The sequence below is a fragment of the Holzapfeliella saturejae genome, from assembly GCF_037546065.1.
Taxonomy (GTDB): Bacteria; Bacillota; Bacilli; order Lactobacillales; family Lactobacillaceae; genus Holzapfeliella; species Holzapfeliella saturejae.
The window spans coordinates 1-82,730 of record NZ_JAWMWG010000005.1 but is presented as its reverse complement, the minus strand read 5'-3'; the positions used below and the strand labels follow the sequence as shown (position 1 = coordinate 82,730).

The 82,730-nt window shown below is 33.2% G+C and carries 81 protein-coding genes; 40 read left to right on the top strand and 41 right to left on the bottom strand.

The window, feature by feature from the left end:
* Positions 1–25 precede the first annotated feature (25 nt).
* Positions 26–754: a polyphosphate polymerase domain-containing protein gene (locus tag R4Y45_RS07195; protein WP_339970535.1), complete on the bottom strand. Its 729-nt coding sequence runs from the start codon at positions 752–754 to the stop codon at positions 26–28.
* 137 nt (positions 755–891) lie between these two features.
* Here R4Y45_RS07195 and R4Y45_RS07190 point away from each other — a divergent pair, with 137 nt between their 5' ends.
* From R4Y45_RS07190 to R4Y45_RS07090, 21 genes are all read left to right on the top strand, one after another.
* On the top strand, positions 892–1,566 hold the full coding sequence (locus R4Y45_RS07190; protein WP_339970533.1) for a response regulator transcription factor: 675 nt from the start codon (positions 892–894) through the stop codon (positions 1,564–1,566).
* Positions 1,566–2,864, top strand: coding sequence for a sensor histidine kinase (locus R4Y45_RS07185; protein WP_339970531.1), 1,299 nt, complete (start codon positions 1,566–1,568; stop codon positions 2,862–2,864). Before R4Y45_RS07190 ends, R4Y45_RS07185 begins: the two co-directional genes overlap by 1 nt.
* A 132-nt stretch (positions 2,865–2,996) precedes the next feature.
* Positions 2,997–3,704, top strand: coding sequence for an acetolactate decarboxylase (budA, locus tag R4Y45_RS07180; protein ID WP_339970529.1), 708 nt, complete (start codon positions 2,997–2,999; stop codon positions 3,702–3,704).
* A gap of 140 nt (positions 3,705–3,844) precedes the next feature.
* A complete protein-coding gene (locus R4Y45_RS07175) occupies positions 3,845–4,876 on the top strand; it encodes a branched-chain amino acid aminotransferase (protein WP_339970527.1) in 1,032 nt (343 codons plus the stop codon).
* Positions 4,877–4,904: 28 nt separating this feature from the next.
* Positions 4,905–5,870: a S66 family peptidase gene (locus tag R4Y45_RS07170; RefSeq protein WP_339970525.1), complete on the top strand. Its 966-nt coding sequence runs from the start codon at positions 4,905–4,907 to the stop codon at positions 5,868–5,870.
* Between the two features lie 132 nt (positions 5,871–6,002).
* Positions 6,003–6,368, top strand: coding sequence for a GntR family transcriptional regulator (locus R4Y45_RS07165; RefSeq protein ID WP_339970523.1), 366 nt, complete (start codon positions 6,003–6,005; stop codon positions 6,366–6,368).
* Positions 6,369–6,371: 3 nt separating this feature from the next.
* Complete coding sequence (locus R4Y45_RS07160; protein WP_339970521.1) at positions 6,372–7,244, top strand: ABC transporter ATP-binding protein; 873 nt, start codon at positions 6,372–6,374, stop codon at positions 7,242–7,244.
* A gap of 22 nt (positions 7,245–7,266) precedes the next feature.
* Entirely contained in the window at positions 7,267–7,884 is a 618-nt protein-coding gene (locus tag R4Y45_RS07155) for a hypothetical protein (protein WP_339970519.1), read from the top strand.
* A gap of 20 nt (positions 7,885–7,904) precedes the next feature.
* On the top strand, positions 7,905–8,534 hold the full coding sequence (locus R4Y45_RS07150; RefSeq protein WP_339970517.1) for a hypothetical protein: 630 nt from the start codon (positions 7,905–7,907) through the stop codon (positions 8,532–8,534).
* Positions 8,531–9,139: a hypothetical protein gene (locus R4Y45_RS07145; RefSeq protein WP_339970515.1), complete on the top strand. Its 609-nt coding sequence runs from the start codon at positions 8,531–8,533 to the stop codon at positions 9,137–9,139. Before R4Y45_RS07150 ends, R4Y45_RS07145 begins: the two co-directional genes overlap by 4 nt.
* Complete coding sequence (locus R4Y45_RS07140) at positions 9,136–9,750, top strand: hypothetical protein (protein ID WP_339970513.1); 615 nt, start codon at positions 9,136–9,138, stop codon at positions 9,748–9,750. Before R4Y45_RS07145 ends, R4Y45_RS07140 begins: the two co-directional genes overlap by 4 nt.
* Before the next feature lie 121 nt (positions 9,751–9,871).
* Entirely contained in the window at positions 9,872–10,369 is a 498-nt protein-coding gene (locus R4Y45_RS07135) for a hypothetical protein (RefSeq protein WP_339970511.1), read from the top strand.
* Positions 10,356–11,003: a hypothetical protein gene (locus tag R4Y45_RS07130; RefSeq protein ID WP_339970509.1), complete on the top strand. Its 648-nt coding sequence runs from the start codon at positions 10,356–10,358 to the stop codon at positions 11,001–11,003. The genes R4Y45_RS07135 and R4Y45_RS07130 overlap by 14 nt, the downstream gene beginning before the upstream one ends.
* Before the next feature lie 26 nt (positions 11,004–11,029).
* A complete protein-coding gene (locus tag R4Y45_RS07125; protein ID WP_339970507.1) occupies positions 11,030–11,623 on the top strand; it encodes a hypothetical protein in 594 nt (197 codons plus the stop codon).
* A gap of 20 nt (positions 11,624–11,643) precedes the next feature.
* Positions 11,644–12,279: a hypothetical protein gene (locus R4Y45_RS07120; protein WP_339970505.1), complete on the top strand. Its 636-nt coding sequence runs from the start codon at positions 11,644–11,646 to the stop codon at positions 12,277–12,279.
* 5 nt (positions 12,280–12,284) lie between these two features.
* Complete coding sequence (locus tag R4Y45_RS07115; RefSeq protein WP_339970503.1) at positions 12,285–12,935, top strand: hypothetical protein; 651 nt, start codon at positions 12,285–12,287, stop codon at positions 12,933–12,935.
* Positions 12,936–12,968: 33 nt separating this feature from the next.
* Positions 12,969–13,577, top strand: a complete 609-nt coding sequence (locus tag R4Y45_RS07110) for a hypothetical protein (protein WP_339970501.1) — start codon at positions 12,969–12,971, stop codon at positions 13,575–13,577.
* Positions 13,577–14,245: a hypothetical protein gene (locus tag R4Y45_RS07105; RefSeq protein WP_339970499.1), complete on the top strand. Its 669-nt coding sequence runs from the start codon at positions 13,577–13,579 to the stop codon at positions 14,243–14,245. The genes R4Y45_RS07110 and R4Y45_RS07105 overlap by 1 nt, the downstream gene beginning before the upstream one ends.
* A gap of 15 nt (positions 14,246–14,260) precedes the next feature.
* The gene (locus R4Y45_RS07100) at positions 14,261–14,896 is read left to right on the top strand and encodes a hypothetical protein (RefSeq protein ID WP_339970497.1); all 636 of its coding nucleotides are present in this window, start codon (positions 14,261–14,263) and stop codon (positions 14,894–14,896) included.
* 21 nt (positions 14,897–14,917) lie between these two features.
* Positions 14,918–15,550 (top strand): hypothetical protein, encoded by a 633-nt coding sequence (locus R4Y45_RS07095; protein ID WP_339970495.1) that lies wholly within the window; start codon positions 14,918–14,920, stop codon positions 15,548–15,550.
* 291 nt (positions 15,551–15,841) lie between these two features.
* Complete coding sequence (locus tag R4Y45_RS07090; protein WP_339970493.1) at positions 15,842–16,942, top strand: SLC13 family permease; 1,101 nt, start codon at positions 15,842–15,844, stop codon at positions 16,940–16,942.
* Positions 16,943–17,005: 63 nt separating this feature from the next.
* Here the strand turns inward: R4Y45_RS07090 and pyrE are convergent, their stop codons facing one another.
* Both pyrE and pyrF read right to left on the bottom strand, forming a co-directional pair.
* Positions 17,006–17,635: an orotate phosphoribosyltransferase gene (gene pyrE, locus R4Y45_RS07085; protein ID WP_339970491.1), complete on the bottom strand. Its 630-nt coding sequence runs from the start codon at positions 17,633–17,635 to the stop codon at positions 17,006–17,008.
* Between the two features lie 2 nt (positions 17,636–17,637).
* The gene (gene pyrF / locus R4Y45_RS07080) at positions 17,638–18,330 is read right to left on the bottom strand and encodes an orotidine-5'-phosphate decarboxylase (protein WP_339970489.1); all 693 of its coding nucleotides are present in this window, start codon (positions 18,328–18,330) and stop codon (positions 17,638–17,640) included.
* Positions 18,331–18,638: 308 nt separating this feature from the next.
* Here pyrF and R4Y45_RS07075 point away from each other — a divergent pair, with 308 nt between their 5' ends.
* The gene (locus tag R4Y45_RS07075) at positions 18,639–19,877 is read left to right on the top strand and encodes an MFS transporter (protein ID WP_339970486.1); all 1,239 of its coding nucleotides are present in this window, start codon (positions 18,639–18,641) and stop codon (positions 19,875–19,877) included.
* Positions 19,878–19,950: 73 nt separating this feature from the next.
* Here R4Y45_RS07075 and aroD read toward each other — a convergent pair whose 3' ends face one another.
* The 3 genes from aroD to R4Y45_RS07060 form a co-directional block, all read right to left on the bottom strand.
* Positions 19,951–20,670 carry a type I 3-dehydroquinate dehydratase gene (gene aroD / locus R4Y45_RS07070; RefSeq protein WP_339970484.1) on the bottom strand — a complete coding sequence of 240 codons (720 nt, stop codon included), beginning with the start codon at positions 20,668–20,670 and terminating at the stop codon, positions 19,951–19,953.
* Between the two features lie 21 nt (positions 20,671–20,691).
* Positions 20,692–21,558 (bottom strand): shikimate dehydrogenase, encoded by an 867-nt coding sequence (aroE, locus tag R4Y45_RS07065; RefSeq protein ID WP_339970482.1) that lies wholly within the window; start codon positions 21,556–21,558, stop codon positions 20,692–20,694.
* 357 nt (positions 21,559–21,915) lie between these two features.
* On the bottom strand, positions 21,916–23,013 hold the full coding sequence (locus tag R4Y45_RS07060; RefSeq protein ID WP_339970480.1) for an NADH-dependent flavin oxidoreductase: 1,098 nt from the start codon (positions 23,011–23,013) through the stop codon (positions 21,916–21,918).
* Between the two features lie 249 nt (positions 23,014–23,262).
* On the opposite strand from R4Y45_RS07060, the gene R4Y45_RS07055 reads away from it, so the two are divergent.
* The 3 genes from R4Y45_RS07055 (at position 23,263) to R4Y45_RS07045 (ending at position 26,530) form a co-directional block, all read left to right on the top strand.
* A complete protein-coding gene (locus R4Y45_RS07055; RefSeq protein ID WP_339970479.1) occupies positions 23,263–24,900 on the top strand; it encodes an ABC transporter ATP-binding protein in 1,638 nt (545 codons plus the stop codon).
* A gap of 84 nt (positions 24,901–24,984) precedes the next feature.
* A complete protein-coding gene (locus R4Y45_RS07050) occupies positions 24,985–26,112 on the top strand; it encodes a nicotinamide-nucleotide adenylyltransferase (RefSeq protein ID WP_339970478.1) in 1,128 nt (375 codons plus the stop codon).
* A 100-nt stretch (positions 26,113–26,212) separates the two neighbouring features.
* Positions 26,213–26,530, top strand: coding sequence for a hypothetical protein (locus R4Y45_RS07045; protein WP_339970477.1), 318 nt, complete (start codon positions 26,213–26,215; stop codon positions 26,528–26,530).
* 49 nt (positions 26,531–26,579) lie between these two features.
* Here the strand turns inward: R4Y45_RS07045 and R4Y45_RS07040 are convergent, their stop codons facing one another.
* Positions 26,580–27,374, bottom strand: a complete 795-nt coding sequence (locus R4Y45_RS07040; RefSeq protein ID WP_339970476.1) for an alpha/beta fold hydrolase — start codon at positions 27,372–27,374, stop codon at positions 26,580–26,582.
* Between the two features lie 105 nt (positions 27,375–27,479).
* Here R4Y45_RS07040 and R4Y45_RS07035 point away from each other — a divergent pair, with 105 nt between their 5' ends.
* The gene (locus R4Y45_RS07035) at positions 27,480–27,935 is read left to right on the top strand and encodes an ASCH domain-containing protein (RefSeq protein ID WP_339970475.1); all 456 of its coding nucleotides are present in this window, start codon (positions 27,480–27,482) and stop codon (positions 27,933–27,935) included.
* A gap of 62 nt (positions 27,936–27,997) precedes the next feature.
* Here the strand turns inward: R4Y45_RS07035 and R4Y45_RS07030 are convergent, their stop codons facing one another.
* From R4Y45_RS07030 to R4Y45_RS07015, 4 genes are read right to left on the bottom strand one after another with little or no spacing between them, the layout of a single operon-like run.
* On the bottom strand, positions 27,998–28,651 hold the full coding sequence (locus tag R4Y45_RS07030) for an ATP-binding cassette domain-containing protein (RefSeq protein ID WP_339970474.1): 654 nt from the start codon (positions 28,649–28,651) through the stop codon (positions 27,998–28,000).
* On the bottom strand, positions 28,639–29,394 hold the full coding sequence (locus R4Y45_RS07025; RefSeq protein ID WP_339970473.1) for a hypothetical protein: 756 nt from the start codon (positions 29,392–29,394) through the stop codon (positions 28,639–28,641). Before R4Y45_RS07025 ends, R4Y45_RS07030 begins: the two co-directional genes overlap by 13 nt.
* 2 nt (positions 29,395–29,396) lie before the next feature.
* Positions 29,397–30,098: a hypothetical protein gene (locus R4Y45_RS07020; protein WP_339970472.1), complete on the bottom strand. Its 702-nt coding sequence runs from the start codon at positions 30,096–30,098 to the stop codon at positions 29,397–29,399.
* A complete protein-coding gene (locus R4Y45_RS07015; protein WP_339970471.1) occupies positions 30,085–30,858 on the bottom strand; it encodes a hypothetical protein in 774 nt (257 codons plus the stop codon). The genes R4Y45_RS07020 and R4Y45_RS07015 overlap by 14 nt, the downstream gene beginning before the upstream one ends.
* Before the next feature lie 248 nt (positions 30,859–31,106).
* Between R4Y45_RS07015 and R4Y45_RS07010 the strand changes: the two genes are divergently transcribed.
* The 5 genes from R4Y45_RS07010 (at position 31,107) to R4Y45_RS06990 (ending at position 34,288) form a co-directional block, all read left to right on the top strand.
* Positions 31,107–32,129 carry an FUSC family protein gene (locus R4Y45_RS07010; RefSeq protein ID WP_339970470.1) on the top strand — a complete coding sequence of 341 codons (1,023 nt, stop codon included), beginning with the start codon at positions 31,107–31,109 and terminating at the stop codon, positions 32,127–32,129.
* Between the two features lie 159 nt (positions 32,130–32,288).
* Positions 32,289–32,912 (top strand): recombinase family protein, encoded by a 624-nt coding sequence (locus tag R4Y45_RS07005; RefSeq protein ID WP_339970469.1) that lies wholly within the window; start codon positions 32,289–32,291, stop codon positions 32,910–32,912.
* A gap of 30 nt (positions 32,913–32,942) precedes the next feature.
* Positions 32,943–33,302: a hypothetical protein gene (locus R4Y45_RS07000; protein WP_339970468.1), complete on the top strand. Its 360-nt coding sequence runs from the start codon at positions 32,943–32,945 to the stop codon at positions 33,300–33,302.
* A 105-nt stretch (positions 33,303–33,407) separates the two neighbouring features.
* Entirely contained in the window at positions 33,408–33,845 is a 438-nt protein-coding gene (locus R4Y45_RS06995) for a LytTR family DNA-binding domain-containing protein (protein ID WP_339970467.1), read from the top strand.
* Positions 33,842–34,288 carry a DUF3021 domain-containing protein gene (locus R4Y45_RS06990; RefSeq protein ID WP_339970466.1) on the top strand — a complete coding sequence of 149 codons (447 nt, stop codon included), beginning with the start codon at positions 33,842–33,844 and terminating at the stop codon, positions 34,286–34,288. Before R4Y45_RS06995 ends, R4Y45_RS06990 begins: the two co-directional genes overlap by 4 nt.
* 281 nt (positions 34,289–34,569) lie before the next feature.
* On the opposite strand, the gene R4Y45_RS06985 is transcribed toward R4Y45_RS06990, so the two are convergent.
* Complete coding sequence (locus tag R4Y45_RS06985; RefSeq protein WP_339970465.1) at positions 34,570–35,418, bottom strand: DUF975 family protein; 849 nt, start codon at positions 35,416–35,418, stop codon at positions 34,570–34,572.
* Positions 35,419–35,579: 161 nt separating this feature from the next.
* On the opposite strand from R4Y45_RS06985, the gene R4Y45_RS06980 reads away from it, so the two are divergent.
* Both R4Y45_RS06980 and R4Y45_RS06975 read left to right on the top strand, forming a co-directional pair.
* The gene (locus tag R4Y45_RS06980; protein ID WP_339970464.1) at positions 35,580–36,314 is read left to right on the top strand and encodes a TIM44-like domain-containing protein; all 735 of its coding nucleotides are present in this window, start codon (positions 35,580–35,582) and stop codon (positions 36,312–36,314) included.
* Between the two features lie 73 nt (positions 36,315–36,387).
* On the top strand, positions 36,388–37,749 hold the full coding sequence (locus R4Y45_RS06975; protein ID WP_339970463.1) for an MFS transporter: 1,362 nt from the start codon (positions 36,388–36,390) through the stop codon (positions 37,747–37,749).
* A 33-nt stretch (positions 37,750–37,782) separates the two neighbouring features.
* On the opposite strand, the gene R4Y45_RS06970 is transcribed toward R4Y45_RS06975, so the two are convergent.
* The 5 genes from R4Y45_RS06970 to R4Y45_RS06950 form a co-directional block, all read right to left on the bottom strand.
* Positions 37,783–37,953: a hypothetical protein gene (locus tag R4Y45_RS06970; RefSeq protein WP_339970462.1), complete on the bottom strand. Its 171-nt coding sequence runs from the start codon at positions 37,951–37,953 to the stop codon at positions 37,783–37,785.
* 67 nt (positions 37,954–38,020) lie between these two features.
* Positions 38,021–38,197 (bottom strand): hypothetical protein, encoded by a 177-nt coding sequence (locus tag R4Y45_RS06965; RefSeq protein ID WP_339970461.1) that lies wholly within the window; start codon positions 38,195–38,197, stop codon positions 38,021–38,023.
* Between the two features lie 19 nt (positions 38,198–38,216).
* Positions 38,217–38,573 carry an ATP-binding cassette domain-containing protein gene (locus R4Y45_RS06960; RefSeq protein WP_339970460.1) on the bottom strand — a complete coding sequence of 119 codons (357 nt, stop codon included), beginning with the start codon at positions 38,571–38,573 and terminating at the stop codon, positions 38,217–38,219.
* Between the two features lie 43 nt (positions 38,574–38,616).
* Positions 38,617–39,723: an ATP-binding cassette domain-containing protein gene (locus R4Y45_RS06955; RefSeq protein WP_339970459.1), complete on the bottom strand. Its 1,107-nt coding sequence runs from the start codon at positions 39,721–39,723 to the stop codon at positions 38,617–38,619.
* 148 nt (positions 39,724–39,871) lie between these two features.
* Positions 39,872–40,189 (bottom strand): hypothetical protein, encoded by a 318-nt coding sequence (locus R4Y45_RS06950; RefSeq protein WP_339970458.1) that lies wholly within the window; start codon positions 40,187–40,189, stop codon positions 39,872–39,874.
* 169 nt (positions 40,190–40,358) lie between these two features.
* On the opposite strand from R4Y45_RS06950, the gene R4Y45_RS06945 reads away from it, so the two are divergent.
* Positions 40,359–40,658, top strand: a complete 300-nt coding sequence (locus tag R4Y45_RS06945; RefSeq protein ID WP_339970457.1) for a TM2 domain-containing protein — start codon at positions 40,359–40,361, stop codon at positions 40,656–40,658.
* A gap of 58 nt (positions 40,659–40,716) precedes the next feature.
* On the opposite strand, the gene R4Y45_RS06940 is transcribed toward R4Y45_RS06945, so the two are convergent.
* On the bottom strand, positions 40,717–41,256 hold the full coding sequence (locus tag R4Y45_RS06940) for a YfeC-like transcriptional regulator (RefSeq protein ID WP_339970456.1): 540 nt from the start codon (positions 41,254–41,256) through the stop codon (positions 40,717–40,719).
* Positions 41,257–41,435: 179 nt separating this feature from the next.
* Between R4Y45_RS06940 and R4Y45_RS06935 the strand changes: the two genes are divergently transcribed.
* Both R4Y45_RS06935 and R4Y45_RS06930 read left to right on the top strand, forming a co-directional pair.
* Positions 41,436–41,945 (top strand): hypothetical protein, encoded by a 510-nt coding sequence (locus R4Y45_RS06935; RefSeq protein ID WP_339970455.1) that lies wholly within the window; start codon positions 41,436–41,438, stop codon positions 41,943–41,945.
* Positions 41,946–41,964: 19 nt separating this feature from the next.
* Positions 41,965–42,522 (top strand): hypothetical protein, encoded by a 558-nt coding sequence (locus tag R4Y45_RS06930; RefSeq protein ID WP_339970454.1) that lies wholly within the window; start codon positions 41,965–41,967, stop codon positions 42,520–42,522.
* Positions 42,523–42,552: 30 nt separating this feature from the next.
* On the opposite strand, the gene R4Y45_RS06925 is transcribed toward R4Y45_RS06930, so the two are convergent.
* The 8 genes from R4Y45_RS06925 to R4Y45_RS06890 form a co-directional block, all read right to left on the bottom strand.
* A complete protein-coding gene (locus tag R4Y45_RS06925) occupies positions 42,553–42,858 on the bottom strand; it encodes a hypothetical protein (protein WP_339970453.1) in 306 nt (101 codons plus the stop codon).
* Positions 42,859–42,878: 20 nt separating this feature from the next.
* Entirely contained in the window at positions 42,879–43,025 is a 147-nt protein-coding gene (locus R4Y45_RS06920) for a hypothetical protein (protein WP_339970452.1), read from the bottom strand.
* A 26-nt stretch (positions 43,026–43,051) separates the two neighbouring features.
* Positions 43,052–43,180 (bottom strand): hypothetical protein, encoded by a 129-nt coding sequence (locus R4Y45_RS06915; RefSeq protein WP_339970451.1) that lies wholly within the window; start codon positions 43,178–43,180, stop codon positions 43,052–43,054.
* Between the two features lie 41 nt (positions 43,181–43,221).
* Entirely contained in the window at positions 43,222–44,640 is a 1,419-nt protein-coding gene (locus R4Y45_RS06910) for an ABC transporter ATP-binding protein (RefSeq protein ID WP_339970450.1), read from the bottom strand.
* Positions 44,641–44,786: 146 nt separating this feature from the next.
* Positions 44,787–45,413, bottom strand: a complete 627-nt coding sequence (locus R4Y45_RS06905; protein ID WP_339970449.1) for a DUF998 domain-containing protein — start codon at positions 45,411–45,413, stop codon at positions 44,787–44,789.
* 22 nt (positions 45,414–45,435) lie between these two features.
* The gene (locus R4Y45_RS06900) at positions 45,436–46,308 is read right to left on the bottom strand and encodes an SDR family NAD(P)-dependent oxidoreductase (RefSeq protein WP_339970448.1); all 873 of its coding nucleotides are present in this window, start codon (positions 46,306–46,308) and stop codon (positions 45,436–45,438) included.
* A gap of 56 nt (positions 46,309–46,364) precedes the next feature.
* Positions 46,365–46,928, bottom strand: a complete 564-nt coding sequence (locus tag R4Y45_RS06895) for a TetR/AcrR family transcriptional regulator (protein WP_339970447.1) — start codon at positions 46,926–46,928, stop codon at positions 46,365–46,367.
* A 21-nt stretch (positions 46,929–46,949) separates the two neighbouring features.
* The gene (locus R4Y45_RS06890) at positions 46,950–47,432 is read right to left on the bottom strand and encodes a GNAT family N-acetyltransferase (RefSeq protein ID WP_339970446.1); all 483 of its coding nucleotides are present in this window, start codon (positions 47,430–47,432) and stop codon (positions 46,950–46,952) included.
* A gap of 168 nt (positions 47,433–47,600) precedes the next feature.
* Here R4Y45_RS06890 and R4Y45_RS06885 point away from each other — a divergent pair, with 168 nt between their 5' ends.
* Both R4Y45_RS06885 and R4Y45_RS06880 read left to right on the top strand, forming a co-directional pair.
* Positions 47,601–48,356: a hypothetical protein gene (locus R4Y45_RS06885; RefSeq protein ID WP_339970445.1), complete on the top strand. Its 756-nt coding sequence runs from the start codon at positions 47,601–47,603 to the stop codon at positions 48,354–48,356.
* A gap of 30 nt (positions 48,357–48,386) precedes the next feature.
* Complete coding sequence (locus R4Y45_RS06880; protein WP_339970444.1) at positions 48,387–48,896, top strand: YbhB/YbcL family Raf kinase inhibitor-like protein; 510 nt, start codon at positions 48,387–48,389, stop codon at positions 48,894–48,896.
* A 103-nt stretch (positions 48,897–48,999) separates the two neighbouring features.
* Here the strand turns inward: R4Y45_RS06880 and R4Y45_RS06875 are convergent, their stop codons facing one another.
* Genes R4Y45_RS06875 through R4Y45_RS06865 form a run of 3 tightly spaced genes read right to left on the bottom strand, consistent with a single transcriptional unit; the run spans position 49,000 to position 50,146 of the window.
* Complete coding sequence (locus tag R4Y45_RS06875) at positions 49,000–49,344, bottom strand: PH domain-containing protein (RefSeq protein ID WP_339970443.1); 345 nt, start codon at positions 49,342–49,344, stop codon at positions 49,000–49,002.
* A gap of 3 nt (positions 49,345–49,347) precedes the next feature.
* Positions 49,348–49,713: a TetR/AcrR family transcriptional regulator gene (locus R4Y45_RS06870; protein ID WP_339970442.1), complete on the bottom strand. Its 366-nt coding sequence runs from the start codon at positions 49,711–49,713 to the stop codon at positions 49,348–49,350.
* Positions 49,714–49,762: 49 nt separating this feature from the next.
* Positions 49,763–50,146 carry a MerR family transcriptional regulator gene (locus R4Y45_RS06865; RefSeq protein ID WP_339970441.1) on the bottom strand — a complete coding sequence of 128 codons (384 nt, stop codon included), beginning with the start codon at positions 50,144–50,146 and terminating at the stop codon, positions 49,763–49,765.
* Between the two features lie 135 nt (positions 50,147–50,281).
* On the opposite strand from R4Y45_RS06865, the gene R4Y45_RS06860 reads away from it, so the two are divergent.
* A complete protein-coding gene (locus R4Y45_RS06860) occupies positions 50,282–50,767 on the top strand; it encodes a cupin domain-containing protein (protein WP_339970440.1) in 486 nt (161 codons plus the stop codon).
* 100 nt (positions 50,768–50,867) lie between these two features.
* Here R4Y45_RS06860 and R4Y45_RS06855 read toward each other — a convergent pair whose 3' ends face one another.
* From R4Y45_RS06855 to R4Y45_RS06830, 6 genes are all read right to left on the bottom strand, one after another.
* The gene (locus R4Y45_RS06855; protein ID WP_339970439.1) at positions 50,868–51,173 is read right to left on the bottom strand and encodes a hypothetical protein; all 306 of its coding nucleotides are present in this window, start codon (positions 51,171–51,173) and stop codon (positions 50,868–50,870) included.
* A complete protein-coding gene (locus R4Y45_RS06850) occupies positions 51,166–52,038 on the bottom strand; it encodes a ParA family protein (RefSeq protein ID WP_339970438.1) in 873 nt (290 codons plus the stop codon). The genes R4Y45_RS06855 and R4Y45_RS06850 overlap by 8 nt, the downstream gene beginning before the upstream one ends.
* A gap of 122 nt (positions 52,039–52,160) precedes the next feature.
* Positions 52,161–53,198 (bottom strand): zinc-binding dehydrogenase, encoded by a 1,038-nt coding sequence (locus tag R4Y45_RS06845; RefSeq protein ID WP_339970437.1) that lies wholly within the window; start codon positions 53,196–53,198, stop codon positions 52,161–52,163.
* A 122-nt stretch (positions 53,199–53,320) separates the two neighbouring features.
* On the bottom strand, positions 53,321–54,190 hold the full coding sequence (locus tag R4Y45_RS06840; protein WP_339970436.1) for a GRP family sugar transporter: 870 nt from the start codon (positions 54,188–54,190) through the stop codon (positions 53,321–53,323).
* Between the two features lie 152 nt (positions 54,191–54,342).
* A complete protein-coding gene (locus R4Y45_RS06835) occupies positions 54,343–55,338 on the bottom strand; it encodes a tyrosine-type recombinase/integrase (RefSeq protein WP_339970435.1) in 996 nt (331 codons plus the stop codon).
* 45 nt (positions 55,339–55,383) lie between these two features.
* On the bottom strand, positions 55,384–56,208 hold the full coding sequence (locus R4Y45_RS06830) for a replication initiation protein (RefSeq protein ID WP_339970434.1): 825 nt from the start codon (positions 56,206–56,208) through the stop codon (positions 55,384–55,386).
* Positions 56,209–56,562: 354 nt separating this feature from the next.
* Between R4Y45_RS06830 and R4Y45_RS06825 the strand changes: the two genes are divergently transcribed.
* Positions 56,563–76,404: a hypothetical protein gene (locus tag R4Y45_RS06825; protein ID WP_339970433.1), complete on the top strand. Its 19,842-nt coding sequence runs from the start codon at positions 56,563–56,565 to the stop codon at positions 76,402–76,404.
* Between the two features lie 80 nt (positions 76,405–76,484).
* Here R4Y45_RS06825 and R4Y45_RS06820 read toward each other — a convergent pair whose 3' ends face one another.
* From R4Y45_RS06820 to R4Y45_RS06795, 6 genes are all read right to left on the bottom strand, one after another.
* Positions 76,485–77,519: a DUF916 and DUF3324 domain-containing protein gene (locus R4Y45_RS06820; RefSeq protein ID WP_339970432.1), complete on the bottom strand. Its 1,035-nt coding sequence runs from the start codon at positions 77,517–77,519 to the stop codon at positions 76,485–76,487.
* A 107-nt stretch (positions 77,520–77,626) separates the two neighbouring features.
* Positions 77,627–78,193 (bottom strand): WxL domain-containing protein, encoded by a 567-nt coding sequence (locus tag R4Y45_RS06815; RefSeq protein ID WP_339970431.1) that lies wholly within the window; start codon positions 78,191–78,193, stop codon positions 77,627–77,629.
* Between the two features lie 49 nt (positions 78,194–78,242).
* The gene (locus tag R4Y45_RS06810; RefSeq protein ID WP_339970430.1) at positions 78,243–79,451 is read right to left on the bottom strand and encodes a hypothetical protein; all 1,209 of its coding nucleotides are present in this window, start codon (positions 79,449–79,451) and stop codon (positions 78,243–78,245) included.
* 156 nt (positions 79,452–79,607) lie between these two features.
* Positions 79,608–80,132 carry a hypothetical protein gene (locus R4Y45_RS06805; protein WP_339970429.1) on the bottom strand — a complete coding sequence of 175 codons (525 nt, stop codon included), beginning with the start codon at positions 80,130–80,132 and terminating at the stop codon, positions 79,608–79,610.
* Between the two features lie 123 nt (positions 80,133–80,255).
* Entirely contained in the window at positions 80,256–82,070 is a 1,815-nt protein-coding gene (locus R4Y45_RS06800; protein WP_339970428.1) for a carbohydrate-binding domain-containing protein, read from the bottom strand.
* Between the two features lie 15 nt (positions 82,071–82,085).
* Positions 82,086–82,730 (bottom strand): DUF4956 domain-containing protein (locus tag R4Y45_RS06795; protein WP_339970427.1); only part of this gene is annotated, 645 nt, incomplete at its 5' end.

Here is an 82,730-nt window from a genome sequence, read left to right as displayed (position 1 = left end):
TGCGGATGTTGAATTTTGTAATAAACTAGATAACACTTAAAAGCTCCTTTTGTGAATTGAGTAAGTGATGTTGATAAACATAAGCGTATTTTGAAAATTTACCTTTGGTAATGCCGTGTTTCGTCAATAATTGACTGAACCAAAGTGGATAAGCTCCCATAGCTTTTACTTCCATTAGCACGTCAAAGTGGTTAGTTACACGATTACCGTAAGTCCCATACTCGAGATCAAGGTTGGTATCTCGAAAACGGATGTTTTGATCGAAAGTGACCCGGAAATCAGGTTGTTCGTGACAGAAGTAAGAAAGACGGTCATACATAATGGCTACTCGAGGGTAAAGCCTTGAATTTGAATTGAATAACCAATTAATTTCACGTGCAATTTGTGGGTGGGTGACATAATTTAAGTCAAGCTTACGATTTAACTTGAATAATTGGTAATCATTATAGGAAAGTGTGAGCCGTCTTTTGTAGACAATGCCTCGAACTTTCTTTTTGATTTCCAAGAAAAATTGACCATTAGAATCAAACTGTCCGTATTGTCTGATTCTGAATTTTTCTTTGTAGTCAGGTTTTTGCATGGAATGATTAATAAACTTAAAGTCGTCGGTATCATAATAAATAGAAGAAATGGTGTGTTCTCCGAATTGATCAAGCGACATGTGGTGTTCTAAGTCTGCTTTAAAAGCTCTGAATTGTTTAGTTGAGAGTAAATATTTATTTTCTTTTCGTTCAAAGACGTGTTTTAATTTCATTAAGTAAACCTCCTGTTTTTTGCTGATGAGGTTATATTACGGGCTGAACCTTAAACGGACCTTAAACTCAAAAATTAAGTTTGATTTAGGGTAAAAAAGCTATTATTAACTCAAACAAAATAAAGGAGACGATTAAAATGATTAAACTGTTAATTGTTGAAGATGAAAAAAACTTAGCACAAAATATTGAAAGAATTGTAAGTGATATTGCCCAGACAACGGTAGTTTACGATGGGGCTGAGGGATTATTTGAAGCGGAGTCTGGTATTTATGATTTGATTATTTTGGATTTAATGCTACCTGAAATGAATGGTTATGAAGTTCTAGCTAAACTGCGTCAAACCAGACAAACACCTGTCTTAATTTTGACAGCAAAAGACGGTCTTGAAGATAAAGTTGAAGGTTTTCAAAAAGGAGCCGATGATTATTTAACTAAACCTTTTCATCGAGAAGAATTATTGATGCGGGTTAAAGCACTACTTAAGCGTTCATTAGGTGTTTTTGATGAGGAAACAATCAGTTATGGTGATTTACGCTGTTTACTCAACAACAAGCAAGTTTACTTTCAACAAGAAGAGCTACCCATTCAAGGTAAAGAGTTTGAATTACTGGTTTACCTCATCCAAAACCAGGATATTATTTTGACTAAGGAACAAATTTTTGATCGGATATGGGGCTTTGACTCAGAAACAACGCTAACAGTTGTCGAGGTTTATATGAGTAGATTACGTAAACACTTGGCACCCACGAATTTTCAGCAAAATATTCAGACATTGCGAAATGTTGGGTATATTATGAAAGGAAGTAATTAATGAACACTGATTTAACCAAAAGACAACGATTACGTTTTTTCTTGATTAATTGTAGTGCGTTTGCGATTATCTTTTTGTTATTGGGTGTGATCACCATCACTTTATTGAATCAGTCGGCATATAGTCAGACTGATGAATCGCTAGTCCGCATGAGTCGTGATACAAAAACCATTGATTTAGAAATTAAGCGTTATGAACAAAAAAATCCCTTCCTATTTCAAAGGAGTGGGGATAATCAACCGATGAACAATCGATTTAATACACAAATTATTTTGTGGTCTAAAGATGGTCAAATTTTAAATAAGGATTCATTGGGTGCTAAGTTCACCCCGATTAATGATTTGACTTTAAATACCGAACATATCGATAAAGTTCATGCTTTTTCATTGAAGAATCAAGATTCAGAAACGTTGAACTTTCATAGTTACTTGATTAAAGCAAGTAGTTTGGATAATCAAGTAGCCTATGTTCAATTTATTACGAATACTAACCCAATTCAGTCTTCTCTTGAAAATTTCAAAATGATATTGATTATTGGATTAATCGTGTTTTGGTTATTATCAATTGGATTAAGTTATTATTTATCTAAATACAATATGAAGCCGGTTTTAAAATCGTGGCGTAAGCAACAAGAGTTTGTTGAAAATGCTTCGCACGAATTACGAACCCCGTTGACTATCATTCAAAACAATCTAGAATATTTATTTACAAAGCCAAATGATAAAGTGATTGACCAAGCTGATTCAATTGCACAGTCACTTAATGAAGCTCGCAGGTTGAAATCATTAACTTCTGATTTATTAACGTTAGCTCGAAGTGACACAAATGAGTTAACTTTATTTAAAGAGCCAACGACAACTCATGAATTTATTACTAAATTGACTCAACCATTTATTGAGATGGCAGAATTAGGAGATAAATCCTTTTATGTTTTGAGTAATGAAGAGTTAATGGTTAATTTTGATGTAAAAAAAATACATCAAGTTATCGTTATTTTGTTAGATAATGCTTTGAAGTACACGAAAGCTGGCGACAGCATTACAGTTTCTTCTATAAAACAAGGCAATTTTTGGCAGCTGACTATTCAAAATACAGGCCCTTCAATTGATCCAGAGAATCTTCCTTATTTATTTGATCGTTTTTATCGTCAAGATGATGCACGTTCAAAAGAAACAGGTGGTTATGGGTTAGGATTAGCGATAGCACAGCAAATTGTAAAAGATCATGCTGGGAGCATTAAAGTCGAAAATATAAAACCACAAGGTGTTAAATTTAGCGTCAAAATACCCCTTGATTAGCATTTTTTAATCAGTAGACTTTCGTAATGCGTATTGTAGGGTATATAATAGCTAAGATACTTAGCCAAATTACAGAGTAATAGCTGCTAATATTTGACTATGTAATCTTACTAACTAATTAGGAGTGATAACATGTCAGAATTATTTCAACATGGAACTTTAGCACTTTTAGTTCCAGGTCTATTAGAGGGTACCATGTCTATTCAAGATGTTTTAAAACACGGGGACACCGGAATTGGAACAGGTCAAGGATTAGATGGCGAATTGATTGTCCTAGATGGTACAGCTTATCAAGTTAATGGTGAAGGAAAAGTAACAGTAGTGAATGATACTGATTTCAAATTACCATTTTGTGATGTTCATTTTGCTAATTTTAAGCTATTGAAAGCTGCCAAAAATTTAAAAATGACTGATGTTGAAAAAACAGTTTTTGAAGATGTCGATTACCGAAATGTTTTCTTTGGTGTTAAAATTACCGGTAATTTTTCAAAAGTTAAGGCGCGTTCAGTTAATAAACAAGATAAGCCTTATCCATCATTAACACAAACAGCAGACCAACAATCTGTGTTTAATCACGAAGATATTAACGGTACAATTATTGGTTATTATTCACCTCATATCTTTAATGGCCCAGCAGTCGGAGGATTCCACTTACACTTTATTTCAGAAGATAAAACAGTGGGAGGCCACCTACTAGACTTTGAACTAGCAGATGGTGAGATTTCACTTCAACCTTTCGAAACATTGAATCAACACTTTCCTGTAGACAATCAAGAATTCATGTCACATGATTTTGAGAAAGATGATATTGCTTCAGCTATTGATTACGCAGAAAAATAAAAAAAGAAAGTAACTTATCTTATTTGATAAGTTACTTTTTTATTTAATTTTTTTTTAATAAAAAACAACCTATATCATTGACATACTCCTCTTAAAATGATAAAAATATTAAAAAGAAAACAAAAGAGGGAGATATTAGTATGACAAGAGTAAACGCAAAGGATATTGATTTTAATAATTTAGGATTCGACTATATGGACTTACCTTATCGCTATATTGCCAGATATCGTAACGGCCAATGGGAAAAAGGGGAATTAAGTGACGACAGTGACTTACATGTAAGCGAAGGGTCAACTGCCTTACACTACGGTCAGTCAGCATTTGAAGGCTTAAAAGCTTACCGTACACCAGAAGGCAAAGTGCAGTTATTTCGACCAGATCAAAATGCTAAAAGACTCATCGCATCTTGTAACCGTTTATTGATGCCAGAATTTCCTGAGGAAGATTTTATTGAGGCAGCTAAAGAAGTTGTTAAAGCAAACTTAGACTTTGTACCACCACATGAATCAGGTGGAACACTTTATTTAAGACCAATTATGATGGGAGTCGGCGGACAGTTAGGGGTTCATCCAGCTAAAGAATACATTTTTACTATCTTTGCTTCTCCTGTAGGAGATTACTTCAAAGGCGGTATGACACCAACTAGTTTTGTGACCTCTGATTATGATCGTGCTGCACATCAAGGAACCGGTAAAAGCAAAGTTGGGGGTAACTACGCGGCCAGTTTACTACCAGGTGAACAAGCTAAAAAAGACGGCTATTCTGATGTTGTTTACCTTGACCCATTAACTCATCAAAATATTGAAGAAGTAGGGGCTGCTAATTTCTTTGGTATTACCAAAGATAATGAGTTCAAAACGCCATTATCTCCTTCTATTTTGCCAAGTATCACCAAGTATTCATTACTTTGGTTAGCAGAACATCGTTTAGGATTAAAAGTTTCAGAGTGCGATATTCCTGTTGATGACCTTGACCAATTTAAAGAAGCTGGAGCTTGTGGAACTGCTGCTGTTATTTCACCAATTGGTTCTTTAACTCACCATGATAAAAAGCATGTTTTTTACAGTGAAACAGAAGTAGGGCCTCTAACTACTCAATTATTTGATACTCTAAAAGGTATCCAATTTGGAACGGTTGAAGCTCCTGAAGGTTGGATTGTACCCGTTGACTAATCAATTACAATAGAAAGTAGCTGGACAAATGATTACACCTCAAAAATTATCGCCAGGAGATGAAATTCGGATTATTACACCTAGCAGTTCCTGGGCGAGAGTCGGCGGATTTGAAGCTAATTTAAAGTCTAAAGAAAAACTAGAATCATGGGGTTTGAAAGTCACTTTTGGTCGGCATATTGAAACTTCAGATATTCAAGATTCGCTTCCTATTCAAGATCGTGTTGATGATATTCATGAAGCATTTGCTGATCCCAATATTAAAGCAATTTTGTCATTAATCGGTGGATTTACTTCTAATGAATTACTGCCATATCTAGATTATGAACTAATTCGTAACAATCCTAAAATCATCTGTGGTTTTTCAGACTTTACCGCTTTAGCCAATGCAATTACAGCTAAAACGGGATTAGTCACTTATTATGGTCCTGCTTATGTCACATTAAAAATGTCAGATGAACAAGGACAATATCAAGATGATTGTTTCAAAAAGGTCTTGTTTGGTTCAGAAGCAACAAAATTAGTAGCTTCAAAAACATGGTCGAGTGATGCATGGTATGATCCTACAGCTTCTAGAAACTACCATGATAATCAATGGCAAGTTTATTCTGAAGGACACATTAAAGGTCAAACCGTGGGTGGTAATTTAGATACCTTTAATTTACTAGCTGGTACACCTTATCAGCCTGAGCTGGACGATAAGGTTTGGTTCTTTGAATTTTCCGAAGAAATGCATGGTATTGAATTATCAAGGTACCTAGCTCAGTTACTTCAAATTAGTCAAAAACCTAAAGCTTTGTTGCTGGGGCGTTTTCCAAAAGAAAATAAAATGACTAAAGAATTGTTACATTATATTTTAGATAAGTTCCCTATTTTTAAACAACTACCAGTTATTTACGATGTTAACTTTGGTCACGCCCAACCTATTTTAACCTTGCCCTTAGGCGGTTTAGTCGAGATTGAGACTAAAACAAAATCTATTACAACTTTATGATTTTATAAATTTATAACCACTATTCTTTTTGAATAGTGGTTTTTTATATTGTTTATTTAAGTTGACATTTTAGTCGTTAGGTTTTATGGTTAGTTACATGAGTAATTAACCAAAGAAGTAGAGGTGACCTTAATGGAGTTTAGTTTCACAGATTCACAACCTCTTTTTAAACAGGTCGCAGAACAGATTGAAACAGCTATTTTGAATGGTTCGTTTGCAGAAGGTGATCAAGTTCCTTCTACAACTGAAATTTCAAAACGCTACCAATTAAATCCAGCTACCGTCTTGAAAGGAGTCAATCTGCTCGTATCAAAACAATTGATTGAAAAGAAAAGGGGAATTGGTATGTTTGTTTCATCAGGAGCACGAGAGCGTCTCAGAGAAGAGTACAGTAAAGCTTTTTTGAATAATCATGTTAGCCAGTTAATTGAAGAAGCAAAGAATTTGGGAATTACATCAGATAAATTAATTGAAATGATTGAGAAAGGATACGAATAAGTTATGAGTTTAAAAATAAAACACTTGAGCAAGAGTTTTGGTACAACAGAATCATTAAAAAATGTGAGTTTAACATTTGAACCGCAGACTATTTACGGTCTATTAGGACGTAATGGAGCAGGTAAGAGTACGTTGATGAGTATTTTAAACAACCGTATTATTCCAAATGATAATTCAGAAACTAAAGTGACTTTAGATGATGAACCGCTGCTTGAAAATGATAAGCAATTGAGTCGATTATTCTTAATGAGTGAGGTTAACCTTTACCCTAACAATATGCGAGTTAAAACCATTTTTAAATGGACTGAGCGTTTCTTTGGCGACTTTGATTGGGATTTAGCTCAACGTATGACTGATCACTTTAACTTAAACACCAAAAAACGTTTGCAGAGCTTATCTACTGGTTATCGTACTATTGCTAAAATCATCATTGCATTATGTACACCTTCTGATTATGTCTTTTTAGATGAACCGGTTTTAGGAATGGATGCCGCAAATCGTAAATTATTCTACAGTTTCATCATTGAAGCTTATGAAAAAAGACCGCGAACATTTGTGATTTCAACGCATATCATTGACGAAATTGCTTCACTAATTGAAACAGCGATTGTCATTAATAATGGCGAGATTATTTCTCAAATTGATATAGACGAGTTGCAGATGAAAGGAAAAGTGGTCTCAGGACCACAAGAAGACGCTACAATTTACACGGCTAACTTGAATGTAATTGGTGCAGATTACTTGGGGGGATCTGCTGACATCTATACTATCGGTGATTTACCTAAGCCAGTACCTGCCAACTTAACTGTTAGTGGTATGACTCTGCAAAATTACTTCGTTCAATTAACAACAAGAGATACCGACAAGTTGAACTAAACAACAAGAGGAGGTCAGTTATATGAAAAATAAAGCTTATCAAAAATATTATCGCTCCTCGTTGTATTTTTTCCTTTATGGTGCCATTTTATTAGTCATCATATTATTAAACATGCCTTTTAAGGGGTTCATACTCAACAATCCAATTACTTATTGTTATTTTTTGTTTTTCTTTATGATGGAATTACCAGTAATGATGAATTTTGGCATTAGCAATCAAATGACAAGGCATCAAATAGCCAAAAATCAACTAAAGCAAGTCTCGATAATTCATTTGATTTTGACAGCGTGTTTACCACTCACTTTATTTTTATTTGGATCACCATTTAAATTGAATTTATTATATATGGCGAGTTTCTTTATTTTCTTAACTTTTAGTAAATTAACGAGTTATGTTTTGATTTTGATTATTAGTTTAATACAAGACACTAATATTAAGTTGATTTTGATAGCAGGTGTTTTATTTGGTGGAAGTACTATTGGTGGTTTTATGGCATGGTGGCAATTAGGAGATGCTACCTTATCATTAGCCATGCAAAGTTTAATGGCATTGGGGTTAAGTGCAGCAACTGTAGTTTTGCTGGGACTTTATCTTTATTTAATGCAACATGTATCAGTTTACACAAAGCTACAAAAGTAATATAAAAGGGGAATTTATAAATGATAGCGACTATTTTTAAACAAAAATCACTAAAAAAATCAGTTTTGGGGTTTATGATTAGTTTTTTGGTGGAGCTAGGTTGGTATAGTTTCGCAAATTCTAGCTCGGTCGACTTATCAATTAGTTTTGTTATTTTGGCTGGATTAATGGGATTAGAATTAGAAAGTATTATCACAAATTTAAATAAAAAAAGTTACATCAAGGGGTTGATGTTAACAACGATCATATCTGGAGGATTATTGACGTTGTTGGGATATGTCTTTAAGTTATGTCTCACATCGAACGTCACATTATTTGGTTTTTATCACTTGTCAGTGTTCAGCACATCATATTGGGGATTGTTCTTATTAAGTCTGAGTGCTTTTAATTTTGCCTCATTAATCTGGCTACTTATTCAGCGTCGTAGCTTCACATTAATCATAGTGCCATTCTTGTTTATAATTTCTGAGTTATTAGTTCCTTATCTCTTCCTATTTCATTTAGCAGGGAGTGTACAGTTGATTGTTTTTGGGGTGTATCAACTGGCAGTCATTTCAATTGAGTTACTTGAATTAAACTATTATCTAAAAACAACACTTTTTGGTTCTCAAATAATTTCAAAAAGCTGTGAAAGGAGCTATCTAGTATGAAAATAAGTCTAAATCAGCTGTATGCTTATAATCGTCCTTTTATAATCGGAACATTTATTTGGCTATTTGCATACAGTAACTATTCGATATCAGCAACATCATTTCTATGGATATTTCTGGTATACATCATGAATTTTTACTATGGCATTAACTTCTTTTCGTTAAATTATAATATCAGTCGAAAAACTTGTTTTAATACGATGTTGTTAAGTACTTTGTTAATGACAGTATTTAATGTTGCACTTGTCTTTTGCTTAAACCACTTTACCTCGATTTCAATTAATATTTATGGATTTCGTGTGACGAATCAATTATTATCGTTATCGATTTTTGGATTTATTATCGCTTTGTTAGTCTTACATATGCTTATTTTCTATTATACTAATAATCAAAAATCTTATTTAAGTTATATCATTGCCGGACTACTTATATTTTTTGAACTCATTTTTGTAGTGGTAGGCTTAGTTTTTGGAATAACAAATCAAACATTTCCTGAAGAGGGGCTATTATTACTGTTAGTATTATGGTTTGTTTTATTAGCTGGAATATTTAGATATTTTATTCTGAGAATTGATATTTCAAAAAAGAAAAGTTGGCGGTCATGATGAAAAAAAATCAGATGATTTACTACAGTGAGTATTTTATTGTTGCAATGATTGTGTTAATTGTAGCTTCATTTTTTAATATTAATAGGAGTACAGAATGGGTAATAGGATTACTTATGGTAGCTTCCTTATATTTAAATCGACAATCCCCCTATTCATTGGGATTTAACCAAAGCAGGAAAACCTTTTTAAAATTAGTGATTTTTGAATCAGTATTAATGGCAATAGTCAGTATAATGGTCGTTGCTGTGATTAATTTATATAACCCAAACAGAATTTTTCTATTTAATTTAAAAATTGATAACCAATTACCTTTATTAATATTTTGGGGATTAACAGTTGCCACAATTATCGTCATCAGTTTTAGTCTGGCATTACAGCGTTATGATCAGCGAATTATGGCACAAATTGTTTTAACTGTCTTTCTCTTAATTTTACCTTTAGTGGCAAATAATAGTGAAATTACTCCTTATGGAGGGTTCGTAAAGCAAGTTATCAATGATGCTATTCTTCTAATTTTTTATATCATTCAAATTAGAATTTTCAATTATTATTTAAAACTAGCGAACTTGTACAAAGATCCCGACAGTAAGTGGCATTCATATCAGTAAGGAGGAATTAGACGTGCTAAATTCTTTAAAAAATAGTTTTTGGTATAGCAGAAATATAACATTATTAGCCATTTTCGTCGTGCTTTTTGTAGGATTGTCTAGCAATTTAAATATAGGATTTATGCTATTTTTAAGTTTTACATTTTCTCAAACAGTTATTAATTCTTCCCTAGCTACAATGAATTATAATCAGTCAAGAAAGTCCCATGTTCTTTTTGTGATGAGTTATCCTATTATATTTGCTGTTATTATGACTGCGTTGATTAAGTTATATAGTTTAATTTTCCCGGTTTCAATCAGACTATTTCAGCTACATTTATCATTACAGCTGAGTGGTTTGACTATTTTAGCCTTAGCTATTGCAATTACTGTAACAGCCATATTAGCTTTAAGTGGTCTTTGTCCGGAAGCAATGATCTTGACGATTATTTTAGCTTTTTCATATGGTTTATTCATCACACTATTAGTTTCAATCTTTGGAGTAAAAAGCGAATTTATAATTGCAGCATTATTTACAGCTTGGTATTGTACACAACTATTAGTCTTCATTTACTACGCTAGACAAACCAAAAATTACGACACAATATTTAAGGATGAGAAACAGTATGGAAACCATTAAAAACTATTTATTATATAGTTCAAGGCAACTTTTGATTGTAACTATAGCTGTTATGGCTTTATTTCTTGGACCATTTATGTCTTTTTTGTTAAATGAAAATGGTCCCAAAACTATTGAAATGGCATCAGGTATATTCTATTTGATTAGTGGGTTTACTCTCACAAATATAGATTTAGCGATTATGTTTAATTATTCCAGAAGAAAAATCATTAAAGTGCAAACAATTACTGCTATTGTGACAAGTATTTTGGCATTTACGTTAACCATTATATTTTCTCAACTAATTGGCAGACAACTACTTTTATTTCAATATGAAGTTTCAAGTTTACTAGACTACTTTAACTTATTCATTATTATGTTATCGGTATCCTTGATAAGTACCATCACTTTTTTACTATCAAAATTATCAAGCAGCGTGTTAATGGCGTGGATAAAGTTACTCAGTATGATCACAATCATATGGGTTTATTCAATTGTTTTGATGTTGTTCTATCAATATTTTGTATTAAACCAACCCTTGATATTATCGATACTTATGATTTTAATACCCACTATAATTGTCAACACACTCGCTTATCTAGGATTCAAAAAAATAATTTATCGTTCTGATTTATGCAATCGCTTGCAATATTGATTACAAAATAAAAAATGGAGGAGTTAATGAAAAAATTAACAGCTACTTTCAATCGTATGTTCTTTTTGCAACTGGTACCAGCCTATGTGGGTGCCGTTTTGCTTGAAATTGTTATTAGGGTTCTAAACCAGAGTAAATCTGAGACAATTTATCTAGAATTGGGATTCTTTGCGACTATTTTTATCTTGGCACGCCAGTTCGGATTTTTAGTTAATGTCAATACTAAACGCCAAGACTATCCGAAATTGTATCTTGGATACGCTATTGGTTTAGGGGTAATAAACACGATTATCAGTTTAATCGTTTCGACTATTACCCCTTATAAATTATTATTTTTACAACAATATATACTTTTAAATAGTTGGAGCAGCTATCTATTTATTTTCTTATTAACTATAGCGTTGACTCTGGTTATCGCCTTACTCATTATGTTATATCAAGCCAGGTCAGGTATGATTTTTCTCACAGTGATAGCAACAATCATTGTTCATCCAATGTTGTTACCAGAGATTGTCAAATCAGCAGGGTTAGTTGTCGCTGATGTCATCGTTACTGGTTTAATTATGTTATTAATCAGTATGATTAATAACTATAGTCGTCAAGTCGATTTGAAGTCTTAAAGAAAAAGAGGTGATTAATAATGAAAAAAATTTTAACGATTAGTCAACTACCAGCTGTGTCTTTGTTTGGAGGAATAACAGGATTAACAGCTATCGAGTTATTACTACAACAGAGTAATATTGATATAGCGAGTTTGTTTGCAGTAATTATATTTATTAGCTACCCACTACTTGATTTTGCCGTAAGCTGTAATGTGTCACGTCGACAACTGGTAAAGATTTCGGTGAAGTCAGTATTGTTAACGTCTATGACTTTCCTATGTTTAATTATAGTGTATACACTCATTTTTAAATGCCAATTCTTTGTTATGGGATCAAAATTAGTCAGTTTCGCTGATTATTTGTATCTTTATTTGCTAACAGTTACAGCACAGCTGTTGTCATTGGTAATTAGCATGGATAGTCGATTAGGTTATTGGTCAAGAGGACGCCGCAGAGGAATGGTAGCCATCGTAGTAATCTCAATAATCGTAACTATTTTAATTCACAGCTTATTATCAGCCATTTTCGATCCGATTGTATTAGGGATAATAATTAGTTTCCTATTTTTTATTATTATCAGATTCTTAATTCTAAAATTTGCTGAACTTGTTAAAGCAGTTGACTTTACAGCCGATTCACAAGCTAAAGCATGGATTTATAATCAGGAGGAGTAATTAGCATGAAATTTTTAACTTACAGTAAAAACACACTTTTTACAGCAACATATTTAGCCGTTATTTTAGGGATAGTTTGGGCGATTTTTAACTATCTATTCAAATCTAGTATGGGGATAGATGTATTATCAATTGCGTTCACTATTCCAATATTTGGACAAAGCGATTTGAAGAACAGCCAAAAATTAAACTTATCTCGAAATGAGCAATTAACTTACACATTGGGTTCAGGTATTTTGGGTAGCTTGCTATACATAGGATTAATTTATTTAGAATCATTCTTCATGCCAGCCACAATTTCAGGTATTGAAAAATTGAATGCTATTGGATATGGCTATGTATTTGCTGTAATTGCCTTGCTTATGATTTCAGTGAACTTGTTTACATTGAGAATTAATCAAAAAAGACCTAAACGTGATCCGATTGTACCGCAATTTTTCTACTATACATTTGCAATTTTATTTGGTGGTATTGCTTCTTTTGTTTACCGTTTCTTAGCAGGAAACCTAAATAACACCTTACTTTTAGCTGTTATTGGTGTTGGATTTATTGTTGGATTTATTGTTGGATTGGTTGTTGAATATGTGCTGTTAAAGCAATTACTAAACCGTCCAGACGTAGACTGGCAAGCTATTACTAAAGAAGCAGTCGACTAGTGTACCCTCACTAATCTAGAGAGGAAATCAATCATGATTAGACAATTTATTTTAACTATAAACAACGGCAAACTATTTTTAATAAGTACACTTTACTTATTGGCGATAATAGCTATAACAGCTTTACTGAACGTACCCGGTACTATCTATTTTTATTTTCTAGTTATTCCGTATTTAAAAACAATCGATGTTAACTACGCTATTCAACATAATTTTTCTAGAAAATCAATCTGGCAAATGGCTTTGCTTTGGTCAGTTTTACAAGCAGGAATTTTAATACTATTTATTTGGCTACTAGACGTTGTTTTCCATCAACAAGTTAGCCTAATATTTTATGGGTTTGGTAGGGCAGTTATTAATTATGTCTTAATTTTAATTACAGCAATCTTTGCTTTTTTAAGTGGTGTTACAATTCAACTTGCAATTTATAGATCTACTCATAAATATGGCGTCTATTTTCTATTTTGGTTTATTTACTCTATTATCATTATACCTATGATTAGTTTTTTCTGGCTAAATAATATTTTTATTTACGTACCACTGTTCTTAATAGTAATAGAAACTATTGTTCTATGGAAATGGTTCAAATCTACCGATTTTATTAGTCCATTTGATTTGAAGCAACAATTGAGGAATAATTAATGAAACAAATTAATAAATTTTTAGCCATTTCAAGAAATCAATTATGGCTATCGTTATTTATCGTGGGTGTTATGATCTTAATTTCAGCTAAGAGCTATTACTTCAAACAAGATATAACGGTCAATATGCTGCCAGTCTTTTTTGGAGCAATCATAACCATGACATCATTAGATATCAATTTTGCTATGCAACTCAATTTATCTAAGAAAAAATTAACGTCTTTCATTATGGTACTTTCAATTTTACAGTCTTTAATGGTTATATCTGCACTAATGTTTATTAACATTATCTTTCATTTCAAAATATCAGCGATGTATTTTGATGTTTTCACGTTATCAGACTATTTCTTTTTATTTTGTTTACTGACAAGTTTATATAATTGGTTTACATTATTTATGCTAATCATCAATCAAACTTTAGATGTTACACGCTATTTTAAATTGTTTAGCCTATGGCTTGTTGAAATCATAGTTGTTGTTCTGATTGCTAGTTTGTATAACTCAATAGCTTATCAAATAAAGTTAAATAGCATAATTCTTGATTTGATAGTAGGTGTTCTTTTTATCTTGGTCCTATCTTTTGAGACTTATTATTTATATAACAATTTAAAAGCTTTAGAAGGAAGTAAACGGATTGAATTAAGCGATTCTTTACGGGTCAATAAATAAGGAAGGAGGAATATTTTGAAAAGATTAATACCCATAGGTATTAACCATTTATGTCAAGTACTCGGAATTTCGGTCATTTTAACATTAATAACGGGCTACGCCGAAATAGCTAGACCATCTAGTTCTGCTGATACAGATATAGTCTTGATTATACTGATAGGTGCATTTAATCTACCTAATGTAGATTTACCACTTCAATATGGGATAACACGACAGAGTATTTTTAAATATCTTGGAATTATGTTGATTATAAGTAGTCTGATTTATGTGATAACAATTTGGGGAATAACCGCTATTTTTAATCTACCAGTAACCTTAGCAACTTATCCTCTTGAACTATCAATAGTCAACCTGATTTTGGTCACTTTAGCCTTTTTTACAGCCATGCTTTTTATGATGTGCTTTTATTATGGACAATATATATTTCATAAACTTCCTAATTCTATTGCTAATTTTATTAATGTTATAATCATATTGCTCGCTGCAATAATAGTTGTAATAAGCGTTTCTACTATGAATACTTATTACCTTTCTTCTGGTTTGATTAGTAGCATATTAGCATTACTAGCCGTTATTGAACTAGTGCTATTATACTTTTTAGTCAAAAACGTCGACATTACCGTAGCTATGCGAAGATATGGTAAGAAATAATAAAAAGAAAAGAGGAAGACTTTGAAAAGATTAATTCCGATAGGTATTAGGCAACTTGGTATTACTTTACTTAATTCGTCGTGGCTTTTATTTTGGTTTACTATAATGAATGTTGGCTTAATAGGAGGATCTGATATCTATCTGATGATAGCTATACTATCTTTTTTCGTGCCAAATGTTGATTTTCCTATGCAGCATAACTTTACTCGAAAGACTTTTTTTAAGTATTTACTGATTATTGCTAGCATTAACAGTTTAATTTATTTAGGGTTAATACTGATTATAAATTTACTGAACGGCAATACACTATCCTTACTGACATTGACAATGAGAAATACAATATCAGACTATAGCCAAATTTTAGTTATTCTATTCTGTGCAATACTATTTTCAAATATTTATGTTTACTTTCAGTATTATTTAAAAAATACTTCCCGATTTGTGACAATGCTGGTTAATATGACGATAATATTGGTCATTTTAGTTGCTTTGCCAGCTATTATTATCATTACTCATATAGTAGGAATCAGCAATTTAATGACTATTAGTATTTACTGTTTAATAGCTGTTATCGAAATAATAGTACTCCATTATCTTGTCAAATATGCTGAAATTACAATTTCTGCCACATATAAAGCTCGTCGAGGAAAATAAGCAAATAAAAAACGCCTAGGAGGGGTAAGTCCTAGACGTTTTTTATTTATATCAACTTAAAAAGTTGATGAACTTGTTCATATCTACTTGGAGGAGTAAGAATGAAAAGAAAGTTAACTACACTTGTAGTAGTCCAGCCGGGGGATTGGGGATTCCCTTCATCGACTGTACCCATACTATAATCCTCAAATGTGAATATTTTGTGACAAAGAGTTTATGATTTCTCAAAGATAGTTAAGAAAGTTAAAAGCGATTAAAATATGAGATAATACAATAAAAAAGGAGTTTATAATGATCCAAATTCTAAAAGCATTAAAGAAAGATTATTTGATGTGGGGATCAGTAGTGTTGGCTGGTTTAACCAGTTTTGTCAGCTCCCCCAGAGTGTCTGATATTAATTGGCACACCATAGGTTCATTGACTATGCTAATGCTAGTGATTGCCGGATGTACTCAGTTTGGTATTTTAAAGAACATTAGTCAGTTTTTGATTAATATTACCAAAAATCAGCAACAGCTCATGCAAATCATGGTGGGTTTTTCATTCTTTAGTTCAATGTTATTGACTAACGATGTTGCCATTCTAACACTTGTTCCGCTTTATTTAACTATTGCCAAAAGGCAAAACCTATCAGTAATTATGCCTGTAGTGCTATTAACTATCGCTGCTAACTTAGGGAGTGCTGTGACACCCTTTGGAAACCCACAGAATATTTATCTAGTCGCTAATTATCACTTATCTTTACTATCTTTTTTCCAGTCGACCTGGATCTTATCAGTCACAAGTTTTATACTACTTACACTTAGTACGTTCTTTTTCAAAAGAAAACCACTCACCAAAACCAATTATACCTATCAATCAATTGCTAAAAAGAGCCAGCTTATTTTAGTTTTTAGCTTCATCATAGCATTGCTAGGATTACTTAATTTAGTTAATTTATGGCTAGCCTTTATTATCGTACTTGGTAGCAGTTTAAGTCTGAAATGGCAGGTTATACTTGATATTGATTATGGACTATTACTAACGTTTATTGGTTTTTTTATCATTATTGGTAATTTTGGTCGATTAGCTATTGTCCACGAATTGGTTACTCAATTAACAACAACGACTTGGCAGACTTATCTTACGACAATTATTAGCAGTCAATTTATTAGTAATTTTCCAGCTGCTATTTTGTTATCACAATTTACATCTAATGGACCAATCTTATTGCTAGGATCGAATATTGGTGGGTCAGGGACACTAGTTGCTTCTTTAGCTAATATTTTAGCTTTTAAACAATTTTCTAAAGAGTATAGTCAACAAAAAGGTAAATTCTTAGTCGTATTTACATTGATTAATCTACTTTTATTATTAATCTTAACACCTATTATTTGGTTACTTAGTCAATAAAAAAGCCTTAACAGCAGTTGTTAAGACTTTTTTATAAAAGTATAAGACTATAATGTTATATTTTTATTTCACAGTGTGATGCCAATCTTTAATAGCTAGATATTGGGCTTTTGAAATGAGCTGGTTTTCTTCAGCTGCTTTAATTAAAGAGGTGTAGCTGGTGACAGAATAAAATTTTGTGCCATATTTTTCGAAATTTTCTGAACTAATAGAGAGTTCGTAGTCAAAAATCGAAACAATTCCTGTAACCGTTGCATCAGCTGCTTTGACAACATCAGCTGCTTTTAACACACTTTGACCAGTTGAAATGAGATCATCAATCATAACAACTTCTGCATTTTTGGGTAATTCACCTTCAATTTGTTGGCTAGTACCATGGTCTTTTGGTTTTGGACGAACATAAATCATCGGTAATTCTAAAAGATGAGCAACTAATGCCGCATGAGGAATCCCAGCTGTTGCAACACCAGCAATCACAGTCGCATTAGGGAACTGTTCTTTAATTAAATTCGCTAATTGTTGAGCAACAAGACCACGCATTTTAGGATAGGAAACAATTTTTCTATTATCTGTGTAAATAGGAGCTTTGATACCACTAGCCCAAGTAAATGGGTTATCTGGCGAAATTTTAACAGCTTTAATATTTAGTAAATCTAAGGCGATAGTTTCAGCAATATTTTTGTTTGTAATCATGATTATGCTCCTAGTTCTCTTTTAATTAGTTGATAAGTTTCAAATGGTTCAGCAGATTGAGTAATTGAACGGCCAATAACCAAGTAGTCGCTCCCCAAGGCTTGTGCTTCTAACGGAGTTGTAATTCTCACTTGATCATCTTGTGCAGTATTTTTTAAACGAATGCCTGGTGTGACAGATAGACAGTCTTTTGAAACCTTGGCTTTAATAGTGGGGGTTTCTTGAGCAGATGAAACGACGCCATCAGCACCTGAGCGAAAAGCCATTTCTGCTAAATGCACAACATTTTCACGCAGTGGTGCATTAACTAATTGTTCTGATTTGAGTTGTTCTGATGAAGTAGAAGTGAGTTGTGTTACGGCAAGTAAGTGTGTTTTTCTGCCTAAACCATTGCGAGCCGATTCAACCATCTTAGATCCACCTAGTGCATGGATAGTCACAAATTGCACATCTAGTACTTGAATTTGTTTCATCGCTTGTTCAACTGTATGTGGAATATCATGCAATTTTAAATCTAAAAAGATTTCAAAACCTTTTTGTCGTAATTGTCTAACTAAGTCAGCTCCTTCTTTATAAAACAGCTCCATACCTATTTTTAAAATCGGTAAATCTTCGGGGTGAGCCTCAAAAGGTCGCAAGAAGTCGAGTGCCTGCGATTGATTTTGAAAGTCCATAGCAATCATAATTTTTGTCATCATCAAATTCTCCTCATAAAAAAACACTTGTTTAAACTAAACAAGTGAACAATTGAGCAGAAAGATACCGTTCTTATAGATACAACTATACTGCAGGTATCCTCAATAATTAAGTTAAGTTCACTTGTGTGCTTCTCTGAACACATTTAAAGCAAGAATTTAAGATTTGTTGTGTCTTAGTTTACGTTTTACCTTAAAAAAAGTCAACTCTAAATAAAAAGTTGCACTTGTTTAATTATTGTGGCAGAATACTAGACAATGTATAAAATAAAGAGCACCCGTGAGTGTTCATTTTGGAGGAACTGAATATGCAACAATTAACTCATGCAGACAGTAAGCAAAAAATGTCTGTCAATCAAAAACGTACTTTACTGTCAACGGCACTTGGTTTCGCACTGGAAAATATGGATGTGATGTTTTTATCATTTTCATTATCATCAATTATTGCTGAATTCCATATATCTGGTGGACAGGCCGGATTAATTTCATCCGTTACCAACCTAGGTATGTTATTAGGCGGTGTGGTGTTTGGAATTATTGGTGATCGCATTGGCCGCGTTAAGACGTTTACATATACCATCTTCATCTTTGCCTTTGCAACTGCAGGGATTTGCTTTGCGCAAGATTTAACGTTAATTTATATTTTGAGATTTATTGCAGGAATTGGTGCTGGCGGTGAATACGGTGTCGGAATCGCCTTGATTTCAGAGAATTTCAACAAAAATCAAGTGGGTCGTATGAGTTCAATTGCTGCAATTAGTGGTCAAATCGGATCTGTTTTAGCTGCTATTTTGGCCGCAATTATTATCCCAACATTAGGTTGGAATGTCTTATTTGCTTTTGGATTATTACCTATCGTCCAAGTTTTCTTTATTCGTCGGCATCTAAAAGAAAGCGATGCTTTTTTACAAAGTCAACAACAGCAAAAAAATAAAAAACTATCTATTGCTAAAAGTTTTGGATTGTTATTTAAAGACATGAAAACAGCTTACCAAACTGTTGCTTTGACTTTTATGGTCATTGTTCAAATATCAGGCTACTTTGGTCTGATGAACTGGCTGCCTTCCATTGTTCAAAAACAACAACAGTTGAATGTCTCAGGTTCATCAGTTTGGATGATTTCAACGATTATTGGGATGAGCCTAGGAATGGTTACCTTTGGATCAATTCTTGATAAGTTGGGACCTCGCAAAGCTTTCGGATTGTTCTTGATTGCTTCGGCCTTATCTGTCTATGGCATTTTACTAGCTAAATCGGCCTTAGCATTAATTATTGCCGGAGCTGTTATTGGTTTTTGTTCAAACGGTATGTTTGGTGGTTATGGTGCTGTAATTAGCTTACTTTATCCAACTGAGATTCGATCTACTGCAAATAATGTGATTGTGAATGTTGGGCGTGCTATTGGTGGATTTTCGTCAGTTGTCATTGGTTTGATTATGGACCATTACTCCGTTTTTATGGTAATGGCTAGTCTATCAGTAATGTACTTACTAAGTTTTATAGTGATGTTAAGTATTCCGAGCTTCAAAAAACTACATCTAAATTAAATAAAAACCGCTGCTATTAGGTTAGTAGCGGTTTTTATTTAATATATAATGTTATAAAATTATATATTAATAATTAATTCAGTTCTTCAATAATATTTCGAGCTTGATCAATCTGTAACTGACCGGGAGCTGAAGCAGATTGTTCATCTAAAGCTGCAAAAGTCAAAAATGAATGGGTTAGTTCAGGAGTTACTCTTGTCACTTTCCCAAGATTTCCCATAGCCATCGTAACTAATTTGGGAGCTATTTTTTGACTAATATCACAAGAAAATGTCATTAATCGTAAAACATCACTAGCATTATGTGGCATAACCGCTAATTTAGCAATATCTGGTTTAACCTCTAGCATACGACTAATTTTGTGATACAGTTCATCATTTGTAGGAGTACAGCCAAAATTATGATAACTGGTAATAACTTTAATTTTATTATGCTGTGCTCTCTTTATAATAGGTAGAATCTCGTTTTTATTTATTCTAACTTCAATATCTAAAAATGAAATTACTGGATTTTGACAAAGAGCTAGCAATAATTCAATATACAGTTTATCTGATATTTCTAAATTACCACCCTCTGTAGCTGTTCTAAATGTAGCTAATAAAGGTAAGGAAGTATGTCCTTTGATCAATTGAATAAACTTTACCAATTGATTTTCATTTGGTAAGGACTCTAAAGTATCTATTCGCCATTCAATCAAATCTGGTTTATTACTTTGAACTAATAAAAGCTGCTGTTTTAATTCAGCCCAGTTTCTTCCTATTATAGGGGCAACGATTTTAACTTTATCTTTCATTGATTAACCTCAATTTCATCCTTAAAATAGCGTTTGTTTAATAAACCCAACCGGCATCTCTTCGCCAGTCCAAAGTTTAAACGCTGCTGCTCCTTGCTCAATCATCATTCCTAAGCCATTGTAGACTTCTTTAACACCTGCTTTTTTAGCAACTGTCATTAGTTTGGTTTCTCTAGGTGAGTAAACAACATCATAAACCACCATATCTGAATGAAAATAACTCGCATGATTAATTAAACTCTGATCTTGAAGCGGGGACATTCCGACACTTGTTGCATCACAATAAATATCACAACTAGCTAAAGCCTCTTTAAAAGCTGTCTGATTATTTAAGTCTTCACCAGTAGCATTACTATTAGTTCGTTCATTAATAATCGCAACATTGCGTGCAACATTTTTAAAATGAGGCCCTTGTTCATTAAAAATCTTGATTTCTTTTGCTCCTGCCATTGCACACTGAATAGCAATAGGGGTCCCTGCCCCTCCAGCACCAGCAATAACAATCGACTGGTTCTTGATGGGGTGTCCTTTTTTCTGTAAATCTGTCACAAAACCAACACCATCTGTGGTATAACCCTTCAAATAGCCATCGTTATTCACAACTGTATTGACAGCTTGATTAAGTTCAGCCGATATATCTAATTCGTCTAAGTAAGGAATAATTTTTTGTTTATTTGGCATTGAAACATTTACACCAATCATATCTAGCACCCTAATTGAGTTAACAGCTTGTTCTAGATCATCATTTCCAACTTCAAAAGCTAGATAAACATTATTTAACCCTAATTTTTCAAAGGCTGCATTATGCATTGCAGGAGACATCGAATGTCTAATAGGAGTTGCCATGACTCCTAGTAATCTTGTATGGCCATCAATCATTTGTTTCATTATACTTACTCTCCTTATATCTATTAATACAATAAAAAAACTCTGATTAGAATTCATCTAACCAGAGTATCGGAATCGATATTATCACTAGCTAGTTAGATTATTTGCATATCTAACTAGCTGACTTCTTTGTATTATCAAACTACTATTAGATATGAACGTATATTTTGATACGTCCATATCTTTTTTATCAATATGTCCGTATCCATCAAAAATAATAGTAGTAATAAAAGTTTGTTGTCACGACGGGTGACTTAGAAGTCTCAATCATAATACTTATTCCTCCGTTTTATTTGTTATAAGCATTTAAACATATTTTTGATTAAAAAACAAATGCTTTAATTAATTTTGTGCTAATTAAGATTTAACATCAAACCATCCAGGAGCTGATTGAATTTCATGCCAAAGTTTATCTGGCAATCTTAAATCAGATAAATCATTTGGATTGATTGTTAAATTAACTTGATAGCGATTATCTTGTATTGTTTGTTGAATCCAATTTGGATCGGTTACAAACGCATGTCCAATAGCTGGAATAGCTCCTGACTTCCAAATATTTTCAGCACTGTCAATAGTCGAGATTTGACCAGCAACCAACAACTTAATACGGTTATCAATATGATGCGTTAGTAAATTTAAATAACTATCATGATAATCTCGAGATTTTGATTCTAGTGCATTAACCAAAGAAGCGTGCACATAATCAATATCAAGATTAATTAATTCATCAATTAAAGCATAATTATCTTCCAAAGTTAAACCATCTTCATAATGTTCTTCCGGTGAAAAACGATAGCCAAGTATAAATTCTTTACTAGCATATTGAGCAATAACACGTTGAACTTCTTTAACTACTTCAAGAGGAAATCTCATTCTATTTTCTAAAGTGCCACCCCACTGATCAGTACGATGATTGAAATGAGTAGACATAAAGTTTTGAAGTAAGAAGCCATGAGCACCATGCAATTCTATTCCATCAAATCCAGCCTCAATAGCTCTTTTAGTTGCCTTTCCAAAATCTTTTATAACTTCATTGATTTCATCTTCACTTAAGGCACGTGGGATTGGTGCTTCTGGGTTACGTGAAACTGCTATATTACTTGCACTTACTAAATCTTCTACTTGAGGTAATGCTTTGTTCCCAGCATGGTTAATTTGAATAATCGCTTTAGCACCATGTTTTTTTACTGTGGTAGCTAGCTGAGTTAATCCTGGTAGAAATTCATCATCGTCAATACTATATTCGTTAGTAAATCCAATTCCATTTGGTTGAATATGAGCACATCCTGTGATAATCATACCTGGTCCATAACTTCTTTTATCATAATAATTGAGTTCTTGATCAGCAACTGTGTAATCATCATTAGATGACCAAGTTGTCATAGGTGCCATGACTAATTTGTTTTTTAAATGAACACCTTTTTTAAATTCAAAATCTTTTAATACATCTAACATCTTCAAACTCCTCTAATTTTTTTGTTTCAAAAGTTGTATCATCATACTACACAACTTACTTTTTAAAAGCAAGTGGGATTTTACAATTATTTTTATATAAAACAAAATTCAAGCAAAATTTTAATTCTTGGAGTGTCAATTTCCGGAAGTAAACATTAATAACATTATATTAACTTATCATTAAATTGTTAATTTTATCTTAATGTTATATAATGACGGAAACTTACTAAACTATTTGGAGGAAATAAAATGAAACTAACTTATGAACTAAAAGATTCGAATACCGATCACCAGGTTAAAATTAATTTGAAATGGATTTTGGAAACTCTCCCGACTCCTTTAATTGTTGCAATTATTATTTTAGGAATTACAAGTTCCTTTGAAGCGATTTTAAATGGTTATATTATGGGACAAATTATCAAAGTAAATCTATCTGACTTAGGAAGTGTCACTAGATTTATTCTGCAGGCATTTATTGCGTATCTAATTACCTACTTATCCGCATACAGCTTTTTGATGTTAAAAAACCAAGCGATTAAAATCTTAAATGTTAAATTAAAACAAACTTTCTTTAAAAATGCTTTTAATGGTGATCAAGATGAATCTGATATTACCAACTCAATAACAACCATTTCAAAGCAAATTGAACAAAGTTACTTCAATTCAATTTTTATGCTAATTCAAACAGGACTAACAATTATTTCGACTACTATTTTTATTTTGGGAACGCACTTTTTATTGGGAAGCATTTATATCGTGCTATCCTTCCTATCACTAATTCCAAGTTACTTAGGACGCAAGAAATTAGATGTCAAGGTCAAAGAATGGAGCACATCAAATTCAGAACTATTAAACAATACTTCTGATACATTCAGAGGACGTACTGAAATTCGTAACTTTGATGTTAAATCCCTTTTTTTCTCCAAAATTAATCGACTACTTAATAAAGAGGAGCTCAACTATCGTAATCTTTCTAATTACCAAACAACACTAATGTTATATGCTTGGGGATTTGCTATATTAACTTACTTGGGACCTATTGCTATTGGCTTATACTTAGCACAATTTAGTTCTTTAGGAATTACGACCAGCATTATCGTTTCATTAATTTTAACGGCTGATTCAGTTGTTGGTAATATGAGAAGTTTAACGAGTCTTCAAAATGCTGTTGCTGGAACAAACGGAATTCGAACTATCGCAAAATCACAGCAACCCAAAATCATTAAAGATCATAGCGAAAATAGTACAGCTGGCTTAGTTATTAAAAATCTACAAGTTAATCGAGGTCCAAAAGTTATACTAGACAACATTAATTTAACCTTAACTGAACAAGAAAAAGCTTTGATTACGGGTCCTTCAGGTGTAGGTAAATCTACTTTACTTTCAGCAATCTCAGGTCAAGTGAATAAGGCTAATGGTAATGTTTATTTTAACCAATCTATTGTTGATAACTCTGATTATGTCTATATTTCACAAGATATTTGGTTATTTGATGGCACACTTCGTGATAATTTAACACTCTTTGAAAACTATTCTGATGAAGTATTGACTGAGGTTATACAAAAAGTTGGCCTTTTAGAAGAATTAGGTGACCATGCTTTAGATATGGAAATTAAAAATAAAGGCGAAAACGTTTCTGGGGGACAAGCCCAACGAATTGCGATTGCTAGAGGACTACTCAGAGATAAAAAATTATTTATTTTAGATGAAATCACATCCAGTTTAGATGTTAAAAATGCTAAAAAAATCCATGACTTAATCTATCAATTACCAGTAACTGTTATTGAATCTGCTCATAATTATGACGATGAACAACTTGAACAATATGCGATTAAAAAACTAGTTTTATCATCTAATGGATTAAATCCCGTTACAACTTCTGCATAATAATAGGTAAATATTTGATTTTTGTTAGCCATTTCTTTTATACTTTTTAGTATATTGTTAAAAACTTAAGAGGAGTCAATTTAAATGACAAAAGAGTTAGCGATTACTAAAACAAATAATTTAATTAGAGGATCAAAAGTAGGGATTTATTTTGGAACCTTTGCACCACTTCACTCAGGTCATCAACAAGAAATCTACAAAGCAGCTGCTTTAAACGATGGCGTTGTCGTCATTGTTTCCGGATATACTGGTGATCGAGGCGATAATATTGACTTGGGTTTACAAAAGCGTTTTCGTTATTTAAGAGAAGCTTTTGCTGATGAACCCACTATTCGAGTTACTTATATTGATGAAACTAACATTCCTCGTTACCCAAATGGATGGGAAGCTTGGGCTAGTGAATTAGTTAGTGCTGTGAATGAGTCTGTTATTGCCGAAGATAACCAACAATTTACAGCTTATGTTGGAGAAGCTGACTATGTTGAACCTTTACAAAAACTAACTCCTGATTCTTGGTCAGTTGAAATGGCTAATCGTCAAAATATACCAATTTCAGCTACCAAAATAAGAGAAAATCCAACCAAATATTGGTCTCAAATTAATCGTGTTTTCAGACGTCATTTTACTAAAAAAGTATTAGTTGCAGGTAGTGCTTCGACTGGTAAATCAACCTTAGTTCGACGTCTTGCTCGATCAATTAATGCTCCTTTTAGTGAAGAATATGCAAGAACTTATGCGGAACAATCTAATATTGTTGATTCAGAACTTACCGTGAGTGACTATTTCCGCATCATTCAAGGACAATATGATGCTAATAGTGACGAAATTAAATCTCATGGAAATAATGGGATTGTTTTCCTTGATACAGATGCTATTGTAACTCGAGTATACGCCAAACTTTATTTAACAAAAGAGCAACAAGACCAACTGGAACCCGTATTCCAAGATACCATCAGAAATGAAAAAATTGATTTGATTCTAGTCATTCCTCCTATTACTACTTATGTTAATGACAACTTTCGTAATATGGATTGGGAAGAATCACGCCAAGAATTTCATGATGAACTTATGAGACAATTAGAAGAATTCAACTTGATGCATAAAGTTGTTGTTTTGGATGATATGGGGAATAATCAAGGGTTTTATGATCGCTACCAACATGCACTAGCCACTGTTCATGAAAAAACTGGCGTCGAAATGCCACAACTTTAAAAAGTTTTCCTATATATTTAGGTCAGTTCTAATTTTTTGCTTTCAGTCTTTTTTATGGTTTACTTAGTACAGATTTTATATTTAAAGGAGGAGTCTTTCTATGGATTTTATTGAAAAAACACAAATTTTTATCAAACAGCACTATTCAAATCAGCCTAGTAAGGTTAAAAAGCCTATTTATAATCAAATTAAGGTGAAAAAATATCATAAATATCCTAAATCTAGAGCCAAAAATAAAAGCATTTCTGACTATGAACTCGGCTATACTTATGCTCATTCTGATTTAAAAAAGATGAAACAATTTAGAACATTTTCTAAAAACTCAGTACATTTAGTTAAAACAATGACTCAAGGTAAAGCTGTTGAAATTTCTCAATTTATCAAAGGTTATACCGATGCGAAACAGAATGTTAAGTAAAAATACTTTACCTTAAAAGGTAAAGTATTTTTATTATGAGGAATTTTATTTATATCCTATTCTCTATAAATTTTTGAAAATATTGTATGACTTTATTTGGCTGATCAATCAATAAATTATGACCACTATTATGTATAACTTGATAGTCTAATAGCTTATTATTAGCTAACTTATACTGGTCTTTTATACCAACAATATTGTCATATTCACCCACTAACAGATAACCCTTTAAATATGATTGCTTATTCAATAAGTCATTTTCAAACGACAGCGTATAATCCGCATCTTTCAAAGTTAACCAAAAGTTTGATATTCCTTTTTCTAAAGCTGGAACTATCATTTTTTGATAATTTTTCCAAGTTACTGAATTAATGACAACATTCATAGATAGGTAATCTTCAAAGTAGTCGATATTTTCAAAAGGAACCACTCGTTCCAAAATTTGATTATAATGATTTTCTGTTTGGCGTTTATTAGATTCTGCCTTAACCACTGGTCCAGTAAAAAATACGCTCTGAACTTGTTGAGGTAATTTCCACGCTATTCCCTGACATAAATATGCTCCGTAAGAATAGCCACATAACTTGAATGGAGACCCTTTCGAGTCTTTCTCTACGTATTTAATTAGCTCATTTAAAACATCATCTGAATTTTTAATAGTTGATTTAAGTGACGAATCTCCCATTCCTGGAATATCAATATAAACTCTTCTATGACAACCATATTCTATTTTTTTAGATTCATAAAATTCTATCATACTGGTGGAGTTTAATCCGTTTCCGTGAACAAAGTATATTGGGATACCTTGTCCAAATTCTTGTGAATATATTTGATTACTTGCCATACAACTCCTCTTAAAAAACAATTTCGCGATTACCACATATTATGATAGCATGATTACTGTAATATAAGTAAAATAATATTTTTTTAATAAAGAAAGTGGTTTATTATGCAAGCAACCTTATTTTTCGAACAAGCAAAAAAAGAATTACATCTCCCACAAGATACAAAATTAACTAGTGCTTATCAATTTGGGGGAGACCCAGACAAATTAGCTAAATTAGTTTTGCATCGTATTAAAACTGCCACTTCTAGTGCCTTTGATTTATATGAAGGCGAAGAAACAGATCCTATTCCAAAAGCTGGAGGATATGATGTGATTTTGGACAGTCAAAATAATCCTATTTGTGTCACAATTACAGACTATGTCAAAGTCATACCATTTAAAAATGTTGATAGTTACCATGCTTATCGTGAAGGTGAAGGAGATAAGTCATTAAATTATTGGAACAAGATTCATCGAGATTTCTTTGAAAAAGAATTTCAAGAAGAAGGAAAAATCTTTAATCCCTTAACATCAAACGTTGTAATTGAAGAATTTCATATTATTTATCCCAAGAAATAGCTATTATTTCAGATATAATATTATGATTTTATAATATTATATCAATATAAAAAGCATACGATTTAATCGTATGCTTTTTTCTGTTTAATTAGTTGATTATTTTTAACTCGATAAACAGTGTGACATAATTGTTGAATGTCTTCTTTATTATGACTAGCAATAAAAATGGTTTTTCCTTGTTCAGCTAATTTTTTAAAGAGAATTCTCATCAATAAAACACTTTCTTCATCCAATGCGTTCATAGGTTCATCAAGTAGGATGATTTTTTGGTGCTCCATAATAGCCTGAGCAATACCTAATTTCTTCTTCATTCCTAATGAATAATACTTCACCTTTTTATACCGAGCATCATCTAAGCCAACTTGTTTTAAAGTTACTTTGATCTGTTCATTGTTAATTTGATTAGTAATTGCTGCTAATAATTTTAAATTTTCAAATCCTGTTAAATTATCAATGAATGGCGGATTTTCAATTAAAATTCCCATATTATCTGGAAAAGAGTTTGTTTTGGTAATATTATGACCATTTATCATAATTTCACCTGTCGATGGCCTTTCTAGTCCTGCCATTAGTTTAAATAATACACTTTTTCCTGATCCATTTTGACCCGTTATTCCAATAATTTGTCCGCCATTAAACGATAAAGAAATCTCATTAAAAATGACTTGTTGTTTAAATTTTTTACCCAATTGATTAAACTTAACTACTTCTTCCATCTTTTTGTCCCCCTTGTTAAAATTAAACTTATTACACTATAAACTATAATATTTTGACTAACCAAATAACCTATCGATATATTTAAATTTATTTGATTATCTGAAATAACGGTTGTTCTAGCCAATTGAATTAATCCGGTATTAATCCACAGGATAGTCTGATTACCTACTGTAAGATTGATTACAATATAAATAATAAGAAATGTTAAAGCAGCACCGTCATCTTTTAAAATAATTTGAATAATTATGTACATTAAAGCTAATGTAAGACAAGACAAAATACTCATTAAGTAAAAGTAGAGTGTTAATGTGGAAAATAATATCGATTGCAATTCAATTAATTCATTATTATGAAATATAACAAGATAGCTACCTATAACAATTAAATATAATAGCCAATAAATCACTGATAAAATTAAAGCAAATACCAATCTAGCATTAAAATAACCAAAATAGTTTTTTAATCGTGATAAAACTAAAAACACATACGCTGTTCGATTAAAACTTATAATTTTCGTAAATAAATAACAAAAACCTAAATAGCTCATCAACACACGTATAATATCATCAAATTTTAAAGCTTCAAAAGACAACCCCTGCATTAGTATTTGATATGTTGCAGATAAATCCGACTGATATTTAAAATCAACGGAAGCGACTATCGCTAAAAATATCAAAAATATCATTGAAAGATTTTTTAGTGTAAAAAAATGACGAAAAAATAACCTCTGCATACCAACCATAATTACCTCCCCAATCTCACTTTTTGATAACCAACATAAACAAGTACTTCAATACAACTAATTAATCCGATGAAATAAAGAAGACTAGCTATTGTAAATTGAAATAATGAGGTTGAATAGTTAGAAGACGACAAAATCATATAATTAATAGGAAGATAATCATGCAAGAAAAAAGATGGATTCATATAGGTAAAATAATTACAAAAAATGATTGATATCATAACAACTATCGCTACTATTTTTTGTTTGAAAATTAACTGTGATAATTGCATGACTACACCCATTACTACCAAAAATAAACTCATTGCTGTTAAATGAACCCAAAATGCAACGTCAATTACAGGCTGGCCTTTTAAATAATTAATTACTAGTATAGGAAAATAGCTAAATACTACAAAAATAATAGTTAACTTTAGCAAATCGTAAGTATCTCTCCCAAATAATCGTATCCTTGTTTGCTGACGAATAATTACAATGCTGGATTTTTCTTTAATTGTAAATGACAGTACGACAAGATAAGAAAGTGGTAACCCGATTACTGAAAAAGTTAAGGAATCACTCACAGTTTCTAACCAAGTTACAAATATTTGCTCATTGATATTCATTTCAAACTGATAATAAACAAGACCAATAAACCCATACACCAGCAACAAACATAATCCGATTACTTTTATCCGATAATAAACTTGATTACTCACTGACATATTGAGAATCCCTCACAACAAAAATATAATAGCCAATTCCTATTACAAAAAAGATTGCTAGTGCCAAATATAAGCTATGAGAAAGTTCGGTTGCTTTAGTTGCCCAACTTGGATATAACAGATTACTAGGTGTAAATTGATAAAGTCCCACTAAAACAAAGAAAAAATTAGGTAATGTATAAATTAAAAACGGCATAATAAGTGCTGCATATTTTTTATTTGTAATCAATGCAACTAACAGACTAATATTAGCTAAAATAAAACCCACAACCATACTATTGATAATCATAACGATTGCATATAACAATTGATTTTGATTGGCAATAATCGAAAATGGTCCGTAAATTGGTAAGTCTACTTGTGAAAGATCAGGGTAAATTAACCAATTAATCAGTAATAAGCCTATAAGTGGCAGGCCTAAAACTAGAGCACCGGTTATCCCAACACTCATTGTCTTAGTAAGAAAATACCTTCTTTTTCCTAGTCTGACTAATATGGCCGATAACATATTATTATCCGTTTCTTTAGTAAAGGCTTTAAATACTGTAATAGCTACAATTAACGGTGCTATCAAGATAAACATAGAATTAGAGGAATAGCCAAATCCAACTAAAAATAATGACATACCTTTATACATTGAAATCGCTAATGGGTTTCCCTTTGTACTAATAATAATTGATCCAGCAGCTATTATTAATGATAGTAGGAAAAACCATGATTTCAAATTAGCTTTTAAATCTCTTTCAATATAACCCAACATTTGTAAATCCCCCTTTAATATAACCAAGTTTATCCTAGCATATGAAATATGTTATCACTTTGAAAACACTTAATCTTTAGGGTTTTTTAAAGTAGATAAAGATTTTCTTTATTTTATAGTTTTATTCATCTATAAATTTATAAAATTATAGATGAATAAATTCAAGAGTTACTAGACTTGTTTTGAAAATAAAAATGGTATACTAGTTAAGTTGTTATCCCAAAAGTTTAGTATAGGAGGTTATAACAATGCATCATCATATCAATTGGGGAGATATGGTACTTAAACTTTCAAACTTTTTAGCTCTAGGATTTTCTATCACATTTATGCTAATTATTAATAACATTCAGCTAGGAACGCTTACCATTATGGGATCAATATTTTTCTATTATTATGTTCCACAACAAAATAAAGCAGGAATCAAAACAACGATACTAGCCAGTATGATGGGAATAATTGCTTATGTATTAGTCTCTTTTTCAACATTAATACCTTGGCTAACGCCGCTAGTTTTGAGTTTAATATGTGGTATTTCATACTTTTATAGCAAAATGTGGCGTTTAGTCGGACCAGGTCCTTTTTTCTTAGTTATGATTTCCTGCATTGCAGGCGTTCATTCCTTTATTAATTTACAAGTTACTTTTGTTTCAATTCTTTTTTTGTTAATGGGTTGCTCAATCGCCATTCTGTTAGCTATCGTTAATGATTGGCTACTCGATCGGTTAAAATATCCTAAATTAAAAGATAACACTGCTATATTCACACTAAAAATTCCTCAAATACCCGTGGAAATTCTATTCAAATCATTTTTCTATGGCGGATTAATTTTTCTGACATTTTATATTGGGGAAAATCTAAAATTATTCAACTATTACTGGATTGTTCTGTCTTGTGCATCAATCTTACAAGCCGAATCAAAGTCCCATGCTATTAAACGCCATCAACATTATATTTTGGGAACAATTATTGGTTGTCTGATTTCTTATCTTTTATTATCACTACCTCTTACTCTCACAACTACAATTATACTGCTTATTATTTTCCACTCTCTAGTCTACTGGAAAATCAAAACAAACTTCCTCGTTGGAAATTTCTTTACAACTCCTATGGCTATCTTAGTAGTGAAATTAAACTATGCTACTTTGAATTCAACTGCAATATGGTCCAGATTTATTGCCATTGTCATTGGTACTAGCATTGCTTTACTTAGCATTTATCTATTCAATTATTTAAAATCAAAATGTATCACACCTAATCAAAAACTTAATTGATAGCTTTTAATAATGTTACGAAATATCAAATTCGTAACATTATTTTTTTGTAAAAATGTCCAATCTAAGAAATTGTTTTTGAACATTTGAATTAAACATGCTATACTTCAAACAATCAAAAATGTTCAATCAAAATGTTCAAAAACAGGAGGTATTTTTATGAAATTTGGCTACATTAATAAAACGAGTGATTATTTTTCAATCGATGAACAAAATAATCAACTAAAGAGATTTGGGTGTAAAAAAATATACACTGCAGATTCAACAACTGATAATTTTGATCGATTACTTAATATGGTCCATGAAGACGATCAAGTTGTTATCACTGATTTAAGTGTTTTAGGAGATAAATTAAATGATATCAAAAATAATCTAGTTTTAATTAGAGAACAAGGTGCTACATTTTCTGTTTTAAATTTTGACCAGTTTAAAACTAATAATTCTGCTGATGAAAATAGTTATCTCAATGATTTTCTGATTGATTTGTTCAACCACGTCTTAAGTTTTGACCATAACAAACGTGTTAAAAAACAAAAAGAAGGTATTCAAGCGGCAAAAGAAGCTGGACGTTATCAAGGTGGTCGTCCAAAATATACAGACGACTCTCCTGAAGTACAGTTGCTTTTAAAACATGCCCGCGAAAATCCTAAATTATCTGTTAGAAAACTTTGTCAATTAAGCGGAATTAAAAGTCGAACAACGGTCTACTCAATTTTGAAGAAACACAATATAAAACGTGGCCCACATTTTGAACTTAATATCGAATTTAATAAAAAATCTTAATTTAAAAATTAATTATTCATCTCAATTTATATGTCAATTATTGGATTAATTATGGGAGGTATTGGATTAATTACTTTGAGTGATAATAGATCCATGCTATTAGTTAGAGTTGGGATATCCATATTACTGATTGGTATTATGACTGTTATTACTAATATCATAATCAGTACCTATATCAAGCAACAGACTCCGATAGAATTTCAAGGAAGAATTAGTGCCACAACAAGTACATTAGCTTCCATTATGTCCCCCATTGGCTCCCCCATTGGCATTATCATTTATGGTTATACTTTTGCACACCTATCACCAACAGTTATTTATATTTACAGTGGTCTTATCATTTCGACTATTAGTTTAATTAGTAAAGCAAAAAAACACGCTCAATTATAATTTGAGCGTGTTTTTTGCCGTATATCTCCCATAATAAACCACTTATCTCGAAAAGCTACTCTAATCAATAAGTGTAGTGTATGCTAAATGTTGTTAGGAGGGATTATGGAAATGAAAGCATTATTCAAAAGAAAAGAGAATATGACAGGTAACACAATTGTTCTGCAAGCAAAAGAACAATCAGATATTGTGTCAGACACCATAAACTATATTGAAAGTTACCAACAATTTATTACCGGAAAATTGAATCATCAGAATTATCAGCTATTAATTTCTGATTTTGATTCATTTTATTCAAATCAAAAGAAAGTTTTTGGACTAATTAATCAAAAGTCTTTTCAACTATCAAGCAGACTATATGAATTAGAAAACAATTTACCTAATCAATTTATGAGAATTTCAAATACTGAAATTATTAACTTGAGTAAAATCAAAAAATTTAAATTAACTACTGCAGGGCTTATTGAGATTCAGTTAGAAAATGGCTATTCCACAAGTTCATCAAGAAGATTTTTAAAAAAAGTAAAGGAGCGTCTACTATGATCAATTCAAATAAAATAATTAAACGATTTATAACAGGAGCACTTCAAGGTAATTTTTTTGGTTTAATTGTCACATTAACTGGATCTTATATAAGTGGTAATTCTGAGTTTATAGTTAGCCGCTTTAATAATCAAAACATAGACATCTTAATTGCCATGATTGTTTGGTGTCTGATTGGTGGAATTGCTGGTCTAAGTTCCTTAATTTTCGACTATACTGATTGGGGAATTACCAAAACAACTTGCATCCAATTTTTAATTTCATATTTTCCCGCTTTAGCTATGGCGATACTTGTTAATTGGTTCCCTTTCAAACTGGATTCTATCATAGTCTTTTCTATTATATATGCCACAATATTTTTTATTATTTGGTTCATCTCAATGAAATCTACCAAAAATGATATTAAACAACTTAATCAAAAACTACAGCATAAGAAATTCTAACACATGATTTGTCATAATTATCAAAAAGAACTATGATTGAGATAAAAGAGGTGAGTGTTTTGCGTAAATTAACCACTAGTCCTGCAGTATTTTATTTGATTTATCTTATTGTTCTTTGTGTTCCTAGTTTCCATACTAATATTTATGGCAAATTATTTACTTTAAGTTTAACGGTTATGCTTTTTATAATAGCTATTAAAGCCATTACTAATAAAAAAATAATGAATCAATAGATACAAAAAAATCCTATCTTCGAACATGATCGAAAATAGGATTTTTTATTAAGCTTGAGCTTCTTTTTTGACTATTTCATCATAAAAACCTGCATAAGTCATTTCAGCATAAGCATTCCACCAAACAATCCCAAGAATTCCAAAGGTTAGTTCATTTAGAATACTCCAACCAATAAAGGATGCTTGTAAGTTGAAAAATTGCATCATATTATCTTTTTTAGTCATTAACTTAAAGGATTGACTAATTGCACCGGAAAAGCTATCGCCTTTTTGTGAAGCATCTAAAAAGGCATAGTTTAGTTGGCTAGTAAAGTTATTAAGAATAATTGCTACAATACCTACTGCAACTAACGCTAGTATACCAATTAAAATCAAAATTACAGTAACAATTGTATTATTTGCAGCGATACCTATAAATACCAAAATAATGGCTATCAATCCAAGGATAATTCCTGCTGCACCAGCTACTACAAGTTGATAAAGATAAATAATCACAAAAAATCCCAAAGCTGCTAACCATCTGGAGTCTTTAAAAGCATAAAGCGAATCTTCAATTCCCGATTCACCAGCTGCTTCTTCTTGACGATATGACTTAAGCATCAAAATACGAACACCAAATTTGATGATGGCTGTTACCAGTGACACAAGTAAGCCAATAATTGAGCCAATTCCAATAAAACTCATCAATACCGATAAATTTGAACTAAAATCTTCAATGTTTGTTGTATGTTGAGCCATATTCATAATACTTGTAACATATGAAATATAACCCGCCGTATTAGCTATCATATTATAAATAAATAAAATAATCATCGGTACAAAAGTTATTGTAAAATAATAACCCCTGTCTTCACTTACTAATCGTTTTGCTTTTTCTTTAAGCTGTATTCGATCCATTCTTAGTTTCCTCACTTTCTCCTATTAACTTCATTTTACACGTTAAAAACACCAAATACCAAACTAAGTAACTAAAAATCTTTGTAACTTGAATTATCTCATCCAAAGTGCTAAATTCGACTCATCTTAATAAGGTCAATTAAATTTTGGAGGAAAAGCAAATGAAAAGAATGGGGTTATTAGTCTTACTAGCACTGTTAGTTCTATTAATAGTCTTCCCTGTCCCATCTCAACTAGTTTCCGCTCGTGCCGGTGGATCTACTGGTGGAGGACGTAGTGGCGGTAGCACTAGTCGTGGAGGTTCTACTAGTGGAACCAGAACTTCCACTTATTATGGCGGCAGTCGAAGAAGTAGTAGTTCTAGTGATGATAATAGCTATGCCGGATTTTATGCATTATCGTTAGTTAGTGTGGGATTTGCTTCTTACAGTGGGTTGAAATTTTACCGCAAAAAACATTATGAACTCAGTCAACCTCACAATACCCTACCAATAGATACCCACTTTGAAAAAGAATTCTCTGATTTGTTTTATCAAGTCGAAGAAGCTTGGTCTAAAACCGATATGAACATGCTAGCACAAATGATGACCCCTCATTATTTTAATAAACAAAAACGCATTATTAATCGCTGGCGTCAATTCGGGAAAATCAATCGGCTAGATAGTCTAGCAATTGTTGATTTACAATATGAAGCAACAAGCTCTAACCAAAAACGTCACGTTGTCGTAACAGCTCAAGCAAGAGATTGGTTCGAATATCCTCACAAATCAAAAGCGTACAATCGTGCAAAAGAAGAAAATGCTTATATTGAACGGTTTAAGGAAGTTTGGGAACTCGTCGATTCACCTACTGGTTGGTTACTTAATAATATCCGTACAGTTGATCTAAAAAATTGAGTCAATTTATTTGCCCTAAACTATGGTTTAGGGCTTATATTAATAGTAGCTTATTTTTAAAGGAGGATTTCAATTGTTCAAAAATATTAAAACACTATCGCCATTTGCACTGATTTTGTTATTTATTTCATTTACTATGTCAGTTAGTCAATCCATGATGACAACTGCTTATCCACTATTGATGAAAGCATTCAATGTTGAAACAAGTACCGTACAATGGTTGACTACAGGATTTATGATTGCCATGACACTCGTTATGCCTTTAAGCCCTTGGTTATTAAATAATATCAAGCTCAAGCCTTTACTGAATGGCATTGTACTTTCGTTTTTAGTTGGAACTGCTATTGCCATGTTAACCCCTAACTTTACTGGCATTATCATTGGCCGTTTTATTCAAGGAATGGCTGTTGGTGCACTTTTTCCAACATTTCAAAGTGTCATTATGGAAAATACCCCTAAAAATAAACGAGGGACTGCCATGGGAGTAGTCGGATTAGTCATGGGATCTGCTTTAGCTGTTGGGCCCATTATTTCAGGTGTCATCTTACAACTGGTATCTTGGCGACTTCTATTCGCCATTTTCCTTGTTGCTTTGCTTGGATTAATTGTGATTGGCCAAAAATACATCGAAAACTCTCACCAACTTCACTATTCAAAATTTGATTGGCTATCAGCTGGACTATTAGTGGGGTTGGCAGGTATTTTATATGCGATTTCAAACTTCCAAAAAATGGGATTTAATTTGGCTTGGTGGTTAGTCCTAGTAATTAGCTTAATACTCTTAGCTAGCTTTGCAATCAGACAAAGCCACTTATCTGAACCGTTTTTAGATTTACGTGTTTTCAAGTATTCTGGATTTTTGCCCGGATTATTGTTAACTGGGATTTCCTACTCAGGATTGATTATCGCGACTGTTTTAATGCCTTTGTTTTATCAAAATGTCTTTCAATTTAGTCCACTGGTTTCAGGATTATTAATGATTCCTGCTGCGTTGTTTTTAAGTAATCTTAACCCCAAAGCCGGGAATTTACTTAATAAAATTGGCTTAAGAAAACTGGTTTACATTGGGATGTCGATGATGATTCTGGGTTATCTTGTATTAGCCTTGCTGGGATCAAAATCATGGTTTGTTGTAATTATAGGCGCTATGTTGCTAGAGGGTGGCAACGCCTTTATCATGATGCCTGCCATTACAGCCGCCAACAATGCTCTTCCTGAAAAACTAGTCAGTCACGGAACAGCATTAATCACAACTGTCAGACAAGTTATGGGGTCAATTAGTGTCGTCATTGTCACTTTACTTGTAACAAGTTATAATACCCATCTTGAAATTGGGACTTCTCTTCAAAGTGCGAGTGCTTGGTTGATTATCATTCCGATAATCGGATTTTTACTTGCTTTGAGATTACCTAAAAAAGTTCATAAAACTAAATAAAAGCGTTGAATCATTTGATTCAACGCTTTTTTGTTATTCTTCTTTATTTTCTTTAATTAGAAATAGGCCTAATTTTAAAAATGCATAAATAATAAATAAGATAAATGCATTTCGAGATAATGTGTAGACATCATTAATTGGGCCATCTGGATATAACCAACTTCGGTTCAATAGACATAACAATGGCAGAACAAATGATAACACACAGGAAAAATAGCCTATAAATCTCTTTTGTTTTTTATTCATAACTTAAAACCCCCTTGATTTTTTGTTATTCTTCTTTATTTTCTTTAATTAGAAATAAACCCAATTGAAAGAATGCACATACAATAAATAAAATAAAGAATACTTGATACACCCCTGTACTCATAAAAGCAAATATAAATGCTGCTAATAATGACAATACGCATGACATTTGTCCCAAAAATGTTTTTTGTTTTTTATTCATAATTAATTCCTCCCTTTATCTAAACTAACTTAATATATTGACTGGCTTTAATACTTTGAATGAAATCACGATCATGATCAACAATAATCATTGTCGGTTTAACCGTCAAAATTAGTTCCTGTATTTGCTGTCGTGTCATAACATCCAAATAATTTAATGGCTCATCCCAAATATATAAGTTAGCTCGTTCACACAAAGATCTAGCTAATGTTATCTTCCGTTTTTGACCCATACTTAAATCGGCTAAATCTTTCCCAAACTCAAATCGTTCAAACCCTAGTTTTTTCAGCATATTTAACATTTCAGGTAAGTCAATTTGATAACTTTGAGTATATTCTAGCATTGACCCTCTTACTTCGGCAAAACTCTGCTCCAAGTAGGATACTTTGAGTCCTCGGCTTTTTGCTATTTTGCCAGATTTAACTATTGATAACTGCCCCCCTAATAGCTTGTAAAAGGCTTGATTTACCCGTGCCGTTTGAACCTGAAATGACTAACTGCTGTCCTTGTTTAATATTAAATGAAATGGGATTCTGTATTAATGCCCTATTACACCTTTCCAAAACTAACTGATTCACTGTCAAAATATTATCGTGATAAAATGGTTCATAATTCAACGTTAATTTTGGATTTTTATCAATATTTCGAAGTAAACCTTGTTTTTCTTCAATACTTGATTCAACTCGTTTGAGTGCATTTTTACTACGTTTCATCAATTTAGCAGCTTTATGTCCTAAAAATCCTTTATCAATATCTACATGATGCTGTCCTTTATAAAACTCAGCAGATTTTTCATTTTCAGCTCTATTCGACCATCCATTTAATCTTTCAGCTGTTTGATGCAAACTTTTAATTTGCTTATTTAGCTTAAAATTTTTTCTTTCTTCGAATAAGTTATCTTGTTTAAACTTATTTTCCCAAGTATCATAGTCACCTTTTAATAATTGGATTTTTGACCGATCGATTGAAAGAATATGATTAACTGTTTGATTAATTATGGTTTTATCATGACTAACTATAATGAAACCTGACTTTTTTTCGAGATAGTTGGCTACAATATCTCTTCCTATAATATCTAAATGATTAGTTGGCTCATCTATTAACTTAAACGTTCCTTCCTCAACAAACATTAAAGCGAGTAATACTTTAGTCTGTTCACCTGGACTTAGCGTACTGAATTTTCGATTCAAAATTTCATCACTCAGGTTTAGTTGTGGCATCTCAATTTCAAATTTCCAAAAACTAGCATCATCCAAAGTAGAATACGTTAGTACCAGGTCTTTAACAAGTTGCTTTTTATCTTGAATACGCTTTGGAAAATAATCAAAATATAGATTTGATTCAATAGTTCCCTCATAATCATAAGCATTTTGTAATAACTTAAGAAAAGTCGTCTTTCCTCTACCATTTCGGCCAATGAAACCCAATTTCCAGAACTCATCAATATTCAAATTAACTTTTTCAAAGATATAATGAGACATCGCATCATATTTAAACGATAGGTTTTGTATTTTTATAGTTCCCATATACCATCACTCCTTTCCTCCCTTCTTTGTTATTTTATTAAAATTAAATTATTTTTACATTATAAATTATCAATATATTATAATAAATCGTTATTGATTACAACGTTTTATTGCTACCATTTTTAAGTTAATAAAAAGAATACCTAACTTAGGTATCCTCTTCGACTGATTTCTTAGTAAATAATTCGATATAATCTTTCATTTCACTTGCTAGTTGATTTTCAAATATGTTGAAAATGATTTTACAATTTCTTGCTTTTTTCTTATTGATAGAAATTTTCAAGTAACCTCTTTTTAAACGAGTGGCTTCTTGAAATTCAAGCTGTTCAATATTATCTAAATTAAGTACTTGGGTTCGCAAACGTAAAAGAACCAGATTAAAAAATCCCTTTCTGCTAATAGTTATCGCTTCCCCATTAATGGTGACTTTTGTTTTATACGATTTAAAATAAAATTTTTTATTCATATTTTTCTCCTTAATCAGAGTATATCAAAAAAAATTCTTTATTTAGTTAAATATTTTTTAAAAATAACAAGATAGACTCGTGAAGATATTCAAAAATTGCTAATATCTAGATTCTCATGTAATTTAATATCGAATACATTAATTTATTTAACAAAGGGAAGATAATCTAATGAGAAATCACTTATCAATTGAAGAACAACTACTTGTGAATTCTGAAGTGGAAAAACGCAGTAAAAATATCATTGTCGCTTACATTTTATGTTGGTTAACTGGTGTTATTGGCGGTCATCGATACTATCTAGGAAAGACGGGAACAGCGATTATGATGACCGGTTTATGTATTGTTACATTTGGCGTTGTTTCAGCTATTTGGGCGTTTATTGATCTCTTCTTAATTCCAGGGATTGTAAATGACAATAAAAGAGAAATTGAACAACAAGTTACGCAAGAAATATTAGCTCGTCGTTAACTAGATAAACAAAAAAGACAAGGTATTTCTCAACTATTGAGAGAAATTCTTGTCTTTTTTATTTCCAAAATTGCCACCATTTTTTCTGATTCATTGGTCTAAAACCAAAATAATAACGTGGTGCTTGACTATCCTCAGCACGTTGGGCATCTGTTGTATTTTTAAAAGATTCTTTAGTATCTGTTTCATCAATATCTGTTTCTTGTGTATCTTCTGCCGCTAGTTCAATTCTGTTTGCTCGCTCATAGTCCAACTCTTCTTTCAACTTATTCATATTATGAGTTAGCTGTGATGTAAGTCGCTGTTGTTGATCTAGTAAAATTTGCATTGTTTCTAATTGTTGATTTTTACTATGCAATTCTTTTTTCAAAACATCGACTAATTCATCGTTATTATCAGTTGACGATTGTGTTTCTTTTTTTTCTTCATTACTCTCAAAATGAGACTTAATGAGTTTTTGACCATCTTCATTTACAAAATTAGTACGTCCTTTAATGACAACATACTTTTCCTTGAATCCTGCGGTTTTATTAATATAACGATTAATTGTTTGTCTTGAAACACCGAGTTCTTCAGACAATTCTTTGATTTTTTTCATGTCTCCACCCCAATGCTTATTCTAAAGGAGTTTAGCCAAAAATGCTACTTCAATCCGTTAAAACAATATAAGCTATATTATTTTAAACTTTGAGCATGTGCGTCTCATTTGGTATACTCCTCTGTAAAGGAGGAGTAAGTGATGTCTACTATTACAATAATAAATGGGGTACAGAATAAATGTCAGAATTAGCTTTCATTATTGTTTTTGTACCCATAGCGGTTATCTTAATCGTAACAATGACGCCATATTTGATTGCTCGCTTGCTTTTTAAACGATTTCATAAAAAAGCACGGCTTGCGGAAAAAAGTAAGCGTCCCTATCAAGATGATATCCCATTAAAAATCAAAAAAGAAAATCGAATTAAAATTGGTTATCCAGCTGATTTCAAAACATTTTTCAGCTACTGTTTATTGGTTAAAGAACAAGAAAACATTTTACACTTCAACTATCCAAATTCACCTAAACTTAAACTTTTAAATGTTGAATACTTACCTAAGTATACTTATCAAAACACCAATACGACTGGTAACAGTTTTGGAGGTGTTACACGTAGTGAAGTAAAAGGAGACGGCATCTTAACTTTTAAAGATTTAAGTACCGATTTCAACTTTGTTGTAGGTGTTCGCTTAGACCGAGATGATTATATCAAACTGAAGTCCGAATTTTTAACCGTTAACAATAACTAACTAGTCAGGAGTCTTAATTATGAATCCAGGTTTTGGCTATGAAACGCAGTTTCAGGCACAACCTAATGATGGCTTTTCATTTATATCATCAGTTGTTCCGCTCTTTATTTTTATAATATTTATAATTTTTATTGGCTCTATTATTTATAAAGTATTTTATAAGGGTGCTTCAACTGCTTATCACCAAAAAGCCAGCTTGAAGGAACAAGAATCTCGACCTTATGAAACAGATATTAGTTTTAAAGTCGACCAAATCAACAGACGAAAAATTGGCTATCCTGAATATTTTAGCTCATTTGATAACCATTGTTTATTAGTCAAAGAACAAGAAGGCATTTTACATTTTAATTATGATAATTCGCCTCAAATTCAACTCACTAACGTTGAATTTAGACCTAAATACGGCTACCATACCAATGGTTCAAATGATAATTTTGGAACAAGTACCCCTTATGAAATTCCTAATGATGGCATCTTAACTTTTAAAAGTCTGGATGATAATCGTCGCTTTATGATTAAAGCTGAACTTAAAGAAAGTCTATATGTCCGTCTTAAAACAGAATTCTTAACATTTTAAAAAATCCCCCTGATATATCAGGGGGATTTTTTATATAAAGTAATTAATTTCAAGATAGGTTATTCCCATACATAGCACAAATGCTATGACTAACATCATTAATCGCATAAAGTGATTAGATGACACCTGTTTACGGCTAACCTTGTAAGTAGGATCAAACTTTTTAGTTTGAAGATTCAAGTTATCTTCACTCATACCCGGTACAAATAAAGCAAGTAAGATAAAATAGCAGACTCCACATAGTGCAAAAAAGGGAGCGTTCCATACTAGATAAGCAGGAAAGACGATAAACATCGGTACAATAATATAATTTAAATTTCGAGCAATTAATTTCAAACTAAATCTCCTTTTAATTGTTAAGCTTTAAATTCTTTTCTTAGTTCAGTCATAGCCTTATCCACTGCTTCTTCTGATGAGATTTTACTACCTTGAACGGTCACATTTCCTTTTTTTGCCTGCCATTTCAAAAATCTTTCGAATGAATCAAGTAGTTGTTTTTTCATTTTGTTTTCCTCCTATAGTGTTCTTTTTAAAGTGTAACGACTTTTGTAAATAAGTGACTGTTTTCTTCATTAAAGTGATGGGCAACTTCTAGCAAGGTACGATTTTTATCCTTCAATAAATTATATTCAACTTCCACTGAGTTTTGATGATCCAACGCCGATGTTCCCTCATCTAAAAGTGCAATAGGGGTATCTTTTAATAATACCTCGCTATCGCAATCCGCTGCTGTTGCCCGACAGATAGATTATGACCATTGTCTAACACATCATCATGGACTTGAGTAATGAAGTCTACATTAGATAGTTTAAGTGCGGATTTAATTTGTTCATGAGTCACCGTTGAATTAAATAATGTCACATTATCTTGAATTGACCCTGAAAAAAGATAGGGCTGCTGATCAATATAAGTGATTATTTCATTGAGCTGTAAATAAGGAATTATTCTAATATCTTGACCATCAATTAAAATATCACCTTCATAATCAGTCAATTGTCCGCCAATAATCTTAAGCAGGGTACTCTTCCCGACACCACTTGCTCCTTTGATTAATACTTTTTCGTCTTTATTGATTACTAAATTGAATGCTTTGAAAATTGTTTGTCCATCAACACTATATGTCAAATTTTTAATAACTAATTGCTTTTCAAAATCACCCGGCAGTGCCTTCAAATTAGCATCATCAATATTCTTGAAAGATTGCTTGATATGTAACTTTTTAAATAGAACTTGAGTAGACTTAATTTGAGAATAGTCATTGCCAATTTGGCTTAATGCATTAAATAAACTAGAAGCAATATTGCCAATCGATGCAATAACTCCGGGTGTTACCAATCTTGATATTGCTAAAATACTGGCGACAATATCTAAAATAATCTGACAAAAAACACTAACGGCTCCAATCGAATTATTAACTTTAGCAGATATTTTAGTATAGTTAATCTTTGAATCTGCATATTCTTCAGATTCTTTTTTGATCAAATCGGGTAAAACTGATTTACGATTATAGCTATACAAGACATTAAAGCCTTTTAAGATATTTGTAATTGCTTCAACAAGTTTACTATTTGATTCAGAAACCATATTAGTCTGTGATTGTAACTTTTTCATAAAAATATTCGGCACAACCAAAATAATAGCTGCCAATACAATTGTGACAATCAATAGTAAGTAGTGGAAATAAGCTAAGGCTATGATTGACAACCCAATCAAAACGGTATTTTCAACCAGTGAGTAAACTTTAGTTAAGTACTGGTTTTCAAGTGTTGTAATATCGTTAGTATAGTTTGAGATGTGTTGACTGACTTTGTTTTGATGAAACTCTAAATAAGTTTCATTCGCCATTTTGTTAGACATGTTTTCTCTAATCTGAACACAAATCGTTTGAATCAGTCGTGCTTGAAACACTTCTTGAAAATATGAGCTAATTAGCATCGCTATCCAAACGGATGCGTTAATACCTGACCAAAATAATAATTTATTCATGTTAAGTTCAAAAACAGCGTTTGTTGAAAAAGTTAGTAAGAAAGCCGTTGCCGTCTGCAAGATAGCGTTAACTACAAGCCAGACAATATTTGTTGCATGTCCCCTTAAATTATTACGAAAATATATCCCCATCCTTTAATATCCTCCAATTAAATTTGTTAAAAAAACATTAGACTATGATTAATGATAGGTTATAGTGTTCAGGCCTATTAGTCAATCATTTTATAAAATACTATCAAAAAAGACAGTTTCTAAATTTAGAAACTGTCTTTTAGATCTTATGATTTTTTAGCGCGTAATTCATGAATATGTCTAATCACAATTGCAATAAATACAGGATAGATAGCTACTCGTTCGATCAACCCTTCAAACCCTGAAGTACTGAATGTGAACATAACGGGAATCACAATTAAGGAAATAACACCAAGAGCTATACTCGTTCTACCTAAAGCCTGATTTGATTTAAGCTGAATCCGACCAAATGAAATTGCCAATAAGTCACCACTCAATAAGAATACAAGTGCACCTAGCGGATGAAACATATGTAATGCCCAATCATATCCTGGAAAAATCCCAATCAATAATAATCCTATTGTATAAGTAATAGGAGCTACCTGATAAGTTTTAGTACGAGGTACAGTTGATTTTCTTAGTAAAAATCCTACAAAATAAATTAAACCTCCTAAAATAAATCCAGTATTCATAACGAAATACAGTGGTGAATTAATCAAATGAGTCCCGTAAGTTGTCACAACTGGCACTCCTAAGTCACTTACCCAATTTAAAATTGGATTATACCTTGGATTTATCCAAGAAAATTCGGTAATAATCTGAGCTAATAAAATAATTGCAACAGATAAAATTGAGAGTAATGAGCCTAGTCTTTGTTTTGTTTGAGTTGACATTGTTATCAGTCCTCCTATAGTTTTATTTATTTGTCAAAAATGGTTGACATACTTTCATACAGTAATCCCAAACTACCTGTTCATTCTCAGGTGAATAATAGCGATCACTTGGTTTTTGTACTTTTTCATTTCCCCAATACTTGCCTGAAATTCCTCTTACCCGATCTGAATCAGCTAAGTGAACGCTAGTTGCCGCGCCCTTTTCTGGCGAGGACATAAATCTTAGTGCCACTTTATAAATCAAATTATTGAGAAAACCTTTATCACTATCTTGTCCAAAATTCGTTGCTACAGCACCTGGATGTGCAGCATTAACTGCCACAGTTTTGATTTGACATTCTTGTAATAATTTATCCAGGTGTCTTGTATTCCAAATCACAAATAATTTTGAAAGTGAATATCTTCTTTGTGATGAAGGAATTTTTTTAAAGTTCAAGTCGGTTAAATCGGGGTGCCCACTTGCTCGGTGTGAATTAGAAGTTAGATTAATAATGCGACCATCATCGCTTCTTTCTAAGTTTTCAAGCAGTAATTGCGTTAATAGAAATGGTGCAATCGTATTCAATGCCAAAGTCACTTCAATGCCATCTTTTGATACTCGATAATCATTATCAAAAACAGCCCCAGCATTATTGATTAGAACATCTAAAGATTGATAACGCTTTTTGAATTCATCAGCCATTGCTCTTATAGAAGTCATTGATAACAAATCAGCTAAAAGATAATCAATATTTTGATTGCCAGTTTGTTGTTTGATTTCTGCGACAACTTTTTGGGCTTTAGCTTGACTACGACCATGAACAATAATATGATGACCTTTTTCAGCTAAAGTCATTGCGGTCACTTTTCCAATACCATCTGTTGCGCCTGTAATTAATATTTTTTTACTTATCATTTTTATTTCTCCTTTTTAACTAACTAATCAGTTTTTTATTAGTCAAAATATAAAAGCTATTTTTGAATAGCTTTTATTACCATACTAATAACTTGTTGTTCTTCTTCCTCCGTTAATTCAAAATGATTACGCATCAAAATTGAAGTTGGAATTGTAAAGAATGACTCTAAAACTTCGAATGAAGTATTAGTATACTTCGGTGATGCTTTAATACGTTCAAAAAGTTGTTTTAAACTATCATTCAAAGTATTGCTAATTTTAACAGTTTCATCATCTAAAAAGTCTTGATTTTGCCACATTAATCCCATAAATGTTGCTAAATCAGGGTAGGCTTTGTATTGGGATACTGTAAAACCTAGCGTTGCAACTATTTGATCTTCCAATGAAGTATCAGTATTAATAACAGACTTTAAATTTCCTTCTAGTTTAACTTTAACCTCCTGATACACTTTGCTTAATAAATCTGTCTTATCTTCATAATTAAGATAAATAGTTGCTGGACTAACGCCAGCTCGTTTTGCAATTCTGGCTGTTGTTAGATTTGATAATCCTTCTTGTCGTGATAGTTCAATAACAGCTTGTTTAATAGCTTCTATTTTTTTGTTATCTTTTTTTCTCATGAATCAATAGTAACTAAATAGTTAGTTATTTTCAAGTTTTTTCAAAAAAAAAAGCAATTCTAAATAAAAATTGCTTTTGCTTTGACTAGTATTAGCTGAGAACTCTCTATAAAAAGATACAACATTACCTGCTTCACAAGGTTCATATCCATGTTTATTATAGAAGTTACGCAATATTTGAGTATCTTCTGCTAATAATACTTTTTGACGAATATGTTGGTTTTCAGTCAGCATCTTTTCAAGTAAATTTGATCCTATTTTTTGATTTTGATAGTTAGGTTTTACCAATAAATCTTGAATATATAAAATCGTTTCGCCATCACCAACAGCTCTAATTAATCCTACCAATTGGTCGTAATCCCAAGCTGAAATGACGGTCCGTGAATTATTTACTGCTTTAGCTAACTGGTTGAGGTTAGCCGTATAGCTACTCCACCCAACACTTGAATACAATTGATCTAATTTGTCTACGTCTATTTTATTAGTTTGTTTAAATACAATCATCTGATATCTCCTTAATTTGTTAGTCTTAAAATTAAGGAATTAGCCACAATTTTACTATTTTCTCGTCCTCCGTCTACTTTTTATTTAGCGATATTGTATCTTATATTAAATAGGGTTTCAAAAAAAATTATAAAAGTGTATCATAAAAACCATTAGGAGGATTCAAAAATGAATACAAAAACAATTGTAATGACTAGTGCTTTAGCATTAGGAACCTTAGGGGTATTTTCTTCTATCCAACACCAAGAAGTCTCTCAGGCAGCTGAAATTAGTAAAGCTCCTGAAAATTTCACTCTTGAAAGTGGTGGACAAGAACTTGAAATTTACTCAGATCCTGGCTTAACACAAAAAACTGGACGTAAACTAGATTCAAGTACAACTAGCTGGAAAGTATTCAATATGTCTTTTTCAGATGATTCTGTTGGCTTACCACAATATGATAATTTAAAAAGTGGCATCATTACTTATGATTTAGGTGGCGGACAATGGGTACAGGGAACAGCTATTACCAATAATATCGATCAGTGTAATGTTGCTGAGATTTTTACCCAAGGTGGCAATGTTCCAGTTTATAGTGATTCAGCTTTAACACATCAAATAGGTACTTTGAATAATGGCATTCATGACTGGAAAGTCAGCCGCTTACTGATGATGGCTAACGGGTTTTATGCCGCAGACCTTGGCCACAATCAATGGATTAAAATTGATAATGTAGGTGGTACAGGGCCTCACATTATGAGAAAAGCTGCTATTATCGAAAAGAATACAACACTTTATAATGGTAGTGGCACACCAACCGGAAAAGTTCCTGAAACGGATGTTTATCGTTTATTTGAGTTTAAAATTTTAAGCAATGGTCACTATTACGGTCGTGTCGGCTCCAATAATCAATGGGTTGATATGAGAAATACTTTAATTAATTAGTCTATCATTTACGACAAAGAAGGTACTTTTATGAAACTTAATGTTCAACTAAATAACGGTTTGTTGCCTGATCAATATACAAAACACTGTTCAAATAACAGTAAACATCTTAACTTTCCGAAGGTCTCATTTCCTATCGAAATTACAGGTGTTCCTGAAAATGCGAAAACACTTGTACTGACTTTAACAGACTTAGATGCCGTGCCAGTTTGTGGTTTTGAGTGGATTCATTGGCTTGCAGCCAATATTAACCCTAAAACAACTCTTATTCCTGAAAATGCAGGACAAGATAACCCCTTAAATTGGACATGTGGATATAATAGTTTAGCTGGAAAATATTTGGATTTAAAAAATGACCCAATGAGTATGGGATATGTCGGACCAGCTCCACCTGATGATATTCATAACTACACTTTGAGGTTATTTGCATTAGATTATAAACCTAATCTGATGGATGGTTTTTGGTATAACGATTTAATGAAAGCAATTAAAGGTCATATTATTGATCAAACCGAAGTTAATCTGCCTGTTAAGGCGTAATTGGAAATAAAAAGCCGACTACGACGAGTAGTTCGGCTTTTTTATGATTTTATATAATTATAACGTTATATATTTATATTACACTGTCTCAAAAGTACGCTATCTAAATATTATTAAGCTCATTAACTAATTCTTCAGGGTTTTCAACACCTAACACCAACCGAGTATAGTCTTCATCTTTTAACTGAATCACAACCGGTTTATCTTTGCGTGAAACATTGAAAAAGGTTTTTTCGCCATCATTTTTAAAAGTTCCTGCCCAATAACCAGGCAAAGTCGTTCCAGGTTCTCGAATACCTTTATAATCATTTAAAATCCCTTCATCAAGAGAAGCCCCTTGAACATGATCTAATGCAATAACCAATTTAGATTTTAATGCGGTAATTTTATTGATACCTTGAGGTTTAATGATTAATTCTTTAGTTGTAACTTCGACTTTATTTTGCATAATTTATTCTCCTATACCACTCCGCTTGAGTAGTGCTAAACCGATTTTTTCAGCTATGTCAGTTTGATTATTTGCTTCGTACCACCTATTTAAAATAATCCTAACTTCTCTATTGTTTGGGGCTACTTCTAACATAGCAATTAATACTAGCTCCAGATTTTTTTGCTTGGAGTAATTCGATAGACTAGCTGTTAATGCAGCTGTAAACATACCTAACTTACTACCAAAAGCACTGTATAAACTTCCTCTTAGGACTCCCGTTCCTTTGACTATGTCATCGAGTGAAGTCCCATTAAAACCTTTTTTAATGAATACTTCACCGATAATATTAATAACTTCTTCTTGATTAAAACCCTTAGTTCTTCCCATGCCTTTATTATATATTTCTTGACTGAACAGTCAAGAATAAATACTGAAATTATTTACTTTGCGATTTTTTTACAGCTTCATCATAAAAACGACACTTAAAATCTAAAACTTCAAGCGTTGCTTGCAGTTGTTTTATTTCCTTTTTGATATTATCTCGTTGTTGATAAATCGTATCTCTTCTATTCTCTAATGATGTTTCGCCCTCGATGCACCAGTCAACGAACTGCTTGATACGTTTTAGCGACATACCTGATTGTTTTAAATGCTCAATCATTTGAATAATCTCTAAATTATCCTCACTAAATTGACGAACACCCAAGGTATTCTTTTGAATATTAGGAATCAGTTCTTTTTTATCATAGTAGCGAATTGTTGAAATCGGTAGGCCAACTTTTTTACTTACTTCACTAATTGTATAAAATTTTTCTGACATCTTATTTCCACCTTTACACGGGTAACAGACAAAATGTTACCTTAATCTATCTTTGATTTTACAATATTTTCTATTTAAATCAGTACTATTGTTCTTTATACTTAACAACATATTGAGTTTAAAGGAGTTTTTTTAATGAATAAAGAAAAATGGATTAAACAGTTAGATTTGGAACCTCATCCAGAAGGTGGTTTTTATAAAGAGCTTGAACCATCTGCTGAACTTACTCAAAACAGCGAAGGAAAAGAACGCCCATTATATACTAATATTTACTTTTTATTAACTGATGAAAGCCCATCACATTTTCATCGACTAACAGCGGATGAGATTTGGTATTACCATACTGGTGATCCATTAACTGTCCACATGTTGAATGAAGATGGTAGTTACACTAAAGTGACATTAGGTGATAATCCTGATGAGGGTCATGTTTTACAATACAAAGTACCTGCCGGGACTATTTTTGGTTCAACAGTCGATAACAAAGAGAGCTATGCTTTAGTCAGTTGCATGGTTTCTCCGGGATTTGATTTTGAAGATTTTGAGTTATTTAGACAATCTGATTTACTAGAAAAATACCCTGATCATTCCGAAATCATCAAATATTTAGCCATGATTTAAATTTTTTTAAGGTTACATTTTGTCTGTTAGGGTATAAAAAAGAAGGTAATTAATAATTACCTTCTTTTTTATATTGTTATAACGTTATAAATTCATAATTTTATTGACGTTTCTTAGCATCAATTTTTTTCATTTTATTGATAGATAAAGCCATCAGGTCTTCGTTAATTTCGTCTGTATGTTGCAAATAGTTATCAATTAGTAAGTCCATCAATTCATAAGAGTAAGCGACTTCTGATTGTTCTAATACCGCATTAAATCGATAATAAACTTCTGCTGGAATCACAATAGACTTTTTGATGTTTTTAACTGGTTGGTATTCTTCTTGTGGTTTTTCAATATCACGATTTTGTAAATTATTACGCTTTTTAGCTTTACCAAACATCCCAATTTCTTGATTACTCATCTTCAAATCCTCCTACCTTTTCAACTCGATTTAAGAAATCTTCTGTCAACGGATCAATAACATCTTTAAATAGTTTTTTATCCCAATAGGTATCTTTTCGAATCCCTAATCTAGGAGCACTTTGGATTCTTTTAGCAAATGGAATAATATGTTCAAATATATTTTGCTGACCAAATTTTTCAACTGCATCCGCTAAAACGGTTTCATCAATCGCACCATGATAAGTGAATTGGTTAGGAAGCACGCCAATAATATCGGTATCAGCATCAAAGTTTTCAATTAAATCACTCATATCATTTTCTAAGAATTGAAGTGCACCGTCATACGAATCTGACTGAGTTTGAAAGGCGAGAATAACATAATCGCTAGCATAAACAGCTGATCTAGTATAGACAGACGTTGTTGGTGGTGTATCAATCAAAATAAAATCATAATCTTGTTTAATTGGCTCTAGTAAATCTCGCATAAACGAGACCTTTTTCAACTCAATTTGATGATAATTCTTATCAATGGATTCAGCAATGCCATATTTCTTAGCTAAAAATGTCGGTAAATTTTTAAAATCCATATGAGATGGAATCATATCTAAGTTATCAATAATTGGTGTAATAAGTGGTTTTAAATCACCATCACGTACACCAGCCATCAATGTTTTGTTGATTTGATAATGTTCTTTTTCTTCATGATTCTCTTTAGTAATTAACATGGTTTTTGTCGTATTACTTTGTGGATCTTCGTCTACTACTAATGTCTTATAGCCCTTTAGAGCTAAATTATAAGATAAAAAACGAATAATAGTCGACTTTCCAACGCCACCTTTACCATTTGCGACGGTGATTGTTAATGGCTGTTTCAAACGTTTCATTCACGTACCCCCTTTTTTTACAATTTTAATATAAAAACATAAAATTGTAAAAGTATATTTTTATAATTTTATGAACAAAACAAAAGCGACACTCATTTGAGGTCGCTTATTTGTCTTTATCTTTAAACAATTAAAAATGATTTAATTGCTTTACGGTCTTGCATAGCTTTATAGGCTTGGTTAACATCATCTAATTTAAATGATTGATCAAAAACCTTACCAGGATTAATATCGCCATTTAATACTGCATTAAGTAATAATCCTTTGTCGTAAGTCGTTACTGAAGCAGGTCCTCCAGCTAAGGCTACATTTTTTTGGAATGATGCATTTGTATCAACATGATCAGTATGAGGTAATCCTACACGACCAACAGTTGCACCTGGACGAGCTACCTTTAAAGCAGTTTCTGTTGATAAATCGGTCCCAACACATTCTAAAACGGCGTCAGCCCCAACATTGTTAGTTAGTGCCATAACTTTTTCAACAGCTTCATCACCACGTTCAGCAATAACATGAGTCGCACCAAATTCTTTAGCTAATTTTTGACGTTTTTCATAACGACTCATTATAATAATTTGCTTAGCACCACGCAATTTAGCTGAAATAACCCCACATAAACCAACAGCACCGTCACCAACTACAACAACCGTATCTCCTGGTTTAACACGTGCTGTTCTAGCAGCGTGGTAACCGGTTGGCATAACATCTGCTAATGCTAAAAATGACTTATGCATAGCTTGGCTATAGTCTTCTGGTTTACCAGGAATTTTAACTAGTGACCAATCTGCATGTTGGTAACGTACATATTCAGCTTGATTACCGTTACTAAAGTTATCATCATGGTTTAAACAACCACCTTCATATCCTGCTATACAAGCAGCACAATGACCACATCCGTGTGTAAAGGGAGCAATCACAAAGTCACCGGGTTTGACAGTAACGATGTCATTTCCTACTTCTTCAACAATCCCAATTGACTCATGGCCATTGTTTTGTGAATGTGCTTCTTTTTCATTAACACCATTATAGGCCCATAAATCTGATCCACAAACACAAGCATTTAAGACACGAATAATAACATCATCGTCTTTTTGTAAAGTAGGTTTGGCAACTTCTTCAACTGCAACTTCGCCTGGTTTAATAAATACTGTACTTTTCATAATTTTACCTCTTAATCTTTTTAAATTTGTTATTATCTATGATAAAACCTAAAGTATACTTTAAGTCAACAAAAAATATAAAAAAAGTAGTTATCTTAATAGATAACTACTTTTTTGTTCGATTATGATAATCGACTGATCATAACCGCACTACCTATAATTAAAATTAACCCAATAATTGTAAATAGTGATTCTTTTTTAGTTTTACGTTCTTTAAGAAGAATAACACCACCTAAAGTTGCAACTACAACGTTCAATTGTGTCATAGGGAAGGCTGTTGCCACACCGTTCATACTCATTGAAGTTAGGTAAGCTAATGTTCCTAGTCCACCGAATAAACCAGTAATAATTGATTTATATGTTGGTTTAGCAAAAACATAAGATTCTTCTTGTTTTTTAGGTAAGAATAGAATAATAACAGCTGCCATAACAACAGAACCCAATGTTTGAGGTAGTACACTAGCTACACCACCAGCATTACCAATCTTAGGTAATGTCGCAGTTGCTGTATATCCTAGTGAACTGAAGAATAAAATAATAATTCCTGAAATCATGTTTTTGCTATTTTGAGATTCTTTATCTTCATTGAAACTTGATAAAACAATTCCGATAATCAAAACAGCGATACTAGCAAATCCAATTAATTTTGAACCAGATCCACTCCATTCATTCCAAACAATAACACCAACAAGTGGAATTTCAATCAATTGAAATCCAGTTGAAATTGGCATAGCACTTGAAACATTAATCTTAGTAAATGAAGTTAACTGTGCCAGTTGTGCTAGTGACCAAGCCGCACCAGCAATGAAACACCATAGAAAATCAATCATTTGAATTTCAGGTCTGTAAATTAAGTAAACACCTAATCCAATTACAACCTGACCTACTGTCATACCAAATAATTGTTGAATCGGTTTACCACCGAAAATTCTAGAAATAACAGGACCCATTCCCCAAAATATCGCGGGTAGAAATCCAATTAAAATTGCCATTGAAAAAAATCCTCTCTACACTTAAAAATCGACTAGTTTTTTGTTAGCTATCTAACAAAAACGTACTAAAGAGTATTATTCTACTAATTTAAAATAAATGCAAGAAAAATTTTAAACTTTTTTAAATAAAAATAACCAACTACCCTAGTTGGTTACTCATGGGATTGATTAATAAAATTATCAATTCGATTCTCACTATCATTTTTCATTCGCTCCAAAGCATGAGAATAAATTAACGTTGTTTGTAAGTTCTTATGGCGTAACAATTGTTGAGTTTCTTCAAGAGACCCTCCACTTAACATATTCAATGTCCCAGCTGTATGCCTAAGACTGTGAGCAGTCAATCTCGGACTAAATAGATTAATCGCTTTGAGTTGTGCTTTAACAATATGTGAAATACTTCGTGTAGATAACCGCTTATTATAAGAATTATGGCTATTTGACACGAATAGTGGATCTGTGGCTTTAATCATTTCTCTAGACTGCAAATAATCATTAATAGCCTGCAGAGTATGTTCTGTTATTTTAACGTATTCTGATTTTTCTGTCCGACCTTTTCCCTTAATATATAATACAAACTGATTCCCAACATTTCGCATATCTTCTATATTGGCTCGATTAATCTCAATCGTTCTCAGACCTGTCGTTACCATTAAGTAGATAATGGCATAAGCTCGTTTGCCTTCTTTTGTCCTGCGGTCAATACTATGTAGCAGCTGTGTTGCTTGTTTAGCAGTTAAAGCATCTTTTTTAAAAGTATGATTTAATTTCATACTTTTAACATTTTCTGTAATATTAGGATAAAAACCGATTGAATTAAGCCACTTAAAAAATTGGCGAATGGCCACTAGTCGATTTTGAATTGTCGTAGGTTTATGATTCAGCTCTGCCAAATATCGTTTGTATTCGATTACATTTTGTCTGTTTGGATTAATAATTTGATTAATTTCCAAAAATGTAAAAAACGGTTTTAAGTTTTTACGATAGGTTTTAGATGTTTCTTCAGACACATCTAAAAAATTAATAAAGTCATCAACCAGTGTCGAATCAATAGATTTATCGCCGGTTAGTTGAATTTGTTGCAGCTGATTGAGCGTTGTTAAATCAAAATTGGATCTGTTATTTTGCGACATAGCTTCACCTTTCATTATGGATATTATAAATATATAAAATTATACAGACAAAATGTTGCCTTAAAAATCTTGTTGATCTATTTCTTGTAATAAGGTTCCTACTTTTCTATGTTCTTCTTGATCACTTTCAGGAACCACCACTTTACGCCAGTCAACCTCTCGTTCAGGACTATTAACCTTTTTAATCTCAAAATCATCCGCATTTTTTGCTTCTTTCGTAAAGGTGAATTGATAGCCTACCACTGGACGTCCTCTGCCAGATCCGTGCTTTTTTGTAAATTTGAGGTTACGAAAGATAGGACTTAACTCTTTCATCACAGGGTCAATGATTCTCTTATCAATATGAGTTTGGCGATAACTTTTTGGTACTTCTAACGCTTCAATGAAATCTTCTTTAGAAAGATACAAGTAACCCGTTGTTCTAAACTGTTTCAATAATCTAAAAACAGTCTTAGCGTAAGTACTTCTGATATCTCTAAACTCCATCAAGGAATATCTAACCCATGTATCCAAATCATTGAGTAAAGGTAGAGCCTTCTCATGAATCCTAACATCAACATACGGTTCTTTGGCTTCTCCATTAATTTTAAAATCAGTAAACATCACAAAGAATTCACGTGTCAATCCAGTTTGACTACGTCGTCCAAATCGTAAACTCATCAGTTTATTGTAAGTCTGTTCAACATCATCAATAAAACGGTTATTAGCTGTCGCTTTATAATCACTCAAATCTTTTAATTGACTAAATGGAAATCTAACCATTTGATTACCTTTGTCACGCATACGTGAAACAATTGAAAAAAATAAGTTCATCTCAACAGAAGTGAATCCTTTTAATGGAATTGTATTAAGCTCTGGACCATATTTTACTATTTCATTTGCCATTTTTTATCCTTCTTCTCCAAGTTTTATAGACTCATTTTAAAGGCACATGTTGCCTAAGTCAAGTTGCCTTAAACAGACAAAATGTTGCCTTTAAACAGACAAAATGTTGCCTTTAAACAGACAAAATGTTGCCTTTAAACAGACAAAATGTTGCCTTTAAAGTTTCTAGACCCTTGTGGCTCTAAGGCTCAACTACTACCTAAAAGAGGTTTAAAAGAGGTTTAAAAAGAATTATAAAAGAAAGAGAAAAAATAAAATATAAAACGGTTTATTTCAAGAGTTATTAATTGCTTATAAAAAAAACAGGGGGTACCATTAAACCATCCTTATAATAATTGGAGGTAGGAAAATATTATGCTTTACAATAAAAATAAAATACACAAAGAAAACGAAAAAAAAGTACTAAAAAAAGTTAAAAAACAATGGGTAGTTGCTTCATTATCAACATTTACTTTAGTTGGTGGTGCACTAAGCATGCCTCAATTAAAAGTATTTGCTGCTAATAATGATAATTCAGCACAAACACAACAGACTACAACTACAAATCAAAAAAATGAAGAGACTAAAAATTTAGTTAAATCAAATGATTCAAAAAGTGCACAACCAAACACAAAAATTGAAAAAAACCCTGATTCAGTACAATATTCTGTAGCATCTGCTCAAAACAATAGTAATGGGCAAGGATTACAAGATAGCAAAGCACAAGAAACAGACACAACTAACATGTCAAAAGGTGTAAACGAAGCTAAACAAGAAGCCTTACAAGATTTACAAAATGCCCCTACTAGAAATCCAATGAAGACTCGACAAAGCTTGTTGAGTAATGGCTATTCAGCAGTTTATGCACAAGCTTATGAAGATTTTTATCAAGGTTATTTAGATGGTGAACAAGATGCTACAGTAAACAACAAAACAAATGCTCAACAAGGATTTGCAACACAATATCCAGGTTCATATAGTCCAGAAAAAAAAGCAGGATATGATGCTGCTAAAAACGACTATAAGATGACCACAGAAAAAAATAGAGGCTACAAGTTTGCTTTAGCTGATGTTATGAACACAACACCTTCTAAAAGAAAATTAAATACATATACACTTGATTTCCAAAGTGCATATAATGATACTTATGATGGTTTTTGGTTAGGTTATCAAAACAAAGATAACCCAGCAGGTGTTACGGCAAGTAATTTTGCTGGAAAAAGTGCTCTATTTAGATTAGCTTATGCTAAAGGGTTGCAATTTAATGGTGGAACAGAGATTGATGCCCAAAAAGCAGGTATTACTGATGCTCAATCTAATAATAATAGAAACAGTAACCTAAAAAATTATTCTTCTGGTTATCAACAAGCTTATTTAGACGCTTATCAAGGTTATTTAGATGGTGTCTACGGTTCTTTAACAGCATCAAGTCAACGTAATGGATCTTCTGATGCTTATAATTCAGGATATGTTTCAGGGTACGATGCAGGTACCAATAGAGATGAAAATGTTCATACTGGATTTAATGATGGTAATTCTGATGCTCAAAAAGTTGTTCCCACTAAGAGTGATAAATCCCAAGCTGAAGAAACTAACTCTGACTACAAAAAAACCTATCTTGATGCTTATCAAGGATTTTTAGATGGTAAATCAGATGGATTTAATCCACAAGGTACTCAAAAAACTAACTTTGATAAAACACAAACAATGTTATATCGCATTTCATATGGAGCTGGATTTGAATACGGTCAAGATGATTACAAGGGATCAGCACAAGGAACAACTGATGGAACTACTTCTAATACACCTAAGGATTCGCAGCTATCTGCCAAATCAAGAGGTTATCAAAATGGTTATAACTTAGCCTATGATGGGGCCCAAGATGCTATTTTGAACAAAGGTGCAAAATATGATGCTAAATCTGGGGTACAAGAATATCAAATGGGTTATAGTACAGGGCAACAAAATGCGGTTAGTTCTGTTGCTAATGTTTCCACTGCTGCTGATTTTTATAATGCCGTTATGAATCCAAAAGTTACTAGAATTAATGTAACTAAAGATTTGAATTTCTGGGAAACATTTACGGATAGTTCAAATATTGTTCATCAAATGTATAATAACAATACAATTATGACTCAATATGTTCCAGCAGGAAGAGATTTGACTGTCAATGGACAAGGTCATAATGTTGATTTTGCAGGTTATTCTTTCTATATGGGTACACCTGATAAGGCATTATCTATTCAAGATATTACGATGTATGGGACTAACTACTATGGACCTTTGAGTATGCTTGGTAGTAGTAGTAACTACAAGACAGCCGTTAACTACAATAATGTCACTTATATTGGTAATCAGTTAACCTACTCACCTTATGCAGGTATTACATTTAGTGGTGTCAATAATGTTCAAAGTGGTCAAAACTATTATCCACCTGTAACAGATCCTTCAAATAAAAATACGCCTAATTATGTTACAATGTCACAATTTGCAACAGATTATGATAGCAAAAACCAATACTACAGAGGTTCAATTAGTTCAAATGTTTATGCTAGACGAGTTGAATTTACAAAAGGAAGCTCTTACACTGGTACTACATACAACGGATCTAACTTCGCCATTGGTGGTTGGGGACAATACAAACCATTAGATGATAATACCCCCGAAACCCAAGACTCTAATAGTTTTGTTGTTGGTGAAGATGCTACTGTTAACTTAACACCAAGAGGTAGCAGCGGTTCATTATATACGCCAACAGGTCATGGTTATGGTATTTATATGATGAGTGCTTACGGTGGTATTATTCTTAATAAGAATGGGCAATTGAATATTACGCCTGATATTAATCCAAATAGCTATTCTCAATACTCAGGTTTAGGTGTTTATTCATACGGACAAAATGGTATCCAAGTAAAAGACGATGCTAAATTTAATGTTCAAATCACTCAGCCACTTCAAGATTGGAGTAACGTTGTTAATTTAACAAACGCTTATTCAACAATTAACACAGGACAAAACTCTGTCTTTAATATTTCTGCAATTAATCAACCCACAACCAGCAAATCAACGGCATATCGTAACTTGCTAAATACAGGAACGGTTTTACCTCGAAAATATGCAAACTATCAAAAAGATTTCACACCTGTAACCTTGGGAAGAGATACTTCGTTTAATCTTTCTGCTGACGGTAATGCACCAGTTTCTCTAATTCAAAATGGTGATCCTTATACCAATACTTATAGCTATGGTCCAGGAAGTAATGCTTATCAAAATAACCAATATATTAGAGATTATTACGCACCTTATATTAAAGCTGATTCCCTAACCAAAAATAATGTAACCTTGGATTTATCTCAAAATACAGCTAATACTGGTTATTATTATAGTACTATCTTTTCCCGTAATGGATCTGCTGGATTTTATTATCCTGTCAATATTGAAGCAAAAGATACAAATATTACAACTGATCCATCAGGAAAAAGTAAATATGGTTCATTCCATAGTGTTACAGTTCCTGTGGTTTCAGGACAAGGACAAAATAGTCCTTTTGCAAAGAATCCACAATATCCCGGTTACCAACTTGTTATGGATAACAACATTCAAACTGTCAATACTTCTTCACAAAATAATTATTTAAATAATTTTGATCCTAAGGGGCTGACTTATTTCCAACTAAACCACTTAGACATTATTAATGTTGATATATCTGGTTTAACTAATTCTCAAGGAAACTACTTCCTAAATGGGACTGCCACACCTAATTCATATATTCTGATTAGTGAAAATGGTGTACCAATTAGTTCACCTAAAGCTAATATCACTAACTTAGGTGATGGAACAGATAAGAAACAATATCACACAGTTACTGATTCTAATGGGAACTGGAGTGTAAACTTAGGAAATAATGATGAAGGATATATTAATAGTGGTAGTCTTTCAGCCTATGCTCGTAATGGTGCTTCAGAGGCAACATTTAACTATGGCGTTGATTTGTCTGATAAAGATCTTGCGACAGTTGATGGTTATAATGATGGGTTGATTAATAAAAAACTTAGTGGAAGTGAACTATCTTCTAGAGGTGATGTTTATCGCCGTGTATACGAAGAAAACTATACCCAAACTAATGCCTTATACCGAGCAGACGTAATAAAAGGATTACAGGAAGCTAGAGAAGATGTTATTAATGGTATTACAAAACAAGATAATAAGAATCGAAGCATAGGGTTCCAACAAGGTTATATTGGTGCAAGTTATAATAACGATGGTACTATTAATGAGAAATTCCAAGGCGGTTATGATAGTGATTTAAGTGAATTTAATAACGGTAAAGCTGAAGGTTCAAGACAAGCTTCTATTAATGGACCAGAAACACCAAAAGATGGAACTGATGTTTATAAAGCTGGATACCGTAAGGGCTATTATGAAAATAACCAAGACTATAAAAAGGGATTTGATTTAGGTCAAAGCGATAGCAACAGTAGTAAACCACAACAAACTACTTTTGGACCAAACGTATCAAATGCTTACCAAATAGGATATGCCGATGGTTATCGTAAATCGGATAGTCAAAAACAATCTGACATTGAATCTGGAACTAATGATGGTAATAGTGATGGGTTAAATAACAAACCAGCATTAGGGACAAATGGTGCACCAGTATTTCCATCTGATGCCTCAGATAGCTATATTAATGCATATAATGCAGCATATAAAGCAGCAAAAGATAAATATAACTCCGATTATAAAGCTGGACAAACAGATGGAATGAATGACGGAAATCAAGGCCATAATCCTAGAAACATTTCTGGCAACTCTTCTGCTTATCAAAAAGGATACAATGATGCTTATAATAAAGCTAAGTCAGGATATGATCAGGATTATAAAGCTGGTCAAACAGCTGGTACAACTGATGGTAGTCAAGGTAATTCTAAATATTCTGATACTAATTTAAGTGAGTGGAATAAGAAAACTCCTGCTTATCAAAATGGATACAATGATGCCTATAATACTGCTAAAAGTAATTATGATAGAGAATATAATAGTGGATACAATACAGGTGTTATTGATTCAATTAACAATGATAGTCGAGATATTTCAAAACAAAGTGCTCCTTATCAAAAAGGATATAACGAAGCTAAAAAATCTACCAATGCTGATGAAATAAATCAAGCTAAGAGTGATGGACAATCTGATGCTCAACAGACTCCTCCACAAAAGAGACCATTAGACGGAAAAAGTGGTCAGTATCAACTAGCTTATAACCAAGCTTACCAACAAGCACTTGATCAAAGAATGGCTCAAGAATACTCTGGTAGAAATAATGGTCGTCAAGATGCACTTTCAGGTAAAGATACTCAAGAAAATAATTATACAGATCCAGCACAAAAAGCAGCCTATCAAAAGGCCTTTAATGCAGTTAAATTAGGCCAAAACCAAGGAGCCTCAGATGGTGATAATGGTAAAACAGATGTATCAACTATTCCATCTAGTGTAGATCCTGAATACACTGCCGAATATCAAGCTGGATATAACAGTACTAATCCTAGTCATATCGCAGATTATCAACAGGGATTATCAGATGGAATGAGTGATGCTATTACCAAACCTAAACCTAAGTCTTTAGATGGACAAAAACCTGGTTATCAAAATGGTTATAATAAAGGATTCCAAGCAAATCCCTCAGGATATAGCAATGATTATGACCGGGGGGTTAACCAAGCTAAGGCTGATGCTTCACAAGGAATTCCAGTTAAACCGGCAGATTTAGCTACTCAGTCACAAGAGTACCAAGATGGGTACAACAGTGCATTTGATAATGCTAAATCTGATTATGATGATAAATATAAACAAGGTGAAGATAAGGGTAAATCTGATGCTGTTAATAAGACAACTTCTGATATATCAAAAGAATCACCCGCTTATCAAAATGGATACAATAAGGGTTATAAAGAAGCTGCAGCTAATAGCAATACTGACTATCAAAGTGGTTACAATGATGGACGTGTAGCAGCATCGAATAATCCAGATAGTCAATTACCATCTGATTTAAATAAAAAATCACCAGATTATCAAACAGGATTTAAAGATGGATTTAATTCAATTAAAAATATTCAAAGTAATGATGATAAGCTAAAAGTAACCGCAGGTTCAGAAGCTGGATACAATGATGGTACAAAAGGATTAAAACCTCAATCAGATAACGATATCTTGATGGATAAAGACAAAGGACCAGCTTATCAAGCAGCCTATAAACAAGCTTATGATAAGGCCAAAGCAACATATGATCAAAGCTATAATCTAGGTGCAAATGCTGGTCGATTAGATGGACAAAATGGCAAAGATCAAGATACCGGATTGTCTCAACAACCACAAGGGTACCAAGATGGGTATAATTCTCAATATAGTCAAGCTAAGGCAAACTACGACCAAGATTATCAAACAGGGACGAGTGCAGGAGCTCAAGATGGACTAGCTCATAAACCAATCTCTGATTTATCTAATTCATCAACAGGCTATAAGGACGGTTATTTACAAAGCTATGCTCACTCAAACTCTGTATATGCTCAAGGACAAGCTGATGGTCTAAATAATCGTAAATCTTCTAGTTCTGATCCTAGTTATCAAGCAGGTTATCAAGCAGGAAATGAAACCTATCAGAATGGTTACCAAAGAGGAGCCAATCAAGCATTATCTGATATTAAAAATAATGTTCCAGATAGAAGGACGGGGGGAGATATTAATCCCTCAGGAATCGATGTTTCTGAACAAGATAAACAAAAACGAGCAAACTATGATGCTTACCAAAAAATGCCTGCTAACTATAAAGACGGGTATAATAACTATGATGATATTAATTCTGGATTTTCTGATGGATTGAGCGATGCTGCACAAGGAAATGATTTTACTTTAAATAAAACAACCCAAAGTGACGGCTATAAAAAAGGTTATCAAGAAGGTATTGCTAGAGGTAAGCAAAAATATGATTTAGATTATCAAGCAGGTGTTGCTGCTGGTGTTGATAAAGGTGTTAAAAAAGAACCTGCTGATTATACATCTGCTAATCCAACTGACAAAAATCCATCTTATGCTTATCAATCAGGGTATATTCAAGGTTATCAAGAAGGTTCTAATAAATCTCAAGCAGATCAAGCCAAAAATGACAACTATAGTCAAGGGTACAAACAAGGTCTTGAAGTTGCTTCTAATACAGGTGGTAGTGGGAGTTTCTCTTCAGGTAATTCTGATCAACAAGCTGGTTATAACGATGGTGTTGAAGCTGGTAAAAAACTTTATAATATTTATCAACAACAAGGAAAAGAAGATGCCGTCAATGATGCAATGTCAGGTGCTTTAAACGGAACACCAAAAAGTGATAAAAAAGCTTATACAGATGCTTATAACGATGCTTTTGGTAATGCAAAAAATGTATTTGTTTTAGGTAAGGCACAAGGATTTTCTGATGGTCGTAATGGTAAGGTAGGTAATGCACAAGGTACTGATTTAAGCCAAAGTGATATTACGAATACTGCTAATGTCGGAAATCAAATTTTTAATAATGAGATTCCATCAGATAAAATTTCGGATAAAGATAAGCAGGATTGGTTAAACGGACGTTTATCTGGTTTTACTAGCTACTATAATGACATAGCTAAATTTAATTCTGATAAAAATAGATTGTCCGCTTCTAATACATCGTCTGATTCAGATAAACAATTAGCAGATCTTTATCAAAAAGTCTATGCTAGTGGATATAATGAACAATATGATAAAACACATGCTTCTTATGAAACAGGTGTAAATGTTATAGTGAAAGATTATATCGACTCACTAACTAAACGCCGAAAATCCGATGACGATTTGAAATCTAGTTTAAAATTCGCAACAACGGGATTAAATGCTACTTATGATTCACAATCTAGTGAAAATGGATTTAATATGCAAAAAGCATCATATGATTCTGACTACAATAGCGGTCAGCTTCTAGGTGCAATCAATGGTTATCAAAATATTAATACCAAAATAGATGGGACAGCTCCATATGTTGCCGGATACAACTCTACTTACGGTGATGCTATTAATAAATATAAATCTTGGTTTGATCAAGGAAAATCAGATGGTTCATTTAATAATGCTAATAAAGCGGATCAAAATTATAATGCTATTACTGATAGTAGTAATTTGATTACTAATCAACAGCAGTATTCAGGTTATGCAAAAACCGCATACAATAATGGGTACTACTTGACCAAAAATAGTTATGATTCAGGCGTTTCAAAAGCCTTTTCTGATGGGCTAACTGACGGTCTTAATGATAATTATATTCAAAAGACAGCAACACAATCGTCAAGTGCTTACCAAAACACTGATTTGGCATACAAGAATGGTTATAATAGTGCGTATGATGCAAGTAGAGATAGAAATTATCAAGCAGCTGTTGCTGCTGGTTCTCAAGACGGAATCACGGATGGAATGAACGGTAACAATAACCAAAAAACTAATACAATAAAAAGCATACCATCTTATCAAAGTTCCAATTCTTATAATACAGCTTATCAAGCTGCTTTTAATAAAGCACAAGCTGATGGTGCAACTGCAAAACTTAAAGAAGCTTATAATTTAGGTAAACAAGATGCTATTTCAGATGGCGGTAAAAGTGCAACGCCTACAAAAGCTAAGTGGAATCAAGAGGATTCGCAGATTCCTAACTATAATGATAATTATAATAAAGGGTATCAAGATGCTTATGATGGTTATCGTGCTGGACAAGCAGATAGTTTAGTGGGTGCAAGATATAATGATTACAATGCTGATAATACGTCAGATGGTTATACAAGTGGTTATAATTCAGGATATACACAAGGTAGCCAGAAATATAAAGATGATTACAGTTCTGGACAAGCAGCCGGAACTGATAAAGCAAAAAGTAGCAATAGTCAAGCTACTATTTCATCAGAAAGTCCAGATCTTGTGGGAATGAATAAAGCATACCGTGATGGATATGTTGAGGCTTATAACAAACAAGTTGCACAAAATGTGCAAAATGCAGCAACTCAAGCTCAAAAAGATAGTACAGATGCCGCTCAAGGACAGTTAGACGGTGCTTTTGATGGTAGAACTGGTCAAACTAAAAACTTTGAAGGTACAGATAAGTCTCAAGCTTATAAAGATGCTTATAAAAAAGCTAATGATAATTCAACATCAGCTTATCAATCAGGTCTAAATGCTGGTCAAAATGATGCAAATAATGCAAAACCAAAAGATTCAAGTCAATATAGCAATGGACTTGATTATCAAAAAGATCCTGAAGCCTTTAGAAATGGTTATAATTCTGGTTATGATTCAAAAGCCTCAGATGATAATAGCTATGCCTCTGGTTACAATAAAGGAACTTTAGATGCTTTAAATGGCCAAAATGATTCTTCTGGATTGACGGGAGATGCACAAAAAGGTTATCAACAAGCTCAAACTGATGTTCATAATCAACGTGTACAAGGAACAACTAAAGGAAAACAAGATGGTGAACAAGAAAATCCACAAAAGGATGATAACAGCAGTAAGAGTTTAGCCTATAAGACAGCTTATGATACAGCATTTGATAATGCCTCTAAGCAATCTTCGGCTGATAGACAGAATGGACAAAGCCAAGGACGTCAAGATGCTTTGAATAATCAACTTAAAGACCCACAATTAAGCAGTAAGTCTAAACCATATCAAGATGCTTATAATAAAGCTTATGATGATGGACAAACAGACTACTTAGCTGGAATCGGGAAGCAAGATGCTGATTCAGACTTGAATTCAGGTAGAGGACGTCGAGCTATTGATCATTATAAAGAACGATTCGGTGACAATAGTTCTGTATCTAGTGATTATACTAATGCATATAATAAACAATATGATACCTCCCAAGGTACTCAAGACGGTATGATTGATGGTCAATCACAACAACCATCGCAATATGCTAAAAATGGTAAAAATGCAACCGCAGATTACAATAATGCATATCAAGCTGCTTATTCTCAAGCACAAGCTCAGAAAAATGGTCGTCAAGATGCTTTAAACTATGGCCAAAAATCTCCTGATTTAAACAAACAAACACCAGCTTATCAAGCCGCTTATAACAAAGAATTTGATAAGACACAAGGGGTTATTGACGGTACTCAAGATGGTTCAAAGGGTGTAGATAGAAGTTATAAATTCAATACACCTGAGTATACCAATGCTTATGATAATGCTTATAATCCAGCAAAGGGTACTTATGATGGAACTAAAGATGCTGCAACAACTGGACAGAAACGTCCAGATTTAAATAATCAACCTGCTGATTATCAAGTTTCCTATAATAACGCTTTTGATAACCAACAAAAAAATAATACAGCTGACCGTCAAAAAGGTGCCAAAGATGCATTAAATGATGTAGCTACAGGTAACCATAAGACAAGCTTTGGTCCAAATGATACACCGGCATATCAAGATGCTTATAATTCAACTTACGATTCAGTAAAAGGAACGCAAGATGGTCAAAAAGACGGTGCTACAAACTCACCAAAACGAGATGATTTAGCTAACCAAAGTCAAACGTATCAAAACGCCTACAACAAAGCTTATAATCCACAAAATGGTAATTATGCTGGTACTCATGATGCTGAAAATAATCAACCTCGTAATACAAATAATGACCAACCTAAATCTTATCAAGATGCTTATAATAAAGCTTACGATACTACCAAAGGTCAAAAAGATGCACAAGCAGATGTTGATGCAGGCAAACAAGATAAGCGTGATATTTCAGGTCAATCTCAAGAATACCAAGATGCTTATAATAAAGTGTTTGATACAGCTAAAGCAACTAGAGATGGTGCAAATGCGGGTCAAAAAGCAGGTGCTAACCCAGCTTATTCCGATTTAAATAATGCACATCAACAAGACCCTGATTACCAAGCTAACAAAGATAAGCTAGATTATACTAAGGCTTATGACGATGCATATAACCAATCTAAAAATAAAGATGATCAACAATCTGGTATTCAAGATGCATTTTCAGGATCTAAAAAACCTAATAAATCTGATGCCTATAATAAAGCATACGATAACGCTCACGATAGTATAGTTAAGGCAATGGATGATGCGGCTAAAAGTAGGGGAAACCAATCTGCTAATAGTTCTGATCCTGATAGCTATAACAAAGCTTATAATGATTTTGTACAAGGTAGAGCTAATGGACAAGCTAGTGCTAAGGCAAACTCACCTAAACCATCTGATTTAGGTAGTCAAAGTACAGCTTATCAAGCGGGATATAACAAGGGATATGATACTTACCAAGGATCTTCTCAAGGATTATTTGATGGTCAACAAGCGGCAGCCGGGGGAAGAACTATCCCTAATCCAAATCCAGATCCATCGAAATCAGACGACTACAAAAAAGCATATAACGACAGTTATAATAACGCATTCAATACTACTAAAGACAAAGCTGCTGGTGCACAACAAGGTGCAATAGATGCTCAAAATGGTAAAGCCAAAGTCGATAATTCTGCAAAATCACAGGCCTATCAAGATGGGTATAATTCTGCTTATGATACATCATCAGATGCAAGAGATGGTGCAAGAGATGGTGCAAATGCGGGACTTTCAGCTAATCCTGGGGATACTGCAAATCCTGCTAACAATAGATCTCAAGCTTACCAAGATGCTTACAAGCAAGCATTTGATGCAACTAAATCTTCAAAATCAGATAAAGATAAGAATCAAAAAGATTCTCAAAATGGTGTTGTTAACGGGCAGCGTGATGCTTATACTGGAGCTGCTAGAAATGATAATGGCTCAGATGCTTATAACAAAGCATATAACAGTTCTTATGATAAAACTAAAGGACAATTGAATGGTCAGGCTGATGCACAAGCAGGTAAAGATAAACAGATTGGTAGCAATGCTAGTGCTGATTATGCCAACTCTTATAATAAAGCTTATGATATAGCTAAAGGTACAGCTGATGGTGCAGCTAATGGTGGCCAAGGTGGTAGCGATATCAAACCAGATGGTAAATCAAGATATGATGATAAAGCTCCTGCTGGATCAGATGACTATAAGAATGCTTATGCTAAAGCTTATGATGAAGCACAGGGACGAAACGATGCTCGTGAAGGTAGATATCAACCAACATCTCATTCTGGTAATCAAGATGCTTATAATAAGGGGTATCATACAGAAAAAGGTGCTTCTCAAGGTACTCAAGATGCAACAAACGGAAGATATAATAATAATTTGAAAGATCCTACTGAAAAGCAAGCTTATGATGATGCCTATACAAATTATTATAAAGATATCGTATACTCTACTGGTTATGGTGATGGTGTCGCTAATAGAGATAACAATGCTGATTCTTATCCAACCAAAGGATTACAAGATATTTATAATAATGGTTATGTTGCAGGTAAAGGAGACTCTGACGCACAACAAGGTGCAGCTGACGGTAAAGCACAAGGTGATAAGGGATTAGCCCCTCAAAATATTCCAGGTGCTAGTCAAAGTTACCAAGATGCTTACAACAAAGCATACGACAAAGCAAAAGGTCACTACGATGCATTAAACAATCCATCTGCTAATATTAGTGATAAATCTTCTGATTATAAAGAAGGTTATGGACAAGCTCAAGGTGAACAAAAATCTAAAGGCAATAATCCAAGTACACCTGTAGGAACCGACTCAGCTTATCAAAAAGGATTTGATGAAGGAAAAGGTGCTGCTGATGCCCAAAAAGACTTTGATAATCCTAGCCAACCAAGTTCTAAAGATTCACAAGGATCAGATGATTACAATAAAGCATACAATCAAAGAAAAGCTGAATTAGAACAAAAATCTGATCAAGAAAAATCTGATCAATTCGATGGTACAAATCAAGGTAAACAAGATGCATTAAACGGTAGTCCTAAATCAGATAATAAAGGTAAGTCTGAAGCATATAAAATAGCATATAATAGTGCATATGATACTAATAAGCCACAATATGATTCTGATAAACAAGCTGGTGAAAATGCAGGTAAATTAGATGCACAAGCAAATCAACCAGCTCGTGATGTTACTAACCAATCTAAGGGATACCAAGACGGTTATAACGATGGTTACCAAGCACAACAACCTGCGGGTCAAGCAGCTCAAGGTACCCAAGATGCTAATGCTCAAATTAATTCAGGTAAGAATTTAGATGACATTAATCCAGACGAATCAAAATCAGATGCATACAAAAAAGCGTTTAATGATGCAGTTGATTATGCTAAGGGTGAAAGAGATGGTAAGGTAGCTCAAGGAACTAACCCTCAACCAGCTGAAGGTACCTCAGATAGTTATAAACAAGGTTTTACTAATGGTGTACAAGAAAACCAATCTGCTACAAATGCACAACAAAATCAACAACAAGGTGCCGCAGATGGTGCGAAAGCTGCACAAGATGCTGTCAACGCTGGGAAAAATCCAAAAGATGCTCCAAAACCAGATGGCCAAAAATCTTCTGACTATCAAAAAGCATATAACGATGCAGTTGATAAAGCTCAAGGTACAAAAGATGCTCAAGCAGATAATAGCGGTTCAAATAAGAACTCAAGAGACTTAACAGGGCAAAGTGCTGCTTACAAAGAAGCATATGGTCAAGAACAAGGTAAGCAACAATCAGATGGACAAAATTCTCCAACACCATCAAATAACAGTAACCAAGATCCTTCATATCAAAAAGGATATAATGAAGGAAAAGGTGCCGCAGATGGAGCTAAAGGAACAAAAGATTCAACAAATACATCACCTGATTACAATAATGCTTATAACAAAGCTCAAGATGCTAAGAGCCAACCTTCTCTAAACCAAAACCAACAACAAGGTCAAGCAGATGGAGAAAAAGCAGCTCAAGGTGGAAATTATAATCACACTGAAAATAGCAATCTTGACTATCAAAAAGCATATAATGATGCTGTTGATAAAGCTAAGGCTTCAAAAGATGCTCAAGCTGATGCAAGTAACCCATCAACACAAGCAAGAGATTTGAATAATGCTTCAGATGCTTATAAGGAAGCATATGGTCAAGAACAAGGTAAGCAACAATCAGATGGTAAGACCATAACTCCAGCAACTAATGGTGGAGATGCTTACACCAAGGGTGTTAATGAAGGAAAAGGTGCCGCAGATGGAGCCAAAGGAACTCCTAAAGATACTGCTAACCAATCACCTGATTACAATAATGCTTACGACAAAGCACAACAAGGTGCCACAGCTGGTAGTTCAGATGCACAAGCAGGCAAACCAAAAGCTGATTTGAGTAATCAATCACAAGCTTATCAAGATGGCTATAATAGCAGTTATGATAAACAAGCTAATAGTCAAGCTACTGAAAATGGTACAGCTGCAGGTGAGTCAGATGCTCGTCAAGGAAAAGCAAAAGCAGACTTAAGAGGTCAAACGCAAGCTTACCAAGATGCTTACAATTCAGGATATAACAAAGTAAATAGTGATATTGCCCAAGCTCAAGATGATGTTAAAAACAACATTAAAAAACGTGCAGGGCAATCACCTGACTATAGTAATGCTTATGATAAAGCAAGTTCTGATGCTCAAACTGCCACAGACTTAGGTAAACAAAATGGTTACAGTGATGGCTTAAACAATAAACCTAAAGACTCTAATAGTAATCAATCACAAGCCTATCAAGATGCTTATAACCAAGCTTACAGCCAAGGACAACAAGTCCGTAATGATGAACAAACTAGAGCTCAACAACTCGATAACCAAAATGGTGCAGCTCAAGGTCAAAGTGATGGTTCTACGGGTAAAGCTAAAGCTGATTTGACTAATCAATCACAAGCCTATAAAGATGCTTATAACCAAGCTTACAACCAAGCAAAATCTGATTATCAAGATGCTTATAATCGTGGACAAACTGCAGGAAGTCAAGACTTTACTAACACAGGTAAGAAAGTATCAAACGCAGGTCAATCACAAGCTTACCAAGATGGTTATAATCAAGGATTTGCTCAAGCTAAAGATAAGTCAGCTGCTGATAGAGGTGCTGCAAATCCTGATGCTAAAACAGCAGGAAATAGTGCAGGAACTTCAGATGCTAATATGGGTAAAGATCCAGTAAATAACAATGATCAAACTCAAGATTATCAAAATGCTTATAATCAAGCGTTTAACAAAGTAAAAGCAACTCAAGCTGGAACTCAAGCAGGTCATGAAGAATATACTAAAGAACCTGACTTATCTGATGATGATTTGAATAATCGTGCTCAAGCAGCTGCGAATAATGCAAATGTCAAAGATAAAGATTCTTATGTTAAAGCTTTCAAAGATGCTTATAATCAAGATAAAATAAGTTATAATTCTGATTATGAAAAAGGTAAACAAGCTGCTATAAATAATGACAGTAGTAACCTTGATCAAAATTCACAAGCTTATAAAGATGGTTATAATAAAGCTCAACAGGATAAAGTTAATGCTACAAGTGATGCTCAACGAGATATTGAGCATAAACAAGCAGGAAACTTAGATGGCAAATCTGCTGCATATCAACAAGCTTATGGCGAAGCTCAAGGTAAAGCAGTTGCAAATGGTGAAGCTATTATGCCACCTAATGGTGCTGCAAATTCAACGTACTATAATAAGGGCTATGACATTGGTAAAGGTACTCAAGATGGTATTAATGGAAACTACCAACCATCAACTGCTAAGTCTGGAAATGCAAATGCCTACAATGATGCCTATAACAAAGCAAACGGAAAAGCTTCTGATCAACAGAATAATAATCAACAAAAACAAGTCCAACAACAACAAGGTCAAGCCGATGCCCAAGCCGATGCAAAAAACAATACATCAAGAGACTTATCTGGAAAATCTCCTGAATATAAAGAATCTTACGGTCAAGAACAAGGTAAACAACAATCGGATGGACAAAATCCTCCAAAACCTACGAATGGCCAAGATGATTCTTATAATCAAGGATTTAACAAAGGAAAAGGTACTCAAGACGCTGCAAGTGGCAAGCCAAAAGACCTTAACAACTCATCATCGTCTTACAAGGACGCTTATGATAAACGACAAGATCAAAGACAAGTTGATACATCAAATGGTTCTCAGGCCGGTCAAGCCGATGCTAATAGTGGCAAACAAAAAGCAGATAATAGTAAGGAATCAAAAGATTATCAAAATGCTTATGATAGTTCTTACAATCAAACTCAAAATAATAAAGAAGTTGCGACTCGTTTAGGTACTCAAGATGGGTATTCAGATGCTGCAAGTGGTAAGCCCAAAGCCAATGTATCTAGTCAGTCAAAAGATTATCAAGACGCTTATAATGATGCTTATGACAAACAAGTAGCACAACAAGAAGCATCACAAAAAGATAAAAACCTTAATAAAGATAATAAAGACAACAACTCTGCTTTAACAGATGGTTCAAATGCTGGTAAAACAGATGCTGAACAAGGTAGACCAAAGGCTGATTTGAGTAAACAAACAGAAGCTTATCAAGATGCTTATAATAGGGCCTATGATCAAGCTAAGTCAGACATCATTGCACAAGGTACAAAAGATGCACAACAAGATGCTCAAAATGGCAATCAAAGAAACCTATCAGGACAGACAGATGATTATCAAAAAGCATACGGCCAACAACAAGGTAAAGCTAAATCAGATAATCCAGATAATCCAAATATTAAAACTCCAACAAATGCAGGAGATGCATATCAAAAAGGCTTTAATGAAGGAAAAGGAACACAAGACGTAGCTAATAATAAACCAAAAGATACTAATAATACGTCATCTGATTACAACAATGCCTATGACAAGGCTGCAAATGCTAAGAATGAACAAGCTGCTAAAGATAAACAAGATGGTCAAGAAGCAGGAGAACAAGCAGCTCAAGATGCTCAAAAATCAGGCAAACAACCTAACGAAGCAGCAAAACCTGATGATAGTAAGTCACAGGCCTATAAAGATGCTTATAACCAAGCTATTGACAAAGCTCAAGGAGCAAAAGATGCTCAAGCTGACGAAAAGAATCCATCAACATCAGCGAGAGATTTGAATAATGCTTCAGATGCTTATAAAGAAGCATATGGTCAAGAACAAGGTAAGCAAAAATCTGATGGCAAAAAAGTTACACCGCCAACTAATGGTGGAGATGCTTATACCAAAGGTGTTAATGAAGGAAAAGGAACTCAGGACGTAGCCAATAATAAACCAAAAGATACTAATAATACGTCATCCGATTACAACAATGCCTATGACAAGGCTGCAAATGCTAAGAACGAACAAGCTGCTAAAGATAAACAAGATGGTCAAGAAGCAGGAGAACAAGCAGCTCAAGATGCCCAAAATTCAGGCAAACAACCTAACGAAGCAGGAAAACCTGATGATGGTAAGTCACAGGCTTATAAAGATGCTTATAACCAAGCTGTTGACAAAGCTCAAGGAGCAAAAGATGCTCAAGCAGATATTCAAAACGGTAATACTGGTAATATGAATGATAAATCACCAGCATATCAAGAAGCATATGGTCAAGAACAAGGTAAAGCTAAATCAGATAATCCAGATAATCCAAATATTAAAACCCCAACAAATACAGGCGATGCTTATACCAAGGGTGTTAATGAAGGAAAAGGAACACAAGATGCTACGACTGGTAAGTCAAAAGATACCAACAATACGTCACCTGACTACAATAATGCTTATGATAAGGCTCACGATGCCAAACAAACCTCTGAGCAAAAACAAACTCCGGATCCAAAAGCTGAACAAGCTGGACGAAATAACGGGGCTGCGGATGCCCAAGCAGGCAAACCAAAGGCTGATTTAAGTAATCAATCTCAATCTTATAAAGATGGTTATAATAAAGCATATGATGCTGCTCAAGCACAAAGCTCATCATATAAAGCCGCTCAAGTAGCAGGTCAAGCAGCAGGTGTAGCAGATGCCCAAGCAGGCAAACCAAAAGCTGATTTGAGTAATCAAAGTGATGGCTATAAAGATGGTTATAATCAAGGCTATGCTCCAGCTGATTATAAAGCTGGTCAAAATGCTGGTACAGTAGATGCTCAAGCAGGCAAACCAAAAGCTAACTTAGACGGTCAAACTCAAACTTATAAAGACGGTTATAATAAAGCTTATGATCAATCACAACCAACAGCATGGCAAAATAAGGTGACTGAATCAGGTAAGTCTGATGGTTATCAAGATGCTGTATCTGGAAAAGATAAAGCTAATTTAGACGGTCAATCACCAGCTTATAAAGATGGTTATAATCAAGGTTATGCTCAAGGCCAACAAAGACAACAACAAATGCAACAAGATCAAAAAGTTAAAGATACGACCGAAGGTAGCACTGCAGGTAAGTCTGATGTCGAAAATGGTCAACCTCATGCTAATAACTCATCTAAATCTAAAGATTATCAAAATGCATATGATGCTGCTTACAATAAAGATGCACAAAATAATTATCAACAAAGTAAGTCTTCCGGTGAATCTGCAGGTGTAGCAGATGCTCAAGCAGGCAAACCAAAGGCTGACAATAGCAAACAAACACCAGCATATCAAAAGGGTTATGATGAAGCTTATAATAAAGCAAAAGATGCTGCAGATAAGAACGAGGATAATAGCTCTAAGAATCCAACAGATTCAACTAATGCTGGACAAGATGCTGGATCAAACGATGCTAAAGATGGAAGTAAGCCAACTGATAACAGTAATCAAACAACTGATTATCAAAAAGCTTATGACAAGTCTTATAGTCAGGCTAAAGGTGCGGCTGATGGGACAACAGCTTATGCTCAAAATCCAAATATGTCAGATAATCAATTAGATAATCAAGCCAAAAATGATGCTCAATCTAAAGGAATTAAACCTGAAAATCTGCCTGATTATGTTAATGCTTATAAAGATGCCTATAACAAACAAAAATCAGATGGACAAACAGCATACAATAATGACTTTAAATCAGGACAAGATGCTGCTATGAATAATGGGGCAAAACCAACTGCAAAATCTACACAAGGTTATAAAGATGGTTATGCTCAAGTTCAAAAAGATACTCAAGCAGCTATTAAACAAGCTGATGATGATTATCATAATGGTAATAAGCAAGGTTCTATAATATCTAGAGGTCAAACTAGCTATTCCCCAGCATATAAACAGGCTTATGGTGAAGAACAAGGCAGAATTGCTGCTAATAATCCTGACAAACTTCCTACGTCGCCGGTTGGAGATACTGACAGTAGCTATATTCAAGGATATGATAATGCCAAGGGTTATGAAGATGGTAAGAAAGGTATTACTAAACCTGAAACAAGAAAGGGAACCGATTCTACAGCTTATAATCAAGGTAATCAAAAAGGATTACTTCAAAAACAAGATAAAGATAATCCAAATACACCAGTTGTAAATTATAATACCGGTGGCAATACAGGTGATAACACAGGTGGAAATAATACTGGTGATAACACAGGTGGAAATAATACTGGTGGTAACACAGGTGGAAATAATACTGGTGGTAACACAGGCGGCAATACCGGTGGCGACACCCAAGGTATTAGTAAGAGAATTTCTTACCTACCAGGATATTCAGTACTTGTATGGAACTTACAATCAGGTACGCCAACACCAAGTTACTCATCTGATGCTTATCGCTTAGATGGTTCTGTAGTCCAAACTTATCCTGATCAAACTCGTGTTATTAATAACGTTAAATACGTTAAGATTGATACACCTAATGGTGATAGTTGGATTCAAGCTCAATACTTGAAAGATATAACAAAAGAACGTTTAATCGACTACTTACCAGGTTATGGTGTTCAAAATTGGTCATTACAAAATGATGGTAGTTTTGCACCAATTAATCAAAGTTACACAGCTTCAAATACTGTTGTAAATAGTTTTGAAGATAAAGTATATGGAGGGGTATCTTACACAAGAATTAATGCATCAGATTCAAATGTATGGGTACAAACTCAATACTTGAAAGATAATACCGAACAACCAATGGATACAGTTTTAACTGTTGGTAATGTTCCTGAAAATTACGCAGTATACTTGCGTGATCAAAAAGGTAATATGACTTCTCAATCTGTAATGCCTGGTACAACTTGGAGAATATTCGCTCAAAAAGTCATCAATGGTGAAACATACTACAGGTTAGGAACACAAAATCAATGGATTCAAGCCCAATACGCTAAGTTTTAATTCTAAGATTTAGTTATTTTAAAAATCTATTGATAAAAAAACCTCGAGGAAAATTTCCTCGAGGTTTTTTGTTTTTTAAATTATTTTTTATCTTCATCATCTTTATCTTTTTTACGTTTTAAGAAGAAGAATAACCATGATCCTATCAATAATAAAATTAAGAATCCAATAAGTAGTGAGAAATATAAAATAGTATGATCTGTTTTTGATTCATTAACAGAGGTATCGTTATATTCTTTTGCTTCTTCACCTTTTATAGTGAAATCCTTACTAAAATCCCATTTGTGTTGACTATTTTCAAGTGTTAAGTGAAATGTATAATCACCGGGGTTAAATAAATCGTCCCATTCTACAGAATAAGGGAAGTCAGTGTTTGGCGCGATACTTAGATTAGTATTCTGTCCTGAAATAACAGGATCAGTTGAACCTTTCTTGGTAATGTTATACTTACCTGTTAATTTTGTGATTAAGGTTGGTGTAATATTCTGTAGTTGCAAAGATGCAACATTGTGAAGATTACGTTGTGAAAGTACAACATCACTAGCTGTTAAATCAGGAGTGATGACTGTATCAGTTTGCTTAGCTCTAATTCCAACTGTACGTGTATAAACGTTAGAAATACCTCCTGAGCTTTCTTTACTTTGATTTGGCGTAATAGTAACCCCACCTAACAAAATGCCGTCAAAAGCTTCAGAAGGGCTATTTAGATTTAAGGTTAACTGTTGACTACTATTAGCAGGTACAGTGACTGTTGGATTGGGATTATAAATTAAGTCTTTAATGTTATATTTTGCTGTATTGTTAAGTTTAGCGTCTGTTTTTGAATAATTAACAATAACGTTTGAGTTGGTTGCTGCAGTATTAACTTGAACAGTATAAGTTTGAGGCGTATTACTGTTATTGGTCAATGTAAGCGTTAAAGGTGTTGCTTGTCCAGGTACTAACTTAACATCAAAGAATCCGCTATTATCGCCAATCTGATTGTCTGGTGGTGTGATGCCAACTGTGTAATCGTAGCCAGAACTATCATCAGCATTAACAGATGCTGACGATAAATTAGATATTCCCGTAAATAAGAGCAGCAAGATTGAAACTGTTTTTATTATTTTTTTCATAAGAACCTCCGTAATTTATTTTTGTATATAATTTTATTCTGTTATTTAGATAATAGTCAATAAAAAAACCACTTATCTGAAAATAGATAGTGGGTTTTTTTTGTGTCTTATTGCTCTGCGGAGACCGCATCAGAAGTTAAATTCCAAGTTAAAGTGGTTTCGTAACTATTTGCACGAGCATTTGCCGGGATATTAAGATAGGCGTTTAAATTGATTTGACTAGTTAGAGGTGTTTCTCTATTAGCAGATCCCATATAAGCTACATTTTGTGCTTCATTATTAATTAGCAAGTTTTGGCTATCGGTTTTTACATTTGAGTTGTCTGCTTTAGGATTGAAGTATAAGTTAATGCCATTATCAGTAAATCTGTTATCTGAAGTTACTGATAATTTCCATCCAGTTGTTGCCCCTCTAAAGTCATTAATTTTAATGAAAGAGTTACTATTTTCTTGATGATTATTATGGTTTTGGCCATTTAATGTAACAGGGCTGAATGTGATATCTTTTTTGTCTGCAATTTCTAGATTACCTGCATTAATTTGGATAGATGCTGTAGAATTTTTCCCAGTATCACCTGTTGTGTCGGCTGCGTCAACTTTATTTAAGTTACCAGTAACGGCAACAGCATTTGATACTAATAGAGCAGAAAACAATTTGATTACTGATTTTTTCATAATAAATTTCTCCTTTTAATCGTAAAAAAATTAATATTGTTTAAGGTTATTAAGGGGTGGAAGCTAAGTTCCAAGTTAATGTTGTTTCATAATCTTGAGCGAGGAATGACCTGTCATTTGGTACTTGAACAAACAAATGTTCAGCTAGTGGAATACGCAAGCTTCCACTACCGCTCCAAATCACAGTGGATTCATTTGATATGTTTTTAATTTCATTATTGCTTTTAAAAATAAGGTTTTTAGCTAATGCATTGTCGTCTTCTTTGGAACTGAGTGATAACGTCCATCCGGGTGAATTTTTGCGAGTATCTTCAATTATTACCGTGGGATTGTATTGCAATTTTATCTGATTATTTCCTATTCCTAAGGTATGGTCGTTAAACTTCAAGTTGTTAGGAACGGTAACATCAAATACTACTGGCTTAGGTTTAACGTGTACGGTAATTCCGTTTTTGAAAACATTTTGGAAGACCTGATTAAATCTGGAATCGGGTGTTGATACTTTAACATTTGAATAAGTGCCACTTTCGTTTCTTCTAGAGCCCAATTCCGTTTTAACAGAGATATCTTGACCATAATTAGTTTTGAAGTAATCGTTAATATATTGTTCTAAAGAGTCGCCTTCAGTGATGGTAACATCACTGAGGTTTTCCAAGCGCACTCGCTCCAACTCGTTATTGGAGACTGTGTAATAGAGTGTTGACCGTGACAGATCTCCCTTAAGGTTGGGACTTTCCGGGTCTCGCCAGTGAATTAAATATTCAGGAGGTAAATCGCCTATTATACCATCTGCATCATACCAAAAGCTTTTATCTGTTTCTAAAGTGTAGACAGCAATCACATCTCCGTCTTCTATTGGAACACTTCCCCATCTATCAAGAGGGTTCTTTTTTTGTTCTTGTCCTGTAGCAGATACTTCTTTTTTTATTTGTCCATTTTTCCCGATTAAAGTAATACGATAACGAATAGATTTGTCTCCAGATCTATTAATAGGGGTGGTTAAATCGTCGCCTTCTGAAATACCATAGCTAGCAATTAGTTGGCCGTTATCTACTTTAAAAACTCCGACAGTTCTGCTAGGATACTTTGTATACCCTTGCAAAACAATTGAGTTAGGGTATGAATCGGTTTTTGGTGGCTGATTTTTATTATTGGGGAGACCAAGACTTGCCGATAAAGCAATATTATTTATTGAAAAAAGATAAGCAAATGAGAGAAAAGACAGCATTGTCAAGAGTAGGAATACATATTTTTTCATGGTAAAACCTCTCATCTTCAAAACCACATATAACTAATCATGTATCGATAATACACGGTTATAATATCTAAAATATTCGAGTATGTCAATGAGTTGAAACAAAAAAACACACAACTATTATTTATTTTTAATAGTTGTGTGTTTTTTATGAATTAATTATGAATTTTTTGCGATATAGCCGTTTTGGTAAACGCTATATGTTCCGTTTACTTGATTTTCACCAGAATTTGAAACAGTAACCAAATAATAACCAGTACCATCTGGATTATAAATAACATCACCATTATTATCATTTGATATTTGGCGATTATAGTCCGTTGAATCATTTAACTGTTTAGCTAGTGAATAGGAAGCATTTGGTCTCGAAGTAACCACAGCTCTAATTAAATTCACAGAGACTGTTGAAGTAGCAGTACTGCGATGTTCAGATGAATTTTTTGGAATATTACTTGTAGAATTGTTGTCTTCTTTAACATTAACATCATTCTTTGAATTAGTGTTAACTGTATTAACACTTTTTGGTGTAGAAGATGTTGGTGATACAGTATTATTATTTAAAACTCGAACATTGGGAGTATCGCTATTAGTGTTTGTCTGCGTATCAGCAGCGGACTGGTTGGCATTAACTCCCAATGAAACTGTAGATATTAATGTGCCCAGTCCAATTAAAATTTTGTTCAAAATAAAAATCTCCCTTCGAGTCATATTATAACAGGTTGTAATGCTAATTCAATAAAACTATGATTATATCTTAATAAATAATCATAGTAACCCCATTCATTAAATATCATATGCATGCATTTTTTATCGTTTCATCATTCCCATGCCGCCACCTCCTGGCATGCCGGAAGTTTGTGTAGCAGTTGATCCGTCTTGGTTGAAATTATTAACTGCACTAGTTAATTGATAAGATCCAAGGAGTGTGGAACCATTATAAAGTTTATAAGTTTTACCTTGAGTTAAGTTAGTATTTGAGAAAACAATATGTTGGAAAGATTTTTCAGATGTGTAGCTCCCAACTGTTTGATCGCTTTCATCCTTAAGTGTTAGTTGGGTGTTTGTTTGAAGGGTGTTAGACAAGTAAATAGCTAACGCGGCTTGATTTTCAGCAGATGAAATGTTTTGGGCCATTCCCGATGCACCAGCTGCGACTAGTGTGCCGCCTGTTTGAGTAAAGTTACCATTGTAGTCTAAAGCACCGTTACCACCGTTATTAGGTCCGTGAACAGTTACAGTTCCACCTGACATCTTGATATTACCGTTACTATCTAATCCATCACCTTGTGCGTTAACTGTTAAAGTTCCACCTGTAATATTAATCTCTTTGCTGCTGTCAGCGGTATCTCCGCCACCAGGTCCTTTTGCCTGCCCTTGAGCACCAAATTGATCAGGAGAAAATCCAGTGGTTTGAGTCTCAGTATCGCTACCGCCACCAGCATTAACGCCATCATCTGTTGAGGTCACGCTAGTTGTCCCATCTTTAATATTGATTACACTGGCTTCAAGACCTTCATAAGAGTTTGAAATCGTGGTTTGACCGCCGGAAATTGTCAAAGTATTATCTGCATGCATACCGTCATCACCAGTTTTGATTTGTAAATTACCACCAGTGATTGTGACAGAATCGTTTGAATGAAGGGCATCATCTGCACTATCAATTGTAAAGTTACCACTTGAAATTAGAAGAGCACCACCAGCTTTTAGTCCTTTATAACTTTCAGAACTGTAAGCTGAAGTTGTTTGATACCCAGACGCAGTTTTAATAGACAAGTCTGCATTTTGAATACTTAAGTTGGTTTCTGCTTGTAAGCCATCTCGTCCACTATCAATTGTAAACTGGCCACCATTAATGGCAATGTAACCTTTTGTAGTATCTTCGGTATTATTAGCTTGAATAGCATCACCTTCGTTAGTTGATAGTTGGTAAGTGCCATCTTTAATTGCTACAGAGTCTTTACCTTTTAGAGCGTTATTAACAGCATTAATTTGATAGTTACCAGAGACAAATGTCAAGTCATCTTTACTGCGGATACCGTTTTGATAGTTAGCATTAACTTTCAAGGTCCCATTTCCATTAAAGCTTAGGTCATCTTTACTATAAATCGTCCCATCTGGTTCGGTTTCTCCATTAGCTAAATTATAGCTACTCCCATCGGTAAAAGTGTTCGTTGTGTTGTCAGCCAACGTAATAGCTACTTTGTCAGCCTGTTCGACATTAATAGCAGGACCTGATTCATTCGTAATAGTTACATTTTCAAAAACCAGATGAACTTTATCTTGGTTAGATGCAGCTACTTTAAGTTGACCATTAGTAAGTGAACCTTTAACAATATAGGTACCGCCTTTAGTAATGGTCACTGTCTCACCATCAATGGTGACACCTTCATTACTATTGGTTACTAATTTTGAAGAGAGGTCAATCGTCGTGTCTGATTGACTATTATAGGAAGTGTCTTGGTCAAAATTACTGTAATCACCATACAAACCTGAATTTGATAAGTTGGTTATTGATGTAGAGCTAGCAGTAGTTGCTGTTGATTGACTAGCAGCTCCTTGGCTTGAGCAAGCTGTTAGAGCAACACTGGTTAATAATAAGGGGATAATAAGTTTAGTTTTCATAACTAGCAGTCCTTTCTAAAGTTGGTCAGTACGTGTGGCTACTTTTCCTAAAACAACAGGTAAGTTCCCATTTCGTGTTCTGACATCATCAATTAAAGCTTTTTCATAAGCTTGATCTTTTAAAGTTAAGTGGTAGCGTAATTCATATAGACTACCCATTGTCGTTGTTTTGACAGTATCCAAATGATATTGGTGACTATATTTGGTAAATAAATCATCGAATAAGTTGGGATAGTCTAAATCTTCTGAAATCGTAATTTTAAGTTCACGTTCAGCCACTTTTTGGTTGTTACCAAAGTTTGAGTAGTATAAAGCTGTTAGCAAAATGGCCACGATAGCTGAGAAGATTAAAACGTATCCTACATATCCTATACCAGTTGCGAGTCCAATTCCCATTGCCCAAAAGATACTGGTTATTTCACGAGCACCTCCAGCAACTGAACGGAATCTAACTAAACTGAATGCCCCAACAACGGCCATTCCAGTTCCTAAATTCCCATTAACTAGCATGATGACTGATTGAACCAAAATTGGCATAATAACTAAGGTAGAGATAAAACTTTTAGTATAGGTGTTTTTGATCATATGGACTCGTGCAACGACGATTCCAAGGAATAACGACGTTACCATACAGATAAGTAAAGACGTCAGGTCAAGATT

Bases quoted from the DNA above. Each gene is read 5' to 3' on its own strand.
- R4Y45_RS06945 (WP_339970457.1), top strand. From the start codon at position 40,359: ATGAGAAATCACTTATCAATTGAAGAACAACTACTTGTGAATTCTGAA.
- pyrF (WP_339970489.1), bottom strand. From the start codon at position 18,330: ATGACAAAAATTATGATTGCTATGGACTTTCAAAATCAATCGCAGGCA.
- R4Y45_RS07005 (WP_339970469.1), top strand. From the start codon at position 32,289: ATGAAATTTGGCTACATTAATAAAACGAGTGATTATTTTTCAATCGAT.
- R4Y45_RS06935 (WP_339970455.1), top strand. From the start codon at position 41,436: ATGTCAGAATTAGCTTTCATTATTGTTTTTGTACCCATAGCGGTTATC.
- R4Y45_RS06920 (WP_339970452.1), bottom strand. From the start codon at position 43,025: ATGAAAAAACAACTACTTGATTCATTCGAAAGATTTTTGAAATGGCAG.
- R4Y45_RS07145 (WP_339970515.1), top strand. From the start codon at position 8,531: ATGAAAATAAGTCTAAATCAGCTGTATGCTTATAATCGTCCTTTTATA.
- R4Y45_RS07155 (WP_339970519.1), top strand. From the start codon at position 7,267: ATGAAAAATAAAGCTTATCAAAAATATTATCGCTCCTCGTTGTATTTT.
- R4Y45_RS07170 (WP_339970525.1), top strand. From the start codon at position 4,905: ATGATTACACCTCAAAAATTATCGCCAGGAGATGAAATTCGGATTATT.
- R4Y45_RS06940 (WP_339970456.1), bottom strand. From the start codon at position 41,256: ATGAAAAAAATCAAAGAATTGTCTGAAGAACTCGGTGTTTCAAGACAA.
- R4Y45_RS07140 (WP_339970513.1), top strand. From the start codon at position 9,136: ATGATGAAAAAAAATCAGATGATTTACTACAGTGAGTATTTTATTGTT.
- R4Y45_RS07150 (WP_339970517.1), top strand. From the start codon at position 7,905: ATGATAGCGACTATTTTTAAACAAAAATCACTAAAAAAATCAGTTTTG.
- pyrE (WP_339970491.1), bottom strand. From the start codon at position 17,635: ATGATTACAAACAAAAATATTGCTGAAACTATCGCCTTAGATTTACTA.
- R4Y45_RS06845 (WP_339970437.1), bottom strand. From the start codon at position 53,198: ATGAAAAGTACAGTATTTATTAAACCAGGCGAAGTTGCAGTTGAAGAA.
- R4Y45_RS06990 (WP_339970466.1), top strand. From the start codon at position 33,842: ATGATCAATTCAAATAAAATAATTAAACGATTTATAACAGGAGCACTT.
- R4Y45_RS07000 (WP_339970468.1), top strand. From the start codon at position 32,943: ATGTCAATTATTGGATTAATTATGGGAGGTATTGGATTAATTACTTTG.
- R4Y45_RS06980 (WP_339970464.1), top strand. From the start codon at position 35,580: ATGAAAAGAATGGGGTTATTAGTCTTACTAGCACTGTTAGTTCTATTA.
- R4Y45_RS06810 (WP_339970430.1), bottom strand. From the start codon at position 79,451: ATGAAAAAATATGTATTCCTACTCTTGACAATGCTGTCTTTTCTCTCA.
- R4Y45_RS07040 (WP_339970476.1), bottom strand. From the start codon at position 27,374: ATGGCAAGTAATCAAATATATTCACAAGAATTTGGACAAGGTATCCCA.
- R4Y45_RS07190 (WP_339970533.1), top strand. From the start codon at position 892: ATGATTAAACTGTTAATTGTTGAAGATGAAAAAAACTTAGCACAAAAT.
- R4Y45_RS06815 (WP_339970431.1), bottom strand. From the start codon at position 78,193: ATGAAAAAATCAGTAATCAAATTGTTTTCTGCTCTATTAGTATCAAAT.
- budA (WP_339970529.1), top strand. From the start codon at position 2,997: ATGTCAGAATTATTTCAACATGGAACTTTAGCACTTTTAGTTCCAGGT.
- R4Y45_RS06895 (WP_339970447.1), bottom strand. From the start codon at position 46,928: ATGAGAAAAAAAGATAACAAAAAAATAGAAGCTATTAAACAAGCTGTT.
- R4Y45_RS07120 (WP_339970505.1), top strand. From the start codon at position 11,644: ATGAAAAAAATTTTAACGATTAGTCAACTACCAGCTGTGTCTTTGTTT.
- R4Y45_RS07185 (WP_339970531.1), top strand. From the start codon at position 1,566: ATGAACACTGATTTAACCAAAAGACAACGATTACGTTTTTTCTTGATT.
- R4Y45_RS06955 (WP_339970459.1), bottom strand. From the start codon at position 39,723: ATGGGAACTATAAAAATACAAAACCTATCGTTTAAATATGATGCGATG.
- R4Y45_RS07175 (WP_339970527.1), top strand. From the start codon at position 3,845: ATGACAAGAGTAAACGCAAAGGATATTGATTTTAATAATTTAGGATTC.
- R4Y45_RS07035 (WP_339970475.1), top strand. From the start codon at position 27,480: ATGCAAGCAACCTTATTTTTCGAACAAGCAAAAAAAGAATTACATCTC.
- R4Y45_RS06985 (WP_339970465.1), bottom strand. From the start codon at position 35,418: ATGGATCGAATACAGCTTAAAGAAAAAGCAAAACGATTAGTAAGTGAA.
- R4Y45_RS06840 (WP_339970436.1), bottom strand. From the start codon at position 54,190: ATGGCAATTTTAATTGGATTTCTACCCGCGATATTTTGGGGAATGGGT.
- R4Y45_RS07115 (WP_339970503.1), top strand. From the start codon at position 12,285: ATGAAATTTTTAACTTACAGTAAAAACACACTTTTTACAGCAACATAT.
- R4Y45_RS06885 (WP_339970445.1), top strand. From the start codon at position 47,601: ATGAATACAAAAACAATTGTAATGACTAGTGCTTTAGCATTAGGAACC.
- R4Y45_RS06830 (WP_339970434.1), bottom strand. From the start codon at position 56,208: ATGGCAAATGAAATAGTAAAATATGGTCCAGAGCTTAATACAATTCCA.
- R4Y45_RS06870 (WP_339970442.1), bottom strand. From the start codon at position 49,713: ATGGGAAGAACTAAGGGTTTTAATCAAGAAGAAGTTATTAATATTATC.
- R4Y45_RS06850 (WP_339970438.1), bottom strand. From the start codon at position 52,038: ATGAAACGTTTGAAACAGCCATTAACAATCACCGTCGCAAATGGTAAA.
- R4Y45_RS07135 (WP_339970511.1), top strand. From the start codon at position 9,872: ATGCTATTTTTAAGTTTTACATTTTCTCAAACAGTTATTAATTCTTCC.
- R4Y45_RS06860 (WP_339970440.1), top strand. From the start codon at position 50,282: ATGAATAAAGAAAAATGGATTAAACAGTTAGATTTGGAACCTCATCCA.
- R4Y45_RS06930 (WP_339970454.1), top strand. From the start codon at position 41,965: ATGAATCCAGGTTTTGGCTATGAAACGCAGTTTCAGGCACAACCTAAT.
- R4Y45_RS07130 (WP_339970509.1), top strand. From the start codon at position 10,356: ATGGAAACCATTAAAAACTATTTATTATATAGTTCAAGGCAACTTTTG.
- R4Y45_RS06950 (WP_339970458.1), bottom strand. From the start codon at position 40,189: ATGAATAAAAAATTTTATTTTAAATCGTATAAAACAAAAGTCACCATT.
- R4Y45_RS06865 (WP_339970441.1), bottom strand. From the start codon at position 50,146: ATGTCAGAAAAATTTTATACAATTAGTGAAGTAAGTAAAAAAGTTGGC.
- R4Y45_RS06875 (WP_339970443.1), bottom strand. From the start codon at position 49,344: ATGCAAAATAAAGTCGAAGTTACAACTAAAGAATTAATCATTAAACCT.
- R4Y45_RS07110 (WP_339970501.1), top strand. From the start codon at position 12,969: ATGATTAGACAATTTATTTTAACTATAAACAACGGCAAACTATTTTTA.
- R4Y45_RS06900 (WP_339970448.1), bottom strand. From the start codon at position 46,308: ATGATAAGTAAAAAAATATTAATTACAGGCGCAACAGATGGTATTGGA.
- R4Y45_RS07045 (WP_339970477.1), top strand. From the start codon at position 26,213: ATGGATTTTATTGAAAAAACACAAATTTTTATCAAACAGCACTATTCA.
- aroD (WP_339970484.1), bottom strand. From the start codon at position 20,670: ATGAAAGATAAAGTTAAAATCGTTGCCCCTATAATAGGAAGAAACTGG.
- R4Y45_RS06905 (WP_339970449.1), bottom strand. From the start codon at position 45,413: ATGTCAACTCAAACAAAACAAAGACTAGGCTCATTACTCTCAATTTTA.
- R4Y45_RS06825 (WP_339970433.1), top strand. From the start codon at position 56,563: ATGCTTTACAATAAAAATAAAATACACAAAGAAAACGAAAAAAAAGTA.
- R4Y45_RS07010 (WP_339970470.1), top strand. From the start codon at position 31,107: ATGCATCATCATATCAATTGGGGAGATATGGTACTTAAACTTTCAAAC.
- R4Y45_RS07060 (WP_339970480.1), bottom strand. From the start codon at position 23,013: ATGTTAGATGTATTAAAAGATTTTGAATTTAAAAAAGGTGTTCATTTA.
- R4Y45_RS06890 (WP_339970446.1), bottom strand. From the start codon at position 47,432: ATGATTGTATTTAAACAAACTAATAAAATAGACGTAGACAAATTAGAT.
- R4Y45_RS06835 (WP_339970435.1), bottom strand. From the start codon at position 55,338: ATGAAAGGTGAAGCTATGTCGCAAAATAACAGATCCAATTTTGATTTA.
- R4Y45_RS07020 (WP_339970472.1), bottom strand. From the start codon at position 30,098: ATGTCAGTGAGTAATCAAGTTTATTATCGGATAAAAGTAATCGGATTA.
- R4Y45_RS07015 (WP_339970471.1), bottom strand. From the start codon at position 30,858: ATGTTGGGTTATATTGAAAGAGATTTAAAAGCTAATTTGAAATCATGG.
- R4Y45_RS06855 (WP_339970439.1), bottom strand. From the start codon at position 51,173: ATGAGTAATCAAGAAATTGGGATGTTTGGTAAAGCTAAAAAGCGTAAT.
- R4Y45_RS06910 (WP_339970450.1), bottom strand. From the start codon at position 44,640: ATGGGGATATATTTTCGTAATAATTTAAGGGGACATGCAACAAATATT.
- R4Y45_RS07025 (WP_339970473.1), bottom strand. From the start codon at position 29,394: ATGGTTGGTATGCAGAGGTTATTTTTTCGTCATTTTTTTACACTAAAA.
- R4Y45_RS07050 (WP_339970478.1), top strand. From the start codon at position 24,985: ATGACAAAAGAGTTAGCGATTACTAAAACAAATAATTTAATTAGAGGA.
- aroE (WP_339970482.1), bottom strand. From the start codon at position 21,558: ATGAAACAAATGATTGATGGCCATACAAGATTACTAGGAGTCATGGCA.
- R4Y45_RS06800 (WP_339970428.1), bottom strand. From the start codon at position 82,070: ATGAAAACTAAACTTATTATCCCCTTATTATTAACCAGTGTTGCTCTA.
- R4Y45_RS06820 (WP_339970432.1), bottom strand. From the start codon at position 77,519: ATGAAAAAAATAATAAAAACAGTTTCAATCTTGCTGCTCTTATTTACG.
- R4Y45_RS07055 (WP_339970479.1), top strand. From the start codon at position 23,263: ATGAAACTAACTTATGAACTAAAAGATTCGAATACCGATCACCAGGTT.
- R4Y45_RS06880 (WP_339970444.1), top strand. From the start codon at position 48,387: ATGAAACTTAATGTTCAACTAAATAACGGTTTGTTGCCTGATCAATAT.
- R4Y45_RS07030 (WP_339970474.1), bottom strand. From the start codon at position 28,651: ATGGAAGAAGTAGTTAAGTTTAATCAATTGGGTAAAAAATTTAAACAA.
- R4Y45_RS07195 (WP_339970535.1), bottom strand. From the start codon at position 754: ATGAAATTAAAACACGTCTTTGAACGAAAAGAAAATAAATATTTACTC.
- R4Y45_RS06965 (WP_339970461.1), bottom strand. From the start codon at position 38,197: ATGAATAAAAAACAAAAAACATTTTTGGGACAAATGTCATGCGTATTG.
- R4Y45_RS06995 (WP_339970467.1), top strand. From the start codon at position 33,408: ATGGAAATGAAAGCATTATTCAAAAGAAAAGAGAATATGACAGGTAAC.
- R4Y45_RS07075 (WP_339970486.1), top strand. From the start codon at position 18,639: ATGCAACAATTAACTCATGCAGACAGTAAGCAAAAAATGTCTGTCAAT.
- R4Y45_RS07165 (WP_339970523.1), top strand. From the start codon at position 6,003: ATGGAGTTTAGTTTCACAGATTCACAACCTCTTTTTAAACAGGTCGCA.
- R4Y45_RS07105 (WP_339970499.1), top strand. From the start codon at position 13,577: ATGAAACAAATTAATAAATTTTTAGCCATTTCAAGAAATCAATTATGG.
- R4Y45_RS07090 (WP_339970493.1), top strand. From the start codon at position 15,842: ATGATCCAAATTCTAAAAGCATTAAAGAAAGATTATTTGATGTGGGGA.
- R4Y45_RS07125 (WP_339970507.1), top strand. From the start codon at position 11,030: ATGAAAAAATTAACAGCTACTTTCAATCGTATGTTCTTTTTGCAACTG.
- R4Y45_RS07160 (WP_339970521.1), top strand. From the start codon at position 6,372: ATGAGTTTAAAAATAAAACACTTGAGCAAGAGTTTTGGTACAACAGAA.